At 57.8% G+C, this 115,343-nt stretch carries 96 protein-coding genes (1 of these 96 running past the window's edge); 53 read left to right on the forward strand and 43 right to left on the reverse strand.

Annotated elements, in window-relative coordinates; translation table 11 throughout:
- Positions 1-239: 239 nt before the first annotated feature.
- Both MPRO_RS08030 and MPRO_RS08035 read right to left on the reverse strand, forming a co-directional pair.
- On the reverse strand, positions 240-2,705 hold the full coding sequence (locus MPRO_RS08030; protein WP_067290084.1) for an EAL domain-containing protein: 2,466 nt from the start codon (positions 2,703-2,705) through the stop codon (positions 240-242).
- 55 nt (positions 2,706-2,760) lie between these two features.
- Positions 2,761-3,807, reverse strand: coding sequence for a polyamine ABC transporter substrate-binding protein (locus tag MPRO_RS08035; RefSeq protein WP_067290088.1), 1,047 nt, complete (start codon positions 3,805-3,807; stop codon positions 2,761-2,763).
- Positions 3,808-4,226: 419 nt separating this feature from the next.
- Here MPRO_RS08035 and MPRO_RS08040 point away from each other — a divergent pair, with 419 nt between their 5' ends.
- The 4 genes from MPRO_RS08040 to MPRO_RS08055 all read left to right on the forward strand — a co-directional run bounded on the left by MPRO_RS08040 (position 4,227) and on the right by MPRO_RS08055 (position 9,576).
- A complete protein-coding gene (locus MPRO_RS08040; protein WP_245635052.1) occupies positions 4,227-5,762 on the forward strand; it encodes a glucan biosynthesis protein G in 1,536 nt (511 codons plus the stop codon).
- Between the two features lie 3 nt (positions 5,763-5,765).
- Positions 5,766-6,020 (forward strand): hypothetical protein, encoded by a 255-nt coding sequence (locus MPRO_RS08045; protein WP_067290091.1) that lies wholly within the window; start codon positions 5,766-5,768, stop codon positions 6,018-6,020.
- Positions 6,017-8,140, forward strand: a complete 2,124-nt coding sequence (mdoH, locus tag MPRO_RS08050) for a glucans biosynthesis glucosyltransferase MdoH (RefSeq protein WP_067290093.1) — start codon at positions 6,017-6,019, stop codon at positions 8,138-8,140. The genes MPRO_RS08045 and mdoH overlap by 4 nt, the downstream gene beginning before the upstream one ends.
- 251 nt (positions 8,141-8,391) lie before the next feature.
- The gene (locus MPRO_RS08055) at positions 8,392-9,576 is read left to right on the forward strand and encodes a cytochrome-c peroxidase (protein WP_067290096.1); all 1,185 of its coding nucleotides are present in this window, start codon (positions 8,392-8,394) and stop codon (positions 9,574-9,576) included.
- Between the two features lie 132 nt (positions 9,577-9,708).
- Here the strand turns inward: MPRO_RS08055 and MPRO_RS08060 are convergent, their stop codons facing one another.
- From MPRO_RS08060 to MPRO_RS08090, 7 genes are all read right to left on the reverse strand, one after another.
- Positions 9,709-11,205 (reverse strand): TolC family protein, encoded by a 1,497-nt coding sequence (locus MPRO_RS08060; protein WP_067290099.1) that lies wholly within the window; start codon positions 11,203-11,205, stop codon positions 9,709-9,711.
- 48 nt (positions 11,206-11,253) lie between these two features.
- Positions 11,254-21,957: an Ig-like domain-containing protein gene (locus tag MPRO_RS08065; RefSeq protein WP_067290102.1), complete on the reverse strand. Its 10,704-nt coding sequence runs from the start codon at positions 21,955-21,957 to the stop codon at positions 11,254-11,256.
- A 126-nt stretch (positions 21,958-22,083) separates the two neighbouring features.
- Positions 22,084-22,650 (reverse strand): phage tail protein, encoded by a 567-nt coding sequence (locus MPRO_RS08070; protein WP_067290104.1) that lies wholly within the window; start codon positions 22,648-22,650, stop codon positions 22,084-22,086.
- A gap of 91 nt (positions 22,651-22,741) precedes the next feature.
- Complete coding sequence (locus MPRO_RS08075) at positions 22,742-23,323, reverse strand: GNAT family N-acetyltransferase (protein WP_216821267.1); 582 nt, start codon at positions 23,321-23,323, stop codon at positions 22,742-22,744.
- Between the two features lie 155 nt (positions 23,324-23,478).
- Positions 23,479-25,575 carry a site-2 protease family protein gene (locus tag MPRO_RS08080; protein ID WP_067290106.1) on the reverse strand — a complete coding sequence of 699 codons (2,097 nt, stop codon included), beginning with the start codon at positions 25,573-25,575 and terminating at the stop codon, positions 23,479-23,481.
- Positions 25,576-26,895, reverse strand: a complete 1,320-nt coding sequence (locus tag MPRO_RS08085) for an efflux RND transporter periplasmic adaptor subunit (RefSeq protein WP_067290108.1) — start codon at positions 26,893-26,895, stop codon at positions 25,576-25,578.
- Complete coding sequence (locus MPRO_RS08090) at positions 26,892-27,692, reverse strand: efflux RND transporter periplasmic adaptor subunit (protein ID WP_067290111.1); 801 nt, start codon at positions 27,690-27,692, stop codon at positions 26,892-26,894. Before MPRO_RS08090 ends, MPRO_RS08085 begins: the two co-directional genes overlap by 4 nt.
- A 316-nt stretch (positions 27,693-28,008) precedes the next feature.
- Here MPRO_RS08090 and MPRO_RS08095 point away from each other — a divergent pair, with 316 nt between their 5' ends.
- Both MPRO_RS08095 and MPRO_RS08100 read left to right on the forward strand, forming a co-directional pair.
- Positions 28,009-28,659, forward strand: coding sequence for an SGNH/GDSL hydrolase family protein (locus MPRO_RS08095; RefSeq protein WP_067290114.1), 651 nt, complete (start codon positions 28,009-28,011; stop codon positions 28,657-28,659).
- 5 nt (positions 28,660-28,664) lie between these two features.
- Positions 28,665-29,129, forward strand: a complete 465-nt coding sequence (locus MPRO_RS08100; protein WP_067290118.1) for a GNAT family N-acetyltransferase — start codon at positions 28,665-28,667, stop codon at positions 29,127-29,129.
- Between the two features lie 220 nt (positions 29,130-29,349).
- Here MPRO_RS08100 and MPRO_RS08105 read toward each other — a convergent pair whose 3' ends face one another.
- The 5 genes from MPRO_RS08105 to MPRO_RS08125 all read right to left on the reverse strand — a co-directional run bounded on the left by MPRO_RS08105 (position 29,350) and on the right by MPRO_RS08125 (position 36,720).
- Positions 29,350-32,400: an efflux RND transporter permease subunit gene (locus MPRO_RS08105; RefSeq protein WP_067290121.1), complete on the reverse strand. Its 3,051-nt coding sequence runs from the start codon at positions 32,398-32,400 to the stop codon at positions 29,350-29,352.
- Positions 32,400-33,515, reverse strand: a complete 1,116-nt coding sequence (locus tag MPRO_RS08110; RefSeq protein ID WP_067290125.1) for an efflux RND transporter periplasmic adaptor subunit — start codon at positions 33,513-33,515, stop codon at positions 32,400-32,402. The genes MPRO_RS08105 and MPRO_RS08110 overlap by 1 nt, the downstream gene beginning before the upstream one ends.
- Complete coding sequence (locus MPRO_RS08115) at positions 33,512-34,972, reverse strand: efflux transporter outer membrane subunit (RefSeq protein ID WP_158651775.1); 1,461 nt, start codon at positions 34,970-34,972, stop codon at positions 33,512-33,514. Before MPRO_RS08115 ends, MPRO_RS08110 begins: the two co-directional genes overlap by 4 nt.
- Before the next feature lie 198 nt (positions 34,973-35,170).
- Complete coding sequence (locus MPRO_RS08120) at positions 35,171-35,824, reverse strand: TetR/AcrR family transcriptional regulator (RefSeq protein WP_067290131.1); 654 nt, start codon at positions 35,822-35,824, stop codon at positions 35,171-35,173.
- 305 nt (positions 35,825-36,129) lie between these two features.
- Positions 36,130-36,720 (reverse strand): TetR/AcrR family transcriptional regulator, encoded by a 591-nt coding sequence (locus MPRO_RS08125; protein WP_216821268.1) that lies wholly within the window; start codon positions 36,718-36,720, stop codon positions 36,130-36,132.
- Positions 36,721-36,738: 18 nt separating this feature from the next.
- On the opposite strand from MPRO_RS08125, the gene MPRO_RS08130 reads away from it, so the two are divergent.
- The 3 genes from MPRO_RS08130 to MPRO_RS08140 all read left to right on the forward strand — a co-directional run bounded on the left by MPRO_RS08130 (position 36,739) and on the right by MPRO_RS08140 (position 38,480).
- A complete protein-coding gene (locus tag MPRO_RS08130; RefSeq protein WP_245635054.1) occupies positions 36,739-37,479 on the forward strand; it encodes an MBL fold metallo-hydrolase in 741 nt (246 codons plus the stop codon).
- Positions 37,480-37,624: 145 nt separating this feature from the next.
- Positions 37,625-37,990 carry a SpoIIAA family protein gene (locus MPRO_RS08135; RefSeq protein WP_067290143.1) on the forward strand — a complete coding sequence of 122 codons (366 nt, stop codon included), beginning with the start codon at positions 37,625-37,627 and terminating at the stop codon, positions 37,988-37,990.
- Positions 37,991-38,036: 46 nt separating this feature from the next.
- On the forward strand, positions 38,037-38,480 hold the full coding sequence (locus MPRO_RS08140; protein ID WP_067290145.1) for a VOC family protein: 444 nt from the start codon (positions 38,037-38,039) through the stop codon (positions 38,478-38,480).
- 286 nt (positions 38,481-38,766) lie between these two features.
- Here the strand turns inward: MPRO_RS08140 and MPRO_RS08145 are convergent, their stop codons facing one another.
- The 3 genes from MPRO_RS08145 to MPRO_RS08155 all read right to left on the reverse strand — a co-directional run bounded on the left by MPRO_RS08145 (position 38,767) and on the right by MPRO_RS08155 (position 41,226).
- Positions 38,767-39,687, reverse strand: coding sequence for a LysR substrate-binding domain-containing protein (locus MPRO_RS08145; protein ID WP_067290148.1), 921 nt, complete (start codon positions 39,685-39,687; stop codon positions 38,767-38,769).
- An 80-nt stretch (positions 39,688-39,767) separates the two neighbouring features.
- Positions 39,768-40,247, reverse strand: coding sequence for a thioesterase family protein (locus MPRO_RS08150; protein ID WP_067290152.1), 480 nt, complete (start codon positions 40,245-40,247; stop codon positions 39,768-39,770).
- Between the two features lie 64 nt (positions 40,248-40,311).
- On the reverse strand, positions 40,312-41,226 hold the full coding sequence (locus MPRO_RS08155) for a choline sulfate utilization transcriptional regulator (RefSeq protein ID WP_067290155.1): 915 nt from the start codon (positions 41,224-41,226) through the stop codon (positions 40,312-40,314).
- 141 nt (positions 41,227-41,367) lie between these two features.
- Between MPRO_RS08155 and betC the strand changes: the two genes are divergently transcribed.
- The 21 genes from betC (at position 41,368) to MPRO_RS08260 (ending at position 64,941) form a co-directional block, all read left to right on the forward strand.
- A complete protein-coding gene (betC, locus tag MPRO_RS08160; protein ID WP_067290158.1) occupies positions 41,368-42,888 on the forward strand; it encodes a choline-sulfatase in 1,521 nt (506 codons plus the stop codon).
- A 48-nt stretch (positions 42,889-42,936) separates the two neighbouring features.
- Positions 42,937-43,893: a choline ABC transporter substrate-binding protein gene (choX, locus tag MPRO_RS08165; protein WP_067290166.1), complete on the forward strand. Its 957-nt coding sequence runs from the start codon at positions 42,937-42,939 to the stop codon at positions 43,891-43,893.
- A 99-nt stretch (positions 43,894-43,992) separates the two neighbouring features.
- Positions 43,993-44,838 (forward strand): choline ABC transporter permease subunit, encoded by an 846-nt coding sequence (gene choW, locus MPRO_RS08170; protein ID WP_067290169.1) that lies wholly within the window; start codon positions 43,993-43,995, stop codon positions 44,836-44,838.
- A 3-nt stretch (positions 44,839-44,841) separates the two neighbouring features.
- Positions 44,842-46,041, forward strand: a complete 1,200-nt coding sequence (choV, locus tag MPRO_RS08175) for a choline ABC transporter ATP-binding protein (RefSeq protein ID WP_067290172.1) — start codon at positions 44,842-44,844, stop codon at positions 46,039-46,041.
- A gap of 338 nt (positions 46,042-46,379) precedes the next feature.
- The gene (locus MPRO_RS08180; RefSeq protein ID WP_067290174.1) at positions 46,380-47,522 is read left to right on the forward strand and encodes an aromatic ring-hydroxylating oxygenase subunit alpha; all 1,143 of its coding nucleotides are present in this window, start codon (positions 46,380-46,382) and stop codon (positions 47,520-47,522) included.
- 68 nt (positions 47,523-47,590) lie between these two features.
- Positions 47,591-48,355 (forward strand): SDR family NAD(P)-dependent oxidoreductase, encoded by a 765-nt coding sequence (locus tag MPRO_RS08185; protein WP_067290177.1) that lies wholly within the window; start codon positions 47,591-47,593, stop codon positions 48,353-48,355.
- A gap of 14 nt (positions 48,356-48,369) precedes the next feature.
- Positions 48,370-49,299, forward strand: coding sequence for a 3,5-dioxohexanoate:acetyl-CoA acetone transferase (gene kce / locus MPRO_RS08190; RefSeq protein ID WP_067290179.1), 930 nt, complete (start codon positions 48,370-48,372; stop codon positions 49,297-49,299).
- A 23-nt stretch (positions 49,300-49,322) separates the two neighbouring features.
- On the forward strand, positions 49,323-50,750 hold the full coding sequence (locus MPRO_RS08195; RefSeq protein WP_067290182.1) for a gamma-aminobutyraldehyde dehydrogenase: 1,428 nt from the start codon (positions 49,323-49,325) through the stop codon (positions 50,748-50,750).
- 50 nt (positions 50,751-50,800) lie between these two features.
- Positions 50,801-51,778 (forward strand): PDR/VanB family oxidoreductase, encoded by a 978-nt coding sequence (locus MPRO_RS08200; protein ID WP_067290184.1) that lies wholly within the window; start codon positions 50,801-50,803, stop codon positions 51,776-51,778.
- A gap of 11 nt (positions 51,779-51,789) precedes the next feature.
- The gene (locus tag MPRO_RS08205) at positions 51,790-52,554 is read left to right on the forward strand and encodes an SDR family NAD(P)-dependent oxidoreductase (RefSeq protein ID WP_067290187.1); all 765 of its coding nucleotides are present in this window, start codon (positions 51,790-51,792) and stop codon (positions 52,552-52,554) included.
- Positions 52,555-52,590: 36 nt separating this feature from the next.
- Complete coding sequence (locus tag MPRO_RS08210) at positions 52,591-53,592, forward strand: 3-hydroxyacyl-CoA dehydrogenase NAD-binding domain-containing protein (RefSeq protein WP_067290189.1); 1,002 nt, start codon at positions 52,591-52,593, stop codon at positions 53,590-53,592.
- Positions 53,593-53,704: 112 nt separating this feature from the next.
- Positions 53,705-55,738, forward strand: a complete 2,034-nt coding sequence (betT, locus tag MPRO_RS08215) for a choline BCCT transporter BetT (protein WP_067290192.1) — start codon at positions 53,705-53,707, stop codon at positions 55,736-55,738.
- A 269-nt stretch (positions 55,739-56,007) separates the two neighbouring features.
- Positions 56,008-56,871, forward strand: coding sequence for a LysR substrate-binding domain-containing protein (locus tag MPRO_RS08220; protein WP_067290195.1), 864 nt, complete (start codon positions 56,008-56,010; stop codon positions 56,869-56,871).
- 349 nt (positions 56,872-57,220) lie between these two features.
- A complete protein-coding gene (locus MPRO_RS08225; RefSeq protein WP_067290198.1) occupies positions 57,221-58,228 on the forward strand; it encodes a glycine betaine ABC transporter substrate-binding protein in 1,008 nt (335 codons plus the stop codon).
- A 71-nt stretch (positions 58,229-58,299) separates the two neighbouring features.
- Positions 58,300-58,671, forward strand: coding sequence for a tautomerase family protein (locus MPRO_RS08230; protein ID WP_158651776.1), 372 nt, complete (start codon positions 58,300-58,302; stop codon positions 58,669-58,671).
- Between the two features lie 49 nt (positions 58,672-58,720).
- Positions 58,721-59,476 (forward strand): class II aldolase/adducin family protein, encoded by a 756-nt coding sequence (locus MPRO_RS08235; RefSeq protein ID WP_067290205.1) that lies wholly within the window; start codon positions 58,721-58,723, stop codon positions 59,474-59,476.
- A 458-nt stretch (positions 59,477-59,934) separates the two neighbouring features.
- Positions 59,935-60,798, forward strand: coding sequence for an ABC transporter permease (locus MPRO_RS08240; RefSeq protein ID WP_067290208.1), 864 nt, complete (start codon positions 59,935-59,937; stop codon positions 60,796-60,798).
- A gap of 12 nt (positions 60,799-60,810) precedes the next feature.
- Entirely contained in the window at positions 60,811-61,884 is a 1,074-nt protein-coding gene (locus MPRO_RS08245; protein WP_067290211.1) for a quaternary amine ABC transporter ATP-binding protein, read from the forward strand.
- A 57-nt stretch (positions 61,885-61,941) separates the two neighbouring features.
- Complete coding sequence (locus MPRO_RS08250) at positions 61,942-63,027, forward strand: mandelate racemase/muconate lactonizing enzyme family protein (RefSeq protein ID WP_067290214.1); 1,086 nt, start codon at positions 61,942-61,944, stop codon at positions 63,025-63,027.
- A 17-nt stretch (positions 63,028-63,044) separates the two neighbouring features.
- Positions 63,045-63,977: a 2-hydroxyacid dehydrogenase gene (locus MPRO_RS08255; protein WP_216821269.1), complete on the forward strand. Its 933-nt coding sequence runs from the start codon at positions 63,045-63,047 to the stop codon at positions 63,975-63,977.
- Between the two features lie 46 nt (positions 63,978-64,023).
- Positions 64,024-64,941, forward strand: a complete 918-nt coding sequence (locus MPRO_RS08260; RefSeq protein WP_067290218.1) for an NAD(P)-dependent oxidoreductase — start codon at positions 64,024-64,026, stop codon at positions 64,939-64,941.
- Positions 64,942-65,095: 154 nt separating this feature from the next.
- Here the strand turns inward: MPRO_RS08260 and MPRO_RS08265 are convergent, their stop codons facing one another.
- Together MPRO_RS08265 and MPRO_RS08270 are read right to left on the reverse strand one after the other, a co-directional pair.
- Positions 65,096-66,010: a LysR family transcriptional regulator gene (locus MPRO_RS08265; protein WP_082708577.1), complete on the reverse strand. Its 915-nt coding sequence runs from the start codon at positions 66,008-66,010 to the stop codon at positions 65,096-65,098.
- 251 nt (positions 66,011-66,261) lie between these two features.
- Entirely contained in the window at positions 66,262-67,146 is an 885-nt protein-coding gene (locus MPRO_RS08270) for a HalD/BesD family halogenase (RefSeq protein ID WP_067290223.1), read from the reverse strand.
- A 422-nt stretch (positions 67,147-67,568) separates the two neighbouring features.
- Between MPRO_RS08270 and MPRO_RS08275 the strand changes: the two genes are divergently transcribed.
- The 4 genes from MPRO_RS08275 (at position 67,569) to MPRO_RS08290 (ending at position 71,729) form a co-directional block, all read left to right on the forward strand.
- Positions 67,569-68,453 (forward strand): DMT family transporter, encoded by an 885-nt coding sequence (locus MPRO_RS08275; protein ID WP_216821270.1) that lies wholly within the window; start codon positions 67,569-67,571, stop codon positions 68,451-68,453.
- 139 nt (positions 68,454-68,592) lie between these two features.
- On the forward strand, positions 68,593-69,885 hold the full coding sequence (locus tag MPRO_RS08280; RefSeq protein WP_082708579.1) for an MFS transporter: 1,293 nt from the start codon (positions 68,593-68,595) through the stop codon (positions 69,883-69,885).
- A gap of 48 nt (positions 69,886-69,933) precedes the next feature.
- Positions 69,934-70,878: a LysR family transcriptional regulator gene (locus tag MPRO_RS08285; RefSeq protein WP_067290228.1), complete on the forward strand. Its 945-nt coding sequence runs from the start codon at positions 69,934-69,936 to the stop codon at positions 70,876-70,878.
- 146 nt (positions 70,879-71,024) lie between these two features.
- A complete protein-coding gene (locus tag MPRO_RS08290; RefSeq protein WP_067290231.1) occupies positions 71,025-71,729 on the forward strand; it encodes an NAD(P)H-dependent oxidoreductase in 705 nt (234 codons plus the stop codon).
- Between the two features lie 233 nt (positions 71,730-71,962).
- Here MPRO_RS08290 and MPRO_RS08295 read toward each other — a convergent pair whose 3' ends face one another.
- Positions 71,963-73,216, reverse strand: coding sequence for a dicarboxylate/amino acid:cation symporter (locus MPRO_RS08295; protein ID WP_067290234.1), 1,254 nt, complete (start codon positions 73,214-73,216; stop codon positions 71,963-71,965).
- Positions 73,217-73,448: 232 nt separating this feature from the next.
- Between MPRO_RS08295 and MPRO_RS08300 the strand changes: the two genes are divergently transcribed.
- From MPRO_RS08300 to MPRO_RS08310, 3 genes are all read left to right on the forward strand, one after another.
- On the forward strand, positions 73,449-73,628 hold the full coding sequence (locus MPRO_RS08300; protein WP_067290237.1) for a hypothetical protein: 180 nt from the start codon (positions 73,449-73,451) through the stop codon (positions 73,626-73,628).
- A gap of 80 nt (positions 73,629-73,708) precedes the next feature.
- On the forward strand, positions 73,709-74,155 hold the full coding sequence (locus MPRO_RS08305) for a MarR family winged helix-turn-helix transcriptional regulator (RefSeq protein ID WP_067290240.1): 447 nt from the start codon (positions 73,709-73,711) through the stop codon (positions 74,153-74,155).
- A gap of 48 nt (positions 74,156-74,203) precedes the next feature.
- Entirely contained in the window at positions 74,204-74,935 is a 732-nt protein-coding gene (locus MPRO_RS08310; protein WP_067290243.1) for a siderophore-interacting protein, read from the forward strand.
- 88 nt (positions 74,936-75,023) lie between these two features.
- Here MPRO_RS08310 and MPRO_RS08315 read toward each other — a convergent pair whose 3' ends face one another.
- Positions 75,024-75,893 (reverse strand): LysR family transcriptional regulator, encoded by an 870-nt coding sequence (locus tag MPRO_RS08315; RefSeq protein WP_067290247.1) that lies wholly within the window; start codon positions 75,891-75,893, stop codon positions 75,024-75,026.
- A gap of 181 nt (positions 75,894-76,074) precedes the next feature.
- On the opposite strand from MPRO_RS08315, the gene MPRO_RS08320 reads away from it, so the two are divergent.
- Positions 76,075-77,184 carry an alcohol dehydrogenase family protein gene (locus tag MPRO_RS08320; protein ID WP_067290250.1) on the forward strand — a complete coding sequence of 370 codons (1,110 nt, stop codon included), beginning with the start codon at positions 76,075-76,077 and terminating at the stop codon, positions 77,182-77,184.
- 62 nt (positions 77,185-77,246) lie between these two features.
- On the opposite strand, the gene MPRO_RS08325 is transcribed toward MPRO_RS08320, so the two are convergent.
- The 5 genes from MPRO_RS08325 to MPRO_RS08345 all read right to left on the reverse strand — a co-directional run bounded on the left by MPRO_RS08325 (position 77,247) and on the right by MPRO_RS08345 (position 83,862).
- On the reverse strand, positions 77,247-79,853 hold the full coding sequence (locus tag MPRO_RS08325) for an AMP-binding protein (RefSeq protein ID WP_067290253.1): 2,607 nt from the start codon (positions 79,851-79,853) through the stop codon (positions 77,247-77,249).
- Positions 79,854-79,992: 139 nt separating this feature from the next.
- On the reverse strand, positions 79,993-80,949 hold the full coding sequence (locus tag MPRO_RS08330; RefSeq protein ID WP_281177157.1) for an ABC transporter permease: 957 nt from the start codon (positions 80,947-80,949) through the stop codon (positions 79,993-79,995).
- On the reverse strand, positions 80,946-81,683 hold the full coding sequence (locus MPRO_RS08335; RefSeq protein ID WP_067290256.1) for an ABC transporter ATP-binding protein: 738 nt from the start codon (positions 81,681-81,683) through the stop codon (positions 80,946-80,948). Before MPRO_RS08335 ends, MPRO_RS08330 begins: the two co-directional genes overlap by 4 nt.
- Positions 81,683-82,675 (reverse strand): YVTN family beta-propeller repeat protein, encoded by a 993-nt coding sequence (locus MPRO_RS08340; protein WP_102136289.1) that lies wholly within the window; start codon positions 82,673-82,675, stop codon positions 81,683-81,685. The genes MPRO_RS08335 and MPRO_RS08340 overlap by 1 nt, the downstream gene beginning before the upstream one ends.
- Complete coding sequence (locus tag MPRO_RS08345) at positions 82,672-83,862, reverse strand: ABC transporter substrate-binding protein (RefSeq protein WP_067290260.1); 1,191 nt, start codon at positions 83,860-83,862, stop codon at positions 82,672-82,674. Before MPRO_RS08345 ends, MPRO_RS08340 begins: the two co-directional genes overlap by 4 nt.
- 345 nt (positions 83,863-84,207) lie before the next feature.
- Here MPRO_RS08345 and MPRO_RS08350 point away from each other — a divergent pair, with 345 nt between their 5' ends.
- Positions 84,208-85,035, forward strand: coding sequence for an ion transporter (locus MPRO_RS08350; protein ID WP_067290263.1), 828 nt, complete (start codon positions 84,208-84,210; stop codon positions 85,033-85,035).
- A 257-nt stretch (positions 85,036-85,292) separates the two neighbouring features.
- Here MPRO_RS08350 and MPRO_RS08355 read toward each other — a convergent pair whose 3' ends face one another.
- From MPRO_RS08355 to MPRO_RS08390, 8 genes are all read right to left on the reverse strand, one after another.
- The gene (locus tag MPRO_RS08355; protein ID WP_067290267.1) at positions 85,293-85,643 is read right to left on the reverse strand and encodes a RidA family protein; all 351 of its coding nucleotides are present in this window, start codon (positions 85,641-85,643) and stop codon (positions 85,293-85,295) included.
- Between the two features lie 31 nt (positions 85,644-85,674).
- Positions 85,675-87,063 carry an FAD/NAD(P)-dependent oxidoreductase gene (locus MPRO_RS08360; RefSeq protein WP_067290270.1) on the reverse strand — a complete coding sequence of 463 codons (1,389 nt, stop codon included), beginning with the start codon at positions 87,061-87,063 and terminating at the stop codon, positions 85,675-85,677.
- Positions 87,060-87,395, reverse strand: a complete 336-nt coding sequence (locus MPRO_RS08365; RefSeq protein WP_067290274.1) for a (2Fe-2S)-binding protein — start codon at positions 87,393-87,395, stop codon at positions 87,060-87,062. Before MPRO_RS08365 ends, MPRO_RS08360 begins: the two co-directional genes overlap by 4 nt.
- Positions 87,373-87,561 carry a hypothetical protein gene (locus MPRO_RS08370; protein WP_067290278.1) on the reverse strand — a complete coding sequence of 63 codons (189 nt, stop codon included), beginning with the start codon at positions 87,559-87,561 and terminating at the stop codon, positions 87,373-87,375. Before MPRO_RS08370 ends, MPRO_RS08365 begins: the two co-directional genes overlap by 23 nt.
- Positions 87,539-88,660, reverse strand: coding sequence for an NAD(P)/FAD-dependent oxidoreductase (locus tag MPRO_RS08375; RefSeq protein WP_067290281.1), 1,122 nt, complete (start codon positions 88,658-88,660; stop codon positions 87,539-87,541). Before MPRO_RS08375 ends, MPRO_RS08370 begins: the two co-directional genes overlap by 23 nt.
- Before the next feature lie 73 nt (positions 88,661-88,733).
- Positions 88,734-89,732, reverse strand: coding sequence for a TRAP transporter substrate-binding protein DctP (gene dctP, locus MPRO_RS08380; RefSeq protein ID WP_067290285.1), 999 nt, complete (start codon positions 89,730-89,732; stop codon positions 88,734-88,736).
- A 43-nt stretch (positions 89,733-89,775) separates the two neighbouring features.
- Entirely contained in the window at positions 89,776-91,074 is a 1,299-nt protein-coding gene (locus MPRO_RS08385; protein WP_067290288.1) for a TRAP transporter large permease, read from the reverse strand.
- A complete protein-coding gene (locus tag MPRO_RS08390) occupies positions 91,067-91,630 on the reverse strand; it encodes a TRAP transporter small permease (RefSeq protein WP_067290291.1) in 564 nt (187 codons plus the stop codon). The genes MPRO_RS08385 and MPRO_RS08390 overlap by 8 nt, the downstream gene beginning before the upstream one ends.
- Positions 91,631-91,760: 130 nt before the next feature.
- Between MPRO_RS08390 and MPRO_RS08395 the strand changes: the two genes are divergently transcribed.
- The 6 genes from MPRO_RS08395 (at position 91,761) to MPRO_RS08420 (ending at position 97,023) form a co-directional block, all read left to right on the forward strand.
- Positions 91,761-92,690 carry a LysR substrate-binding domain-containing protein gene (locus MPRO_RS08395; protein ID WP_067290294.1) on the forward strand — a complete coding sequence of 310 codons (930 nt, stop codon included), beginning with the start codon at positions 91,761-91,763 and terminating at the stop codon, positions 92,688-92,690.
- A 281-nt stretch (positions 92,691-92,971) separates the two neighbouring features.
- Entirely contained in the window at positions 92,972-93,415 is a 444-nt protein-coding gene (pedF, locus tag MPRO_RS08400; protein WP_067290298.1) for a cytochrome c-550 PedF, read from the forward strand.
- Positions 93,402-94,316 carry a substrate-binding periplasmic protein gene (locus tag MPRO_RS08405; RefSeq protein WP_067290302.1) on the forward strand — a complete coding sequence of 305 codons (915 nt, stop codon included), beginning with the start codon at positions 93,402-93,404 and terminating at the stop codon, positions 94,314-94,316. Before pedF ends, MPRO_RS08405 begins: the two co-directional genes overlap by 14 nt.
- A gap of 56 nt (positions 94,317-94,372) precedes the next feature.
- Positions 94,373-94,576: a hypothetical protein gene (locus MPRO_RS08410; protein WP_067290305.1), complete on the forward strand. Its 204-nt coding sequence runs from the start codon at positions 94,373-94,375 to the stop codon at positions 94,574-94,576.
- Positions 94,577-94,715: 139 nt separating this feature from the next.
- Positions 94,716-95,120, forward strand: a complete 405-nt coding sequence (locus MPRO_RS08415) for a hypothetical protein (protein ID WP_067290309.1) — start codon at positions 94,716-94,718, stop codon at positions 95,118-95,120.
- A 118-nt stretch (positions 95,121-95,238) separates the two neighbouring features.
- Entirely contained in the window at positions 95,239-97,023 is a 1,785-nt protein-coding gene (locus tag MPRO_RS08420) for a PQQ-dependent methanol/ethanol family dehydrogenase (protein WP_067290312.1), read from the forward strand.
- Between the two features lie 167 nt (positions 97,024-97,190).
- Here the strand turns inward: MPRO_RS08420 and MPRO_RS08425 are convergent, their stop codons facing one another.
- The gene (locus MPRO_RS08425) at positions 97,191-97,748 is read right to left on the reverse strand and encodes a mechanosensitive ion channel domain-containing protein (protein WP_067290315.1); all 558 of its coding nucleotides are present in this window, start codon (positions 97,746-97,748) and stop codon (positions 97,191-97,193) included.
- Positions 97,749-98,037: 289 nt separating this feature from the next.
- Between MPRO_RS08425 and MPRO_RS08430 the strand changes: the two genes are divergently transcribed.
- The 4 genes from MPRO_RS08430 to MPRO_RS08445 all read left to right on the forward strand — a co-directional run bounded on the left by MPRO_RS08430 (position 98,038) and on the right by MPRO_RS08445 (position 105,038).
- Positions 98,038-98,772: an AraC family transcriptional regulator gene (locus MPRO_RS08430; RefSeq protein WP_067290318.1), complete on the forward strand. Its 735-nt coding sequence runs from the start codon at positions 98,038-98,040 to the stop codon at positions 98,770-98,772.
- A 203-nt stretch (positions 98,773-98,975) separates the two neighbouring features.
- Positions 98,976-99,905: an aromatic amino acid exporter YddG gene (gene yddG / locus MPRO_RS08435; protein WP_245635056.1), complete on the forward strand. Its 930-nt coding sequence runs from the start codon at positions 98,976-98,978 to the stop codon at positions 99,903-99,905.
- A gap of 140 nt (positions 99,906-100,045) precedes the next feature.
- Complete coding sequence (gene exaC, locus MPRO_RS08440) at positions 100,046-101,566, forward strand: acetaldehyde dehydrogenase ExaC (RefSeq protein WP_067290321.1); 1,521 nt, start codon at positions 100,046-100,048, stop codon at positions 101,564-101,566.
- Between the two features lie 862 nt (positions 101,567-102,428).
- Positions 102,429-105,038 (forward strand): alkaline phosphatase family protein, encoded by a 2,610-nt coding sequence (locus MPRO_RS08445; protein WP_067290325.1) that lies wholly within the window; start codon positions 102,429-102,431, stop codon positions 105,036-105,038.
- Between the two features lie 563 nt (positions 105,039-105,601).
- Here MPRO_RS08445 and MPRO_RS08450 read toward each other — a convergent pair.
- From MPRO_RS08450 to MPRO_RS08465, 4 genes are all read right to left on the reverse strand, one after another.
- Positions 105,602-105,871, reverse strand: coding sequence for a hypothetical protein (locus MPRO_RS08450; protein ID WP_067290328.1), 270 nt, complete (start codon positions 105,869-105,871; stop codon positions 105,602-105,604).
- A gap of 91 nt (positions 105,872-105,962) precedes the next feature.
- Entirely contained in the window at positions 105,963-106,439 is a 477-nt protein-coding gene (locus MPRO_RS08455; RefSeq protein WP_067290331.1) for a hypothetical protein, read from the reverse strand.
- Positions 106,440-106,568: 129 nt separating this feature from the next.
- Complete coding sequence (locus MPRO_RS08460; protein ID WP_245635057.1) at positions 106,569-107,294, reverse strand: response regulator; 726 nt, start codon at positions 107,292-107,294, stop codon at positions 106,569-106,571.
- Between the two features lie 5 nt (positions 107,295-107,299).
- Entirely contained in the window at positions 107,300-108,790 is a 1,491-nt protein-coding gene (locus tag MPRO_RS08465; RefSeq protein WP_500778569.1) for an ATP-binding protein, read from the reverse strand.
- Between the two features lie 358 nt (positions 108,791-109,148).
- On the opposite strand from MPRO_RS08465, the gene MPRO_RS08470 reads away from it, so the two are divergent.
- The 4 genes from MPRO_RS08470 to MPRO_RS08485 all read left to right on the forward strand — a co-directional run bounded on the left by MPRO_RS08470 (position 109,149) and on the right by MPRO_RS08485 (position 113,375).
- Positions 109,149-110,177 (forward strand): YHYH protein, encoded by a 1,029-nt coding sequence (locus tag MPRO_RS08470; RefSeq protein ID WP_067290341.1) that lies wholly within the window; start codon positions 109,149-109,151, stop codon positions 110,175-110,177.
- Between the two features lie 124 nt (positions 110,178-110,301).
- Positions 110,302-111,177, forward strand: a complete 876-nt coding sequence (locus MPRO_RS08475; protein WP_067290345.1) for a GNAT family N-acetyltransferase — start codon at positions 110,302-110,304, stop codon at positions 111,175-111,177.
- A gap of 312 nt (positions 111,178-111,489) precedes the next feature.
- Positions 111,490-112,284, forward strand: coding sequence for a 3-hydroxybutyrate dehydrogenase (locus tag MPRO_RS08480; RefSeq protein WP_067290348.1), 795 nt, complete (start codon positions 111,490-111,492; stop codon positions 112,282-112,284).
- The gene (locus MPRO_RS08485) at positions 112,284-113,375 is read left to right on the forward strand and encodes a patatin-like phospholipase family protein (protein WP_067290351.1); all 1,092 of its coding nucleotides are present in this window, start codon (positions 112,284-112,286) and stop codon (positions 113,373-113,375) included. Before MPRO_RS08480 ends, MPRO_RS08485 begins: the two co-directional genes overlap by 1 nt.
- A gap of 74 nt (positions 113,376-113,449) precedes the next feature.
- Here MPRO_RS08485 and MPRO_RS08490 read toward each other — a convergent pair whose 3' ends face one another.
- From MPRO_RS08490 to MPRO_RS08505, 4 genes are all read right to left on the reverse strand, one after another.
- Positions 113,450-114,304, reverse strand: a complete 855-nt coding sequence (locus MPRO_RS08490) for an SDR family oxidoreductase (RefSeq protein ID WP_067290354.1) — start codon at positions 114,302-114,304, stop codon at positions 113,450-113,452.
- 48 nt (positions 114,305-114,352) lie between these two features.
- Positions 114,353-114,634 (reverse strand): hypothetical protein, encoded by a 282-nt coding sequence (locus tag MPRO_RS08495; protein WP_067290357.1) that lies wholly within the window; start codon positions 114,632-114,634, stop codon positions 114,353-114,355.
- Between the two features lie 69 nt (positions 114,635-114,703).
- Complete coding sequence (locus MPRO_RS08500; protein ID WP_082708583.1) at positions 114,704-115,210, reverse strand: cytochrome b; 507 nt, start codon at positions 115,208-115,210, stop codon at positions 114,704-114,706.
- Positions 115,189-115,343 carry the end of a nuclear transport factor 2 family protein gene (locus MPRO_RS08505; RefSeq protein WP_216821272.1) on the reverse strand. Its footprint extends 301 nt past the window's final position, so only the last 155 of its 456 coding nucleotides appear in the window; the start codon falls outside the window, past its right edge — the gene reads right to left on this strand; it ends in the stop codon at positions 115,189-115,191. Before MPRO_RS08505 ends, MPRO_RS08500 begins: the two co-directional genes overlap by 22 nt.

The raw sequence follows: 115,343 nt of genomic DNA on the forward strand, positions 1-115,343 counted from the left end.
GTGCTGTTTTGCGTTAAATAGAACCACTATTCGCCTTAAACACCGCAAAAAACCGCTCAAATCAGTCGGCTCTCGCTACGGCCAGCATTCTCGGACAGCCTCCTAGCCGGGGCTTGAAGGCTTGCAAGGGGTGATTTGAATTTAAATCAGCCGCAACCAAATACCGCCGTGTTCCTTAAGGGAGCGCGGCGGTTTTTTGTCTGCGTATTGAAAATAACGCCAGTGGTGCGGTATGGGTTTCAGCTTGCAGAAGGATGCTCGGCATCAACCGGTTCCTGATTCGCCAGCAGGTGTTCGATATCGGCCGGCGGGCAGGGGCGCCCGAACAGATAACCCTGTAACAGGTCACAGCCCTCAGCGCTGAGAAATGCCAGATGATCCTCATCTTCTACGCCCTCTGCCACGACTTTCATGTTGAGCGAGTGAGCCATGGTGATGATGGCGGAGAGTATCAGGCCGTTGTTTTTTTCCTGCAGGTTAATAATAAAGCTGCGGTCGATCTTGAGAATGTCGATCGGCAGATTCTGCAGGTAACTAAGGGATGAATAGCCGGTGCCAAAATCATCCAGCGCAATCTGAATGCCGAGTTCGTGCAGAGCATAGAGGTTTTCCAGTACCAGATCCTGTCCCTGTATCAGTGCAGTCTCGGTCAGCTCAATATATATATCTCTGGAACTGAGCTCATACTTTCGCAGCAGTTGTGTTAGCTGCTGCGCAAAGCCCTTTTGTTGTAGCTGGATGCTGGATATGTTGATGGCGATGCGCAAACTTGGCAGTCCGGCCTCTTTCCAGGCTTGTTGCTGGCGTGCAGCCTGTTCCATAACCCAGGCGCCTATCGGCAGGATAAGCCCGTTTTCCTCGGCCAGCGGGATAAACCAGGCGGGGGATATGGGGCCGAGTTCCGGGTCGTTCCAGCGTATCAGAGCTTCCACCGAAGACAGCCGACGGCTGCGGCTGTCAATGATGGGTTGATAGTAGAGTTCAAATTGCTGCTGCTCTACTGCCTGGTGCATTTTCTGAATGATCTGAGCGCGCTTTCTGGCATGTTCCGCTGTAGTGCTGGAGAAAAATTCATAGCCACCGCGGCGACTGGCCTTGGCCTGATACATGGCAAGATCCGCATGTTTGATAAGGTCATCACCTGAGTTGCCGTCCTCCGGATACACGGCGATGCCGATGCTGCAGCCGGCATAGCAGGGTGTGCCGTTCAGATCGATGGGGTGAGTCAGTGCGGCAAGGATCCGTTCCACCACCGGTATCACATTGTCGGGGGAATGCAGATAGCGCAACAGCAGTGTGAACTCGTCGCCGCCAAAGCGGGCCATCTCGTGGTTGGCGTCGTCTTCGGTGGGGCGGCCCATGCTGTCGTAACCGCGCAGGTTGGCCTGAATTATTTCGCTGACCCGTACCAGTAGCTGATCCCCCGCAGGGTGACCGAGGGTATCGTTGATGTTTTTGAAATTGTCGAGATCCAGAAAGAGTACGGCGATGTGATGCTTGTGCTGGCGAGCGGCTTCGAGTTCCCGGCGCAGAGTCCGATTAAACATCAAACGGTTCGGCAGGCCTGTGAGGCTATCGCGAAATGCCAGGGTGCGGATTTTTTCATTGGAGCTCTGTAGCGCCCGACTCATGCCATTGAATGAACGGCTGAGTTCGCCAATTTCATCCTCGCTCTGAACCGGCACCTGAATTAGCTGCTGCTTATCGCCCAGGCTTGCCAGGGCCTGGTTCAGCCGTCCGATAGGGTCGAGCATCTGTTTGCGTACCAGTACCAGCAGCAGGGGGATAGAGAATACGATAGCGCTAACGCACACAGCCAGAACAAGCAGGCCAATAAAGCGGGACTCCCTTACAAGTTCGCGTTCTGGCAGCAGAAAATGGCCCCAGAGGTTAGTGTGCAGTTGCCGTGCATGGTGCAGGTAGGGTTGGCCATCCAGCATGGGCTGCAGCATCGGCGGTTGCGGCATTATGATGCTTTCGAGTTTATAGTCGTGCAGCAGCACATCCATGGAATGGCCCTGGGTACTGCCGAGTATGTCCCCCTGGGAAGTGCTTAGCACTAGAAGGGCATTGGGCCAGGATGAGGCATTGAGCAATTCGAGCACTGGGGCAAGGTCAATCGTGATACTCAGGTAGCCACGCAAGGCGGCTTCTGACTGAAAGGAGTCGATCGCCGGATTAATCAGCCGTATCCGTCTGGTAACGAACAATGCAAGTTGCTGGTTATCCGGATTAATCTCGACCCGCGCCAAGTCGTCATTTGTTCTCCGTTGAAACGCAAGAAAGCTGGGGCTGTGGCTGTCATCTTCCGTCAGGTTGGGATCGTTGCGTGTCGACAGGCGAAGGTCTTCAAAACCATCAGGTGCCAGTACCCGGATCTCATAGTAATCCGGGTAGGCGCGCTGAATGCTGCTGAATTTTTGCTGCAGCGGACGCTGCATCAGAGCGTAGCGTTCTTCCAAATCGTCCGTAAGCAGGTAACTTTTAAGCAGGGAATCATCGGCAAAGAGTGCGATATTGGCATCAGCGGTGGTCATAATTTGTTGTAACTGAGAGTCGATGCGCGTCAGCAAGGCATCAATGGACTGTATGCCCCGAGTCTCGGCGCTGTCCTTGAGTTGCAGGTACGCCAGCAGGCCGAGCAGCAGCATGGGGCCCGCGATCAGCGGGATAATCACCAACGGGATTTTTCTGCTCAGTTTCATGCGGGATGCGTGTCCTTAGGTTCCCGGTGATCAGACTGACTTTAGGTTAATCGGACTACTGTAGTATTTTGGCCATAGCCGCATTGCGCTGTCGCTGGATGCGGGGGGGGAGCTCGCTGTAGAACTCGGATGCCTGCAAGGTTGCGCTATCGGGGTAAATCACCGAGTTTTGCAGAAATTCCTCGGGTAGCAACGCCTCTGCGCCCTGGTTCGGAGTGGCGTAGTACACGAACTGAGCCTGGCGGGCGGCGTTGGCCGGTTGATTAATAAAGTCCAGAAAAGCGTAGGCCAGTTCGGGGTCGCGTGCGTATGCGCCCACGGCGAAGTAGTCGACCCAGATGTTGCCGCCTTCGCTTGGCAGTACATATTTAAGATTTTCGTTCAGTTCCTGCACCATCAGTGCGTCACCGCTATACATCATGGAGGCGACAATGTCGCCGTTGAGAAGTGGGGAGTTTTCGTCCAGCGTTACGTACTGATAGCTGCGTACATGGGGCTTTTGTTCCAGCAGCAGTTTTTCGGCCGCTGTGATCTGGGCGCTGTCGGTGCTGTTGGTCGAGTAGCCCAGGGATTTAAGCGCCATGCCCACAAGATCCTTTGAGCTATCCATCATGGAAATTCTGGATTGCAACTCAGGCTCGGGGCGATAGAGCTGTAGCCAGCTGGTGATAGGTTTTTTCACCAGGTCGCTGCGATAGATGATGCCGGTGGTGCCCCAGAAGTACGGAATGCCGTAGGCGGCAGCGTCGTCGAAGGCGTTGGCCCAGCGGGGGTCGATCTGACTGATGCTGGGGATGCGGGCCTGGTCCAGTGGTGCGAGCCAGCCGCGTTTGGCGTAGAGCCGCAGGTCTATGCCGGAGACCAGAATAAGATCGTAACCCTGACCGTTATTCTCCAGCAGCATTTCTGTGCGGTGGTCGTCCGAGCTGTAGAAGACTGAACTGACCTTGGCATCGTGCAGTTTCTCAAATTCGACCACCAGCTCAGGATCCACGTAGTCGGACCAGTTGAGTATCACCAGTTGGCGCGGCTCGGCCAGGCTGTAAGGGGCAAGCAGAAGACTGGTGCACAGGGCACACAAGAGTGCAAAGCATCGACGCATGAGAGAGTTCTCCTGGTAAGTGCAAAGACCATGGCTGTGCCAGAGGCCACAGCATCTGACAACCGAACCTCACCATGACGTTTTTCCCCTTTCTGATCAAGAGCTTTCCGCACAGGATGAGCGTACTGTGCGGGCTCTGCAGGGCCATCTGCGTTATCATGGTCGGACTGTGGCGACGGGGTTGCTAGAATTCAAGCTGATTAAGGTGCCATAACCTTTAAAACAGAGTACCCCGAGCAGGAGAAACAGGTGCATTGCTGGCTGTACCGGTTAGGCGTTGAATATATTCTAGGCTCAGCCGCTATTCAGGTTAAGAATGCTAGCGTGCACCGCGTTTTTGGTGTAATAAGTCGGCCTGAATTTGTCGCAACATACCTACTAAGCCCGCTAGCGGGATAATCTTTGATTGGAGTAAGAGAGTGCAGAAGATTTTGTCTGCCCTGGCGCTGCTGGGTGCCTTTTTTCCAGTGACTGTACTGGCGGCCTTCGGTTTTGATGACGTGGCTGAAAAGGCCCGTGCGCTCGCCGCCGTGCCCTATCAGGCGCCTGCGGCCATACCCAAGTTCATGCAAACGCTGAGCTACGACGACTATCAGAATATTCGTTTCAATCCGGACAAAAGTCTGTGGAGCGAAAGCAGTTCACGCTTTCAGGTAATGATGGTGCCGCCAGGCCTGTTTTACCGTCATGCGGTGAAAATGAATGTCATCGATGCGCAGGGTAGTCACACGGTGCCGTTTCGCAAAACCGACTTCAACTTCGCCGATCCTGAAGTCGCCAAACGCGTGCCGGCCAATCTTGGCTATGCCGGTTTCAAGCTGACTTATCCGCTCAAGGGAGATAAGGAACGCAATCAGTTTATGGTGTTCGCCGGTGCCAGCTATTTTCGTGGCGTAGGACGTGACAATACCTTTGGCATTTCGGCCCGTGGTCTGGCGATCGACACGGGTCTGTCCCGTGGCGAGGAGTTTCCGTCTTTCGTTGAGTTCTGGCTGGAACGGCCATCCCCCGATGCCCATGCCATGACTTTCTATGGCTTGCTGGATGGCGAGAGCGCTGCCGGCGCCTATGAGTTTACCGTGTACCCTGGCAAGACGACGCGGCTTAAGGTCAAGTCACGCCTGTTTCCCCGTGCCGATATTGAGTTGCTCGGTGTAGCCCCGCTCACCAGCATGTTCTATTACGGCGAGAACAGCGGTCGTCCACGCGGTGAATGGCGCTCCCAGGTACATGACTCCGATGGTCTGCAGGTACTGAACGGCACCAGTGGCGAGTGGATGTGGCGTCCGCTGCTGAATCCGCGTGAGCTGGAAATGGATTACCTGATGACCGAAAACGTTCGCGGCTTTGGTCTGCTGCAGCGTGATAACCAATTCTCCGATTACCAGGATCTGCAGGCGCGTTACGAATTGCGCCCCAGCAGCTGGGTGCTGACCGAAGGAGACTGGGGTCCGGGTCAGGTGGTGCTGGTGCAGCTGCCGACCACCAACGAGACCAACGACAACATCGTTGCCTTCTGGCGTCCGAAGGACAAGGTGCAGGCAGGCAAGCCGCTGGACTATAGCTATGAGGTGCAGTTTGGTGGCGCAGAGCTTGGCGGCAACCCCATGGGCAAGGTCAGCAGTAGCTTCGTTGGGGATGGCAATGTTGTCGGTGGCGGCAATGTGCCCGGCGCCTACCGCATGCTGGTGGATTTCGACGGCGGCCTGCTCGACAAGCAGCGCCCGCGGGCACCGATTTTAAGCCACGTAACGGCACTGGATGGCGGTGAGGTACTGGAGCACTTTGTGGAGTACAACGAAGCGCTCAAGAGCTGGAGACTGTCGATTCTGGCGCGTCCTGCGGCCAAGAAATCACTGTCTTTGCGGGCTTACCTCAGTATCGGTGATGAAACCCTGACCGAGACCTGGGCTTACCGTCTGCCGGCCAGCAACGATATTCGGGCCGCGGAGTAATTCATGGCCCACACCCTGGGGGAACACGCCCTGTCCCGCGTGCTGGAGTATATGGCCGGCACCGGGGCTGAGCTCACCGATGCCCACACGCTGATTGCCTTCAAGCTGATTGAGGAAGGCTTGCAGTCCGGGCAGCCGGATCTGATGGCCTGGGTCATGGATGAGTTGCCACTGCGCTTTGATTTGCCGCAACGGCCGTTGCCACCGGTAGCCCCGGCGATTGTACGCGGCAGTATCGGTTACGGAGACAAGGCATGAGGGTTCAAACCGCTCTCGCCGACGTTCAGACTACCGCTGCCGCCACGCCTTGGCGTGGGCGGGTGATGTTGCGCCGTGGGGTGCTGACCCTGCTGGTGGTAGCCCAGGCGCTGGTCGGTGCCTATTACATGGCATCCGTACTGCCGTACCACGGTGGCAATCTGCTGGAGCAGGCCCTGATTGGCCTCTTCACGCTGTTGTTCACCTGGATCACGGTCGGCTTCTGGATTGGTCTCTATGGTTTCTGGCTGCGTCGGCTTGGTGGCGACCCCAAGTCGCTGTTGCGCCGCCATCCTGAAGCCGTACTGGTGGACACGCCGCTGGCGCGCACCGCCATCGTCATGCCTATTTACAATGAGCCGGTCAACCGTACTCTGGGGGGGCTGCGTACCATCTACCGCTCGCTGGAAAGTAGCGGTCAAATCGAACATTTTGATTTCTTTATTCTGTCCGACAGCCGGGAGCCCGATGTCTGGCTGTCCGAGCAGGCGGCCTGGCAGCAGCTGTGCGACGAGCTGGGGGCCCACGGGCGTCTGTTCTATCGCCGTCGCACCCTGAACATGAACTACAAGAGCGGCAACGTGGCGGACTTCCTGCGCCGCTGGGGCCGTTCTTACGCGTACATGGCGGTGATGGACGCCGACAGTCTGATGGGTGGCGACACCCTGCTGAAAATGGTACGCCTGATGCAGCGCGAGCCGAATATCGGCATCTTGCAGAGCTGCCCGACGATCATTAACGCCCAGTCGCTGTTTGCCCGCGTGCAGCAGTTTGCCAATCAGGTGTACGGACCGCTCTTCAGTACCGGTCTTGCGGCCATGCAGCTGGGCGAGGCGGCCTTCTGGGGCCACAACGCCATTATTCGTGTGGCGCCCTTTATGCGGCATTGCGGCTTGCCGCACCTGCGCGGGCCGGGTCTGTTCAGTGGGCCTATCGCGAGCCATGACTTCGTTGAAGCGGCCTTTATGGGCCGGGCAGGCTATGAAGTCTGGCTTGAGCCGGAGCTCAGCCATACCTACGAAGAGTCGCCGCCGAGCCTGGTGGATGAACTGACCCGTGACAAGCGCTGGTCCAAGGGCAATCTGCAGCACCTGTGGCTGATGCTGTTCGAGCCGCGCCTGCGCATGGCGCACCGCATGGCGTTTCTGAACGGTATTCTGTCGTACCTGGCCTCGCCGCTATGGTTCGCCTTCCTGGTGCTGACGACCATTGAAACCACCCGCCTGGTACTCTGGCCGACGAACTATTTTCCGCTGCAGTACAGCCCGTTTCCGCTCTGGCCCGAATGGCATCCCGAGTGGGCCATTGGCCTTGCGAGCAGCGTAGTATTTCTGCTGTTCTTTCCCAAGCTGCTGGCCGTTGTAGATGTATTGCTCAGTGGCAGGCGCAAGGCTCACGGCGGATTTTTCAGTCTGTTGCTGAGTATTGTCACGGAAATACTGGTATCGGCCTTGCTTGCACCCATCCGCATGCTGGCCCATACCCGCTATGTGCTGGAAGCCGTGTTTAACGTGACACTCAACTGGGCCGGGCAGAACCGCAGCGATGAAACCCGCTGGATTGATGCGCTGCTGAATCAGGCGCCGGGCTCCATTCTGGCGGCGATCTGGGCGGGCTTTGCCTGGTGGCTGGATCCGATGTTCTTCTTCTGGTCAGTGCCGGTGGCACTGCCGCTGATTCTGGCGGCGCCCACCTCGGTGCTGCTGAGCAAGGTCGGTATTGGTCAGGCGCTGCGTCGCAAGCGCATTTTGATGGTGGCGGAAGAGCAGCAGGGATCCGCATTACTGGATGACCTCAACAGCCATCAGATACTGCCGGAGTTTGGCGAATCTGCCGTGGTGCGGGCGGTGCTGGATCCTGTGATGAATCGGGTGCATCAGGCCACGGCCCGTTCCCACGGGGGCGGTGCCAAGCATCATCGACTCAAGCAGCTACGCAGCCGCTGTCTGGAGCTGGGGCCGGAAAGCCTCAATCGGGCGGAAAAGAACCTGCTGCTTACCGACCGCGAAAGCCTCGCCTGGCTGCACCGCGAATGCTGGCGGACACCGGCCGAGAGTTACTGGGGCCAGGCCATCGATAACCGTATTCGCCAGATCTGGCCGCTACGCGGCAACGACTAAACCGCCAGAGCACGCAGGGCACTCCCTCGGGAGACTTTTCACGAGACAATACACTGCAACCTGATACAAAAGCCCCCGACCGGTGTGAGCGCAGCGGTCGGGGGCTTTTTTGTGTTCAGACGGTGTCGCTGCGTGACTGCCACTGAGGGTGGCTTGACATTAATACTAATAGTAATGATTATCACCTGCGGTTTTTAATGAGCTGAACAGTTGAGGGTATTGCTGTTAGCCGGTACGTCAGAGGTGTAATCGTGAAATTCTTCTCCGCATTCCTGTGCTGCCTGCTACCGCTGGCTTTTGCCGCGAATGTCGCAGCCGATACAGGCGTGAGCAGCCGTACAGAGCCTGCCGATTTGGCACAACGGCACCAGGCGCTTGAAAGCCTTGGACAGGCGCTGTTTTTCGATACCAGCCTGTCATACAACCGCAGCCAGTCCTGTGCCAGTTGTCATGATCCTGCTCGGGGCTTTGCCGATCCTGGGGTCAACACCCAGGCCGGCGCCGTATCGCTGGGGGATGATGGTCATTCCCTGGGAGATCGCAATGCACCCAGTGTCACCTATGCGGCCTTCACGCCTGAATTTCATCGCGACTCTGAAGGGCGCCTTGTCGGTGGCCAATTCTGGGACGGACGGGCATCGAGCCTGGAAGATCAGGCCAAGGGGCCGCCGTTGAACCCTATCGAGATGGGGTTGCCTGATGTGGCCACTCTGCGTGCCCGGCTGCAGGAAAATCCGTTTTACGTCTCCCGCATCACTGAACTCTTTGGTGAGGCGGGTCTGGCAAGTGATGAAGCTGCGTTTGATGCCATGGCCAGCAGTATCGCCGCCTATGAGCGCAGTGATGCCGTATCGCCGTTTGACTCCCGTTACGACCGCTACCTGCGCGGCGAATACCGCATGACTGAGCAGGAAGACCTGGGCCGCACTCTGTTCTTTTCCCAGCAGTTCACCAACTGTAATCAGTGCCATCAGCTGCGCCAGTCGGCCATTGCCGCGGATGAAACCTTCTCTAATTATCAGTACCACAACATAGGTGTGCCGGTGAATACGGCGGTGCGGGCGGCCAGCGGTATGGCATCTGATGCACTGGACGGGGGGCTGCTGAACAATCCCCAGGTGAACGATGAGCATGAGCGCGGCAAGTTCCGCACGCCAGGGCTGCGCAACGTTGCGGTGACGGGGCCCTACATGCACAACGGTGTCTTTAGCGAGCTGGAAACCGTGGTGCGGTTTTACAACAGTTACAACAGCAAGAGCGCTGCCAACAAGATCAATCCGGAAACCGGGCAGCCCTGGGGCACACCCGAGGTGGCGCAGAACCTGTCGCTCAAGGAACTGGAGAGCGGCCCTGCGCTGGACAACAAGCGTATCGCCGCCCTGGTGGCCTTTCTGAAGACCCTGACGGATCAGCGTTACGAGCCCCTGCTGAAATAAACATGCAACGCAGGTTGCGTCTGCATGATTTAGATTTCCAGAGCGGCTGCGATTCCATGGGGGCAAGAAGACAATCGAGATGAATGCCGGGCCTTGCGCCCGGCATCCTTTGTTGTGGAGCTTGTATCCTGATCAGGAGCCGGGTTGCAGGTCGCCCTCTTGCCAGCGGGCTTCGCTGTTGGCCAGGGCATGGGATATGGCGTCCAGACCGGTTGAGGGCAGCTCGGCGGGCAGGGGATCCATGCCAGCACTGGCAAACAGCTGGCCGTAGCTGTTGCGCAGCGCGGCATAGGCAAGGTCGCGGCGCAGTTCTGCCTGCAGGGCATTGAGCTCACCCTGGATCAGGTCAAGCTCGCCGATGCCCTGTGCCTTGTAGCGATTGCGCAGTTGTTCAATGATCTGAGTGTCGAGCTGCGCCAGCTCCTGGCTGGTATGAAACTGCCTCAGGGCTTCGTGGAAATTGGCATTGGCGACATGAACCTGGGCCAGGATTGCCATGGACATAGCCTGACGCCGTGCCTGGGCAACCGCTTCGCTGGCCTTGGCGACATCGATTGCCGCTGGTCCCGAGAGTACGTTAAACAGATTCCAGGTGACCTTTACGCCGTAGTCGGCCCAGCTCTGGTTGGCCAGAAAAGAGTTGCTGTCGTAGTGTCTGCCGGCGGAAAATTCAAGCCCGGGCAGCAGTCGCAGCATGGCTTTGCGTGTTTCCGCGGCACTGATGCGCGCCTGGTAATCCTGCTCGCGCAGCTCGGGCCTGTTGGCCAGGGCTTCCTCTTCGAGTTGGCTCAGTTCCACATTCAGCTGTGGTTCCTCATAGCCGCCCGCAGCGGCCAGCTGGAAGGGGGTGCCCATGGGCAGGTTGATCAGCGCGGCCAGTTCGGTTTTCGCAAGGGAGAGCGCACGGCGCTGCTCTTCGAGCTGACGAGTAGCTTCAATCAGGGCCCGCTGATAGCTAAGGGCCTGAATTGGATCGCCAATACGCTGTTCACTCAGACGCTGGCTGTTGTTGCGGGCGGTATCAACGCGGGCCATCAGACTGTCAATCTTCGTCAGCAGGCCTTCGGCCGCCATGGCGCGCCAATAGGCCGAGCGTACATCCTGAATGATGGTGTGCACTACCTTGCGGCGCCGTTCCTGCACGATCAGGCGCTGGTCGGCTTGCTGCTTGGCGCTGACGTAGCTAACGCCGAAGTCCAGTACGTTCCATACCATGGTCAGGTCTGCCACACCGCGCTCGCGATCCTGGGAGGTAGACGGCTCCAGTGACTGGGTGCCGGTCTGGATGCTCTCACTGCTGGAGGCGCTGATGTTGCTGCGACCGGCGTAGCCGGCTTGCAGGGCCAGGCGCGGTAGCATATCGAAACTGGAGAGATCGAGCTGGCGGTTGGCCAGAGCCTCTTCCATGACCTTGAGACGACCTTCAAGGTTGTATTTGAGGGCTCGTGCCATGGCGTCATGCAGCGTCAGTTCGCCGGCAAGCGGTTCCTGATCCTTGAACATGTTGAGCAGGTCGGTCTTGGCGCGCTGCTCGCTGATACTGCGCTCAATCGGCTGGCTGCTAACCGCGCAACCGCTGATGGCCAGCACCAGCAGGCTGGTGGTGAATACTTTATGGCTTGTTTTCATCCTTGGGCCGCCCCCTTGTCGCGGCTGAATTTCTGGTCGCATTTCTGATCAGGCATGTGGTTCGCCAGGATTAATTTCGCTCAAGGCTCTGGCGAGTTGTTCTATCTGACGTTGCTCAGTGTTCTGCATTTGCTGTAACCGCTGGCCCAGTGTGGGAGCGCCGAAACCGGGTGTGCCAAAGGCTTCGCGTAATCCCGTTTGGATAGATCCGGGCTCGAGTTCCGAGTCCGGGTCGAAAATATTCGATAGGGTACTGTGGCCAAAGACACCGGCATCGCCCCCGCCAAATCCAAGAAAGCCCCGGCCGCTACCATCGCCTGAATGGCCGGCAAAAACCTGGGCTAGATAACTGGGTGCCGGTGCTCCATTGTTGATAAAGAGGGCGCTTAGGGTCGGGATGCCACTGCCGAGTGTCGGTGCCACAAAGAGCTGCTGCGGCTGTAGCGGCGACTCAAACGGTGAAGGCGAAATTGAAGCTGCGACAGCTGTGGGCAAACTAGATACGCTGCTCGCCGGCCTGGCTCCCAAGGTGCTGGTGCGAAACTCTGGATCGCCCGTCTGGGCTACAACGCCATAGCCTGGGCTAGTGATTCCGGTGGCCAGAGCGTTGCCGGCGTTATCTGCGATGCCGCTGCCTGTGGCGTTCAGCGCCAGACTCAAGGAGCCATTACCATTGATGCCGGTTAGCAATACTCGATAAGTACTTGGATTGATTTGTTGCACGCTATCCAGAGTACCGACCAGATTGCCGGTCGTTAGCAGGCTGAAATCACCGATGTCGACACCGGACACCGCTTCATCAAACACAAGCTCAAAGTACATTTCACCGGCGACCAGAGCGCCGTCGGCCGGAACGCTGATCGAGGTTGCGGACGGTGCCGCGGCATCGATCAGGACTGCGGCATTCGATTCAATGCTGTTCAGTGCGCTGGTGGCATTGTTGCCGGCGCCATCGCGCAGGGTCGCGCCGTTAAGATCGATGTTTGTACCCAGTTCGATACCGTCGGTATCGAGCTGGCCGCCAAGGACGGTCAGGCTGAAAAGCAGCGCTGTACTGCCGGAGCCGGAAACATAGTCGGCATAGACAGTACCGCCAACATCGAGGGTAACGGCCAGACGCGGCGTACCACCGGTCGTATCGACCAGAACTGCTTCATTCAGGTTGACGGTGAAATCGAGACTCTGTCCTGCGACATAAGTGCCGTTGGCGGGCACAGAAACCGAATTCACGGTCGGCGTGAGGCTATCGATGGCGTAGTTGTTGGAGTCGGTAGTGCCGCTGCCGGCATTGCCCGCAGTATCTGCCACGCCAGTGTTATTCAGCACGATGAGGTTGGTGGTGTCCTCAACACTGGCATCGGGTGTGAGGGTTGCGGTCCAGGTAATGCCGCCATCGGTGCTGCCCAAACTGGAGAGGGCGCCATTGGCAACGTTGAAGTCTCCAGCGTTGAGTCCGGTTACGGCTTCACTGAAGGTGATGGTGACAGCTGAGGTTTCACCAGCTGCCAGCGCTGTATCGGTGACGACAATGCTCGCCGTGGGGCGCAGGCTATCGATGGCGTAGTTGTTGGAATCGGTGGTGCCGCTGCCGGTATTGCCAGCGCTATCCATCACGCCAGTGTTATTCAGCATGATGAGGTTGGTGGTGTCCTCAACACTGGCATCGGGCGTCAGAGTCGCCGTCCAGGTAAAACCACCATCGGTGCTGCCCAAACTGGAGAGGGTGCCATTGGCGACAGTAAAGTCCGCAGTGGTGAGTCCGGTTACGGCTTCACTGAAGGTGATGGTAACAGCTGAGGTTTCACCAGCGCTCAGCGCTGTATCGGTGACGACAATGCTCGCCGTGGGGCGCAGGCTATCAACGGTGTAGTTGTTGGAGTCGGTAGTGCCGCTGCCGGCATTGCCAGCAGCATCCATCACGCCAGTGTTATCCAGACTGATCAGGTTGGCGCTGTCTTCGGTATCGGCCGACGGCGTCAGAGTCGCGGTCCAGGTAATGCCACCATCGGTGCTGCCCAAACTGGAGAGGGCGCCATTGGCGACAGTAAAGTCTGCAGTGGTGAGTCCGGTTACGGCTTCGTTGAAGGTGATGGTGACAGCTGAGGTTTCACCAGCGCTCAGCGCTGTATCGGCGACGACAATGCTCGCCGTGGGGCGCAGGCTATCGATGGCGTAGTTGTTGGAGTCGGTAGTGCCGCTGCCGGCATTGCCGGCGGCATCCATCACCCCAGTGTTATTCAGAACTATCAGGTTGGTGGTGTCTTCCACATCGCTGCCGGGCGTCAGAGTCGCGGTCCAGGTAATACCGCCATCGGTGCTGCCCAAACTGGAGAGGGCGCCATTGGCAACGCTAAAGTCCGCAGTGGTGAGTCCGGTTACGGCTTCACTGAAGGTGATGGTGACAGCGGAGGTTTCACCAGCGGCCAGTGCCGTATCGGTGACGACAATGGTGGCGGTTGGGCGCAGGCTATCGATGGCGTAGTTGTTGGAGTCGGTAGTGCCGCTGCCGGCATTGCCCGCAGTATCTGCCACTCCGGTGTTATCCAAACTGATCAGGTTGGTGGTGTCCTCAACACTGGCATCGGGTGTGAGGGTCGCCGTCCAGGTAATACCGCCATCCGCAGTACTTAGAGCGGAGAGGGCGCCATTGGCGACAGTAAAGTCAGCAGTGGTGAGTCCGGTTACGGCTTCACTGAAGGTGATGGTAACAGCGGAGGTTTCACCGGCCGCCAGTGCCGTATCGGTGACGATAATGCTCACCGTGGGACGCAGGCTATCGATGGCGTAGTTGTTGGAATCGGTGGTGCCGCTGCCGGCATTGCCAGCAGTATCTGCCACGCCAGTGTTATCCAGACTGATCAGGTTGGTGGTGTCTTCGGTATCGGCCGACGGCGTCAGAGTTGCGGTCCAGGTTATGCCGCCATCAGTGCTGCCCAAACTGGAGAGGGCGCCATTGGCAACGTTGAAGTCTCCAGCGTTGAGTCCGGTTACGGCTTCACTGAAGGTGATGGTGACAGCGGAGGATTCACCGGCCGCCAGTGCCGTATCGGTGACGATAATGCTCGCCGTGGGACGCAGGCTATCGATGGCGTAGTTGTTGGAGTCGGTGGTGCCGCTGCCGGTATTGCCAGCAGTATCTGCCACGCCAGTGTTATCCAGACTGATCAGGTTGGTGGTGGCTTCGGTATCGGCCGACGGCGTCAGAGTTGCGATCCAGGTAATACCGCCATCCGCAGTACTTAGAGCGGAGATGGCGCCATTGGCGACGCTAAAGTCCGCAGTGGTGAGTCCGGTTACGGCTTCACTGAAGGTGATGGTGACAGCTGAGGATTCACCGGCCGCCAGTGCCGTATCGGTGACGATAATGCTCGCCGTGGGACGCAGGCTATCGATGGCGTAGTTGTTGGAATCGGTGGTGCCGCTGCCGGCATTGCCAGCAGTATCTGCCACGCCAGTGTTATCCAGACTGATCAGGTTGGTGGTGTCTTCGGTATCTGCCGACGGCGTCAGAGTTGCGGTCCAGGTTATGCCGCCATCAGTGCTGCCCAAACTGGAGAGGGCGCCATTGGCGACGCTAAAGTCTGCAGCGCTCAGGCCTGTAACAGCCTCGCTGAAGGTGATGGTGACAGCGGAGGTGTCACCAGCGCTCAGCGCTGTATCGGTGACGACAATGGTGGCGGTTGGGCGCAGGCTATCGATGGCGTAGTTGTTGGAATCGGTGGTGCCGCTGCCGGCATTGCCCGCAGTATCTGCCACTCCGGTGTTATCCAGACTGATCAGGTTGGTCGTGTCCTCAACACTGGCATCGGGTGTGAGGGTCGCCGTCCAGGTAATACCGCCATCCGCAGTACTTAGAGCGGAGATGGCGCCATTGGCGACGCTAAAGTCCGCAGTGGTGAGTCCGGTTACGGCTTCACTGAAGGTGATGGTGACAGCTGAGGATTCACCGGCCGCCAGCGCTGTATCGGCAACGACAATGCTCGCCGTGGGACGCAGGCTATCGATGGCGTAGTTGTTGGAATCGGTAGTGCCGCTGCCGGCATTGCCCGCAGTATCTGCCACGCCAGTGTTATTCAGCACGATGAGGTTGGTGGTGTCCTCAACCCTGGCATCGGGTGTGAGGGTTGCGGTCCAGGTAATACCGCCATCCGCAGTACTTAGAGCGGAGAGGGCGCCATTGGCGACAGTAAAGTCAGCAGTGGTGAGTCCGGTTACGGCTTCACTGAAGGTGATGGTAACAGCGGAGGTTTCACCGGCCGCCAGTGCCGTATCGGTGACGATAATGCTCACCGTGGGACGCAGGCTATCGATGGCGTAGTTGTTGGAGTCGGTGGTGCCGCTGCCGGTATTACCAGCAGTATCTGCCACGCCAGTGTTATTCAGCACTATCAGGTTGGTCGTGTCCTCAACACTGGCATCGGGTGTGAGGGTCGCCGTCCAGGTAAAACCACCATCGGTGCTGCCCAAACTGGAGAGGGTGCCATTGGCGACGCTAAAGTCAGCAGTGGTGAGTCCGGTTACGGCTTCACTGAAGGTGATGGTAACAGCGGAGGTTTCACCAGCGCTCAGCGCTGTATCGGTGACGACAATGCTCGCCGTGGGGCGCAGGCTATCAACGGTGTAGTTGTTGGAGTCGGTAGTGCCGCTGCCGGCATTGCCAGCAGCATCCATCACGCCAGTGTTATCCAGACTGATCAGGTTGGCGCTGTCTTCGGTATCTGCCGACGGCGTCAGAGTCGCGGTCCAGGTAATGCCACCATCGGTGCTGCCCAAACTGGAGAGGGCGCCATTGGCGACAGTAAAGTCTGCAGTGGTGAGTCCGGTTACGGCTTCGTTGAAGGTGATGGTGACAGCTGAGGTTTCACCAGCGCTCAGCGCTGTATCGGCGACGACAATGCTCGCCGTGGGGCGCAGGCTATCGATGGCGTAGTTATTGGAGTCGGTAGTGCCGCTGCCGGTATTGCCGGCGGCATCCATCACCCCAGTGTTATTCAGCACTATCAGGTTGGTGGTGTCTTCCACATCGCTGCCGGGCGTCAGAGTCGCGGTCCAGGTAATACCGCCATCGGTGCTGCCCAAACTGGAGAGGGCGCCATTGGCAACGCTGAAGTCTGCAGCGGTCAAGCCTGTAACAGCCTCACTGAAGGTGATGGTGACAGCTGAGGTGTCACCAGCGCTCAGCGCTGTATCGGTGACGACAATGGTGGCGGTTGGGCGCACACCGTCTACCACCAGCGCTTTGTTGGCGCCGAGCGAATTGACATCGCCAGGCGCGGCCAGGGTTAATATCGCGTTATGGCCTGAGCCATTTTGTATGGTGGCGCCATTGAGCGTCAGCGCACTGGTCGATAGATAGTCCAGGTCCGCAGATTCATCGCCTGCTTGAACGGTATATTGAAAGGTCAGGATGCTGGTACCCGAACCGGATACATAATTGATCGTTTGATCTGTGGTTCCCGTTTCCAGATGCAGTTGGGGTGCTCCGCCGGCAGTATTGACGGTGACCACCTGATCAAAAACGACTGTAATCGACACCAGGTCGCCAATTTTCAAGGAGCCGTCAGGCGAGGAGGATGAGACCGAGTTCACGACCGGGTTGGCCGGTGCCGTTAAGGTGAAGTCGTTGCCTGTACCCCCGATGTAACTGGCACTGAGTTCGGTTGCATTGCCGCCCGCTGTGAGGGTGCCGCCTTCAGCTACACCCGTGAAGGTTCCGGTAAGGGCATCCGCAGCATCATTGGTGATGATGGTGTAAGAATCGCCGCTGCCAGGGGTATAGCTATGGGTAGTCGCTATGGTGGCGGACGATACATCCACAGTCCCTGTCACATCGACGACGTCGTAGCCTGCACCTGCCGTGGCGCCAGTGATATCGACCGACAGGGTGCCACCGGAGCTGATCGCTAAATCATTGCCCAGCGTCAAGGTTCCAGCACCGTCGACACCGGGTGCCAGAGTGCCGCCACTTTGTATGCTAACAGCACCGCCAAGGGTGCCGCTTCCTGCCAGGGTAGCGCCACTGGCAACGGTGGTTGTACTGTTTGTGCTGCCCGTTATCGATAAGGTACCCGCAGAAACCGTTGTGGTACCTGAATAGGTATTGGTACCCGCCAGGGTGACTGTTCCTGCGTCTAGCTTGGTGAGGTTGGATGCACCCGATATGGTATTGCTGAAGGTCTGGTTACCGCCACTGGTGACTCCGACGGAGGTATTGCCGGTCAGGGTGACGGCACCTGCAATGGTGGTATTGCCCGTTGAATAGAGGGCACCCAACCCGGCAAACCCCACCCCGGAAACGGAGAGCGCATCGGAAACTGTCACACCGCTGTTAACAGCCAGAATAGCGCCGCTTGCGATCGTCGTTCCGCCTGCAGTGGTTCCCAGCGCGTTATCGCTATTGGCCAGCAAGGCGCCGGTGCTGATGGTGGTTGCGCCGGTATAGATATTATTGCCGTTCAGGCTCAGCGTAGCGGTGCCGGATTTTGTCAGGTTGCCTGCGCCGCTGATAATCCCGGCCAGAGTTGAATCATCATTGGTGGTGATGGTGGCATCGCCTGCAAGGTTGATGTTGTTGCTATAGGTGTTGCTACCTGAAAGCAGCAGGTTGCTGGCGTTGAGTGTAAGGTCGCCGCTAGCCAAATGACTAGCGGCACTGATGCTGACGGAACCTGCAGTGGCAGATAAAGACCAGTTCGAAACACTGTTCGACGTATTACTTAGTGTGAGTGTTCCGGCGCCGCTTTTGGACAATGTCGTCGCGCTACCGCTGATTGTGCCCGACAAGGTCACATCTGCGGCGTGGCTCAGGGTGCTATCGGCCAGCAGGCTGATACTGTTATCGATGGTGGTTGCCGCGGTTAGCGCCAGGGTACCGCCGTTCAGTGACAGGGTGCCGCTCGGAAGGTAGCTATCACCGGCAACGGACAGGGTGCCAGCCGATACTTTGATCCCGCCGGACATGCTGCCTGAGTTTGTTGCGTTCGATAGCGTCAGGGTGCCGGCATCTGTCTTGTTCAGTTCGAAGCTGCCATTGAGCGCGCCGCTAAGAACCAAGCTGCTGCCCGATGCCGCACTGACGTTGGCATCTGTGGCAAGGCTTAGATCACCTAATACCGTGCTGCTGCCCGTTACAAGATGGAGCGCGCCGTAATCTACACCATCAACGTTCTTGCCTGTGCCAGAAAGGGTAATGGCTTCAGGAAGTGTCAGGCCGCCGGCGATGCGCAAATTTGTGCCGCCTGCAACGGTTGTGGCACCGGCTGTGCTGCCCAGGGCGTTATTGTGGTTCGCGATCAGCGTACCGGCTTGCAGGTTGGTCTCCCCGGTGAAACTGTTGTTCCCACTCAATTGCAAAATGGAGTTGGCGGATTTGGTCAAGCTTCCGCTGCCGGAAATGATGCCGCTGAAATCTGCAATATTGCGCCCGCCGCCGCCCCCGACACTGATGGTGCCACCGCTGGCACCCAGGGTGATGACATTGTCGATTGTGCTGGTGACAGGCGATCCGGAGGACCCGCCGGTTACCAGCATGTATAGCTCGCCGCCATCCAGCACCAGGGTGCCGGAGGAAAGGTGGCTATCGCTGGTGATAAACAGCGTGCCTGCCGTTACGGCCATATCACCGGCCATGCCCGAGTTGCTACTGCTTGTCAGTTCCAATTCGCCGGCGCCGGCCTTGGACAGCCCGCCGCTGCCGGCCAGGGTGCTGGAAATTGTCACCGACCCGGTGGAGTTTGTGACATTCAGCGTGGTGCCGCCACCGAGAGTAATGGTGCTGCCCGACAGGCGGAGGCCATCGGCGGCATCGGCATTGAGTGTCAGGCTTTCGTTAATCGCCAGATTGCCAGCCAGGGTCATGGTGCTGCTAAAACTGTTGCTGAATACAAGAGTTTGAGAACCGGTCACATCGGCTGCGGCTATGGCCACGGCTTCACTGAAACTGACACCATTGGCCAGATTGACAGTTGCAGTGTCCGAAGTGTTGGTAACGTAGATGGTATCTGTGGTGACAGTCACATCCGCCGTTGCGGACGAAGTGCCATCATTCAGCGTAAAGCGCAGGGTGGCATCACCCGCGGGTGTGTCATTGCGATAGGTAACATGTTGCGCCACGTCGTTCATCAGTGCTGTGGTAGCAGCCGTTCCACTGCTGGTGAAATTGATGCTCAGAACGCCGCCGGTATTGGTGAAAGTTGCGAATGTCAGGCCACCGGACTGAAGGTTGCTGCCGCTAACGGTGAAAATGGCACCGGCAGTATCAAAGCCCAGAATGTCGCTGGATACTGCAATCCCCGCGCGTTGAACACCCAGGCTGGCGCCTGCCCAATCGCCATTGCCGCCATTGAGCGCATCCAGTTCTGCATCGGACAGCGCTGCGTTGCCGCCGACATCCAGTATCAGCGTATTGCCTACACCGGCCCAGGCAATACTGTCGCCATTCAGATTACCCAATGCTGGCGCAGCATTGGCGTTGGTCACGGTAATGCCATTACTGGTCAAATCAGCCACGTTGAGCGCCGCATCGGCCCCCGCAGCCCAGTCATCGGCTGCCGCCAGGTTATAGGTGGTGGCGTCACTGGCGCTTGTGCCATCCTTGTTCAGCAGGGCAAGCAACTCCGATTTATCCGTCGCACTTAGTGTCAGGGTAAAACTGCTGCCGGAGGTAATCTCCACACTGGCGGTATCGGTCAGGGTGTAGGTACTGCCTCCTTCACCGGTGAAGGTGAGCTTGCTGGTATCAATATCGTTGCTGGCACCCGAATAGGACAGCAAACCGGTGCCGGTAACCGTTAGCACACCGGTGCTTGCGTCAAAGGTGGCACTGCTGATTGTCGGCAGAGCGACGTTACTGACGGTGATGCCGTTGCTGGTGACGTCGGCAACAGCCACAGCCGCATCGGCGCCTGCCGCCCAATCTTCGGCGGCCGCCAGATTATAGGTGGTAGCACTGGTGGAACTGGTGCCGCTCTTGTTGATGATCTGATTGAGTGCGGCTTTGTCGGTGGCGCTCAGTGCGAGTGTGAATGCGGTGCCGGAGCTGACCTCGACATTGGCCGTATCGGTCAGGGTGTAGGTGCTGCCGCCTTCACCAGTCAGTGTGAACTTGTTGGCGACTATATCGTTGGCTGCGCCGCTTAGGGACAGGAGGTCGCTGCCGGTTACGATCAGGGTGCCGCCGCTGGCGTCATAGGTGGCGCTGGTAATGGTTGGCGCGACGACGTTGCTGACGGTCAGAGTATTGGTGGCATCTGCGGTGTCGCCTGCCGTAGCGTTTGCATTCCAGTCATCCGCAGCGGCGAGATTGAATGTGGTGCCGCCGGTGGAGCTGGTGCCATTCTTGTTGGTGATCAGGTTCAGTGCGGCCTTGTCGGTAGCACTGAGGGTGACGGAGAAAGTGGTGCTGCTGCTGGCCGTCACGTTGCTGCTGTCAGTCAGGGTGTAGTTGCTGCCGCCTTCACCGGTGAGCGTAAGTGTGCTCACATCGATGTTGTCGCCTGTGGTCATGTTGGTGCCGGTGGCGGTGAGCACACCGGTGGCGGCATTGTAGGTGGCGCTGGTAAGGGTGGGGGTCGGTGGGGCGGGTGGATTGGTGTCGCCGGCAAAGCTGTCGATGTTGGTCTGAAAGAAATCTGCGCTGGTTATACGAACTTCATCCACACCGATAGCACCGAAACTAAGTGTGCCTGTAGCTCCGGTAGTGATGGTCTGAGCACTGCCGACCAGAGCTCCGTCGAGATAGCCGCCAACAGTTACGACACCTCCCCCGGAGTTGTTGATATACAAGCTGCTAAAGGTAAAATCGGCGGCGTCGGTACGTGCAATCGTCACGCGTTCAATGGATCCAAAATCAAAGTTACCGGATAGTAACCTCACTGAGGCTGAATCACCCTGGCCAAAAGCCGTATCCGAAGTTATGTCTCCGCTATCTCCCTGGGTGGTAAAAGTATAAATAAAGTCGACTCCCCCCAGGTTGCTGGTGAAACTGGTGACTCCGGTGCCAACATTGGTATCCAGGCTGTCGCTAAAAGCGGTGAGTAAACGGGAATAATTGCTTAGATCTAGTGAGACTGCTTCGATGCTGCCCTGAGTTGCTTCAAGCTCCCAGTCGCCGCCCTTGTCCGCCGCTCCGGTCAGATCATTGGAGGCGGCAATATCTGCCCCCGTGGCGCTGGCCAGGGCGTCGATAAACTCTACGCCGGCACCGTTACCGCCTACAGTACAGCCGTAGAGCAGGATATCGCCATCCTCGCTCATCGACTGGCCAATCGTGGCAAGCAGATCACCGCGCGCGGCGATATCATTGCTGTCAAACCAGTCGTTGCCCAGCTGCACCTGGCCGTTGTCGCCGTGGCTGAGAATATGGATGGCATCAATAGCACTGCGTCCGGCCAGTGTATCGGCGATCACCTGCAAGCCATCACTGGAGCCATCAAACATCACCACTTCAACGTCGGTTGGCAGCCCCGCAAGAAGTTGCTGGTAGTCCTGCACCTGGGTGTCGACGAAGACGATTTCCTGGCGGTTGTCGGCGCTGCCGGCGATAGCTGCGCCTTCTGTGTCTGTAATGGACGCCGTCTCCTGCGCAGAGGCAGGCTCCAAGGTGCTGTCCTGGGTTTCTACAATGGTGGCTGCGATAGCGCCGTCGAACAGCATGCGTGGTTCCAGTGCCATGGCCAGCGGTGCAATCGCCGCTGCGGGACGGGTCTGGTCGCCAGACCCTGTTTTTTTGCCTGAGTTAGCGAACCACTTCATAAGCTGTCTCCATGCAATCCGTACAATCGCTGCGAACTGTCGAGAGCCGCTTGCGATAATGCCTTTGGGTGTTGAATTTCTTCTGTGCCGCCAGCCCTGTACTGACAGGGCTGGCGGTACTGGTCCTCAGCTACGCGAAGGGTAAATTCCTTCAAGCGCGATGATGAAGTTGCTTCCCAGAAAGGGGTTGCGGGTCTGTACTGGCTGGTTACCGCCTTCCGGCTGCACAGTTATCGGGCTGTTGAAAGGTTTCAGCGTTGTGTCGGCTGCATCTGTGGCGTAAATGCTGCCGGGACGGCCGCTATTGCTGGCAGCGCCCAATACGGTATTTGTCGCCGGTGCGGATGTGGTGTCGGTACCATTGCTGCTGGCAGGAATGGCGATGCTTGCTTCGGCGGTGTGTGTATGGGAGGCCATATTTGCCGGTGTCAGAGTCACGGATTCAGTGCCACCTTGTTCGCCGGCGGCTATATTGCTTAGTCCCGGGCCATGGCCAAAACCGACAGGGCTGCGCCCGCGTAGATCTGGCAGGGCGAAGGTATTACGGCCGTCGCCGCCGAACTGGATGCCAAGCAGGGAAAATAGCGCGGTGTTCTGCGCTATCGGCAATAGCTGTCCCTGGCAGAAGGCCCAACCACGGGGGGCATAGTTAAAACCGACCTGGCGAATCTCGCCGAGAAAGGGTTCGCTCATCATTACTCTCCTTGTCGTGCTTATTGTGCACGGGCGTTTTGAGGCGCACGTACTCTTTTGCCATTATGGCAAGTGTGTGGTGATCCAAATATTAATCAGGCCGCGCCGCCGCAGGTTCCATCGATGAGTGCCGAAGCAGTTTTTGATCCAGCCTGAGTTCGGGTAGCCTGATATCGATGAGGCGGTCTGTGGTGGCTGGCTGGGGAGATCGGTGCATTTCCAGGTAGACGTCCTTGTCGGCGATAATGCCAAAGCCCAGGCGTTGGTAAAGACGCAGCGCCGGGTTGTGTGATTCGACATGAAGTTTAACGGCAAGTCCGCAGGCATCAGTGCGTGCCAGCAGTTCATTGAGCAACCTGCTACCCAGACCTGCACCTCGCTGTTCGGGCAGCAGGGCTATATCGATCAGCTGTACGGTGACCTGGCCCCAGGCGAGATAAAGTCGGCCAATGGGCTGGCCGTGACGTTCGATCAGCCAGAAATCCCCGTTGGGGAAGTGGTCCTGGTAGTAGCGGGACTGCAGCCAAAACTGTTGTAGCACAAAGGCATCGATCGCCGATGCTGGCCAGCCAAAGGCGGACAGTTCTGTGGCGCGGGTGGAGGAATAAAGATGCTGAAGAAAGGAGTGATCTGTGGCTTGTTGTGTACGGATACAGTAATCAGAGGTGGGCACAGATAAGCATCCTTGCGCAAACGTGTAAGTTGCAGCGTCCGGCTGCAGCAGATAGCGTAGCTTAGTCATGCACGGTGTCAAGCGAGGGATTGCTCGAAGTAACGCCAGACTATGCTGGAGCTTGGATGACCCGTTTTGGCGTTTGGGTATTTTTTTCAGAATCCGCTCTCCCGTATGGCCAGCGCTGCCAGGCGTCGCCAGAGGGTGCCCAGTATGGATTCCTGGCGGCCCTGCAATACTACCAGCCCGCGCAGTGGCTGCGTCGGTAGTGCTCCTGCCTCTTCCAATGCAAGGCTTACGCGATACTGTGCCTGCAAAGGCTGGGCGCGTTGCTGGGCGTCGCGGCGCACAGCAATGGGGCCTGCGTGATCCGAGGCCAGTGATTCTATTTCCAGATAGGCTGTACCAGTGGCGCTGATGTGCGTCAGGTGCACTCGTAGTGCCGTGCGTAGCGGGTCATCGGCGATGAACTGCCCCTTGGCCCCGGTTTCAACGCGCCAGAGAGATTCTTCCGGCAGGTAGCCGCGAAGACGTACCCGTTGTTCGATCACCTGTGCCAGTGGTTGTTCTGGCATCAGCCAGCGTCCTGCCGACGGATTGCGCAGCAGGTCCCGCACGATACCCGCGTGGGGTGCCCGTAACAGCAGTCGTTCGCGCTGTGCGGCCAGGCCGCGGTATTCGGCGAGTGACTCGGCCAGTTGCTGCTCCAACACGGTGGCGTCAGCGGCGGTTTCACTTCGGCCGGACTGGCGCCGCAGTTGCAGCTGCGCAATGCGTATCTGGTTGTGCACTATGGTCTGGCGGGCATCAAGGTCCGGCGACTCGAGTTCCAGTAGCAAGTCGCCTGCATGCACCTGCTGACCATCGCTGACCCACAGTTGCTTCAGGCGTGCGGCCATGGGCGCGTGCAGGGCGCTGGCACGTGTGGCATCCAGTACGGCGGGCACTTCGACGGCACTGCGCCAGGGCACCAGCAGCAGCGCTAAGCCTGTAAACAGCAGGGAGGCGATGAATAACCGTCGGCCGGGCCGGGCCTGGCGGCGACGTTGCCACCATTCGCCCATTTCCCGCCAAATCGGAAGGCCGATAAACCAGGTCAGTTCTACCAGCATCAGGAAAGTGCCCAGCAGCTTGAAAAAAAGGTGATAGACAATGAGAGCAATGGCAAAAAACAGTGCCGCCCGCCAGAGCCAGGCGCAGTACCCCCAGGTCAGCAGCCGGCGGTAGAGCTTGGGTGACCAGGGTTCTGGCATGGGTTCGCCATAGCCGAACAGAGCCTCGCGCAGGCGCCAGCGACAGAGCGCAAAGGCGCGCTGTTGCAGGTTCTCGACCCGCCAAAGATCGCTGAGCAGGTAATAGCCATCAAAGCGCAGGAAGGGGTTAAGGTTGACCACCAGAGTGGTTAACCAGGTAGCACTGGCGAGCATGAAAGCCGCGGTGCGTGCGGGTCCGTCCGGCAGTAACGACCAGGCGAGCAGTGCGATAGCGGCCAGCAGCAATTCGGCAAGCATGCCGCCGGCGCCGATCAGCAGGCGCGAGCGGCGGTCATTTACCCGCCAGGCATCACTGACATCGGTATAGAACAGTGGAAACAGCACCATAAAGGCCAGTCCCATGCTTTGCACCCGGCAGCCGGCGCGCTTGGCCATGTAAGCGTGGCCGAACTCGTGGCACAGCTTGGCGAATACCAGCGCCAGGCCAAAGGCCAGGGCACCACCGAGACTGAACAGGTGCGGGAAGGTGGCCAGAAAACGTTCCCAGTCCCGTGCTACCAGAAAGAGTCCCAGGCCGAATACCAGCGGCAAGCCGAAGCGCAGCAGCCCTGGGCCCTGGCGCTCAAGCCAGGGCCAGGTGCGATTGAGAAAGGCATCTGGGCGCCACAGCGGTATGCGAAAGAACAGATATTGATGCAATAACCGCAGCCACAGGTTCTGTCGCCGGGAGGCGGCCTTTGTGATGTAGCTGGCACGCTGTTCCGGATCCCGGGCGGCGATCAGGTCGTGATCCCGCAGAAAGCGCAATAGCTGTTGCAAGTCGCTTTCGCCCAGGGCTATGCCGGGCTGCGCATTGGCGGCGTTGAGAACGTGTTGTGCATCTCCCAGCGCCCAGTGGTGCAGCAGTCTTAGCGCCGTGCCGCCGAGCTTGAAGTAGCGCCCGCGCATGGGGTCGGCCAGGGTCCATTGCGGCGAGCCGTCGAGCGCGCAGGCCGCGGGGGATAGCTGGAGGTCAGGGCGCAGTGCCGGTAGCGTCATTTACAGTCCCAGCCCCTGACGCAGCGCGGCCAGCGGGCGACGCAGCAGATAGAGCACCAGGGGCACGCGCTGGCCGAAGAGCTTGGCCGTACCGCGCAGTCCTATTCTGGGTGCTGTGGCGGTAAAACCTGCATCCAGCCGGTAGGCGAGTTGGCCGGCGGCGCTGGTCTGGGCCTCGTAGGCCAAGCGCTGCAGGCTGGCCGCATGACGATGTAGCGGGTCGCTGTCCAGAAACAGGGCAACTTCAGCCCCCGATGCCAGATCGATGGCATCGGCTACCGCCAATTCGATACGCAGTTCTGCCTGTTTCGGGTCGGCGATGTCCATCAGTCGCTCACCAGTCTTTACGGGTCTTCCGGTCCAGCGTTCTGCATCGGCGAACACCGCGATGCCGTCGCGTTCGGCACGCACCTCGCTGCGCGCAAGCAGTTCGCGGGCATAATCGCGTTCGGCGCGCTTTTGCTCAACTCTGGCGGCGAGCAGGTCCAGCCGCGCCTTGGCGTCGCTATCGGAGAAGGCCCGTTGTGCATTGCTTTTCAGCTCAGCCTCGGCCACTCCGAGGCTGCGTTCGGCAACGTCCGCCTGGGCGCGAAGCGAGGTGGCATCAAAGCGCAGCAATAACTCGCCGGGTTTCACTGACTGATTGGGTTTAACCATAAATTCGGCGATCACGCCATCCAGCGGTGCTGTGACGACGTGTCCGTTGAGGGGGACCACTTCGGCCGGCGCCAACACCGACTGGCGCACGGGCACTGCCAGCAACAGGGCGGCGGTCACTGCGAGGACCAGAATCTTGCGCCTGGGCCAGCGCAGACGCCAGGGCTTGCGCGGTTGCAGCGCGAGCCAGGCGTGGCTGTAGCAGTCACCTAATTGAGTCAGCACGGCTTGTTCGGCCTGGCTCCAGGGCTGCTCGCGAGCGATCCATAGCCCCCCAAAGAGCGCTTGCTGTCGATCTATCAGGGGAAGCCAGAATACCGCGCTGGCCGACAAGCTATGGCAGTCGGCACGGGTCTGTTCGCTCAGGGCTGCAGTATCAACCGGCTGTGCCTGGTTCGCCACATCTTGCTCCTGCAGTTCAAGGGCTGCACGTTCGACAAAGGCGACGAAGGGCGCATGGGGCTCGACCTGGCTGATGCCGGTTACCGCCTGGGTGCGCCCGGCTATCAGCAGGGCGGCATGGCGATAGCCAAACAGTGCCTGGGCGTCGTTGACCAGGCTATAGGCCAGGCTGTCTATATTCACGGCGGCTCGGGTCTGGCTTTGCAGTGTCAGTAGCTGGGCGAAGACGCGCTCGGTGGGATCCGGTATTCGGGCGCTCATGGTGCTTCCAGAAAGCGCGCGCTACCACTCATGCCGGCCAGCAGACCTGCAGTATCCTGCGACAGGGTACCGATCAGCAGCAGGGTCTGGCTGCTCTCATCTATGCGTGCGCCCAGGCGTTTTACCTCAACCGCCAGGGGCTGCCCCGTTTCATCCGGCACAAATTCAAACCGCTGTCCCGGGTGCAGCCAGCCCAGCCAGTTGGAGGGCACCAGCAGTTGTACTTCCAGGGTGCGGTTGTCAACGATGTCCAGTAGAGGCGTACCGCCGGCGACACTTTCGTGCGGTTGTACCTCGCGTTGTACCACCTGACCATCAAAGGGAGCGTTGACGGTACAGCGACGCACCTGCACCTGGTAGACCTTGGCTTCGGCCTGGGCCTGGGCCTGGCGGGCTTCAGCCAGTGTGACTTCGAAACGGCCGACGGAGTTGAACGACGCCAACTGTTTTTTGTGGTTGAGTTCTTCGCGGGCTGCCCGCACGGCGGCCTGGGCGGCATTCAGCTGGGCCTGATAGGCACTGCAGTCGAACCTGACCAGCACAGCGTCTTTTTTGAATGCCTGGCCATCGGTGTAGGGCATCTCGATGATGCGACCAGCCAGTTCACTCGACATTACGGCCTGGTCACGGGCGCGCAAAATGCCGCGTGCCTTGCGTTGGTCGCTGTGTTGCTGGCCGCCTGGGCTTTCGAGTAGAGGGTTGCCGAGCAGAGGATCGTCGGATTGTGCTGTGGCTGTTCCATTGCCTGCATAAAGAAGCCACAGGATCGCACAGATCTGGCTGATTTTTCGCTGCATATTGCGTTCCCTGCAAGATAAACGATGGCAGCAGTGTAAAGGAGTCAGGCCCAGGGGTAAATCGCAGGCTGCGGATAGTGCCGGGCCTGGATCTTCGGGCTACAGCAGGGCAGGGTGGCCCGGCATATTGACGTTGTTGTCGTTCAACAGGGCCCTGTGCAGGCGCTCTCACCCTCTTGTTGTCGCGAATTTCGGGTGACATTGTGCAGGTTGTTGATGTCCCGTCGCCTTGTCAGCTTTGGTACTGAAGTTGCGATTCGACTCGGGGCATTGTATGTCTCTTGACTACACTGTGCTGATTTCGCGGAGGCTTTGGATGCATCAAATTCTGGTTTACGCCGACTCCCTGAGCTGGGGCATTATCCCCGATACACGGCAACGCTTTCGCTTTGATCAGCGCTGGCCGGGCGTCATGGAGCTGGCGCTGGCAAGCACAGGAATGTCAGTGCGGGTGATCGAAAACTGTCTTAACGGGCGTCGTACCGTATGGGAAGATCCATTCAAACCCGGGCGCAAGGGACTTGAAGGTCTCGGCGCCTGTATCGAAATGAATTCGCCTCTGGCGCTGGTGATACTGCTACTGGGTACCAATGATTTTCAGTCCATGCATGGGTATAACGCCTGGCACTCGGCCCAGGGCCTGGGTGCCCTTATCAGTGCCATTCGTGGCGCCCCCATTGAACCCGGCATGCCGGTGCCACCTATTCTGGTGGTTGCACCGCCAACCCTGCAGCAGGCCAGGGGCGCTATAGCGCCAAAATTTGAAGGTTGCGAAACCCGGGCGCTTGGGCTGACCGCGGCGATTGAGGCGCTCGCACGGGAGCGTGCTTGTCATTTTTTTGATGCGGGATCCGTGACACCGACCAGCCGAGTGGATGGCGTGCATCTGGATGAAGATCAGCATCGACGCCTCGGTGAGGCGCTGGCCCGTACTGTGAACACCCTGTTAGCTCGGGAGCAGAACTAGACGGCATGATTATTCGCAATTATCGAGAGAGGGATTGCCGCGCTATCGCCGATCTGTTTCACGCGGCGGTGCATGCAATCGAGGACCGCGACTACAGCGCGGCCGAACGGGAGGCCTGGGCGCCCACACCGCCGGACTATGCCGCCTGGCAGCTGCGCCTTGAGCAGCGACAGCCCTGGGTGGCCGATTACGTTGGCAGAGTTGTCGGCTTTATCGAGCTGGAGCCAGACGGGCATATCGACTGTCTTTATGTGCATCCTGAGTATCAACGTCAGGGTATTGCCGGCCGGTTGTTGCGACAGCTGATACAACAGGCCGGGAACTTTGGCATTACTCAGCTGCATGTCGAGGCGAGCAAGCCCGCCCGAGCATTTTTCGAAGCCCACGGCTTTGAGCTGCAGGCGCAGCATAGCGTTAGCCGTCGCGGTCAGACGCTGATCAATTACCGCATGGTTAGAGGGCGCTTTTAATAAGCTCCTAGGAGGCTGTCCGAGAATGCTGGCCGTAGCGAGAGCCGACTGATTTGAGCGGGCTTTTGCGGTGTTTTAAGGCGAATAGTGGTTCTATTTAACGCAAAACAGCACAAAAAACAGCCAAACTCAGGTGGCTCGCAGTAGGTTGTGTATTGTCGGACAGCCTCCTAGACTCTAAATGATTGAAGGCGCTGGCATGCTTGCATGCTGCAGGGCTCTAGTCGGTTCGAGCGACCACCAGCTTGGAGAGTTTCGGTTTGAGCCACATTTCGAAGTCGTCAATCAGTTCGTAGACCACGGGTACCAGCACCAGCGAGAGGAGTGTCGAGCTGATCAGGCCGCCGATAACAGCAATGGCCATAGGCGCGCGAAACTCGGAGCCTTCCCCCAGGGCGAGCGCCGTTGGCAGCATGCCGGCAGCCATGGCAACCGTGGTCATCACGATCGGACGAGAGCGCTCGCGGCAGGCGCGGATCAGCGCATCTTTTTGCGAGACGCCGGTGCGTTCGAGCTCGATGGTGAACTCCACCAGCAGGATGGAGTTCTTCGCCGCCAGCCCCATCAGCATCAGCAGGCCGATCAAGGCAGGAAGGTCGAGCTCACTGCCCGCCACGAGTAGGCCGAAGAAGGCGCCGGCCAGCGACAGCGGCAGTGCGGCCAGGATGGTGATGGGTTTAAAGAAACTCTTGAACAGCAGTACCAGCACGGCAAAGATCAGACCGATGCCGGCCAGCATGGCCGCGCCGAAACTGCCGAACAGCTCGGCCATGTTCTCGCTCTGGCCATAGGCTGGCTGGCTGACCCCTGCAGGCAGGGTCTGCATGATCGGTAGCTGCCTGATCGCCTGGTCGGCGTCGCCGAGAGACACACCGTTGAGCTGACCCTCGATAGTCGCACGACGTTTGCGGTCGAAACGATCGATCCTGGCGGCACCGGGTTGAAAGCGGATATCAGCGACCGCAGAGAGCGGCACCGAGACGCCGCTTGAGGTCGGTACGCGCAGGTTGCGCAGGGTCTGCAGATCGGCTCGGGCATCGCCAGGCAAGCGCACGCGAATCGGCAAACGCTGCTCTCCGGTGTTGAATTTCGCAGTATTGGCATCGACGTCGCCAAGGGTTGCCACGCGGGTGATCGACCCCAGCGTTTCTGCGGTCACGCCAAGTCGTGCCGCTTGCGCCGGTTTGGGCGAAATGATCAGTTCTGAACCTGGGCGGGGAGTGACCTGGTGGACGTTGCTGAGCTGAGCTAGGCCACGCATCTGTAGTTCCAGGGTCAGGGCGGTTTCAGACAGCAGGTCTGCATCTTCGCTCGCGAGGAGTACCTGCACCGTGCTGCTGCCACCGCCACCGGAGGCAGCAAACCCCAGGCGCACGTCGGCAATGCTCAGGAGCAGGGGCTTGAGCTCCACCTGGAATACTTGTGTAGTGACAGCACGGTCTTCTTTCAGCAGTACGGTGACGCGACCCGAACGAAGGTCGCCGTCGCTGCTGCCGGAGCCGACAGTGGTGAACACGGTCTCGACATCGGGTAAGGCTTTCAGCTTGCTGGTGAGGGTTTCACTGCTGCGGCGCATGTCGGCCAGGGTCGCGCCAGGCGCGCCTTCGAGCGTTAACTCGACGATGCCGTTGTCCTGTGGCGGCGAAAAGCCGGCGGGCAGCATGCTGGCCAGCAGCACCGAACCGGCCAGCAAGGCGCCGCCGAAGCCCAGCGACAACCAGCGATGTGCCAGAGCGAAATCCAGCGCTCGACGATAGAAACCGGTGAACGGCTTTGGCGGGTGAATATGGGTCGCCGGCTTGAGGAAATAAGCGGCCAGCAATGGCGTCAGTAACCGTGCCACGAGCAATGAAAACAGCACCGAAAGTGCCACTGTGAAGCCGAACTCCTTGAAAAACTGACCGGCGAACCCGCCCATCAATGACACTGGGAGGAACACCACGACAATGGTCAGTGTGGTGGCGACCACGGCCAGGCCTATTTCGTCGGCACCGAACAATGCCGCCTTATAAGGGCTTTCCCCGGCCTCGATTCGCTTTTGTATATTCTCGATCTCGACGATGGCATCGTCCACCAGAATTCCGATTACCAGGGTGAGTGCCAGCAGCGTGATCATGTTGAGGCTGAAACCCATGTAGCTCATCGCGGCGAAGGTCGGAATCAGCGAGATGGGCATGGCCAGTGCGGCGATGACAGTCGCGCGCCAGTTACGCAGGAAGATGAACACCACCAGTGCTGCGAGTAACATGCCCTCGACCAGCGCATCCAGGGTGGCGGAGAAGCTGTTTTGTGTGCTGCTTGCGGTCGAGACGATACGCTCGAACTTGACCTGCGGATAGGCTTTGGCCAGTTCCTCTGTGGCCTGTTCAACGGCCCTGGCTACTGCCACGTCCGAGGATGATTTGGTTTTTTTGACCTGAAAGCCCACCACCGAACGGCCGTCGAGCGCCGCGAAGCCGCGTCTTTCGGCTGCCCCACTGGCAACGGTGGCGACGTCGGACAAGCGCACTTCGCGGCCATTCCCAGTGGAAATTACCATGTTGCTCAGCGCTGTGGTGGTTTCGGCGGCGGCGAGTACCCGTACCGTCTGTTCGCGGTTGCCGATCTCGGAGCGTCCGCCCGGTACATCGGTGCTGGCGCTGCGCAGGGCGTTGTTCACCTGGGGTGCGGTCAGACCGAGGGCCTCGAGCCGGTCAGGATTGAGCGTGACGTTGATTTCGCGCTCGACTCCGCCGACTCGAGTCACCTGAGCCACGCCCTGTTCGGTGATCAGGCGGCGGGCGACTGTGTCATCGACGAACCAGCTGAGCTCAACGTCCGATAGGCTGTCGGTGGCCACGGCATAGGTCACGATAGGCGCGGAGTCGACATCAAAGCGCTGCACTATGGGTTCTTCGATACCACGAGGCAGGTTTCCGCGGATACGGTCGATGGCCGAGCGCACCTCGTCGGTCGCTTTCTGCGGATCCTCGCCAATCTCGAATTCCACCGTCGTGCTCGACAGCCCTTGAGATACGCTCGACTGCACGTGATCGACGCCCGCAACATTTGACACTGCTGCCTCGACTTCGCGGGTGATCTGGGTCTCGACTTCGCTCGCCGCCGCGCCTGATAGGGTCACCGTGACCTGCACAATCGGAAAAGACACATCGGGGTAGAGTTTGATCGGCAGCGAATGGTACCCCGCCATACCGGCGATCATCAGCGCGATAAAGAGTACCGCCACCGGAATTGGATTTCGGATCGCCCAGGCGGACATCTGTACGTTCATTATTGGCTCCTCGCCTGATCATTGCCGGCCACGGGTTTGGACTCAACGGGGGATACCAGGTCGCCATCGAGCAGGAAGGCTCCGCCACCGAGGGCGACGCGGGTGCCGACCGGCGGCCCCTGTTCTATGGCAACGAAGCCGTCGGCCCGGGTGGCGGTGTGGATCGGTACGCGGTGGGCGCGATTGTGCTCATCGATCACGATCAGCAACGGGCCGCTGGCTTCGAACTGAACGGCCTTTTCCGGAACCGCGGGCACCGGCGTGGCGTCACGGCTGAATAGGACGCGGGCATAACCGCCGGCACGCAGCTCCGGGTCATGCGGCAGGCGCACGCGAACCCGGCCGAGTTTGGTGAGTGGGTCGATGCGGGGTGAAAGCAGGCGTGCCGTTCCCGTCAGTTCGGTACCCGAGGGCAGGGTGATCACTGCGCTTTGGTCGACGACGATACTTGCAAGGCTATCTTCTGGCACTTCTGCGTCCAGTTCGATTAGGCCATCGCGGGCAATGCGGAACATCGGTTGGCTAGGGCTAGCGACATCCCCCGGGCGCACCATGCGCTCAAGCACGGTTCCCGCGACAGGCGCGCTGACCAACATCCGACGCTCCTGGGTGCCCAGCTCATTGAGTTGCGCCTGTGCAACCTGCACTGCCGCCATGGCGCTTTGTGCCTGGGCGCGCCGGCTCTGAATCTGTTCATCTGAAATAATACCGGTGCCATCTAGCCCCTTAACGCGTGCGGCTTCGCCTCGCGCCTGGGTGGATTGAGCCTTGGCCTGGGCAACGCTGGCTTTTGCTTGGGCAATCTTCGCCTGCAGCAATTCGGAGTCGAGCCTGGCGAGTGTCTGCCCCTCTTGAACCGTGGCACCTTCCTCGACCATTACCTCGGCGACCCTGAAGCCTGATAGCTCGGAGCCGACGGCTGCCTCTTCACGTGGCACCAGTAAACCTGAGGCGGTCAGGCTGCTGGCCATTGGATGCAGCACCACTTGAGTCACGCTGACGGCGCGAGAGTCCTCGGGTTCAATCTGGGGCTTGCTGGCGTCGGGGGCCTTTGAACAACCTGCGCTCAGTACCAGCGCGGCGGTGAGCGGCAATGCCCAGCTTCTAGGATTCATAGCGTGTTACCTTTTGAAAATGGGTGCGTCTGGGCGCTATTCCAGCCACCGCCAAGTGCCTGAAATACCTGAACTGAACGCTGCAGGGCGTCGACTTTCGCCCCCGTTAGCGCGGATCGAGCAGTGCGCCATGACCGTTCGGCATCGAGCAGTTCCTGAAGATCGGCGAAGCCCAGTTCGTAGCGCCTCTGAGCCGCAGAGTAAGCTGTGTGTGCGTGAGCTTCACCGCCCGCCAGGGTGCTGACCCGGCGCTGATCGGCCAGCAGTCGTACCAGCGATTGGTCCGCCTCCGAGAAGGCGGCTTGCACGGAGCGTTCATAGGCAAGCAACGCCTGTTCGGCACGAGCGCCTTCGATGGCCAGCTGAGCCTTGAGTCGGGGTCGGTCGAGAATGGGCATGGTTAGACCGGCACCTAGTGACCAGAAGAGTGAGCTGGTGTCGAGCGCGCTGCTTTGGAAGGAGAGACCGGCGCCCGGGTTGAGTGTCAAACGAGGGAAAAACGCCAGTTCTGCGAGGCGAACCTGGCTGGCCGCCCGTTCGATTTGTGCGGTGGCCTTGCGTACGTCGGGACGACGCGTCAGCAGATCGCCTGGCAGCGTGGCCGGTATCGTCGGCACTTCGCCAAGGGTCGGGGTGATCTCAAGTGTCGCCAGTGGATTTGCACCATCGCCAACCACTGTCAGCAGTGCACGCCGCGCGGCCAGCAGGGCCGCTTTGAAGTTCTCGGCCTGTGCCTCGGCTTGGGCGACGTCAGTGGCGGCGCGATCAACTTGGCCAGCCGGGGTCAGGCCGCGTCGAGCCTGTTCTGTCACCACGGTCAACAACTGCTGCTGAATGCGCAGGGTTTCCCGCGCCTCATCATGCTGTACATGCAGACCACGCGCCTGAAACAGCGAGCGGGCGACTTCGGCGGCAATGGCCGCGCGCGCTGCCTCAACCTCGAAACGGGCGGTCTCGGTATCGGCATCGGCGCCGCGTTGGGTGGCACCACGCCGGCCGACCAGATCGAGCTCCCAGCTAACCGGCAGACTGAGGTTGGCGGTCTTGGCGGTAGTGCTTCTGTTCACGCCTGAATCGAGATCCGGGCTGTCTTCGAGGTTCAGTGTCTCGCGATACTCGGCATTGCCCTGAATATCTCCTTGCAGGCCGAATTTTGCCAGGCTTACCGAGCGCAGTGCCCGAGATTCTTGCAAGCGTGCCAGGGCTTCACGCACGCTAAACCCTTGGGTCAGTGCACGTGAGGTCAATGTCGTGAGCTGTGTATCCTTATACAGCGTCCACCATTGATCAAGTCTTGCGACGGGCGCCGTAGCGAGGGCGCTGTCATACACTGATGGCAGAGCCACGTCTGCGCTGCGGGGAGGAACACCCGTGGCACAGGCGCTCAGCAGCAGGGATATGCCGAGTATCGGTAGCCAAGTGGCTAGCAAAGGTACAGCATGAGATAGGTTAGGCAAAGGTATTGAATCCTCTGATAGCGAGCCCGATGTGCACTTTGTGTTAGTGCCGAAGGCTCGTAATGAGTCAGTTCACCATGCCGATAGCGCGAGTAATGGCTTTACTCGTTTGCATCGCTGTTGCATGACGGCGTGCGCTTAATACCTAGGGTCATTTTTAGACCGACGGTCACTGGTGGGTAAAAAAATATTCAACCGTCAAGCACTTGCGCGTCCCGGTAAATCGATGGGCTGGTCGTGGTAAATCAGGCCGGCCAAGATGAACCGGGTCAGGTCGTCCAGGTGTTCGGCTTGATCGATATCACCCAGGTAGCCACTCCACACCAACTGAATCGCCCCCCAGAACGCTGATTGCGCCCCGAACAACAGTTTGGCCAGGGGTTTCGGTGGGAATATGCCTTGCTCGACGCCTTCGGCTATCAAGAGATGAGTGGGTTGCGCGATCTGCTGCTCGATGGCCAGCATTTCGCCCAAGGTGGCAGGTGACAACCGGGAGCGAAAACCGGAACGGCTGCAGTACAGAAATACTCGGTGCAGTTCCTTGCTCGACAAGTGCACTTCCCAGGCTGCGCACATGTTCTGCCGGAAGCGTTCTATAACGGGTAATTGCGGGTCAATGATCGAAAAACGAGCCAGTATTTGACGCTGAAACAGCATGGCCAGCTGCGCGTAGATCTCATCCTTGCTGGCAAAATGCTTGTATATCGTGCCTTTGCCGACCTCAGCTTGCTGGGCAATTTCCGCCACAGTGACGTCTTCCCAAGAGTCCGACTGAAAGAGCACCAAGGCTGCATCCAGGATTTCCTGGCCGCGTAGGGCGAATTGGCGTGATTTTCTACTTGGAGTTGTCATGGGAAGCTATCCAGGTAATTTTAGTGACCAATGGTCATTATTGTGACCGGTGGTCATAAAGTCAACACCAAGGTACTGGGGGGTTGCATTGAAGAGTCTGCCGTAAGTGTAAAAAGAGTGGTTTCAGCATGTGCGAATCAGCTTGTTCTACATGACCGCGTTTCGCGCCAAGGTAGGCGCTGATCAATTACCGCATGCATAGGCGGGATATGGACTAGGCCGCGGCGCGCTGACAGTGTCTAACTCTGATTGGCTGTCTCGAGCATAAACTCCGCCAACCATTTGCGGTGATCGTTTCCTGTGGTTTAGATCGGCGTGACCGCGTAATGACTCAGGAATATAGCTGCGGTGCGCTCGGCCAGGTCGTGGCGTTGCTCGGCGTCCAGCAGGGGTGTTATCTGCATTAACTGTGGCCAGAAGCAGCTGCCTTTTATCAGGCTATGGATCTGTGCGCTGGCGACCTCGATATCCAGATCCTTCAGGCGCTTGTCCGCGAGTGCAGCACGAATCCAGTGTTTTACGGCGGTTTCGTGGGCGGAGAATTTCTGCACTTCGCGTTGCAACAGGTCCGGTTGGTAGAAAAAGTGCCCAAAAGCCACACGATTCAGCTCGATGGACTCGGTTGCGCCGATCATCGCGATCTCTGCTTCGATAACGGCACACAGCTGTTCCGATAGGGGCCTGTGTGTGTCGTAGGAAAGACCTATCGGAAGCGTCGCCTGGCGCCACATCTCGCTAATCAAGTGCATGATGAGCGCTTCCTTGTTCTCAAAATGGTTATAGACAGTACGCTTGGATACCTGCGCCATGTGGGCGAGCATGTCCATGCTGGTGCCCTGGACTCCGTGTTCCAGAAATGCACGTTTGGCGGCATCGATAATCGCCTCGCGTTTCATAGTGAACGTGCCTCTGCGGTGCAGTGGGCGGGCCCAAAGCGTTTTCATCCGGTGCCCGTCGACGTCGATACCTTGCCTGCCATCAAGGCCGTCATTATCAGTCACGATCACTACGACCACCTCGATAAGGCGACAATTCTGGCGCTGGACACTAAGGTGGAACGTTTTGTTATGCCCCTTAAGGTCGGTAATCATTTGCGCAACTGGGGTATTGACGGTGAAAAAATCATTGAGCTGGACTGGTGGCAGCAGGCCGAAATCGGCAGCCTGACGCTGGTGGCCACGCCGGCACAACACTTCTCCGGGCGCGGGCTGCTTGATCGTGACAAGACCCTTTGGGCGAGCTGGGTGATTGCCGGGCAGCAGTCCCGCCTGTTCTTCAGCGGAGACTCCGGCTATTTTTCGGGTTTCAGGGAGATCGGCGAGCGTTACGGACCTTTTGATCTCACCATGATCGAGACCGGTGCCTACAATGCGCTCTGGAGTGAGATCCATATGACACCTGAGCAAAGCGTGCAGGCCCACCGGGATCTGGGTGGCAAGGTGATGCTTCCGGTTCACAACAGTACCTTTGATCTGGCTCTGCACGATTGGCACGAGCCGTTCGAGCTGGCTCTGGTTGCGGCACAACGCCACGGGGTGCCGCTGGTGACGCCGATTATGGGCGCTGAGGTAAAGGTGCAGAATCCGGGGCATATCCATGCCTGGTGGCGAGAAGAGATGGCGCCTGATGAGTCGCTGCTGCTACAGCAGCCCTGATGGGCGGCTGTCATTTGCCTGGCCGCAGGGTACGGGCGTTATTCGGAGCCTGTTTGGGTGCTCTATGCCGCCGGTTGCAAAGAGCCTGACCCTCTATACTGCAGTCAGGCAGCGTCGCTGCCGACACTTCAGGAGGGACGCAATCATGTTCAGGATTGATGTAACCGCACCGGATCGTATTGATATCGAGCTTGCCGGTAAGCTGAACAGTGAAGAGATGCGGGTGGCGCTGGATGACTTGGTCAGCAAAACCAAAGATATCAAGCATGGCCGCATGCTGTACCGCATCAGTGATTTTGATTTTCCGACGCTCGGTGCCATAGGCGTTGAGCTGTCGCGCCTGCCGTCTCTGTTTGGGCTGATTCACCGGTTCGACCGTGCGGCGGTACTGTCGGACAAAAAGTGGATTCAGCGCATGAGCGAGTTTGAAGGCCATCTGTTTCCCGGGCTTGAGATCAAGGCCTTTGATTACGATGAAGTGGCCGCGGCGGAAGCCTGGCTGGCCCGTTAAGATGGGGTATTCTTGTTGCTGAATACCAATGCTATGGAGCATCTGGATGAAACCACGCATTAGCCTGATAACCCTGGGTGTTGATGACCTGGAAGAAGCCGTGGCCTTTTACCGTGATGGTTTGGGGCTGGCCACCGAAGGTATTGTCGGCGCCGAGTTTGAGGCCGGCGCCGTGGCCTTTTTCGATCTGCAAACCGGGCTAAAGCTGGGGCTTTTTCCGCGCAAAAACCTGGCACAGGATGCCGGTCTGACAGCGGGTGACAGGGCGACTGCACTCTCGCGTGGCGCGCCGGAATTCAGCCTCGCGCACAATGTAGGTTCAAAGGCGGAGGTCGATCAGGTGATGGCACAGGCTGCAACGGCCGGCGCCCGTATATTGAAACCGGCAGAGGATACCTTCTGGGGGGGCTACGCCGGTTATTTTCAGGACCCTGATGCTCATCTGTGGGAGATCGCCTGGAATCCGCACTGGCCTGATCCCGATGAGTGATGTTTGATGTATATAGAGGCTAGTGTACTGCTTCACTCTTAGAGGCGCTTTTAGCGAGTCGCCAGGAGGTGGGCCGCACGGCGCATTTTCGAAGGCATAGTGGGCCTATGTTGAGGAAATGCAACACCGCGGACGGCCTTCTGGCGGCTCGCCCGAAGGGAGCGCGCCAATTCGCGCCCAACTGCGTTGCCGCTCTTGGCAAGAGCCCCACTATTACCGGCGAACGGCGCCTTGCCGGACACAAATTGGCGGGCTCTATAAGCACCCATTAGGGCGAAGCAGTACACTAGCCCGCAGGGGTTAAAGCCTTGCACTGAGCGATCGTCCAGTCACAGAAGATTCTAGCTTCCTCGCTTAGCGGGCGGTTGCCGGGGTGCACCAGGTAAAATCCGCGCCTTGAGTGCACCGAGGCTTGAATGGGTCGTACCAGAGCACTACTGGCCAGCAGGTCATCCACCAGGTGGCGCCACCCCAGGGCAATGCCCTGGCCGCCGAGGGCGGCCTGAATCACCGCCGGGTAGTTGCTGATGTACAGATCCTGCCGCTCCGGTGGCAGGGAGACGCTCTTGTGGGCTAGCCAGGTGCTCCAGTCCATCCAGTCCCAATGCTCGGATTCAAAGTGAATCAGGGTGGCACTTAGCAGGTCTTTCGCTGTTTCCACTTCCCCCATGGACGCCAGGTAGGCGGGGCTGCAGACAAGAAATATTTCCTCTTCCAGCAAAAAGCGTGCGTTGCAATCAGGCCAGTGACCATCACCGAACTGAATGGCGGCATCGGCGCCTTCACTCATGTGATGGGTATCATCGTCCGAGGCGTCAACGTGGACGATGATGTGCGGGTGTGCCTTGCGAAACAGAGGGAGCTTGGGGATCAGCCACAGCGATGCGATGGAGAGGTCGGCGGAGACGGTGACCGTAGAGCTGGAACGCTTTTTTTTCAGATCTCTGGCGGAGCCTGCAAGCAGTTCCAGAGCGGCGGTGACCGAACGCTGAAACGTGCGCCCATCCGCTGTGAGACTAACGGCCTTGTGTGCGCGGTTGAACAGCTCTATTCCCAGGTTATCTTCCAGCAGGCGGATTTGCCGGCTGACGGCGGCCTGGGTGACACAGAGCTCATCGGCGGCAATGGTGAAACTCTGATAGCGGGCCGCGGCTTCAAAGGCGACCAGATAGCTCAGGGGCGGAAGGTCCTTGCTGATTCGTCCCATCTTTAAAACTCCTGCTGGCCGATAATAATCAATCCGTGCCGGGCGCACTGTGCGCCCAGACGTGTGGGGTTTGGAGCACTTCAGGGCTGTCGCTTGAGGGCAATGCCACGCCCGGCCTGGGCGGGCCATGGCAGCTCAGCCTGTTGGGCATGCAGTTGTTCGATGCGTGCAAGGGTTGCTGGCAAAAAGGGGCTGGTGCGCTTGGCGGCCATATCCATGTGCAGCAGCAGGGTTTCCAGCAGGGCCAGTTCAATACCGCTATCGCCGTGCTGCATGCTAAGTACCAGGCGCAGTTTCTTCGAATCGTGCTCAAGCAAATGGGCAAAAATCTGCAAGGGTTCGCCTTGCTTCACTTCCTGCAGGTAATGCACGGCGCTTTGGAGTGTGTAAAGCGACACTTGATGCTGCGCGCGATAGTCCGCATCCAGCCCGATCTGGTCGATAAAGTTGTCCAGTGCCTGGGCGAACACTACTACATAGCAGGCGTCGTTCATATGGCCGTTGTAGTCGATCCAGTCGGGGCTGACGGGACCTTCAAATATCTTCATTTTCGCTGTCATTGCGTGCCTCTGTTATGCCGTTTCTTGTTGAGTTGGTAATGGATGTTTTCTTGGCTTGTGAATCTCAGGCCGGGCTGTTCAGACTCTCGCGATAGAGCCAGTCGGCGAAGCCTTGCGCAACGGGTTCGACGGGGCGGCGCTGTGGCAACACCACATGGTAGCCATTGCTGGAGTTGAACCGCTGTTGCAGTACCGGTACCAGCAGGCCGTTTTCGAGCAGGGAGTCCACCAGTTTCGACCAGCCGATGGCGACGCCCTGGCCGGCGATCGCTGCCTGCAGCAGCAGGGTGTAGTTATTGAATGCCAGATCCGGTTCCGGCGGTGCATCGCTGATCCCCAGTGCCTTGAACAGCCGTGGCCAGGTAAAGCAGTCGACGTGGTACTCGGTATCCAGTTTGAGCAGCGGTAGCTGGGCCAACTGTTCGGCCCGGGTGATCGGGCCTTTTGCCTTGAGCAGGGCAGGGCTGCAGACCAGGGTTACTTCTTCGTGAAACAGCTGCCGACTGACGCAGTCGGGGAAGTAGCCATTGCCAAACAGAATGGCGAGGTCAAATTCCTGCTGTGCCGGGGTGTTGCGTTGTTGCGATGTTACGACGCGGACCTCGGTGTGGGGATAGAGTTCGCGAAAGCGCGCCAGGCGAGGCAGTATCCAGAAAGCGGCAAAAGCATAGTCTGTAGCGACATTTATTATCGAATGTTGACTGGATTGTTGCACTGCAGCAACACCATCTGCCAGCCGATGCAGGCCTTCCTGCACGGCCGTAAGAAAGGATTCACCGGCCACTGACAGGGTGACGCCACGGTGGGCTCGGTGAAACAGTGTTGTTCCCAGGTCATCTTCAAGGCGGCGTATTTGCTGGCTGACGGCCGACTGAGTGCTGCCCAGTTCCTGTGCCGCCTGGGTGAAATTGCCCAGCCTTGCAGCCGCCTCGAAGGCTTGCAGGGTGATGAGGCTGGGGAGCTCGCTGAGCTTAGTCATAAATTTATCTAATCCAATTCATTAGCTGGTGGCCTGTTCACAGCCTCAGTTATAGCGAGCAATATTGCGTCAAGTTCGCAGAATAAATCAATTAGAAAAATTTATGCATGGCAACATGCGCTACGGCAGGAAGGAGCAGTAATGGACACGAACAGGCCCAACATCCTCTTCATCATGGCCGACCAGTTGGCGGCACCCGCGTTACCCATTTATGGCCACCCCGTTGTTAAAACCCCCAACCTGAGTGCGTTGGCCGATGCTGGTGTGGTGTTTGATTCCGCCTACTGCAACAGTCCTCTGTGCGCACCGTCGCGCTATGTACTGATGACCGGGCGCTTGCCGTCCAAAATTGGCGCCTATGACAATGCAGCGGACCTGGCGGATGACATCCCCACCTTTGCCCATTACCTGCGCAACCTCGACTACCAGACGGTGCTGTCAGGCAAGATGCATTTCTGCGGTGCCGACCAGTTACACGGCTTTGAAGAGCGCCTGACCAGCGATATCTATCCATCCAACTTCAACTGGATCACCCGCTGGGATCACCCGGATGTGCGTCCAGAGTGGTATCACAATATGGACTCGGTAACCGAAGCCGGCCCCTGTGTACGCAGTCTGCAGCTGGACTACGACGAAGAAGTGGTCACCAATGCCCGCCGTTTTCTGTACGACAAGGTGCGCGGCAACGATGCGCGTCCCTTCTGCCTCACCGTGTCCATGACCCACCCCCATGATCCCTATACCACCACGGCAGAATACTGGGACCGCTACGACCACGACGACATCGATATGCCGGCAGTAACGGTCGCACCGGGCGAGCAGGATCCGCACTCTGAGCGGCTGCGCTTTGTCTGTGGTCTGGACAAGGCCGACATGACCGATGAGCAGGTACGCAATGCACGCCATGCCTATTACGGATCCATCAGCTATGTCGACGATCAGGTCGGCGCCCTGGTCAAAACCCTGAAAGAAACCGGTCTGGACAAGAACACCATCATCGTGTTCTCCGGAGATCATGGCGACATGCTGGGCGAGCGCGGTCTCTGGTACAAGATGAGCTGGTTCGAATGGTCGGCCCGCGTACCCCTGATCGTGCACTACCCCGAGCGCTTCGAGCCCAGCCGTGTCAGCGCCAGTGTCTCCACCCTGGATCTGCTACCCACCTTTGTTGAGCTCGCCGATGGCCCCCAGCGTGGCTATGCCACCAAAATCGAAGGGCGCAGCCTGATACCACACCTGTTGGGGGACGGCGGTCACGATGAAGTGATCGGTGAATATCTGGCGGAAGGTGCGCTGGCACCGCTGCTGATGATTCGTCGCGGAGACTACAAGTACATCTGCTCCCCGGCGGACCCGGACCTGCTGTTTAACCTTGCTGGAGATCCACAGGAACTGTGCAACCTTGCCGACAATCCGGCCCATGCTGATGTGCTGCAAAAATTCCGTTATGAGGTGGCGAGCGGATGGGATCTGGATCAGCTCAATCAGGATGTGCTCTGGAGCCAGCGTCGCCGGGACATGGTCGGGCGGGCGCTGGACAAGGGCAAATACACCGGCTGGGATTTCCAGCCCTTTGTGGATGCCAGTCAGCAATATGTGCGTCACACCATTGGCCTGTATGACCTGGAGCGTCGCTCACGCTACCCGCAGGTGAAGAAGTAAGGGCGCATCGCCCGTCGTTCAACCCATAACAAAAACAGGATGATCACTATGCAATCAACATTTCAATACGCGATCACCGGCGTCGCTTTGGCGCTGGGTATGGCCGTAACGTCGCAGGTTCTGGCCGCTGATATCGAGGCCTGTCAGCTGGTGCGTTTCACGGACCCAGGCTGGACGGATGTCAGCGCCGCCAATGCGGTGGCGGCCAACCTGTTGCAGGGCCTGGGGTATGAAACCTCGGTGTCATTACTGGGTGCGCCTATTGGCTTTGAAAGCCTCAAGAGCGGCAGTATCGATGTTTTCCTCGGTAACTGGCTGCCGGCGCAGCAGCGCTTTATCGACAAGTACGGCGAGGATGTCGACAGTGTGGGCGCCAACCTGGCGGGAGCCAAATTTACCCTGGCGGTGCCTCAATACGTGTATGACAGCGGAGTTAAAAGCTTTTCCGACCTGGCCCGCTATGCCGACAAGTTCGACAAGCGTATCTATGGCGTTGACCCGGGTGCTGCGGCCAATGGCTCTATCCAGAAAATGATAGACAAGGGCGACTTTGGTCTGGCGGGCTGGCGGCTGGTCGAGTCAGGTGAACAGGCGATGCTGAGTCAGGTGCAGCGGGCCCTGCGCAAGCAGGACTTCATCGTCTTTCTGGGCTGGGAGCCGCATCCGATGAATCTGCGTTTCGATATGGCCTATTTGTCCGGCGGCGATGACTATTTCGGCCCTGACTACGGCGGCGCCACCATCAACACAGTGACGCGCAAGGATTACGCTGTGCAGTGCCCCAATGTTGGCACCCTGCTGAGCAATCTTGAGTTCTCGCTGGATATGCAGAGTGAAATCATGGGCGGCATTATCGACGACAACAAAACACCCGAGGCGGCGGCCAGGGAGTGGATCAAGGCCCATCCCGAAGCGTTGGCGCCCTGGCTCGACAATGTCACAGCACGGGACGGCCAGCCTGGCCTGAGCGCAGTTCAGGCACACCTTGGCATTAGCGCTAGCTGAGGATTGCGAGTGGCGTTTGGGTGACGTTCCCTGCACCCAGGCGTCAGAAGAAAAATTCACACGCAGAGCCCCCGTTATGCAATTCAAGGTGAAGTCGTTATGCAATGGTTAACTGAACATAAACTGCCCCTGGGGGCCTGGATGGAGCATTTCGTTGAATGGCTCATCGCTAATGCGGCGGGCTTTTTCGATGCGATCTCAATGTCGCTTGAGTGGTTGATTCGCGCGATGGTGGAGGGTTTTCAGTGGTTTCCTCCCGCTGCACTTATTGTCATCACCGCTGCGCTGGCCTGGGGGCTGCATCGCAGCCTGGGGCTGGTGGTTTTTGTCGTCTGTGCCTTGCTGCTGATTCTTAACCAGGGCTATTGGCAGGAGATGCTGGAGACCTTTGTGCTGGTGCTCAGTGCCGCCTTTATCTGTGTGCTGCTGGGTGTGCCGCTGGGTATCCTGGCCGCCCACAAACCCTGGGTTTATGTACTGATGCGGCCGGTACTCGATCTTATGCAGACCATCCCGACTTTCGTTTACCTGATTCCCACCCTGATTCTGTTTGGCCTTGGGGTTGTGCCGGGGCTGATTTCTACGGTGGTGTTTGCCATTGCCGCGCCCATCAGGTTGACCTATCTGGGCATTAGCCGGGTGCCTTCGGAGCTGATTGAAGCCGGCAAGGCGTTCGGCGCCACGCCGCTCAAGCTGCTGTTCAAGGTCGAACTGCCGGCGGCGCTGCCCAACATTACCGCAGGGGTTACCCAGTGCATCATGCTGTCGTTATCGATGGTTGTAGTGGCGGCGCTGGTTGGTGCCGATGGCCTTGGCAAGCCCGTGATCAGGGCGCTGAATACCGTCGATATTGCCCAGGGCTTTGAAGCCGGGGTGGCGATTGTACTGGTCGCGATCATTCTGGATCGAATCTGCAAGCAACCCGGTGACAAGCAGGAGGTATAGGGCATGGCGGCTATCAGTATTCGAAACCTGGATGTGGTGTTTGGAAAACGAGTATCCGACTCGCTGGCGCTGCTGGATCGGGGCATGAACCGGCAGCAGATAATCGAGCAAACCGGTGTCGTTGTGGGGGTGCACAATGCCAGCCTTGAGATTGGCAGTGGTGAAATCTGTGTACTGATGGGGTTGTCCGGTTCCGGCAAGTCCAGCTTGCTGCGGGCCATCAATGGCCTTAACAAGGTGTCCCGCGGAGAGCTGCTGATCGATGACAAGGGTCAGACCGTCGATGTCGCATCCTGCCCGCCGGCTACGCTGCGCCATTTGCGGACCTGCCGTGTGTCCATGGTGTTTCAGCGCTTTGCACTTATGCCCTGGCTCACGGTTGAAGACAATGTCGCCTTCGGCCTGGAAATGCAGAACGAGAGCAAATCGGTGCGCAGGGCCAGAGCCCGGGAAAAGCTTGAACTGGTGGGCCTGCTCGACTGGAAGGACAGCTACCCCCATGAGCTGTCCGGCGGCATGCAGCAGCGGGTTGGGCTGGCCCGTGCCTTTGCCATGGACAGCGATATTCTGCTGATGGATGAGCCGTTCTCGGCGCTGGACCCGCTGATCCGTAATCAGCTGCAGGATGAGCTGCTTGAGCTGCAACGGCGTCTGAACAAGACGATTGTCTTCGTCAGTCATGATCTGGATGAGGCGCTCAAGATCGGCACCCATATCGCCATCATGGACTCGGCGCGCATTATTCAGCATGGTCGGCCGGAGGATATAGTGCTGAATCCCTGCAACGATTATGTAAAAAATTTCGTGGCCCATACCAATCCGCTCAACGTACTGCGCGGCCGCTCCCTGATGACGGGCATGGATGCGCTTGAGCGTCTGGATCAGAGAGTGTTGCTTAACAAGCAGGAAAATACCTGGCTGCAGTTGAATGAGGTCGGACAGTTGCTGGGCGCTGGGCGTCATGAGCGGCCACTGCGCCTGCATGAGTGGACCGATGGCGACGGGATCAACGCTCTGGCGGAGGATACTCTGGTGGTGGCAAGCCCCGATATTTCAATGCGCGAGGCCATCGAGATTCGATATAAAACCGGGCACCCGATAGTACTCAGAGAGCACGAAAACCTGGTGGGTATCCTGAGTGACCGCGATTTTTATCACGCCTTGCTGGGCAAGCACTTTTCCTCGACGTCGATACCGGCCTGAGTTCCCTGGCAGGGGATTGTGTGAAAACGGCCCTTGCCTTAAAAAAACTGATGCATTTGGCCAGATATTCATCGTTTGAGCGCTCGGGTTAGCAGCGGTACAGTGAATTCAGATTTAAAACTGCTGGTTATTAATTTAAGGGTCTTTCAAGCTTACAAAATATTTTCGTTAAAATTGATTTTCTTTATCTGTAAATATTAAAAGCAGTAATGGTCTTGCAGTGGATTAAAGATGCAATGTTTTATTGATATAAATAGTAATTAAAAAATCTGAGGCACACCTCGGGCAATAACAAACGTCAGATTGGACGAATTATATCTACCGACAGGAGAATGATAATGGGTGTGTATATTTCCGATGCAGAGGTTCAGGCTGCCAAAGGCAGATATAATGAAACCGATCCGAGTGCTTCATATACATTGAATGCGCGCTGCTATACCGAACAGACATTTCTTGATGTAGAACGTGAAACGGTTTTCAAGCGTAGCTGGCAGTGGGTATGCCATGTTGAAAAAGTACGTAAGCTGGGTGCGTACTACGTGGCCGATGTGCAGGGTCAGAGTATTGCAATAGTACGGGATCGCAGCGGCGAACTGCGTGCGTTTTACAATGTCTGCAAGCATCGGGCGCACCATTTGCTGGAAGGTGAAGGCAAGGTGCGGGTCATGACTTGCCCGTACCACGCCTGGAGCTATAACCTGGACGGAAATCTGCGTAACGCCCCTCACACCGATGGCCTGGTGAATTTCGACATGGGAGATATCTGCCTTGATCAGGTTAAGGTAGAAGAGTTCTGCGGCTTTATTTATATCAATCTGGATACCTCAGCTCAGCCCATGTCTGAGCTGACGGGAAATCTGGCGCAGGAAATCATGCAATATGCGCCTGATGTAAATGAACTGACGTTTTCCCGTCGCCTGAGTTTCGATATCAAGGCGAACTGGAAGAATGTGGTAGACAATTTTCTGGAGTGCTACCACTGCCCCCACGCACACAAGGACTTCTGCACCCTGCTGCAGTTCGAGACCTACAAGGTCACCACCCATGGAATCTATTCGAGCCATATGGCCAAGGGTGCCAAGGGCGAAAACTCGGCCTACAGCGTAGCAGGCGGCGACTGTGATGATCATGCCGTATGGTGGCTGTGGCCCAATACCTGCCTGATGCGCTACCCCGGTCGGAATAATTTCCTGGTGCTTAACGTTATCCCTGTTGGGCCGGATCGCACCATCGAAACCTACGACTTTTACTTTGAAAATCCCGAGCCCAACGAGCAGGAACAGCAGGCGATCGATTACATTCGTGATGTACTGCAGCAGGAAGATATTGATCTGGTTGAAAGCGTACAGCGTGGCATGAGTACGCCGGCGTTTGAAAGCGGCCGTATCGTCAATGATCCGGCAGGCTCTGGCTTGAGCGAGCATGCATTGCACCATTTCCACGGCCTTTTGCTGAATGCCTACAAAACAGCCGTTAAATAACTGATTGCCTGGAGGGAATATCCTCCGGGTAAATACCTTCAAATATCCAATAAATAATGAGGTGACTTATGAGTCAGGGACAACTGCGCGGAAAAATCGCTCTTGTAACCGGTGGGCGCGGCGGTATAGGTCGTGGAATTTGCGAGCGTTTCGCCAAGGAAGGTGCGACTGTTATTGCCGCAGATATCGCCCAGGGCGAAGGTGCGTTACCGGAGTCTGTTCATTATGAGCGGCTGGACGTTACCGATGAAGATAATGTTCATGCACTGATGCAGGCGCTAGGCGAAAAGTACGGAAAACTGGATATTCTGGTTAATGCCGCCGCGATAGAAATTGAAAAAACCATAGAAGAAACCTCGCTGCAAGACTGGAATAATATTTTCGCTATTAACGTGACGGGCATGTTCCTGGTGTGTAAATACGCAGTGCCCTTTATGCGTTTGGCAGGCGGAGGTTCCATTATCAATTTTGGCTCCTACGATGGCTTTATCGCTGACCCGAGCCTGGCTGCCTATTGTGCGACCAAAGGGGCCGTACATGCCCTGACCAAGGCCATGGCCTGTGATTACGGTCCGGAAAATATTCGCGTCAACGCGGTGTGCCCGGGTTTTATCGATACCCCGATGTTGCAGAGCTTTTTCGGCAGTTCCGGTGATATCGATACCCTCAAGGAAGAAGTGCGGCGTATTCATCCGATGCGCCGTTACGGTACGCCGGCGGATATCGCCAGCCTGGTCAATTGGCTGGCCGGTGATGAATCCGTCTATGCCAGCGGTCAGCTGTGGATTCTTGATGGCGGCCTGACCGCACAAGTTCAGCAAATGCGTCTGTAACGGGGACTACCGTCATGCCTAATAGTGTCATTATTACCTGTGCGGTTACCGGCGGCATTCATACGCCGACCATGTCCAAGCACTTGCCCATTACGCCTGCACAGATTGCCGCAGAATCCATAGCAGCGGCCGAGGCCGGGGCCTCCATTATTCATCTGCATGCCCGTGATCCGGAAACCGGCCGGCCAACGCCGGACCCAAAAGTATTCATGCAGTTTCTGCCGGTGATCAAGCACAACTGTGATGCGATCATCAACGTCTCGACCGGTGGCGGTCTGGGAATGACCCTGGAACAGCGCCTAGAAGCGGCATTGGTGACAAAGCCGGAAATGGCATCGCTGAACTCGGGCTCCATTAACTTTGGTATTTTTCCGCTGCTGCAAAAACACAATGAGTGGCAGCACAGCTGGGAGCCCGAATTCCTGAACATGACCCGGGATTTTGTCTTCAAGAATACCTTCAAGGATATCGAATACACCCTGCGGGAGCTCGGCGAAACCCACGGCACGCGGTTCGAGTTCGAATGCTACGACCTGGGACATCTCTATAACTTGGCGTACTTCGTCGAAAAGGGGCTGATCAGGCCGCCGTTCTTTATCCAGATGATCTACGGCATTTTGGGTGGCATGGGGGCAGACCCGGACAACATGACCCACATGTACAGCGTCGCCAAGAAGCTGTTTGGTGACAGCTTCGAATGGTCTGTGCTGGCGGCCGGGCGCAATCAGATGCCGTTCGCGACCCAATCGGCAATTATGGGCGGTAACGTGCGCGTCGGTCTGGAAGACAACCTTTACATAGGTGCCGGCCAGCTGGCGACCTCCAATGCCGAACAGGTTCTTAAAATTCGTCGCATCGTCGAAGAGCTGGGCCTGCGGGTGGCCACGCCGGATGAAGCGCGCGAACGTCTGGGCCTCAAGGGCAAAGACCAGGTTGGATTTTGACAGGCGTTAACGGGAGCCGGAACATGCAAATAAAAAATCTGATCAACGGCGAGCTGGTCGCAGGTGAAGGGGACATCGTTCGGGTGCTGAACCCGGCAACGGGCGAGCTGATTATCGAGATCGCCGAGGCGACCCCTGCACAGGTGGATGCGGCGGTCGCCGCTGCCAAGGCGGCTTTTCCGGCCTGGTCCAGAACGACGCCCGCCGAGCGTTCGGCGCGGCTGCTGGCCCTGGCCGATGCGCTTGAGGCTCGCAAGGACGAGTTTGCAGAGCTGGAGTCGCTGAACAACGGCAAGCCGCTTGGTTCGGTCAAATCCGATGAAATACCCCTGGTTATTGATGTGTTCCGCTTTATGGCCGGTGCTGCCCGCTGTGTTACGGGCTCCAATGCCGGTGAATACGTCGAGGGCTTTACCTCCATGATCCGGCGGGACCCGGTAGGTGTGGTGGGCTCCATTGCACCCTGGAACTACCCGCTGATGATGGCGGCCTGGAAGATTGCACCGGCACTGGCGGCAGGCTGCCCGCTGGTGCTCAAACCTTCCCAGATGACGCCGCTGACAACCCTGCGTCTGGCCGAGCTTGCCGCCGATATTTTCCCCAAAGGCGTGGTCAATGTGGTAGCCGGCCGTGGCGCGACCACCGGTGATGCCCTGATCAACAATCCGGATCTTGAACTGGTGTCACTCACCGGTGGCCCGGCAACAGCCAGCCGGATTCTGGAGGCCTCTGCGCGTAACATCATGCATACCCATATGGAACTGGGCGGCAAGGCGCCGGTGCTGGTGTTTGGTGATGCCGATGTGCCGGCGGCGATAGAAACGCTGCGCGTAGCTGCGTTCTTTAATGCGGGTCAGGATTGTACTCAGCCCTGTCGCTTCTATGTCGAGGACAGCATCTACGAAAACTTCGTGGCGGATCTGGCCCAGAGCGTGTCGTCAATCAAGCTGGGACAGCCTGGCGACCCCAGCGTGGAAATGGGTCCGGTGATTTCAGCCAGGCACCTGGAGCATGTCTCGGGATTCGTCGAGCGCGCTCGGGATCTGGCCCACACGGAGGTGGTAGCCGGCGGCTACAGGCTGCCGGGCAACGGCTTCTACTATGCGCCGACGGTGATCGCCAATGCTCGTCCGCAGGATGAAATTGTGCAGAAGGAGGTGTTCGGCCCGGTGATTTCCATTACCCGTTTCAGCGGTATGGAAGAGGGCATCGCGCTGGCCAATGACAACGAATTCGGCCTGGCTTCGTCGGTCTGGACGCAGAACCTGGGCAAGGCCATGAGCGTGACGGCACAGCTGCGGTGCGGCATTACCTGGGTCAATACCCACGGGGTGGCTACCTCTGAAATGCCCCACGGCGGCATGAAGGCATCGGGGTATGGCAGTGATATGTCGGTGTATGCGCTGGAGGGCTACACCTCGGTGCGTCATGTGCAGATCGCCCACCTGTAACGCCAGTATGGCCAGGCGACGCCCTGGCCTGAATCGACGGAGGTCATAGTATGTCGAATCCCACAAATACCCTGGACAGGCAGGAACTGCTTGTACGCGCCATCAAGGATGAAACGGCCCAGATTCGCAGCTTCGAGCTGGTGCTGGAAAGTGGCGAGCCGCTGCCGCCTTTTGAGGCGGGGGCGCACCTGGCGTTGCATCTGGGCAATGGCCTCACCCGGCAGTACTCGCTGTTCGATGCCCCGGGCACGGGTTGCAGCTACCGCGTGGCGGTACTGAAGGATCGCGGCAGCCGGGGCGGCTCACGGTTCGTACATGATGCGCTCAAGGTGGGAGACCGCATCAGTGTGACGGGCCCGAGCAACAACTTCCCGCTGGCAGACGATGCCACATCATCGGTGTTGATTGGCGGCGGCATCGGCGTGACACCCATCCTGTCCATGGCGCTGGAACTGCATCGCCAGGGGGCGGAGTTCGAGATGCACTACTGTGCCCGCAGTGCCACCGATGCGGCCTTCGTTGACTGGCTGCGCAGCGAGGCACCGTTCCGGGATCGGGTGCAGCTGCATTTTGATGGCGGTGATCCGGCCAAGGGGCTGAATGTCCACGCCTTGCTGGCAGATGTGATCGAAGGCCGGCACCTGTATTGCTGTGGCCCGGGCGGGCTGATGGATGCGGTGGAGGCCGCCTCTAGTCACTGGCCGGCCAAGGCGGTGCACTTTGAGCGTTTCAAGGCCTCTGTGGTGGCAACGGCAGAAAACCAGCCCTTTAGCGTTTATCTGTCCCGCTCTGATCTGGAGCTTGAGGTGCCGGCGGACAAGTCTGTACTCAAGGTACTCAGGGAAAACGGATTTGATATCAACACCCTGTGTGAAGAGGGCGTGTGTGGGTCCTGCCTCACGGATGTGCTGGAGGGGGAACCCGAACATCGGGATCAGATCCTGACCGCGGATGAAAAAAGCCTGAATGACGTGATGGCGGTGTGTTGCTCGCGGGCCATATCCAGCCGTCTTGTACTCGATCTTTAAGGGAGAAAAACATGTCAGCCTTGAATGGAAAAGTAGCAATAGTCACCGGTGGCGGCCGCGGTATTGGCCGTGCCGTGGTGGATCGGTATCTCGCCAATGGTGCCCAGGTACTGAGCTGTGGTCGCGGAAAACGACCGGCGGACCTGCCCGAGGCGGTGGTGTGGGTGCAGGCGGATCTGTCGCGCCTGGAAGATGTAAAGCGGGTGCGCAGCAGTGTGCTGGAGTCATTCGGCCGCGTGGACATTCTCGTCAATAACGCCGGTGTTCAGGTCGAGAAGACCGTCACCGAGACGACGGACGACGAATGGGACCTGGTGATGGGTGTCAATGCCAAGGCCGTCTTTCTGTGCTGTCGCGAGCTGATCAAGGATCTGGGTCATGCAGGGGCCGGTGTGATTATCAATCTGGGCTCCATCAGTGCCAATGTGGCCGACCCCAGTATGGCGATTTACAACGCCTCCAAGGCTTTCGTGCACGGCCTGACTCGCTCGATCGCGGTGGATCATGGCAAGGACGGCGTGCGCTGCAATGCCATTTGTCCGGGCTGGATCATGACGGAAATGGCCGAGGCTGGCTTTGATCTGGCGGCTAATCCGCAGGCTGCCAAACGCGATGCGCTGGCGCGCCATGCCGTCGGACGTTTTGGCAAGCCTGAGGATGTCGCGGGACTAGCGCTCTGGCTTGCATCCGATGACTCGGCCTATGCCAGTGGACAGATGTTCGTGATCGATGGCGGCCTGACGGCGGCATCCCCCCTGCAACCCGGCCTGTTTTAGCAGAACGGCGCTTAACAACTGCATAAGAGGTACGCAATGAACAATCAGGTTGGTTTCCCCAAGGATTTTAAGGTGGCTGCCATTTTGGGTGCTGGCACCATCGGTGCCAGCTGGACGGCACTCTTTCTGGCGGCAGGGCTGGAAGTGGATGTCTATGATCCGTCTGACAATGCCGAAGCCTTTGTACGCGATTATGTGAAACATGCCTGGCCGAGCTTAGAGCGCCTGGGTCTGACGGCCAACGGCGCCATGGACCGGGTGCAGTTTTTCCGCACACCGGAGGAGGCCGTTGTCAGGGCCCAGTTTGTACAGGAAAGCGTGCCTGAGCGTATTGAGATCAAGCACGAACTCTATGCCCGCATTGAACCGCACCTGCGTCCGGAGGCCATCGTTGCATCCAGTGCTTCGGGTTTGCTGGTAAAGGAAATGCAGGATGGCTGGACAAACCCGGGACGCTTTATTCTGGGCCACCCGTTTAACCCGCCACACCTGATTCCGCTGGTGGAGTTACTCGGTAACGACAAGACCGACAGTGACGTATTGGCGCAGGCGGAGCAGTTTTATGCGGCCTGCGGCAAGGTGACCATTCGCGTCAACAAGGAAGTACCGGGCCATGTGGCCAACCGTCTGCAGGCGGCACTCTGGCGTGAAGCGATTCATCTGGTAGTGGAAGGTGTGGCCAGCGTTGAAGACGTCGATAAGGCTGTTTATGCAGGGCCGGGCTTGCGCTGGTCTGTTATGGGGCCGCACATGCTGTTCAACCTGGGCAGTGGTGGTCACGGTCTGGGCGTGTTTTGTGAGCGCTTTGGCGCTTCATTCCATCGCTGGTGGGATGATCTCGGGGATCCGCGTCTCACGCCCGAGGTTATCGAGACATTGCTGGCGGGCGTGCAGATGGAAGAGAAGGGTCGAGGCTTCGATGAGCTGGCGGCCGAACGGGATCGCAAGATCGTGGAAGCCAGCCGGGCAATGCTGGATGTATCCCAGGATCAGTCGGGCTCGGATGCAACCAGGGCACGGCTTGTTACCGCTCGATAAACGCACTCCTGGCTCAATAGCAGGTATTGGCTGGCGCTTCGTCGACAGTCTTTTTTTATAGATACCTGGCTTTATAGGCGTGATTTTTAATCTTTACTATTAAGGATGGAGCATGACCAAGAATAATAAATCTCCGGGCGATGGAAATAGCTATGTTAATTCAACAATTTTCTACGGATCTTTGACCGGTATTATTATTTTTCTGGCTTTTACAATTTTATATACAGAGAAGGCCGCGCTTGTTTTCAGTGCGGGGCTTTCCTGGATTAATGAAACATTCGGCTGGTATTACATGCTGGCGGCTGTTGGCTACCTGGCGTTTTTACTTTATATCAGCCTGTCTCGCTTCGGGAAAATCCGCTTGGGCCCCGACGATTCCAGACCTGAATTCTCGCTGATCTCCTGGGCCTCAATGCTGTTTGCCGCCGGTATTGGCATTGATGTGCTGTTTTTCAGTGTGGCTGAACCCGTATCCCATTATCTGCTGCCGCCGGAACTGGGGCCAGAGAGCGCTGAGGCTCTGCGCCATGCAGTCCCCCAAACGTTCTTTCACTGGGGGCTGACCGGGTGGGCCATGTACGCACTGATGGGCGTGGCACTGGCCTATTTCAGTTACAGGTACCGATTGCCGCTGGCGATTCGCAGTACGCTGTATCCACTGATTGGTGAGCGTATCCACGGCCCTGTGGGCTACATGGTTGATATAGCAGCGGTGATTGGCACCGTCTTCGGCATCGCTACCAGTCTTGGTATCGGCGTCATGCAGCTGAACTACGGTTTCGGGGTGTTGTTTGGACTGCCGGAAGGCCTGACCAACCAGGTGCTGCTGATTATTGCGGTGGTGGTCATCGCAACATTTTCAGCGATGAGTGGTGTGGAGAAGGGCATTCGCCGGCTGTCTGAAGCCAATATGTTGCTCGCGACCGGGCTGCTGCTGTTTGTGCTGTTTCAGGGTAATACACTGGGTTTACTGGATGCGATGGTCCTGAATATCGGTGATTATCTGAGTGGATTCGTAGCCTTGAGCTTTAACACCTATGCGTTTGCCGGCGAAAGTGCGCAGCAGTGGAAGGGCTGGTGGACAGTGTTTTTCTGGGCCTGGTGGATCGCCTGGACCCCGTTTATTGGCATGTTTCTGGCGCGTATATCCAGGGGCCGTACCATTCGGGAATTCACCCTCGGTGCCTTGCTGATTCCACTGGGCTTCATGATGGCGTGGATGTCGATTTTCGGCAATACCGGTATCGACCTGGTTGCCAACCAGGGGTTGGCCGAATTGGGCGAGCAGGCGCTTAACAGCCCGCAGAGCACTATCTATACCCTGTTGGCACAGTATCCCTACGCAGGAATTACCACGGGTGTCGTGCTGATACTTGCGGTGCTGTTCTTTGTGACCTCGGCTGACTCGGGCGCCCTGGTGCTTGCCAACTTCACCTCGGATCTGCCGGATGTTGACCAGGATGCACCTGTTTACCTGCGTGCGCTCTGGGCGGCGGTGATTGGCGCCGTTACCATTGTATTACTGCTGGCGGGCGGCCTGAACGCCTTGCAAAGCGTGGTGGTGATAGCGGCATTGCCCTTTTCCCTGGTGCTGTTCGCGACCATTGCGGGCCTGTACAAGGCGCTGGTGCAGGAGGTCGATGGACAGATGTTAACCCCGGCGCCGGCGCCGGCATCCGGACTCGACTGGCGCGAGAGGTTGCACAGTGCTCTGCAAGGGGTGATTCACACGGATGCCAGTGCCTTGTTTCAGCAGACGCTAAGGCCCGCTGTGGAGCTGTTCGCAAAAGAACTCCGGCAGCAGGGCAAGACGGTTAGCCTGGAGGAGAGTCGGGCACCGGATGCGCAGGTGCCAACGCTGACCTTAAAGGTGGAGCTGGATGATGATCATCACTTTCTGTATGAGGTGCGGCCGCAGCTGCTGAGCCTGTCCCATGGCCATATATCGGCGACCAACTCCGCTCATCTGGGGTTGCATGTGTATCTTGGCGGTGGAGAGGTGGGGAATTGCCTGACCGGCTACCTGTTTAATGATGTGCTGCATGACCTGGTGTCGGAGTATGACCGCTTTCTTCAGGTGCAGGCACTGACCGGGGGCGAGATTTACTCCCCTTATACACCGTCCCCGGCAGGGGCGCTGGCCTGACGCAGTCTTAAACCGGCTATCTTTTTTCGTCCCCCGGAAATTGTAAAAAAGAGCCGTTTGGCCTGACACCCTGGTGCCAGGCCTTTTTTATGTTCAGGATGCAAGGCCAATACCCTTCAAGCCCCAGCATCAAGCGCACAGGCAGGTCGCTACGCATGCGATGACGGGCGCTCAGGGCGATGTGCCTGGTTGCGGTTTCATGCCACACTAACAGCTTCGGATTTCATGGTCATCGAGCGGGGTCTCGGGCCATCGGCGCAGGAGTGCGAATGAAGCGCTTTGATTTTAACCAGCTGGTCACCTTTGTCTCCATTGTCGAGGCCGGGAGTATCTCCAAGGCCGCGGTGTCTTTGCACCGGACCCAGGCGGCGATCAGCATCCAGCTAAAAAAGCTGGAGGAGTCGGTGGGCAAGGTCTTGTTGCTGCGCAATTACAACAGCATCAGCCTGACCCACGAAGGCGAAACTCTGCTGGCCTATGCGCGCAAGATTCTGGCCCTGGCTGACGAGGCTTACCATGCGGTGAATGATGAGGATATTGCCGGGGTGGTGCGTTTTGGCGTACCGGATGGTTATGCCCGCAGTTTTATACAGGATGTGCTCAAGCGTTTTATTCAGCGCTTTCCCAAAATACGGCTGCAGATCAAGAATGCTCCGAGCCCATTGCTGTTTCGCAGCCTGCATGCCGGCGATCTGGATCTGATTCTGGTGACCCGTTCACCGCAAGAGCCCGGCGGCATTATTGTGCGCAAGGAAAAGCTGGTGTGGGTGGGTGCCATGGATTACGTGCCGGACCTGTCTGCGCCTATCCCGCTGGCACTGTATGAACAGGGCTGCGACTATCGCCGCCGTGTGCTGGATGTGCTGAACCAGCATGGTCTGGAGTCTTATGTCGCCTTTGAATGCCAGGGTGTTACCGGGTTTGATATCGCCATCTCCAACGGTTTGGCAATCTCGGCCATGTCGGCGTCCCTGGTGAAAGCAGGGGAGTGGCGCATTCTCGACGAGTGTTCGCCGCTGCCGGACCTCGGAAATATCGAAATCGAACTGCACCGCAGCCCAGGAGACAGCAGCGAGGCGATCAGCTGTTTCGCCAAGGAGCTGGAAACGCATATTTCCAACCTGGGTTACTAATCTGTGACTGTCTCTCTGTAAGCCGCTGCGGGTTGTCCGCCCCCCGTCTCCCGTTTAAAACAATGTATCTCGCACTCCAAGCCTTCAGCGACACCAGCGCGAGGGCGTTGGGCTGACATCACCTGATTCAATTTTTTGGCCAATGGCCGCGATTGGCAGGGGCTTTGACGGCGCCTTGGAGGGCGTCGAGCGTCGTCGAAGGCTGCTCAGGCTCAGAATGGGGTATAAATATTATTTTAATTCTTTGGAATAATTATTAATTTTTAACGTAATTCACTCTGCACTACTATGGCGTAGACAGTCCGCCACAGAGGGGCTGCCGCCAAAACAATAAACTCAGAGGCAAACCATGAACACGACCAGCAAACTTGGTACTTTCATTGCCGCGGCAGCACTGGCAACAGGCTCCATCTCCGCCTACGCCAGCTGCGAGATGGATGCGCCGATTCAGATCGCCAACATGAGCTGGGCCTCGGCATCCGCCATTGCACATATCGAATCGATTATTCTGGTGGAAGGCTATGGCTGCAAGACTGAGCTGATTCCGGGCGATACAGTGCCCACCGCCACAACCATGCTGAACAAGGGGCGTCCGCATATTGCGCCTGAAGTCTGGAGCAGCAACATTGCTGAAATTCTGGCCGAAGGTGAGGCAAAGAACGCTATTTCCGTGGCGGGCGATGTTTTCAGTGAAGGTGGCATCGATGCCTGGTGGATTCCCAAGTACCTGAGTGATGAATATCCGGACATCAAGACCGTGGCGGACATGGCCAGGTACAGCCATCTGTTCGAAGACGCAGACAATCCCGACAAGGGGCGCTTCTACAACAGCTTGCCGGGCTGGTCCAATGAGACCATGAGTACCAACCTGATGCGCGGCTACGGCCTGGACGAACACTACAACCTGTATTCGGCGGGCTCATCGGCGGCACTCGATGCCTCCATCGCATCAAACTACAAGCGCAAGAAACCGGTATTTTTCTATTACTGGGCACCGTCCGCCATCATGGGGCAACACGAGATGGTGCGACTGGAAATGAACGACTTCGATGCGCAGCGTGATGCCTGCAACTATGAAGAAGCCTGCGAGAATCCCACGGCGGGCGGCTATCCGAAGGTTAAGGTCATCACCCTGGTGGCCGGTGAGGTGCAGACCAGCGCGCCCCTGATCTATGAGTTCCTGGGCAAGGTGCAGTTTGAAACGGCAACCGTGAACAAGTTGCTGGCCTGGGGAGCTGAAAACAAGGCCGAGTCTGAAGAAGTAGCCGAGTATTTCCTGAAAAACTATCAGGACGTCTGGACCACCTGGGTGCCTGCGGATGTGGCTGACAAGGTGATAGCCAGCCAGGCCAACTAAGGTTTTACCCCTGGGGCAGGCAAACACTGCCCCGCTTTTCCATTGTTGCTATCAATCGCAGGAGCATGTGCGTGCCCACTATTCGTATTCAGGCGATCGCCCCTATTGGGCGCAGTATCGACACACTGCTGACCGACTGTACAGCCGCCGCAGCCAAGGCGCTGGGAATCCCCCAGGACTGGTGCTGGGCGCTGTTTCAGCCGGTGCCGCCGGGTAGCTACGCCGAAGGCGGGCAGGTCTGGGGTGAAGCGGATGCGAGCCGAGCCACAGCGCTGATTTCGATTACTGCGCTTGAAGGCCGAACAGCGGCCTTAAAGGCGGCTGTTCTCGCCGCTACGGCCCATGCGGCGGCGGCTTGTCTTGATCTGCCGCTGGCTCAGGTGTTTGTGGAGTATCGGGATATTCCACAAGGACAGGCATTTAGCGGTGGCGAAGTCGTCTGAAGCCGGTTGCAAGCTAATAACATCAATATTCAAACTATGGAGAAAGGAAATGGCTGAGTTTACCGGGGCAACGTCGTCTGGCGCCCGTTTTACCGATGAAGAATGGCAGGTGCGGGTTGATCTGGCGGCCATGCACCGCCTGGCCCATGACTACGGTTATGACGATATCGTCTGGAACCATATCACTGCGCGCGTACCCGGCGGTGGTCACAATTTCCTGATGAATCACTTCGGCCTGCACAACACCGAAATCACGGCATCCAACCTGATCAAGATCGATCAGGACGGCAATGTGCTGGATGGCCCTCCCGACGTCAACACGGCGGGCTTTGTGATTCACAAAGGCATCCACAACAGCATCCCCAATGCCAAGTTCGTGTTTCACTCCCATGCGCCGGCGGCGATGGCGGCGACCGCAATCGAGGAAGTGGTGCACCTGGTGCAGGATTCCTCGATGCTGTACGGCAAGATCAGCTACCACGACTGGGAAGGGCTGTCGGTCGATACAGACGAAAGCCAGCGCCTGGCCGATAACCTGGGCAACAACAAGTGCATGATCATGCGCAATCACGGTTTCCTGACCGTGGGTGAAACCGCCGGTGAATGCTTTATCAACATGTACTACCTGGTGCGTGCCTGCCAGGTCATGCTGCAGGCCTGCGCCACTGGGCTGCCACTGGTGAAAACCTCTCCGGCGCTGTGGGAAAAGGCGAGCAAGCAGTACGAGAGCTTCCCGGCGGGCAAGTACGAATGGGCGGCCATGCTGCGCCTGCTTGACCGCAAGGATCCTTCCTACCGCTACTAAACACACCAGCACAGGGGCGCCTGCCTCTGTGCTTATCCGTCTATTTGCTGCACATAGCTATAACTGTTGTTGCTCTGTCCCATCCCAAGGCCGTCCAGGTCGATTGCTGTCTGTGTTTTTAAGTGAACACTGAAACCTTCTATTCCCATTCCAGTTCCCTGTGACTCCCTTCCAGACTCCGCAGCCGTCTGGCCTTTGACTCTCGCTTTTCGCTTGAACCTTTCACTTTCACTGCACCTTTCACCTTCTTAGCCCCAGCCCCGGCCTCTCATTGCTCGTTCTGTATTGGTCTAGGGCATAAATATTTTTTAACAATCACGGAAAAACTATTAATTTTTAATGTCATTCTATCTGGAATAAGATGATTTCAGTGACATGGATACTTGGCGGATAACAGCTAAAAAACAATAACGCGCAGTGACTTACGCTGTGCCTGATCCGAATGAGGATTTTCGATTATGTTTCCAGAACTGGTTGATCCCAGAGTTTTCAGAGGTGTCATCGATGATGTTGTCGATGTATTCGTTGTTGAGTGGGCGACGTTTCTTGAACAGCTTTTTAATCCCTTCCTGCAGCTACTGAACCTGTTTGAATCGCTGCTGATGAACAGCCCCTGGTGGCTGATTGTGGCGCTGGTCGGGGCTATTGCCTATATGGGCGCACGCAAATGGTCTTTGGTGGCACTGCTGTGCGGCGCCATGCTGGTGATGGGTTTTCTCGGCCTGTGGGAAGACGGCATGCGCACACTGGCATTGATGCTGGTCTGTACGCTGATATCGATTCTGGTGGGTATACCGCTGGGTATTTTCATGTCCTGGTCTGACCGTTTCCGCTCCATGATGCTGCCGGTGCTGGACATCATGCAGACCATGCCGAGTTTCGTCTACCTGATACCCGCCATCATGCTGTTTGGGCCAGGCAAGATTCCGGCCGTGCTGGCCACGGTGATTTACGCGGTGCCGCCGCTGATTCGCCTGACGGATCTGGGCATTCGCATGGTGGATACGGAAATCATGGAGGCGGCCGAATCCTTTGGCGCCAACCGGATGCAAAAGCTGGTGTGGGTACAGATGCCGCTGGCGTTGCCCAACATTATGGCCGGTATCAACCAGGCCACCATGATGGCGCTGGCGATGGTGGTGGTGGCATCGATGATCGGGGCTCAGGGGCTGGGTTACCAGGTGTTGCAGGGTATCACCCGGCTGGAAGTAGGGCGTGGTCTGCTGGCGGGTATCGCCATTGTGATTCTGGCAGTGGTGTTTGACCGCATCACTCAGGCCTATGGCAAGCGTGCGCAGGCGCATCTGCATACCAACAGCTGATCGGACTTCATTATGACCACGAACTACAAGATTGAAATCAAGAACATCTACAAGGTGTTTGGCAAGGATCCGCAGGCGATCATGGCCCAGATCCGCGCCGGCGTCAGCAAGAGCGATGTACTGGCCGATACGGGCCATGTTGTCGGCCTCAACAATGTGTCCCTGTCCATAGAGTCGGGCCATATCCACGTCATCATGGGGTTGTCGGGGTCGGGCAAGTCCACCCTGATTCGCCACTTCAACCGCCTGATCGATCCGACCAGTGGCCAGGTGGTGGTCGACGGCGAAAACGTGCTGGATTACTCCAAGCAGCAGCTTGAGCACTTTCGTCGCAACAAGATCAGCATGGTGTTTCAGCGCTTTGGCTTGCTGCCCCATGAGACCGTACTGGAAAACGCCGCCTTTGGTCTCAAGGTGCAGGGCGTGACCCGGGCAGAGCGGGAGGTAAAAGCGCGTCACTGGCTGGAGCAGGTGGGCCTTGCCGGTGTCGAGGAGCACTATCCATCGCAGCTGTCAGGCGGCATGCAGCAGCGCGTGGGTCTGGCCCGGGCGCTGGTGAATGATCCGGATATCCTGCTCATGGACGAAGCCTTCAGCGCGCTTGATCCCATGATCAAGGGTGAGATGCAGGATCAGTTGCTGGAACTGCAACGCAAGCTGCAAAAGACCATCGTGTTTATCTCCCACGACCTGGATGAAGCGCTGAAAATCGGCGATCGCATCGCCATTCTCAAAGACGGCGAACTGGTACAGGAAGGAACGCCCTCGGACATCCTGATGCGACCGGCCACGGCCTATGTCGAAGAGTTTATCAGCGGCGTGAACCGCGCCAAGGCCATTCGCGTCAGTCATCTGCTGCGCGCTGTTGCCAGTGCCAGGGTGAGTGGTGATGCATCCTATAGCCCGCAAAACGTGGATCTGTCGAAGGCCGCACGGTTGGGTCAGTCTATCGAGGATGTGATGCCCCAGCTCATGAGCGGCGCTCAGACTGTGCCTGTGGTGAATGAAGCCAACAGTCTGGTGGGCTATCTCGACAAGTCCGATGTGATAGCAGCGCTCTACCGCACGGCGGCGAGCAAGGTCTGACGGCAGTCTGAAATCTGGCTGCGTTATTGATGTGATTTCCTGACGGCGGGCAATGCTGTGAAGATAGTTGATATAAAAACACTAAAAGTTGAAGTTCCCCTCGAGAAGCTGATGATCACCGCGATCCATCGCACGGACAGCGTGGGCTGCGTGCTGGTGTCCATCGAAACTGAGTGCGGCTACGTGGGTGAGAACTACATTTTTGCGCTCAACAAGTCACGCCTGGATGTATTCGAGGGCATGATCATGAGCCTGGCCCAGCATGTGGTAGGCGAAAACGCGCTCTATGTTGAACGCATCTGGGAGAAGATGTGGGCCGATATTAACCCCGTGGGCCAGAAGGGCATTGCGGTGTCGGCGATCTCGGCCATCGATACGGCGCTGTGGGATCTGATTGGCAAGAAGGCCGGGCTGCCGCTGTATCAGTTGTTTGGCGGCTGTCGCGACAGTGTTAAGGCGTATGCCAGCAGTGGCCTCTGGCTGTCATCCAGTATCGACGAGCTGGTGGACGAGGCCCGCGGTTTTGTGGATCAGGGTTTTCGCTCGGTGAAGTTGCGCCTGGGCAAGCAAAACGTGGCCGAGGATGTGGCCCGCGTGGCGGCCTTGCGCGAAGCACTGGGGGAGGATATCGAGATCCTGACCGATGCCAATCAGTCGCTGACACCACGCCAGGCCATGCGTCTGGCGCGCCAGATCGAAAAGTACAATATCGGCTGGTTTGAAGAGCCTGTCTCGTCCCATGATCTGGCGGGCCATGCGCGTATTCTTGAGGCCATCAACATTCCGGTGGCCAGCGGCGAAACGGACTATACCCGCTTTGGCATGAAGGCCATCCTTGATGCCAGGGCCGTGGATATACTGATGCCCGACCTGCAGCGCATCGGCGGTCTGAGCGAATTTCGCAAGTCCGTGGCGCTGGCATCGGCCTATCATGTGCCGGTGTCCACCCATATCTTTACCGAACAAAGTCTGAGCATTGCCGGTTCCGCCGCCAACTGCATATCGGTTGAGCATGTGTCCTGGTTTTCGCCCCTGTACCTTGAAAAGATGCAGATCTGCGAGGGCGAAATCGCCATGCCGCAGGCGCCGGGGCTGGGCTTCACCTTCGATTACAACTTTATCGAACAGCACCGTATCCGCTAAGCCAGGGGGAGATAACAGTGGCGCTACTTATCAGTTATCACGACCGTGATACCGCACCCTGGGTCGAGGCGTTTCGGGCCGAGCTGCCGCAGATGGATATTCGTGTTTACCCGGATGTGGGCAATCCGGCCGAGATCGAATACGCGGCCCTCTGGCAACATCCCCAGGGCGATCTGCAAAACTACCCGAACCTCAAGGCCATACTGTCCTTTGGTGCAGGCGTTGAACATATCGTCAGCGACCCTCTGCTGCCAAAGGCGGTCCCCGTGGTGCGGCTGGTGGATGGCGCTGTGGTGCAGGATATGGCACTGCATGCCTTGCACTGGGTACTGCACTTTCATCGTGGCTACCATCAATATGCCCGCCAGCAGCGCCAAGGCCAGTGGCAGCCCAGACCCGCCATATCGCCTGCGCGGCGGCGTATCGGCATCATGGGCATGGGGCAGATTGGTCAGGCATTGGCGAAGCTGCTGCACGGGCTGGGTTTTGTGGTGACCGGCTGGGGAATCGATCCCACCGACGTCGCCCAGGGCATAGGCTACCGCTGTGGCAGTCATGAGCTCGAGGCCTTCCTGGCTGAAACAGATATATTGATCAATGCGCTGCCGCTGACACCGGCTACCGCCGGCCTGATTGGCGAGGCCGAACTTGCAAGGCTGCCAAATGGCGCCTTCGTAATCAGCGAAAGTCGCGGTGGCATCATTGATGAAACCGCGTTGCTAACAGCGCTGCAGCGGGATCATCTGGATGCGGCGGCGCTGGATGTGTTCGCGGTGGAACCATTGCCCCAGCACAGCGCTCTGTGGACATCCCCCGACGTTTTCGTGACACCCCATATTGGCGGCATTAATTATCCTGAAACCGCCGCCGTGGTGATGGCCGAGAACATTCGCCGCGTACAGCGGGGCGAGGCGCCAACGCCGCTTTACGATGCGCTCAAGGGCTATTAAAAAGACGGCACTTTCAACCACCTGTGTTTTATACGAGACAGTCATAATGAAAATCGGGTTTATTGGTCTGGGTAACATGGGCGCCGGCATGGCGGCCAACATTCTGCGTTACTGCGAGCACAGTGGCGATAGCCTGACGGTGCTGGACCTTAATCAGGCCGTGGTCGAAAAATTCGTTGGCCTGGGAGCTCGCAGGGGCGCCTCGGTGCAGGATATTGCACAGAACTGCGAGTTGATTTTTACCTCGCTGCCGAGCTCCAAACAGGTGGCACAGGTGGCTTTCGGCGCTGAAGGTATTCTGGAAAACGCTCTCCCTGGGGCTGTCTGGATAGAAACCAGCACCAGTGAGCTGGCGGAATGGGAAAAGGTTCGCGCTGCGGCACCGGCGTCGCTGACCCTGATCGACGGCCCCGTGACGGGCGGTGCTGAAGGCGCCGCCGCAGGCACCCTGACGATGCTGCTGGGCGCCGAGGAAACTCAACTCGAGGCATTGCGCCCGGTGCTTGAGTCTTTCACCAAAAGGGCGGTTCGCATGGGCCCTGCGGGCGCAGGCTATGCCACCAAACTCATTCAGTTGCACCTGAACTACCTGGTGGCCCAGGGTATTGGCGAGGCACTGATGCTGGGCACCAAGGCCAACCTGGATCTGGATACCCTGCACGGCGTGCTGCAGAACAGCTGTGCCCAGAGCTATGTGGTGGACCGTTACATCCCCATGGTGCTTGATGGCAGCTATGATCCGTCCTTTGCCCTGGGCCTGGCGACCAAGGACATGCGCCTTATTACCGGTTTGGGTGAATATCTGGATGTGGACCTGACCCTGGCTCGCAAGGTCTATGAGACCTATCAGGTTGCCACGGCCGAGTTCGGTGAAGACGCGCCGCACCTGTCGGTGGTCAAACTGATAGAAAACAGTGGCAAGACCCTGCTGCGCAGCACTGCTTCGCAGGATAAGCCCGCCTGAAGAGGGATCCCGATTAGGGATAGTTGATCGTTCTTGCGGGGGTAAGCCTGCGGGGGCAAGCCAGTGAGAGCTGGCAACCGTACAACACGCTTGGCCGAACAATCAGGCCGGTTGCCTGGCAACCGCGCCCGGTGTTCGGTCTTTTTTATGTCTTTTAATTGGATTGGGCGGGCGTCACGGGTCGTTGGTAGGTAGTGCTGGCAGGTTGACTGTTTTGCGCCAGATTATTTACGACGTTCTTGAGCAGTGAAATCGTTTTTCCCAGCAACTCGGCATCGCCTGGCACCCTGGGATACACCAGGTAGGCGGGGCGATGAAAGGAGGGCGCATGCTCGATCGGATGCAGGGTGCCCTGCTCAATCAATGCGGCGACCGAGCGCTGCGGGAAATAGGCGGTACCGCCGAACTTTAGGATATAGTCCAGCCCCAGCATGCCCAGGCCGACCGAGAGTTTGGGGGCGCGGGTTTCGGGGTACGCCAGATTGTGGGCAACCCTGAACTCATCGCCCCAATCGATATAGATGTAGTCGGGCATCCAGTGACGGACCACTTCGCGCTGCTGGGTCGATACCAGGATCAGCGTATCCTCAAGCAACAGTTCACTCACCAGGTCGGCCTGCTGGCGGGGGATATAGGTAATCGCAAGGTCGATCAGGCCGCTGCTGAGCTGTTCCAGCAAACTGCCGGAATAGTCCGCCACCACCCGGGTACCGATCTGGGGGAGTTGTTCTTGCATCTGTTCGATCCAGACCGGTGTAATCTGATCCCAGAGATTCATTTGAATACCCAGCGAGATCATGGCGTTCAGCTCTTCAGGCAAGCCCACTTCCTGGCGGGCCTGCTCCCAGGCATGTACTGCGGTTTGGGCAAAACGCATGAACTGGCGGCCGGCGAGGGTCAGTTCGGAACCCTCGCGCTTGCGCAGGAACAGGGCCTGCCCGAGCTGGCTTTCCAGTACCTTGATGCGCGCGCTGACCGTGGACTGCGTGATATGCAGTTGTTCCGCCGCCAGCTGGAAGCTGCCGCGCGTGGCGACCTCAATAAAGGCGCGCATATGGCTAATATTCATTCAGGGCAGCCGCTGATAATCGACGTGTATAGGGGCAATTTTAAAAAATAGCCGCAGCCTCTGAGGACACGGCATTTTTCAGAACGGCGGGGCGCAATCAAAAACCTCCACAGAGCCTATCGGAAGCAGTAATTCGATTACAACCCGGCATGTCGCAAACAGCGTGCTGAGGGTCTTTTTAATGGCGATTAAAGGCTGATAAAAAGCCACTTAGCAAGTGGCTGTCAGGCAACAGGCAGGAAGAGGGAATATCAGTCGGTCAGAGTATCGGGGCGCAGCGCTTCGCGCTCGTAATGAATCGGCATGGCGCGGCCGTAGAACTGTTTGGCACGTTCCGGCCGGTTAACGGTTTCAGGGTCATAGACATAGGTTGGCAGGGCAATATAACGCGGTCGGCTGCCTTCAACCGGGGTGACGCGGTGCATCGAGAAACGGCCCTTGAAAATCTGCAGGTCACCGGGTTTAAGATCCAGTGTATGGACGGGGCCGCAGTCGCCCTTGAGTACATCGGCGACCTGGTCGAAGTTTTCATTTTCAGGTGTACGCAGGTCCGGGCAGTACTCAAACACGCCACCCTTGTCAGCCTGTTGTACCAGGATACTGACGGTGAACTCGTTGCCATCGAAATGCCAGGGAAAATAGTTGCCGTCGTCCATGACACTGTAGGGGCTGCAACCCAGTGGGTCAGACCAGCGGTAAATAGGCCGGGTGACGCCAAGGCACTCGGACACAAACTGCAGCAGTTCTTCACGGTCGTAGAGGCGACGCAGGTCTGAGTCCTCTTCGAGAATATCGGAGTTAACAAAGCCACTGCTGCGACGCTGGAAAGCGCGCTTGGGATGACCTTCAGGCAGTGACGGGTCATCCTGGCGCATGTAGGGGTTGTGGCTGTCCTGGGACCAGTAAATGTCCGGGCGCTTGCGTTCGATTTCGGCCTGCATGCGGGCAATGGACTGCGGACGAACAAAGTTCGCAATACAGCAGCACCCCACGGCATCCAGTTCTGCCCGGCATTGGGCGATCAGTGCCCGGGTAACTTCGCTATCCGGATCATGGATCGGATAGCGATCCAGATCTATCAGTTCGTTCAGGGTACTCACGGCGACTTCGGGGGTAATGTTCAGCGCTTGTGTCACGGCGGCTCTCCGTTCGTGTTTGACCAGGTGACAGATCTTATTCGGTAGCTGTGTTGCAGCCTAACGGCAATAGTCCATCAAAATGATCAGGCACGCATAGCGAGTTTTTTTTGTAGCTGATATCGAAAAATTCGATGTGATTTTGGTGCAATAAAATCATAAGCTTGGGAGCTTATTGCGGGATTTTGCAGGCTAATAAACAGCGCTGATTACAGGAATTTTTGTGACTCGATTCCGCGTCAGAATCCGAGGGCCTGAATGCTAATTCTTTTCCGTTGTTAAAGTCGAAAAACTGACACACTAACCGGCTCAATGGCTGTGACAAGTTTCCCTGTCAGCTTTGAGTTTAACGCTCGACCGCAATACTTCCCTGGGCGATACGAGCTTCAGGGTACAGGCGGGATTACATAAGGATAGGGGCCGTGAGTGTACTAATGCAGGTTACGAGTGAAAACAGCCGCAGGGGCATACTGCTGTGTTTGCTGGCGATGCTGGTGTTTGCCGGCCAGGATGCCATTGTCAAAATGCTGATACAGGAGATGGCGGTAACCCAGCTGTTGCTGGTGCGCTACTGGGCATTTGCGGTCTTCGCCCTGATTTATGCGCACTATAACGGCGGGCTCATGAAGGCGGTGCGTTCCGCCCATCCACGGCTGCAGCTGCTGCGCTCTCTGCTGGCCATTGGCGAGGTCGCACTCTTCAATTTGTCGCTGCGCTACCTGGGGCTTGCCGAGGCCCATGCGTTGCTGGCGGTATTTCCCTTGCTCGCCATTGCCCTGGCGGGCCCCATTCTGGGCGAGCATGTCGGTTGGCAGCGTCGCCTGGCGGTAGGTCTGGGCTTTGCAGGTACGCTGATTATCCTGCGACCGGGTGACGCTGTCTTCAGGCCCGAGGCCCTGATCGCACTGTCTGCGGCCCTGGCTTTTGCTGTTTACAATCTGCTGACCCGGCGAGTCAGCCGCGGCGATGGCTTTACCACCAGTATGCTCTATATGGCGCTGGTGGGTTGTGTGGTCGCCACTGCCTTTGGTCTTCCGGCCTGGCGCGCGCCTACCCTGCAGGAGTGGCCGCTGCTGGGCGTTATCGCTGCCACCGGCATTACCGCCCATCTGCTGTTGATCAAGGCGCTGGAATATACCCCGGCTTCCTTGCTGCAGCCGTTCAACTACAGTCTTCTGGTATTTGCCACCCTGTTCGGGGTGGTGGTTTTTGGCGAATTTCCCGACTTCGGCACCTTGCTGGGGGCATCGGTGGTCATTCTCAGCGGTCTTTATGCCATGAGCATAGCCCGATCTCGCACGCCCTAACCTGCGTGTTCCACCTCTTAAGCATCACCGTTTTTGGCAGCTATCCCAGCCCTGGATGTGACTGGCCGATGTTATTCAGTACCATACTGCAGCGCGCGCCTGGCGATGCGCTGTTATCGGTCTGTTTGCAGGGATTCAAATGACGTCCAATTCGCTTTTCAAGCATCGTACTTTCATGCGTTTCTGGATCGGCCAGATGGCGTCGTCGCTGGCGTTCCAGATGCTGATGGTGGGGCTCGGCTGGCAGATCTACAACCTAACCGACAGCGCCCTGAGTCTCGGGCTGGTGGGCCTGGCGCGTTATCTGCCACAGCTGGTGTTGACGCTTTACGCCGGCCACGTGGCCGATAACAACGACCGCCACAAGATCATGATGTTGTGCCGGCTGGTACTGACAGCCAGCATCGCGGTGCTGGCCGTGACCAGTGTGTTGGGCATTATCAGCCCGGCGATTATCTATGGCTGCTGCGTGGTGATGGGCACGGCGAGGGCATTCGAGATGCCGGCGACCCAGGCCATGGTGCCCAATATCGTCAGCGCTGATCTGCTGGCGCCAGCATTGACCTGGACGGCCTCGGGGCGTGAGGCCACCACCATTGTCGGGCCTGCGCTCGGCGGTGTGATTTATATCTTTGGTGCCGGCGCGCTCTACGGTACCAGCACGCTGCTGTGCCTGCTCTCGGCGGTTATTCTGGCGAATCTGCGCTATCGGCATGAAGCGCGCAAGAAGCAGCCGGTGACCCTCGACTCCATGCTGGGCGGGCTGCGCTTTACCTGGAAAAATCCGGTGATCTTCGGGTCTATATCGCTGGATATGCTGGCCGTGCTGGTGGGGAGCGCCACAGCGCTGATGCCCATTGTCGCCCGTGACATCCTGGAAACCGGGCCCTGGGGTCTGGGGCTGTTGCGCAGTGCGCCGGCCGTGGGTGCTGTGCTGATGTCGGTTTACCTGGCCTGGCGCCCGGTGAAGCGCACCGTGGGCGTGAAGATGTTTATCGCCGTGGCGGTATTCGGCTGTATGACCATCGTATTTGGTCTGTCCGAGATGTTGTGGCTGTCGATCCTGTCGCTGCTGATTATGGGCGCCGCCGATATGGTGAGCGTGGTGATCCGCTCGACGTTGGTGCAACTCGAAACACCGGATGAAATGCGTGGCCGTGTCAGCGCGGTCAATTCCATTTTTATCAGTACCTCCAACCAGCTGGGCGAATTCGAGTCCGGCGTCATGGCCGCCTGGCTGGGGGTAGTGCCGGCGATCATTGTCGGCGGTGTGGGTACTCTGGGTGTGGTGGCGCTCTGGGTGTACTGGTTCCCCAGCCTTGTGAAGCGGGACTATCTTGATATGCGCCCGGTGCCCTCGGGTACGAACGGAGCCAAAGGCAACGGCGGAGAATCCGGCAGCAAGGCCGCGGAACGCTCAGCCGGAGTCTGACGGATGTGAAGCTTGTTTCAGACTAAGGCGTGACACTGGAGTGAACATTTGTCTTTTGATTTGAAGAACCTGGAGCTGTTTGTTCGCGTAGCCTCACTCGGAGCCATTGGCCGGGCAGGGGCCGAGTTCAACCTGTCCGCGACCAACACGACGCAGCGACTCAAAGCACTGGAAGAGGAGCTGGGGGTCAAGCTGCTCAACCGCACGACGCGGGCGGTGTCCCTGACGCCGGATGGCGAGCTCCTGCTGGAGCATGCCAAACGCATTCTCGATGAGGTTGAGGCCGCCCGTAACCTACTGTCGCAAACCACCCAACGGATCTCGGGGTCACTGCGGGTAACGGCTTCGGCGTCATTTGGGCGCTCCCATATAGTGCCATTCGTGCCGGAATTCCTGCGCCTGTACCCCGGTGTGACACTGGATCTGCACCTGACCGATACGGTGGTGGATATCGTTGAGATGGGGGTCGATCTGGCCTTTCGTATTGGTGACCTGGCGCCGTCCAGCCTGCTGGCGCGCAAGATCGATGACAACCCGCTGGCACTGGTGGCATCGCCGGATTATCTCGCCCGGGCAGGGCACCCCAAAGTTCCGCAGGACCTGGCCGATCATGCCTGTCTGCCCCTGGGGGATACCCGTGCCTGGAAGCTGATTGCACCGGATGGGACGCTGCACGACGTCAAAGTGTCGGGGCCTGTGTCGGTCAACCTGGGGGAGGCGCTGGGTGAATGGGTGCTGGCGGGGATGGGTATTGGCCTGGCGTCCTTGTGGTATGCAGGGCCCGATATTGCAGCGGGCCGTCTGGTGCCGGTGTTGCCGGGGTACCGTGTCTGGCCCGAGGCGAAAATCTGGGCGGTGCGCCCGCCCGGTCGCATTATGGCAGCGCGGGTCAAGGCGTTTCTGGATTTCATGCAGGCGCGCATTGTCGAAACCAATGCCGGGCGCTACGCCAGCCTGATCGATGAGAACGGTGCGGTACGTATCGATGGTTAATGGCGTGAGCCGCCTGATTATCAATGAAGGGAAAACTGTTTTAGGGCAATTATTCCGTCTGGCGGGATAATGTTTTCGGGTTTTGCTCGATAGTGCTGTGCCGATGAGGTCGATACTCTGTGCCCATCAACTACGGAGCACACACCATGACCCAGCAAGCCGTCACATCCGATATCCAGGACCTGATCGTCCAGGCGTTTAATTTCCGTCATGCCACCAAGGTGTTTGACGCCGACCGCAAGATCAATGACAGCGAGTTCGAAACCATTCTCCAGTCTGCGCGCCTGTCGCCGAGCTCTTTTGGCATGGAGCCCTGGCACCTGCTGGTTGTGCAGGATCCCGCCAAACGCGAGCTGTTCCGCGATTTTACCTGGGGCGCCAACGGTGCCTTCAATGGTTCGGCTGGCCAGCTGGGTACCGCCAGTCATTTCGCCATCCTGCTCGCCCATACCGGCGCCACCATGACGCACCACTCGGATTACCTGCAAAAGCACATGAAAGACGTGAAGCAGCTGCCGGATGATGTCATCGGGTTTATTAACGGTGCCTACCAGAAGTTCCAGGAGCAGGATTTCCATATCGAAGGCGATCGCCAGATCACCGACTGGTCGGCCCGCCAGGCCTATATCCCGCTTGCGAACATGATGACCACTGCCGCGCTCATGGGCATCGATTCCTGCCCGATTGAAGGTTTTGAAATGGACAAGACAAGCGTCGTGCTTGCAGAGCATTTTGATATCGATCCGGCCATCTATCAGCCCGCGGTAATGGTGGCCTTTGGCTACCGTGCCGATGCACCGGCGCATCCCAAGACCCGTCGCGCGTTGGATCAGATGGTCACCTGGGCCTGATCTCTTTCATCGAGGAAGCGAAGACGGCGTGGGTTTGGCTGCACTGTAGTCCCATGGTGCTTCGGAGCATTTTCAGGCCTTTGTTGGTGCTTTCAGCAAGGACGAACTGCGGATATCGGTTCAGCTGTTTAAAAAAGCCTGAGTCGAATCCGGGCCAAAAAAACGGGCGCTCCTTTTAGGGGGCGCCCGTTTTTTATCGCACTGAGCCGCGGTTCCCGTAATCACGAATCACCTCAGGCAGCGGGGCCTTCCTTTGCTACAGCGGCTGGAGATGACTGCCGGGCGCGGCCATCAAGCCGTTCGAGCAAGGCGGCATTGGCACAGTTGCCCATCACGTTCAGGGCGGTACGCAGGCCATCGGTAAAACGGTCGACCCCGGCCACCACCGCAACGCCTTCCAGTGGCAGGCCTGCAGCGCCCAGCACTGTGGTCATCGCCACAAGGCCGGCGCCCGGCACGCCGGCGGTGGAAAAGCTCACCAGCAAGCCGGTGGTGAAGACCGTAATCACCAGTGAGGTGGTGATATCGACATTGAACAGTTGGGCGACAAAGAGGGCATTGAAGCCCTGCAGCACGGCCGCGCCATCACGCTTGAGCGCGGTGCCAAAGGGCAGGGCAAAGCTGGCCAGGGATTCGTTCATGCCGTAGCTGCGCGCGTTGCCGATCGCCAGTGGCAAGGTTGCCCCGGAGCTCGCGGTCCCAAAGGCAAAGCCCAGGCTCTGGCCGAAGTGACGCACGAAATCACCTGGTCGTGCGCCCGTGAGCCCCAGCAGCACCAGGTACAGCAGCGCCATCAAGGCCAGCGCCAGCGTCAGGCCCATCACGTACATCCCCAGGCGCTGCAGCAGGTCGAGCCCTTGGGTCGCAATGACCGAGGTGATAAGCGCGAAGACGCCGACAGGCGCCAGCTTCAACACAAATTCCAGTACCTTCAAGCTCACCCGGTAGCCGCTTTCGATCAGGCCGCGCAGAGGCTCGCTTTCCTGCGGCAGTGCACGCATGGCGATGCCGATCAGCGCCGCCGCGAAAATAACCTGCAACAGGCTGCCACCGCCCAGGGCTGCGAAGGGGTTATTCGGCACCAGCCCGACCAGCCACTGGCTCAGGCTGTCCGCATTGCGACCCTGGGGCGCCTGACTGACGAGACTCTCGGTGCCCGTGCCCGGTGTCAGCCACTGGGCAACCAGCATACCCAGTGCCAGCGCTACGGCACTTGTCAGTACATAGCTGATCAGCAGGCGACTGGCGTAACGGCCCACATCGGCACCGGCCTCACGGTTGGTCAGGCTCAGAATCAGGGCACCAAATACCATGGGGACAACAACAAATTGCAGCAGGCGCAGGAAGACCTTGCCTACCGGCGTCAGCAGGTTGGCATCCAGCCAGGCCACGCTGCCTGGGGGCAGGGCGTTGGCGCCGGCGTTTAGCGCAAGGCCAGTAATGATACCCAGCACAAGGGCGAGCAGGATTTGGCGCGTGACGGACATGGACTCTCCGTGAATCGGGTTTTGCGAGGTGGTTTTCGAGGCGGGCTATTGTGGTATCAGATAAAAGGTATATCAATAGTAAAATTAATAACTTTATGGAATAAGAAGCTCGACTCAGGGGTGAGGGGCGAGGTAAAGGCAGGTGAAAGGTAAAAGGTGAAAGGTAAAAGGTAAAAGGTAAAAGGAGGGGCGCTCTGTGTAAGAATCGCTGCCGGAAGCTTATGGGTCCCGGGTGCAGTTCAAGGCTCCGCAATTTGAGCTTGATGGCTGGGTGTCGAGTTATAGCGCCATCGCTGTGGGCGAGTTCGAGGTGCTGAGTGATACGGTGGAGCGCTTCACCGGCCGTGCGCCCATGAGTCTAAAGGCGTATCTGGCCATGAGAGACTATTCGCGCCAAGGCGCTGTTCACTAAGGGGAGGGTTGATAATATAGTTGATATTATCAACCTGCAGCTTTATAGTTGACTCTATCAACCAAGAGGCGGTGATCATCATGCTTGAAAGCCCTGTCGGAGAAGCGCTGCACCGGCTACTCCACGCCTATAAGCGGGCAATGCGCCAATCTTTCCAGGCCCATGGGATTGACCTGGCCATCTCGCACATTCGCACCCTGAAGGTGATTCACTATCATCTGCGCAGCAAACAGCCCTGTACTGCGCAACTGATCGTCACCCGGCTGGAGCGCGACAAGGCACAGATTGCCCGCTTGCTGCAGGATTTACTGGCCGCAGAGCTGATTGAAAAGCACCCCAACCCTGAAGATCGCCGCAGTCAAATTTTACGTCTGACCCAGGCGGGCAGCGCGGTGCTGGAGCGCATCGCGCACGCCGAGCAGGATGCGGGGCTGCAGATGGCCCAGGGATTGAGCCATGAAGAAATGCAAAGCTTTATTCGGCTGGCCAACGCCATGACGGGCAATCTTGCCGCCCCGCCAGGTTAATCAACACTGCGTGGACTGTTTTAATTCATACATTTAACCGGAGATCCCATGAACCGACCTGCACCGCGCGAACTGACGCTGTTGAGTAGAACCCAGCTAAGTCCCCATATGCTGCGCCTCACCTTAGGTGGCAGCGCCATGGATGATTTTCCGGCCGATCAGGCCAGCGCTTACGTTAAATTGATGTTTCCGAGCGATGCCGGTGCCCGCCCCCTTATGCGTACCTATACAGTACGGGCGCAGCGCGCGGGCGAGATTGATATTGATTTTGTGGTCCATCAGGATACTGGCCCCGCGTCTCGCTGGGCACAGGAGGCCCAGCTGGGTGATCGCATTATGGTGGGTGGCCCAGGTCCCAAAAAAATGGTCGATACGAGCGCCGACTGGTTGCTGATGGTCGGGGATATGACTGCATTACCGGCCATTAGTGTGAATCTGGAGCAGCTTCCTCCAAATGCCAGGGGCTATGCCGTTATCGAGGTTGCCACTGCGGCGGATATTCAGGTGCTAAGTGCCCCGGCGAACATCGAAATCCACTGGGTGCTCAACCCGCATCCCGGCACTGATGACAATGGCCTGCTGGATAAAGTGCAGAGCCTGCCCTGGCTGGATGGGCGTCCCTATGTCTGGTGTGCCTGTGAATTTTCCAGCATGCGGGTGCTGCGAGAGCACTTTCGCGCCCAATCCGATCTGGACAGAAGCAACCTGTATATTTCCAGCTACTGGAAGCTGGGCGTCGGCGAAGAGGCGCACAAGGCGCTGAAACAGGCGTCTGCCTGAGTGCCGCTGATCGGGCGACTAAAGCCCAGGAAAGCCGAAGTCTTGGGTCTTGATCTTGGTTATGGTTCCAGTACTGACGGCATCAGGGTCATGACTGACGGTTATATTGAGAGGCCGTAAGGCGCATGCAGGCAGTCAGGCGCTCCAGCGTCACTTTGTCGATCAGCGGCGACCAGATCAGGTTGATCCGCAACAGATGATCACCGGGTAGCAGACCCGGCGGCAGCGGGCGTGAACGTATAACTCGTAACGTGGATTCCGGCAGCAGCGATACCGCCAGGCCGGCCTGCACGGCGGCGGCAATATTCTCCATCACCGGGCTGGTAAACACCGGCTGATAGGCAATTTTGGCGCGCTTGAGGTCGGCCAGGCACAGGTCCCGCACGATGCAGTTGTCCTCAAACAGGGCTATCGGCAGTGGCTCCTGCGGCTCGTATTGAAAGCCGGCGGGAGCCGACCAGACCAGCCGTTCAGACCAGAGCATGGCCTCATTCTCATAGCCGGGTTCTCCGGAAACGATCGCCACATCCAGTTCGCCGCGCTCCACCTGATCACGCAATGTGCGGCTGCGATCACAGGTGATGCGGGCATCAAGCTTTGGCAGTTCCTGCTTTAGCAGTGGCATGAAACTGTGCAGAAAATCCTGGGCATAGTCCGTGGGGATACCAAAGTTGATTCGGCCACTGAGCTGATCCTGGCTGAGCGCGGCCAGGGTCAGGCTGTTCAGGCGCAGGAACTGTTGGCAGTAATCCAGCAGGGTGTTGCCTGCGTCGGTGAGCTGGATACCCTGGTTGTTGCGTTCGAGCAGGCGCGTGCCGACCTGTTCCTCCAGCCGTTTGATCTGCATGCTGACCGCCGCTTGGGAGCGAAATACCGCGGCGGCGGCCTTCTTCAGTTCGCCCGCCTTTACGACTTCAGCAAAGGTGCGCAGTAACTCTAGGTCGAGTAATGGATCCACGGGGCCTCCCTGTAATCTGCAGTGCCCAGACCCGCGGGCGAGGCTAAGCAGGTTATTCAGATAATATGATTTATTGGTTTAAATTTATTCGTTTGACTGAAGTATGCCGGTTTCCTAAGGTGGTCAACAAGTGATTACTTCAGTTTGAATACTTAACCCATCCGAATTCAGGGCAGGTGACATGAATATTCCCACACTTCCATCCCGTATGGCGGCTGTGCAACTGACAGGTCACGGTGGCCTGGACAAGCTGCACTACCGACAGGATCTTCCGCTGCCCAGCCCCAAAGCGGGCGAGGTGCTGATCAGAGTCGGTGCGACGGCGGTTAACAATACCGATATCAATACCCGTATCGGCTGGTACTCCAAGGGCGTGACCGGTGACACCGGTATGGGCGCAACCCAGGGATTTGACACTGTTAATGATGGCGATGCTGGCTGGTCTGGCGTGGCGCTTCAGTTTCCCCGTATCCAGGGTGCCGACTGCTGTGGTGAAATCGTGGCGGTGGGCGCGCATGTGGCACGCGGGCGCATCGGCGAGCGTGTGCTGGTGCGGCCGATGCAGGCGTCATCTGACACGGGAGATGACTACGACTGCGTCACCTTTGGATCGGAACTGGACGGCGGCTTCGCGCAGTATGCCGTTGTGCGGGCCAGCGAGGCCTTCGCCATTGATAGCACCCTGAGCGATGCGCAGCTGGCATCCTTTCCCTGTGCCTACTCCACGGCCGAGGGCATGCTGGAGCGTGCGGACTTGAAACAAGGCGAGCGAGTGCTGATTACAGGCGCATCCGGCGGTGTGGGTTCCGCCGCGGTACAGTTGGCCAAGCGCCGCGGCGCCCATGTTGTTGCCCTGTGCGGGGCTGACAAGCGCAGTGCCGTGCTGGCGTTGGGCGCCGATGAAGTGGTTGCCCGGGGTGAAAATCTGGTTGAGGCGCTGGGCGCGGACAGCGTTGATCTGGTGGTGGACCTGGTGGCAGGCCCGCAGTGGCCGCAACTCTGTGACATTCTGCGCCGGGGCGGGCGCTATGCAGTGGCCGGGGCCATTGCAGGCCCTTTGGTAGAGCTGGATGTACGCACCCTTTACCTGAAGGATTTGAGCTTCTTTGGCTGCACCTGGCAGCCGCGATCTGTGTTCGAAAACCTGATTGGCTATATAGAGCGGGGTGAGATTCACCCGCTGGTGGCCGGCACCTACCCGCTGGATCAGATCGTAAAAGCGCAGGAAGAATTTGTCGCCAAGGCCTTTATCGGCAAGCTGGTGATGATTCCGCCGCAGGATATTTTTTAACAGCAGCGGCGCTTCACACAACCAAAGGAGCGAGGGTGCTTTAATGCCCTCGCTCTTTTTTGCTATGAGTTCGCGGCACCGGCGAGACGCCCGGCGTCTGTGTCTTTGCGTATCCATGGCCGCGACAGCAGGCGGCGCTGCACGGTGGCGGCGACCAGCCCGAGGCCGATACCACCGGTGATGGCGATTATATCGGTAACCGGGCCACGTTCCTCGATGCCGGCCAGCGGCAGCAGAACTTCAGGCACCAGCCGATGCAACAGATAAATCGGAAACGCCGCCTGGGCGAGTCGCATAACAGGCCGTATGGTGCGGCGCGGCAAACGGACACGCGGCACGAAGCACAGCAGCCCCACGAGTACGAGCAGGCTCATATACTTGATCCAGCCGCCGTGCCAGTTACCGCCCACATAGGCCGCCAGTGGCATGATCAGGCAGGCAAGCCCCAAAGTGATAAGCCGCTCGCGCTGCGTCTGAGCGGTGCTGATGCACCACCCAAGCGCGAACATAAAGAGCACCCAGGGCACCGTAAAGAGCGCACGGCCCTGCATGGGCCAGATTTCGGGGATGCTGAAGCGCAGGATGGCAGCAAGCCCGAAGAGGCAAAGGCCGAAACCGAAGCGCTGTGCGTCTTTCGAGTTTTGTTCCCCTGCCAGCCTGCGTCGCAGCGCAGGGATCAAAAAGGGTATGGCGATCAGCAGCGAGATTTGAACGTACGCCTCAACAAACCAGTAGAGATAGGGCAGCATCTGATGCGTCTCGGGCGTGGTGAGCGCAAAATTCCCGAGTAGCAGCGCCGAGACCCAGGGTACCTCGCCCCATGCCAGCGAATAGCCCGTCAGTACCGCGTAATAGGGCACAAGCACACCCAGCATTGGGGTGAAATAGGCCCGCATGTCACCACTGACAAGGGCATCCCAGCGATAGGCAGCAACGCTCATGCCCATCAGAATGATCATCGCCGCCGAGCCGCCATAGAGCGGCCAGAGCGTCTGGTGCGATACAACCACCATCAGTATCGCCAGCACCCGCGCCACCAGTTCGGTGGGCACGCTGTGGCCCTGGGGTGGCCGGGCCTGTTCGAGGTCGGCGATGGTTATGCGTTCCCAGCCCTGGGGTACGCCGCCGATGCGCTCCTCGAGGGCGAGCGTCAGCTCCACATGGCACAGCGAATCGCCGCCCAGGCTCGCAAAGGTATCCCTGGGGTGCACGGGGCGCGGGGCGAAGGTCGCGCGGTAGGCGGCCAGTACGCTTTTGCTCCGGGGCCGGTTGTCAGGCTGTGCCTTCAGCGCCGGATAATTGATTTTGCCGTTGCTGCGCCTTGGCAGGTCGCTCGTCAGGCGGATATCGAAATGTTGCGAGCCGACGCCGGTGAGTTGTACTGCGCGTGCCTGTATCTGTGCGGCATCGAGGGTGGCGCCGGTAACGGCGATGCCGATACGTCGGTCATCGCCCCAGACCGCGACCTCGCGCCCGGCATCGGCGAGGGCACGCTCGAGAGCGTCGTGGCCAATGCGCAGGCCTGCAATCTTGGACATGCGCGAAAGCCGCCCCGTTATGCGGTAAATACCGTGACTATCGCGCCGGGCCAGGTCGCCGGTGGCCAGTTCATCGAGTTCGGCGCCCCGTGCCAGGTCCGCATGACTCTCGGCATAGCCCATCATTACATTGGGGCCGCGGTAAATCAGTTCGCCTTCGCCCTCGGGGGCCTTAATGGTGCCACCGCGCTCATCGCGCAGCGCAAGTTCTCCGCCGGGGATGGCGATGCCGACCGCATCAGGTGCCTGTTGTGCAAGCGCAGGCGGCAGCCAGGCGATCCGGGCGCAGGCCTCGGTCTGGCCGTACATGACCTGGAACCGGCCCCCGCGGGCATCCATCCGTGCCGCCCATTCGCCTACACTGCGGGGCGCCATCGCGCCGCCCGCCACGCTAAGAAAGCGCAGGCTGGCAGGCAGCGCCTTGTCCAGGCCGGCACTTTCGAGCAGGCTGAAATGATGCGGTACGCCGGCAAGGTTAGTGGCGCCGCTGGCCGCGAGGGCGGTGCCGAAACCGGCTGTCAGCACTGAATCCGGATGCAGCCAGAGACTGGCCCCGCGCAGCAGGTGGGAATGCAGTACCGAGATACCGTAGGAGTAATGCAGCGGCAGGATCAGTGCGGCGCGATCAGCCGCGTTGAGCTCGAGATAGTCAGCGATGGATTCGGCATTGGCCTGCAGCGCCTGGGCGGAGAGCCGCACGCCGCGTCCCTGGCCTGTGCTGCCGGAGGTTTGCAGCAGCAGCGCCAGATCCGAATGCAACGGCGTCGCCGGCCCCGGGTGTGTCAGCAGTTGCCAACGGCCATCGATGTGGCGAAAGCTGGCTGCCGGGCGAAAGCGCTGTTCGAGCGCCAGCGCTGTGTCAAGATCGCCTGCGGGTATCGGCATCACCGCATGGTCTGCGGCCAGGGCGCCGATATAGGCGATGATCGCTGTGGGGTCAGAGGCCGCCTCTATGGCGATCAGCCTGCGGCCGCCATCCTGATCCTGCTTTTGAACAAGGCTCTCACCAAGGGCCTGACCGAAGGCTGCGACCTGTTCGGCGAACTCTGCATAGCTCAGTGTCGCGCCATGCTTGTCCAGCAGGCAGGGGCGGGCGCCGTAGGCCCGGAGGCGATCGAGATCGAAAAACATTACCGTAACTACTCGTGTCGTACGCGTGCAATAGGGTCTGGGGACTCAGCCGGCTATTGTAACGACAGATGAGAGTAGTTCCTATTCCCTTTTGTAAATACGAGTAAGTCGTATTAGTAGTTCGCTAGCGAAGGGCGCCTCATCTTGTGACCTTGCCGCCAGCTGCTGCGCGCTCGGGGTTGAAGCCAAGAATCGCCAGTAGGGCAAACATCAAAGTGGTGCCTGCGGTGATGGTCAGGGCGGCCAGGTTGAGTTGGCCGTAGAGCGAGTGACGCACCAGTTCCACGGCGTGGGTAAAGGGGTTGGCCAGGCACAGCCAGTAAAGCCACTCGCTGGCTTCACGCATCTTCCACAGGGGGTAGAGGGCGGAGGAGATAAAAAACATCGGGAATATGACGAAGTTCATTACGCCGGCAAAATTTTCCAGCTGGCGTATATGGGTCGACAGAAACAGGCCGATGGCTCCCAGCAGCAGGGCGGTGAGGAAGAGCGCTGGCAATGCGGTTATATAGCCCATCAATGGCGGATCGAAATCAACCACCAGCCAGGCGAGGGCGAGAAACGCATAGACCTGGGTCAGTGAGATAAGCCCAATGGCCATCAGCTTGCACAGCAGCAGCCAGCTGCGGGGCAGCGGGCTCATCAGCAGCACCCGCATGCTGCCCATTTCGCGGTCGTATACCATCGAGAGCGAACTCTGCATGCCATTGAACAGCAGGATCATGCAGCAGAGCCCAGGCGCTATATAGGTCTCGTAGGTGATGTAGGTTTCATAGGGCGGAATTATGGCCACGCCAAGGGCGGCGCGAAAGCCTGAGGCAAACACCACCAGCCACAGTAGTGGACGCACCAGAGAGCTGAGAAAACGGCTGCGCTGCTGTACAAAGCGCAGATACTCCCGCATCAATATGCCGCCAAAGCAGTGCCCATAGGCGGACAATCCAGCGCAGAAACCAGCGGTGATTATCGTGCCGCTGTCGGTGTGGATCAGGCTGCTGTCATTGGGCTTATCTTGGCTGGAATCTGTGGCTGAGTGAGGGCGGGCGGATCCGGAAACCGGGACAGTACCAGGTGTCGTGCCTATGGTGCTGTTCATGGCTGCATCTCCTGCTGTGGACCGGTCAGCTTGGCGAAGGCCTGCGTCAGGTTTATCGTACGGGTGCTGCGGCAGAGGCCGGCGGCGCTGTTGTCGGCGCGCAGTTTCCCCTGGTGCAGCAGCAACACCCTGTCATCGGCGTCGATTTCCTCGATCAGATGGGTGGCCCAGAGTACGGTGAGGCCGTCTTCCTGGCACAGACGACGCACATAGTCATTGAGTGCAGCGCGGGTCTGGGTATCCAGACCAACGGTGGCTTCGTCCAGCAGCAACACTGAGGGGCGGTGCAGCAGTGCGCGGGCGATTTCAACGCGGCGACGATGACCGCCATTGAGATTGCGTACCCGTTCATGCAGCCGATCGCCCAGTTCCAGCCGATCGAGTTCTGCGCGCATGCGTGTCTGCACATGCTGTCGGGGCAGCCCCTGCAGCGCACCGTGATAGGCGAGGTTTTGTGCCACGCTCAGATCCAGATCCAGAGTGCCTTGCTGAAACACTACCCCCAGGCGGCGCATCACGGCGCCGGCATGCTGGCGAATCGGCAGGCCGAACAGACGTATATCACCTTGCTGCGGCGCCAGTAGCCGGGTGAGCAAACCGAACAGAGTGCTCTTGCCGGCGCCATTGGGCCCCAGCAATGCATTGAAACTGCCGGGCTGCAGTTCAAAACTGAGGTCGCTCAAGGCGGCGCGCGCACCGTAGTTGAAACCCAGATTTTCGACGACGATGGCCATCAGGGTTTAACCGCCAGGCCCCAGGGGTAGCGGCCTACCTTGATCGATTTGATCACCTTCAGCTTGTCGACATCAATCACCGAAACGTCACCGCTGACGCCATTGGCGCTCAGCAGGCGCGATTCATCACCGTTGAATTCCAGGTGCCAGACGCGACGGCCCACCAGCAGGTAATCCAGCACTTCATAGGTTTTGGCATCCACTACGGCTATATGATTGGCAGGGCCGAGCGCCACGAAACCATAGCGGCCATCCTTGCTGAGCTTGATGCCCACCGGCTGAATCTTGTCGCGGTGCACGCCGCGGATTTCGAAATTCAGTTTGCGAATGATCTGGCGCGTGCTCACATCGACCACTGATACTGTGCCGCCGATCTCAGAGCTGGCCCAGAGCAGGGAGCCATCCCGGTTGAATTCCACGTGGCGCGGGCGCTGATCCACCAGGGTATTGTCAATCAGCTGGTTGGTGGCGGTATCGATCCAGTGCAGCATGTTGGTGGTTTCACTGGTATTGATTACCCACTTGCCATCGGGGCTCACCGCCATGCCCTCGGGCTCCACGCCGACATCTATCTGCGCCACCACCTGGTGGCTGTTCACATCCACGACCGTCACCAGGGCGTCATCCTCGTTGGCGACATAGAGCAATTGGTCATTGGGGTGCAGCACGAACTGTTCCGGGTCTTCCCCAGAGGGCAGACTGGCGATGATCTTGTGTGTCGCAAGATCCATTACCTGCACTGTGTCTGAGTCGCTGGCGCAAATGTAAAGCTTGCTGCCATCACCGGAGAGGGTAATGCCCCGGGGCCGCTGGCCGACAGCAAAAGTATCTATGACCTCAAGGCTGTCCAGGTCGATCAGTGACAGGGTGTCATCCTTCTCGTTGGAGACATAAACGACTTCCGCCTGGGCGCTGCACTGATATCCCAGGGCTAGGAGGCCCAGGGTCAGGCAGGAGGCAAGGCGATGCCGGGCGGCGTGTTTGAGGCTCATTGGTCGGCTCCATCTGTGGTGTAGGCCCAGGCGCAGCGACTTTCGGGCGCATCGTAGCCAAGGCTGTCGAGGTCTGTGACGGGGTGCAAAATGCCTTCCTGCGGCGACTGGGATACCAGTGCCCTTGGGTGTACCAGGGCAATGGGCTGGCGCAATTGGCCGCTCCAGGGGCGGTAGCTCAGTTTGCGGCCCTTGAAGGCGGCCAGGGAGAATTCGTCGGAGAGCACGAAGTTGCGCAGCGCCGGCGCCTCAATCTGTTGCAGCCGAGTGACGCCCTCGGCGATAGAGCGCACCGCCGCCCAGGCAGCGTAATCGCGGCTTTGCATCCAGCGTGCGCTCTGGTCTTCGAAACGGCTTTGCAGCTGGGCGGCGCCCCATTGCTCAATCACCCGATGCCAGGCGACGGGCGTCAGCCCCTGGGTGCCGGCCACCGGGCGGGGCAGCCAGCTGTTGTAGAGCACGTATTCGCCAAAGTCGCCGCGCTCATCCGCCAGCACCACCACATCGTAATTGCCGCCCTGGGTGTACAGCGGCATTTCCTTCTGGGCCGTGCGGCGCAGATCGGTATCAAAGCTCCAGGCCTTTTCGTCGATGATCTTGCCGCCAAAGCGCTTGGCGGCACGGTGCAGCGCCCGGGCATAGGCCTGATCTTCGGGCTCGCTGCCGCTGATCAGCAGCCAGTTGCGCCACTGGCGTGATGCCAGCCACTGGGCCAGGGCGTCGGTAAGCATGGCGCGGCTCGGCAGGGTATGCAGCACATTGCCAAGGCACTGGTCGGTACGCAGTTCGTCATCACTGCTGCCGGCGTTGAAGATAAGCGCGCGGCTGCCCAGGGTCTGGCTAAGGCGGGTAAGTTCCGCGGCGGGCAAATCCGCCACGATCAGATTGATACCGCTGGATTGCCAGGCGAGGGCCTGGCGCAGCAGTGTATCGGGGTCGTCACTGCTTAGCTGATCCAGCTGGTAATGATGCTTGAGGAAACGCCCGCTGCTATTGCTGTCAGCAATACCAAGCTCGGCACCGCGCAGGCCGGAGTCTCTGGGTTCTGGGAGTACGTTGGACAGTGCCGGTGGCGTTGCGGGCCTGTAGCTCAGGTAGCCGACGCGCACTTCAAGCCCGGTCGCTGGGGCTTTATCAGCGGCTCGCGCAGGAGCCTGCAATGAGCAAAGCAGCAGGCTCGCGCTCATAAACAGGCTCAGGCGCTGATGAAAATGAAGGCAAGGCATGATGAAACCGTCTTTCCCGTGATTATTGTTGTGGCGATGAAAACCCAGCATAGGGTGCAGGCAAAGGGCGCGAAATATGCAGAAAGTACCGATCGACTGGTACTGAAGTAGCATTTTTGAGGCTGTGGTAGAGGGGGACCAGGATCGCTGGTGCACGCTGGCAGCCTCTGTGCGGCCAGACAGTCTTGTATTGGTCGAGCTTTGCGAGCAGGCGCTTTGCTTGGCGTGTCAGATGGGCGATAATCCGCGGCGTTTCCCGCGTGCCGCCCCTGCGGATCACGCCTTCTGTTTGCGGACGAGTTGCCCATGAGTGAAGCCATTCCCAACCTGCAGGCGCGCTTTGAGCGCCTGCGTGCCAACAAGCTGTTTGAAGCCCTGGTCATCGGCATCATCATTGTGTCGGCCTTGCTGGTCGGCGCCAAAACCTATTCGGAGACCAGCCGCTTCGAGCAGGCACTGCGTGTGCTGGATCTGGGTGTGACCGCCTTCTTTCTGCTGGAGTTAACGATTCGCATGGCGGGCGAACGCCGCTTGCGAGACTTCTTCACAAAAGGCTGGAATGTATTTGATTTTATAATAGTTGTGGCCAGCCTTGTGCCCTTGGATGACTCGGAGCTTGTGTTGCTGGCGCGGCTGCTGCGCATCTTCCGGGTGCTGCGGCTGGTGTCGATGATTCCCGAACTGCGCATGCTGGTGACGGCGCTGTTCAAGTCCATTCCGCGTATGGGTTACGTGGCACTTTTGATGTTCATCATTTTCTATATCTACGGCGCCATCGGCAGCTTCCTGTTCCACGAAGTGAACGAGAAGCTGTGGGGCAATATTGCTCTGGCCATGTTGACGCTGTTCCAGGTGGCCACCTTCGAGAGCTGGGCCACGGCGGTGCTCTATCCCACCATGGAGCATTTCCCCTACAGCTGGATCTACTTCATCACCTTTATATTCCTCAACTCCTTCGTGTTCCTGAACATGATGATCGGCATAGTGCTGGACGTGATGCAAAAGGAAAGCGTGCAGATGGAGCTCGAAAGCGGTGAGGGCGAGGCGGCTGAGTTGCATGGCCTGCGTAGCGATGTACAGGCCATGCGCGAACAGCTGTCACGCATGGAAGCGCTGCTGCAAAAACGCGACTGACGGCCGCATCCTGAGTCTCATCTGATATAGACAAAGCCATTGGCCTGGCAGGGATTTGGCATGGCATCAGAATACGGCGGAGTGTCGGTGGAGCCTGGGGAGGCGGGATGAGCCTGCTGGCGCTGCATCAGGGCCGCTGATTCCTAGCCGTTGAAGTGCGGTGTCGCCGCCGCAGTGCGGGTGTGCGCTCTGGCGGCGACTGTCTATCGACTCAGGGTAAACGTCTGGGCCCACGGGGGGCCCAGACCGGGGTGTTTTCAGTCAATCGCGGCTATCACCGAGATTTCCACCAGCAATTCGGGGCTTGCCATGCGGGCTTCGACACAGGCGCGGGCCGGCGCATGACCCGCGGGTACCCAGGCATCCCAGACGGCATTCATGCCGGCAAAGTCCTTAATATCGCGGATATAGACTGTGGCCGACAGTATCCCCTCGCGCTGGCTGCCCACCGACTCGAGCAGTGCATCGACCTTGGCCAGCATGGTTTCGGTCTGGCCGGTGATATCGGCGCTGCGGTCTGCCGCGACCTGGCCGCAGAGGTAGGCGACGCCATTGTGCACCACGGCACGGCTCATGCGGCTGGCGGTTTCATAACGGTCAATGCTCATCTGTATCTCCTGATTGTTCGAAGGAATTCAATTAATTGGCACTGTCGGCCAGCTCGCCCAGGCTCAGCGGCTTGATGGGCGAGCGGATCTGGTAATAGCCTACCTCGCTGTTGGGCACCTGGCGCTCATCGGCCATAAGCTGCGACACCGTCAGTCCGCACATGCGTCCCTGGCAGGGCCCCATGCCGGCGCGGCAGAAGGCCTTGGCCTGGTTGGGACCGGGGCAGCCGTCCCGGGCGAGACGGCGCAGTTCCCCTGCGGTCACTTCTTCACAGCGACACACCAGGGTGTCATCTACGGGCAGCAGGAACTCCCTCGCGGGGCTATAGAGTGCGTCCAGAAAGGGACGAATGGCCCGTTGCCGGTCGAGCGTGCGACGTGGAACCTGTGATTGTCGGTCGCGCTGCTGCTCACTGATCACATTAAGTTGTTGCGCGATCTGCAGGGCGGCCAGTTTACCGAAGGCCTCGGCGGCCAGGGCACCCGCGATACCGGCGCCATCGCCTGCGACAAAGAGGCCTGGCAGGCTGGATTCGCCCCAGGAATCGATATGGGGGCGCCAGCACTGCTGCAGCTTGTCCCAATCGTGCGTCAGGTTGAGTGACCGGCTGAGCTGTACATTGGGCACAACCCCCTGATGTACCAGCAGGGTGGCGGCGCTGATGGTCTGTTCCTTTTTGCCCTGGCGAAAGCACACTTGGCCCAGTGTCCCGTCGGGGCTGGCCAGTGCCCGCAGTTCACTGACGCCGGTGATACGGCGAATGCCGGCACGGCGCAGCTCTGTAAGCAGACCGGCGCCCTTGGCGAGCAGCGGCAGATTACGCAGGGCTCCCGGCAGGTATTTGAGCGCCGTAAGGTAGTGCTTGCGCGGGGTTGTATCCAGGATGGCCTCAATGGCCACACCGGCGCGGTGTAGCTGGGCGGCGATCAGCAACAGCAAAGGGCCGCTGCCAGCCAGTATCAGCGGCTGGGCCGGCACCAGGGCGCTGCTTTTAAGCAGGATCTGGGCGGCGCCGCAGGTCATGACGCCGGGCAGTGTCCAGCCAGGAAAGGGAACCGGCCTTTCCTGGGCACCGGTGGCGATCAGCAAACGACGCGGATGAATACGCTGGCTCTGGCCGTTGCCGGACAGACTGAGGCTCAGGTCTTGATCCAGGGCCCAGACGCTGGTGCCTGGGCGGTAATCCAGCGATGAATTTTTAAGCGCCAGGGCCAGGCTGCGGCCATGGTAGTAATCCTTGCCGAGGATCTTTTCATCGGCGGGTGCCGGCTGGATGATGGAGCGGTAAATCTGCCCGCCAGGACCCTTTTGCTCATCCAGTAGAACGGTTTTCAGTCCCAGTTGTGCGGCGGTTGCGGCCGCCGCCATGCCGGCGGGGCCTGCACCTATTATCGCCAGATCAACATCATGGTTGCTCATGCCGGAACTCCTTCTGCGAGGCTGTCATTCAGCACAGGTGCACCCTGCTGGCGGCGGATGTTCATTCCGTCTGCCACCTGCACCATGCAGCCCTGTACATTAGGCACGCCATCAATCTCCAGCAGGCATTCGAAACAGATGCCCATCAGGCAGTAGGGTGCACGCGGGTCGCCGCTGACCGCACTGGTGCGTGCCGCTGGCTGGCCGGCGGCGAGTAGTGCAGCGGCGGCGCTGTCACCGGGGCGAACCTGTACAGGCTGGCCTTCGACCGTCACCTGTATCCAGTCGTTGCTGGCGTAGGCCAGCCGTTCAAATTTCGAAGCGCCGGGCATGGAAGGCCTCCAGTGGTAGTGTATTGGTGTCCGTGGCAATCCAGTTAGCCACGAAGCCTTCGTGCAGTGCGCCCAGGCGTAGGCGGCAAGGGGTAAGACCGCTGTGGCTGGTCAGCAGGTTACTGTCAGCAGTCCTGATGCATTCAGCTTTCAAAGCGCCGGGCATGGAAGGCCTCCAGTGGTAGTGTATTGGTGTCCGTGGCAATCCAGTTAGCAATGGGGCCTTCGTGCAGTGCACCCAGGGTTACACCGCTGTGACAGGTCACCAGGTAGGCGCCGGGATACTGGCTGGATGCCTGATAAATGGGGTAGCCATCGGGGGTCATGATGCGCAGTGCGCCCCAGGCGCGAACCATGCGCAGATCACGCAGTAGCGGGAACATGCGGGTGGCACGGGCGGCGATTTGGGCCATCACCTCGGTGGTCGTCCCGCTGTCAAAGCCCACATCTTCCTTGGAGTCGCCGATCTGCACCGTGCTTTCGCCTGTCTGGCGAACATGGCCAGTGGGGTAGTGCAGGAAGGGCTGCACGCGCTCGGTGATCAGAACCTGGCCGCGATTGGGCACCAGCGGGGCGGACAGGCCAACCTGGGGGGCAAGGTCCCGATTGCCAAGGCCGGCACTGAGCACCACCTTGTCGCAGTGCCAGTCGCCTTCGGGTGTGGCCAGGCGAAAGCCGGTGGTCAGCGGCGTAATCCGGCTCACCCGGCCGCTGTTGCGGATCTGCCCGCCCTGGCGCAGAAACAGTTCGGTCAGCGCACGCAACAACCGCAACGGGTTCAGATGGCCGTCTTCGGGACACCAGGTGGCGCCTGTGACCTCGGGTCCTGCCTGGGGGATAAATTCGCGCACTTGTTTAAGGTCCAGGCGCTGAAACGGATACTCGCCGCCGGCCTGGTGCTGCATCTTCAAGAGCATGGCTTCGCGCGCGCTAAGTTCCTGTTCGCTCAACGACAGGTAAAGCCCACCGCGCTGCTGCAGTTCGATATCAATGCCGGTACCGTCCTGCAGGCGCTGGGCCAACTGGGGCCATAGACGGGCCGAAAGACGGGTGACAGTGGCATAGTCGGGCAGGGTGTCACCCTTGCCCTGAACCCAGACGAGTCCGAAGTTGCCACGCGATGCGCGCAGTGCAATATCGCCTTCATCCAGAATGGTGACTTTGAGTCCGTTGCGCTGCAGGCCCAGGCCAACGGCGAGGCCAACGAGGCCGCCGCCGACAAGGCACAGGTCCGCCGTACGGGCCGCGTGTGAGGTTGCCTGCATAGGGGTTACCTTTTTGCAAAGTGTGGATACTGTGTACAGAGCCCGATGCCGCTTGGGCACCGGGCTTTCAGGGTTACTGCAGTGCTTTGGTCAGCACGCCGTTCGCCCAGTCGGCACCGATATCGTCGAGGATTTCCGGCCAGACAGTGGCGCGGATAATGGCGGCGGTGGCGTCTAGCTGGGCATCGCTTACCGGCACCAGGGTCGCGCCAGCTTCAGCCAGCAGGTTCTCGTTGCGGGCCTGATCCTTGCGGGCGTTTTTCCAACGTGCGGTTTCAAAACGCTCGGCGGCGGCGTTCAGCGCGTCTTGCTCTGTGTCTTCGAGTTCGCCGTAGATGTCGTCATTGATCAGCAAATACCACATTTCGAAATGGGTATTGATGGGCAAATAGAACTTGGTGACATCGCGAAACGAGGCGTAGTAACCCTCGGCGCCTGAGCCCATAACGCCATCCACCACGCCGGTCTGAACGGCGGTGAAGGCTTCGGAGAAGGGCAGCGGCGAGCCAATAAAGCCGATGTTGTCAGCCGTCATCTGAAAGCTCTTGATGGGTGGCACACGCAGCTTGGCACCCTTGGCAATCTCGGGGTTGGCGACGTCGGCGATGTCCCGGTTCAGGGCCACACCACCGAAGTACACCGGCCAGGCGCCCAGTACGCGGATGCCCTGCTCGGCGTAGAGTTCGGCTGCGGTCTGGCGTATGGGAGAACCCTTGGCGAACACCCGTTCAGCGTCGTCCCAGTTCTTTACCATATAGGGCATGTAGATCACCTGGAAACGCTTGTCGGCGCTGGAGGCCGGCGGCTGTACCGCCATATCGATGGCGCCCAGGCCCACGCGCTCCTGTACCAGGGTGTAGTCGCCCAATGCACTGGACGGATAGATGCGTACTTTCAGGGCACCCTCGGTGGCCTTCTGGACATCGGCGGCGAAGGCGTTGGCGTCCACATCGATGGCCGTGTCCTGCGGGCGTACATGGGACAGTTTCAGCGTGGCCGCTTCAAGGCTGGTGCCAAGGGAGGCCGTGAGTGTGATGGCGAGTGCCAGCGGCTTGAGCAGGGATGTTTTCATTTTTCTCTCCTGGGTTTGTGGGTCTTGCTGCAAAGGGTTTGCTTTAGTAACCGAACAATCGCGGCAGGTATTCCGACAGGTCGGGCCAGACGGACACGAGTATGACCACCGGGATATAGCCGAACAGAATCAGCATCATTGCGGGCTTCACCACCTCGGTGAATTTGACGTTGCCAATACGTGCTCCCAGGTACAGGATGCTGGCGTAGGGTGGCGTCACGCCGCCCATGGCGGTGTTCACGCCCATGATGGCGGCGAACTGTATTGGGGTGACGCCCAGTGCCGTCATCAGGGGCAGCAGCAGCGGGGCGGTCAGAATGATGGCGGTAATGTCGTTCACTACCATGCCTATACAAAACAGGAACAGGTTGACCAGGATCAGCAGCAGGATCTTGTTGTCGGTGATCTGGAAAATGGCATCGACCAGGGACTGGGGAATATTTTCCATCACGTAGAGCTGACTCAGCATAAGGCTGAACAGGATCATGATCAGGATGGCGCCCACCGCCGTGGCGGATTCCTTGCCGGATTCCAGCAGCGTCTTGAAGGTCAGGCCGCGGTAGATCATAAAGCCCACGGGCAGGGCATAGATGACAGAGACGGCCGCCGCTTCGGTGGGCGTCATGATGCCGCCGTAGATTCCGCCGAGGATAATCACTGGCATCAGCAGCGCCGGGATGGCGTTAACGGTCTTCTTGCCGGCTTCGCGTATCATCCGGTCTATCGGCAGGGGCTCATCCAGTATCAGCGGGAACTTGCGCGATACCACCATGTTGACCGCTGAAAAGTTGAACATGATGAGCAGGCCGGGGCCCAGTGTCGCCAGAAAGCAGGCGAGGATCGACGTCTCGGTAACCCAGCCATAGACAATCATGGTCACGCTGGGCGGAATCAGCAGCCCAAGAATGGACGAGTTGGCGATCAGGGCGGTGGCATAGGCGCGCGGATACCCCTTGCGCTCCATTTCCGGGATCAGCAGCGGGCCTATGGCGGCAATACCGGTAAGGCCGCTGCCTGAGATCGCACCGATAATGGCGCAGCTGACGGCGGCGACAACACCCAGACCGCCGCGCACTCGGCCGATAAAGACGTTGACGAACTGCAACAGACTGGCGGCGATACCGCTCACGCTCATGATGGTACCGGCGAATACAAACAGCGGAATGGCCAGCAGAATCGGGTTGGTCAGCTGGCTGAAGCCCCAGAGCATCATGCCGCGCATAGTGGCTTCACCAACCAGCGTCATGACCATTAGGCCGGCGCCAAAGCAATAGGGTAGTGGCACACCGATGGTCAGCAGAATGACCAGCACGGCAAAGGCCAGCAAGGCTATTTCAACCATTGTTATTGTCCTTTCTGAGGTCGGTAAGAACGTCGAATTCACGTACTTCATCTGTTTGCGGGAAGTCTGGATCCAGGCTGTGATCCGGCGTTGCACGCATGCCCAGCAGGAAACCCAGGTTTCGCAGCAGGTGCCAGCTGGTGAACAGCGTCATCATCACCAGGCCAAGAAAGAGCGCCGATTCATAGATAATGGTGGGGATATACAGGGTCGGGGACTCTTTCATCACGCGCAGCGCATAGCTGAAATATTTCCAGGCCCACCAGGTCATCCAGAGCGAAATCACGATGCTGATCAGATCGGAAAAAGCTTGCAGCAGGGCTCGGCTGCGATCCGTTTTAAGGAAGATCTCCAGTACGTTGGCACGAATCTGGGTGTCTTCCCGCGAGGCGTTAACGCTGCCCAGGATGTAGAGCCAGATGGTGGGGATCAGCGCTATTTCCTCCAGCCCCATAAGGGGCATTTCGAAAACATAGCGGGTGATGACCTGCACAAACTGGAACAGCGCGACCAGGCTGATCAGTGCTGTCAGTGTGTAGCGAAAAAAGCGTTCCATAGGCGTTCTCTAGTTGTGATTGTGGCCAAGGTTCGGGTGAATTCTGGGGATTTGGGTAAATAACATCAAATCGTTTGTTTATATGATTTAATAACATCATGTTATTTACTTCTACAGAGAGGCCCAGCCTGTGGCACGCTTAACCTACCGCCAGATCGAAGCCTTCAGGGCCGTTATGATTAGTGGCACCACCAGTGGTGCGGCCAATATCCTGTGTGTTTCCCAGCCCGCGGTGAGTCGCCTGTTAAGTGATTTCGAAGCCACGGTGGGGGTGGAGATGTTCGAGCGCCACAAGAAGCGGCTGATCGCCACGCCTGAGGCGAAATTCTTCTATGCCGAAGTGGAGCGGGCTTTTGTGTCCCTTGAACACCTCTCCCGTGCGGCCGAGGAGTTGCGCGGCTTCAGTATGGGCTCGCTGCGGGTCGCCTCCATGCCGGCCATGTCGGTGGAGTTCCTGCCGACCCTGCTGCGCCGCTTTAATGACCTGCACCCGGGGGTGTCGCTGTCGTTGCAGGTGCGCAGCACTCAGCAGGTGGCCGATCTGGTGGCCAGTCAGCAGTTTGATGTCGGGGTTATTTCAGGCATTCATCTGAGTGATCCGGGCATCGACATGACAACCCTGGCCGACAGCCGGCTGGTATGTGTGCTGCCGCCGGGACATCGGCTGGCACAGCATGAGCTGATCAAACCTGGGGATCTGGAAGGTGAAGTCTTTGTGTCCCTGGGGACCGAGCAGGACCTGAGGTACAAGATTGATAACGTCTTCGAACAGGCGGGCGTGAGTCGCCAGCTGCTGATAGACACCCAGCTGCACTATGCGGCCTGCGGTTTCGTACTGGCGGGCAATGGCGTATCCGTTGTCGACCCCGTCACAGCGCAGCACTATGCCAAGCTTGGGCTTGTGGTAAAGCGCTTTGAGCCCCGTATTGGCTATCGTTATTCGCTGATTTTCCCCCGTAACCGGGCACAATCGGCCCTGACCCGCGGTTTTGTGCGCTTGTTGCAGGATGCATTGAACGCCCTGCAGCACAGCTCGAACGGTCTTTTCGAAGTGCTCTGACGGGCAGGTTCTCTTCCCCGGCCAGCAAGCGCTAACCTTGCTGGCTTTTCGAACGTCTAGCTTCTAGCTTCTAGCTTCTAGCCCCTCGCCCCGTGAGGCATCACCCCCTAAAAACCTACTACCAACGAACTAAGTCTTGGCGGCCAAAGTAGAATTCTGGCGCGCTATGGACGGGTTCTATCATGACTACAAGAATGCGCACCGGGTCTTGTTTTGGGTGATCGCTATTCAAAAGTTCATTGGTAAACAGTTCAGTCATAAAAATCAGAAGGGTAGTAGCCATGATAATTAACAAGAAACTGCTCGGCGTCGCCGGTACCGGAATGCTCACGCTGATGCTCTCCAGCACGTTGCTGGCCCACGGGGATGTCACCCCCCAGTCGGTAGATACCGCAGGCCTTGCGCCCCTGGGAGAGGAATGGCTGGATGCCAACCCCTATGGAAACGACCATGCCGACCACGAAAAAGCGGTCGAGATTGGTGCCTCCGCCTATAACCAGAACTGTGCCCGCTGCCACGGCCTGGAAGGCATTTCAGGTGGCATAGCGCCGGATCTGCGCATGCTGGAGCCTGGTATCGACGGCGATGAGTGGTATCAGTACCGTGTCGTCAATGGTGCGGTACGTGACGGCCGGGTCTACATGCCCAAGATGGCGGATTACTTGAGCCAGGAAGCGCTCTGGGCGATTCGTGCCTGGTTGGAGACCAAGTATGTTGCGGAATAGGCTCAGCGCCTTTCTGCTCGGCTGCGTCTGTCTGCTGGCGCTGCCGGCGCAGGCGCGCGAATACGATGACGTTATCGCCAGCGGCTATATACGAATCGGTTTGTACCAGAACTTTCCACCCTATTCGTATCTCGACAAGGGTACCCCGGCGGGGGTCGATGTTGAGATTGGCAAGCGTATTGCCCAGCGGCTGGGGGTGCGTTTTGAGCCCCACTGGATAGTCCCGGACGAAAACCTTGAAGACGATCTGCGCAATAATGTCTGGAAAGGGCACTATTTGGACAAGAATGACGATCAGCCACTGGCCCTCAAACGCCTGGCCGATGTGATGATGCGTGTGCCCTATGATCGTGAATATTCCTATATGCGTGACTCTACCGGCGTCGTCGTCAATGAGCAGGTGGTGATGTTCGGCCCCTATCAGAGCGAGCGCTGGCAGCTGGCCTACGACAGCGAAAAGATCGCGCGCGTCAGTACCATGGCGGTATTCCAGTACCACAGTATCGGGGTGGAGCTGGACAGCCTGCCGTCCTTCTATTTGACCTCAGGCTTTCAGGGTCGCATGCGTGAACATACACGCCACTTCGCGTCTTTGCCGCTGGCGTTTGCCGCCATGCAGCGCAGTGAGGTGGATGCCGTGATGGGCATGCGCGCCGAAATCGATCAGCAGCTGGGTCTTGCCGGTTCCGAGCGCTATCGCCTGGGGGAAAACGGCTTTCCGGGCATGGGCAAGCAGAGCTGGGATCTGGGTATGGCGATCAAGCACAGTAACCGTCAGCTCGGCTACGCGGTGGAAGAGGTCGTGGATGGCCTGATCCGCAGCGATGAAATGGCCGGGATCTACTCCGCTTTCGGTTTGCAGTACGAGTTGCCGGCCTTCTACCGGGATACCGCGAACTGACCGCTGGCGCTGCCCATACCGCAGCCTCCTAGTTAAGGCCCGCACAGGAGTAGAGCATGATATCAGCCGCGGCCCGGGTTTGGCGCGATGCCTGGCTTGGCATGCTGCTGGGGTTGCTGGTCACCCTGTCGGTGATGGCGCTGGCGGCAGAGCCCGAGGGCAAAAATCCTGCTATTCCAGCGTCGCGGCAGGACCCGCTCGACTCCCCAAAGGCAGACCATGACCCAGGTCAGGGCGCTGCCGATGGGCCCGTGATTTGATGCCATCCGCCTGACCCGCTACCAATTTGGCCGCAGCCTGGCGTACCCGTGCTCGGTTACAAAAACGCGGCGTTCTTCTTCCCCTTGTGTCGCGTCACAACATCCTTCTTTGCAAGGGGGCACTGCCACGGAGGCGCCTATGTCAGCCAATCAGATCGTACCCGACAAGATGGCACAGGCTAGCGTCAGCAGCCCGCGCGCTGTGCCGAGCCTTGCCGCCGGCACGCGGCTCTATTTTGATAGCCAGCATCAGCGCTGGGTGATCAAGGCGCCGCATCAGGTGGTGTTTCTCGATCCAGTGTCGCTGGATGTGCTGCGTGCCTGTGAGGGTGAGCGCAACCTGGTGGCTATTGCTCTGAGCATGGATGCGCTCAATCACCGCCCGGGTCGTGCCTGGCTGGATGTGGTGACCGATATTGTGCGCCATTTCGAGGCCCGCGGTGTGCTGCGCTGCAGGCTGGAAGATAGCGCTCTGAGTCAGGTGCAGAGGCCGCTGCAAGGCCTGGCCGAACGCCTGCTTGAGCGCAGGAGTAGTACCAAGTGAGTAGAAATCCGCTACTGCGGTGCAATTGTCCGTTAGGGCCTCAAATTCAAGAATTCATGCCAGGTTCGGGAGTTTGTCCCGTAGCTCTAATAAGAACGAAATCCGTGAGGAGACTGTGATGAAGAGATTTAGCTGCATCCAAGGCTTTGCCGTTACCACTTTGGTCGCTGCAATGTCGATGACTGGAATGACCCATGCCGGGGTTACCGATCAGGATATTCTGAATGACCAGGCGACCACCGAAGATGTTGTGAGTTACGGGATGGGGCTGCGTGGTCAGCGTTACAGTCCCCTCACCAAGGTTAACGCCGATACCATCAAGGAACTGCGTCCGGTTTGGGCATTCTCCTTTGGTGGCGAAAAACAGCGTGGGCAGGAATCCCAGCCCATGGTGAAAGATGGCGTTATGTACGTGACGGCGTCCTACTCCCGTGTTTTTGCGATCGATGTGGCTACGGGTGACGAGCTCTGGCAGTACGATGCGCGCCTGCCGGACGGCATCATGCCGTGCTGCGATGTGATCAACCGTGGTGTCGCCCTCTACGGCGACCTGGTGATCTTCGGTACCCTCGATGCCAAGCTGGTTGCCCTGGACAAGGACAGCGGCAAGGTTGTGTGGAAGAAAACCGTGGAAGACTACAAGGCCGGTTACTCCCTGACTGCCGCGCCCATGATTGTTAATGGCAAGGTTATTACCGGTGTGTCCGGTGGCGAGTTCGGTGTGGTGGGCAAGGTTGAAGCCTATGACGCCATAACCGGCGACCTCGTCTGGACACGTCCGACGGTCGAAGGCCACATGGGTTATGTGTGGGAGAACGGCAAGAAAGTTGAAGCCGGTATTTCCGGTGGCGAAGCCGGAAGGACCTGGCCTGGCGACATGTGGAAAAACGGCGGCGCGGCTACCTGGCTCGGCGGCACCTATGATGCTGATACCAACCTGATGTTCTTCGGCACCGGTAACCCGGCACCCTGGAATTCCCACATGCGTCCCGGCGACAACCTCTTCTCCTCGTCCCGTCTGGCGATTAACCCGGAAAACGGCAAAATCGTCTGGCATTTCCAGACCACTCCCCATGACGGTTGGGATTTCGACGGCGTTAACGAGCTGATCGCGTTTGACTATCAGGACGGCGGCAAGACCGTGAAAGCAGCAGCGACTGCCGACCGTAACGGTTTCTTCTACGTGCTGAACCGTGAAAATGGCGATTTTATCCGCGGCTTTCCGTTCGTCGACAAGATGACCTGGGCGACGGGTCTGGATGAGAAGGGTCGTCCGATCCTGAATCCTGCAGGTCGCCCGGGTAACCCGAGCGAAACTGAAGGCGAGAAGGGCGAGGCGGTCGTTTCTGTTCCGGCGTTCCTGGGCGGCAAGAACTGGATGCCCATGGCCTATAGCCAGGATACCGAGCTCTTCTATGTGCCTTCCAACGAGTGGGGCATGGATATCTGGAACGAAACGACCGCCTACAAGAAGGGCGCGGCCTATCTGGGTGCCGGCTTTACCATCAATGCGCTGAACGACGACTACATAGGCGTGCTGCGGGCGATGGATCCGAAAACCGGCAAGGAAGTGTGGCGTTACAAGAACTACGCACCGCTGTGGGGCGGCGTTCTGACCACCAAGGGTGGGCTGGTGTTCATGGGTAATCCTGAAGGTTACCTGCTGGCATTCGATGCCAAGACCGGCGAAGAAAAATACAAGTTCAACACCGGTTCCGGCATCGTCGGTTCGCCGATCACCTGGGAACAGGATGGCGAGCAGTATGTTTCAGTCGTATCCGGCTGGGGCGGCGCCGTACCTCTGTGGGGCGGTGAAGTGGCCAAGCGTGTGAAGCATCTGAACCAGGGCGGCACGGTCTGGACCTTTAAGCTGCCGAAGTCTGCAGAAGTGGCGGCGCGTTAAGCGCTGCTATTAATCCGTCAGATTAGAAGCAGGGTCAATATGGCCCTGCAGCAAGATGATCAATCAAAAGGGGGCCGCATTTATTGCGGCCCCCTTTTTTGGTGATTTCGGTTTACGGGTAACGGGCGAAGTGGCAAGGCGAGCAGGTCAAAACAAAACGCGCAGTTTCAGGGCAGGCGGAAGGGTTCAATACGGGTTTTCGGGTTGCTACCGCTATCGCCGTTCGACGAAGTATCACTGCCGTTGCCGACGATAATGACCGGTTTTTGCAGCAGCAGGTTGTTGGGGTAGGCGATGGTTTCGCCGTTCTCACCCCGCAGCAGGACCTGGAAGAAGGTGATTTCAACGATCTCGCCGATGATGGTCTCCTCGTCATCCAGGATGCGGATGCGGTGGCCGATTCGGGCGGGAAAGGCGAAGAAGATAATGATGCTGGAGGTGACATTACTCAGGATGGACCACTGCGCAAACAGGGCCACGCCGACGATGGCAAAGATCGACGAGGCGAACAGCATCAGATTGCTGTAGTCGATACTCCAGATCAGCGAGATCATCACCAGGGCGGTAAAGATGCACAGGCCGTTGAAATACTTGTTGATATAAATCACGCGCTGGGCCGGAACCCTTTTGGCCTGGCCGAGTGAGCGGATGAGTTTGCGCACAAGCCCGAAGACGACAAAGTAACCTGTGATCACGCCCAGGGTGGCAAGTAGTTGTGTATACACGCGGTCCTCGCGATGCTGAATGTCGGCCTCTGTGGAGGTGCGACGGGATGAATATGACCCGCAGCCTCGGCGTTAATAGCTCCGGTGCAGTGCCGCCATTGAGTGGCGACAGTTGCGATGTCATGAATTTTTTAAGGGAGCCTTTGTAGCATTTACCGGCACTGAACACGAGGATCTCCCTGCGCTACGACCGATTTCACACAACCAGATATGAGCCCGAGTCCGCGCCTGGGCTATTGGGCAATCTCTGGGCTGGCGCTGTGCGGTAGCAGGCTCCTATAATCGCGCCATGACTTCAGCTCCCTTTATTCTTGATTTGCGCAGTTACGACCGTGAAACCCGGCGCCACCAGCACGACTATCATCAGCTGGTGCTGCCGCTGGCCGGCGAGCTGGAGATGCAGATCGGTGTGCGAGAGGGACGGGTGCACAGCCGCCAGGCCGCGATTATAGGTGCAGGGGAAGACCACGCCTTTGCCGGCGCAGCGGGTAATCGTTTTATTGTGGCCGACATTCCGGTGGCGCTGGCACCACTGCTGCAGCGCCTGCCGGCCTTCATCGATCTTGACGACTCTCTGGGGCGCTATATCGGTTTTCTGCAGACCGAGCTGGAGCAGGGCGGCAGTCTGGTAGTGCGCCGCCAGATGCTGTTGTTACTGCTGGAGTTGCTGAGCGCACGTCATGATGGCGCACCTGCGCTGGATCGGCGGGTGCGTGCGGCCCAGTCCTGGATCGATGCACACCTGGATATGCCCGTTACGCTGATAGAGCTCGCCGCCGTGGCCCATATCAGCCCGCGCCAGCTCACCGCATTGTTTCGTGAGAGTCTGGCCATGACACCGCAGCAGTATCTGCTGGAGCGGCGCATGCAGACCGCCTGGGCGTTGCTGGAGTCCGGCGAACTGAGCATTCAGCGCATTGCCGAGCGAGTGGGGTACAGCAGCCTGGCGGCTTTCAGTGACCGCTTCAGGCGTCACTTTGGCAAATCGCCGCGCTATTTTCGTAGCACCGCTCTTCAAGGTTAAGAACGCCGCGCCTTCTTCCGTCGGTGCATAGACAAGCTCGCGCCATCCAGGAGCCAAGGCCGCGTACCCATATCCAGTCTGCCGTTTCGGCAAACAGTTTCGCCGTTGTGGCAAAGTCGGGGTGGCGCAGACCGGCTATGCTGGCGGCTTATCATATTCAGCCGCAGGCCTGCTCCACTGCTTGCAAGGATTCAGCACAGACCATGACGCAGATGACAACAACACAGCGCCGGGCGACCTTCATCGGCGCCATTTCGGTATTTCTGTGGGGCCTGCTGGCACTCTTTACCCAGCTAAGCGGCAACCAGATACCGCCGTTTCAGATGCTGGCCATGACCTTTGGTATCGCCTGGCTGCTGATGATGCTCAAGGGCTCTGTGCTGGGACCATCGCCGCTGCGAGTGCTGCGCCAGCCCCTGGGTGCCTGGCTGCTGGGAGTAGGCGGTTTGTTCGGTTTTCATTTCTGTTACTTCCAGGCCATGGCGTTGGCGCCTGCGGTGGAGGTGGGGTTGCTGGCCTACCTGTGGCCGCTGCTGATTGTGCTTTTCTCTGCCTTGCTACCGGGCCAGAAACTGCATCCGCTGCATGTTGTCGGCGCTCTGGCGGCCTTGTTGGGGTGCTGGCTGTTGCTGGGCAAGAGCGATACTGGCTTTGAGGCGAAGTACTGGCAGGGCTATTTTCTGGCGCTGGCCTGTGCGCTTATCTGGTCGGGCTATTCGGTGGCCAGCCGGCTGGTGGCGCGGGTACCCACCGATGCAGTGGGCTGGTTCTGTGGCGCTACGGCACTGCTAGGTCTGATCTGTCATCTGTTGTGGGAGGCGCCGCTATGGCCGCAGAACCTCACCCAATGGAGTGCGGTGCTGGGGCTGGGGCTTGGCCCCGTGGGGATTGCTTTCTTTACCTGGGATTATGGTGTCAAGCATGGCGATCTGCGTCTATTGGGCGTGCTGGCCTATGGCGCGCCCCTGATTTCCACTCTGTTATTGGTACTTAGCGGTTTTGCCTCGGCGAGCCTGTCGCTGTTGCTGGCCAGCCTGCTGATCGTCGGTGGTGCGCTGGTGGCCGGGGTCATGCCGGGTTGGCTGCAGCCAAACAGGGGTAAGGGACAGGCGGAAATAGGGGGTCAAAAGTAGTAGGGAGCCCCGGTGTTTTCGATGCCAAGGGAGCATACCGGGGTTGCCGGCCTCATCGCTACTATGCAGTTGTAGTCGAACAGCATAAGGCGCCGGGATAAAACGGTCGTCGCAGCGATAACAACAAGAGGCATGACAAAATGATCTACGCACAGCCAGGAAGCGAAGGCTCCGTTGTTACATTCAAACCCCGTTACGGTAACTTTATCGGTGGCGAGTGGGTCGCGCCGGTCAAGGGTGAGTACTTTAATAATGTGTCGCCGGTTACCGGCAAGCCGTTCTGCGAGATCCCCCGTTCCACCGCCGAAGACGTTGAATTGGCGCTGGACGCCGCCCACGCCGCCAAGGATGCCTGGGGCAAAAAATCCGTTACTGAACGCTCCAACCTGCTGTTGAAAGTCGCAGACCGCCTGGAAGCGAACCTGGAAACGCTGGCCGTGGCCGAAACCTGGGACAATGGCAAGGCCGTACGTGAAACCCTCAACGCCGACGTGCCGCTGATGGTGGATCACTTCCGTTATTTCGCCGGTTGTATCCGCGCTCAGGAAGGTTCCATCGGCGAGATCGACGAAAAAACCGTGGCTTATCACTTCCATGAGCCGCTCGGTGTGGTCGGTCAGATTATCCCCTGGAACTTCCCGCTGCTGATGGCCGCCTGGAAACTGGCACCTGCACTGGCTGCAGGCAATTGCGTCATACTCAAACCTGCCGAGCAGACTCCGGTGTCCATCCTGGTGTTTGCCGAACTGATTTCCGACCTGCTGCCCCCAGGTGTGCTGAACATCGTCAACGGCTTTGGTGCCGAGGCCGGTCAGGCGCTGGCTACCAGCACCCGTATCGCCAAGATCGCCTTTACCGGTTCCACCCCGGTAGGCGCGCACATTCTCAAATGCGCCGCCGACAACATCATTCCGTCCACGGTTGAGCTGGGTGGCAAGTCGCCGAACATCTACTTCGAAGATGTGATGGCGCAGGAAGACAGCTTTATCAGCAAGGCTGTTGAAGGCACGGTACTTGCGTTCTTTAACCAGGGTGAAGTCTGCACCTGTCCGTCACGCCTGCTGGTACAGGAAAGCATCTACGACGACTTTATGGGTCTGGTAATCGAGCGTATCAAGCAGATCAAGCGCGGCAACCCGCTGGATACCGACACCATGGTCGGCGCCCAGGCCTCGCAGCAGCAGTACGACAAGATCATGAGCTACTTCGATATCGGCCGTGAAGAAGGTGCCGAAGTGCTGATCGGTGGCGGTGCAGAACAACTCGACGGCGAGTTCAACACCGGCTACTACATCCAGCCGACTATCCTCAAGGGCACCAATAACATGCGTGTGTTCCAGGAAGAAATCTTTGGTCCGGTGATCTCTGTGACCACCTTCAAGGATGAGGCTGAAGCCCTGGCCATTGCCAATGATACCGAGTTCGGTCTGGGTGCAGGTCTCTGGACCCGGGACATGAATCGCTCCTACCGCATGGGCCGTGGTATCCAGGCCGGTCGCGTCTGGACCAACTGCTACCACCAGTACCCGGCACATGCTGCCTTCGGTGGTTACAAAAAATCCGGTGTTGGCCGTGAAAACCACAAGATGATGCTGGATCACTACCAGCAGACCAAGAACATGCTGGTGAGCTACGACGTTAATCCACTGGGCTTCTTCTAAGCCGACAAGTACCGCATACCGCAGCACGCAAGGACCTCCTGCCACGCGTGCTGCATTGCAGATCGGCTGGTTCTTCCCATAGACCAGTCAGCCCCCTGAATGAGTGCTCTCACTCTCAGGTTTTCGCGCGGCTTGCCGCGCTTTTTTTCGTCTGCATTTCCTTTGGCGACCTCCGATGCAGCTGCTAGGCGTCAGTTACCGTTTTCGATAAGAAAAATTGTCATGCGAAGTGCCTGTTTGATTTATATCTGATCTATATTTGTATCTGTAGGGGGATACGTGGATGTACCCCCGTGCATGTACAGTAATTTTTGGGTTTGCTGCGCGGTGCTGTATACCTGTGCTGGACGCCCCGAAGTCTTAGGTTATTTAATACCGTATGGCAAGCGGCGGCGGTCAGGATATACGTCGACGTACGTGTCAGCGGCACTAATACAATCGTCAGCTGAGCAATGGAAGCCAGGCTGGGTGAATACTCTCCCCAATCTCGATTCTCCTCCCCAGGCTGTGCTTGTGCATATTCGCATGTGGCATTAGGTTGTCGGACGGGCGCAAAAATGCTTTTTAAGCTTTGTGTCCGGTCCAATTGTCAGGTGCCAGGCAATGGGTTTTTTTAAGGACGCAATCCTGGATGATAGATGGACCTTGACTAAAACGAGTTACTTTTTAAAGAGGTAGGAATTAGGCCCTCTGTGTACTTTGTCGGCAGCGGGCTATGAGCAAGAAACGCTGGAGCACTTTATGCCTATGGAGTTAGCTGAGCGTATCTCTGTGTTTTTTTGTTAACACTGGATACCGAACGGTCGTCTCGGATTTTCGGTTTATTACTCGCACGGCCAAATGACATATTAACGGAAATATGATGAAAAATATTGAGCACGTGGTTGTACTAATGCTGGAAAATCGATCATTCGACAGTATGTTGGGCTGGCTTTACGAAAAAGGAGAACCTGCCAGAAATGTTCCTGACCTGAAGCCGGGTGAGCGTGCCTATGAAGGCTTGCAGGGTCTTGACTTAAATAGCTATCAAAATGTTGATTCGACCGGAACTATCAAGGTTAGCCCCATACGGGGAGTGCAAGGACTTAATGTGCCGAATGTTTCACCAGGCGAAGACTTTTTCCAGGTTAATACTCAGCTTTTTGGAACAGAAAGCCCGGATGCAACAGCAATACCGTCCATGAACGGCTATGTTCGCGACTACGCTAACTTGTTAAGAAAACAAAAGTATCCGGAAGATAAGGTAAAGCTCTATGCTCAGCAAGTAATGCAAAGCCATACACCGGACCAATTACCTGTGCTCAATGGTCTCGCTGAACATTATGCTGTCTGTGATATGTGGTTTTCATCCGTTCCCTCCCAAACCAACCCTAATCGTGCTTTTGCATTTTGCGGAACCTCAATGGGATTGGCTGACAATGGTTTTTTGGAAGAAGACAAACGTGCTCCTCTCATAGAAAAAATAGTTGGTTATAAATTAGGTGATGATCGATTTAAAACTACTACTGTTTTTAATGCACTGGCAGATGATGGGAAGACAACCTGGAAAATTTTTCGTGAAAGCGGGATGTTGCAAAGTAATATTGATAAAATGTCGAAAATTCTTCTGCCGATTATCAATGTTTTCATGCAAACAAACCCGCTCCTTGTTCCTGCTGGAATAACTGCGGATATTCTACTGGGATATCTTATTGAATTAAGTTCATCAAAACTTGAATCTGATTACGTTCACCGCCTTTTTCCAGAAATCCTTAAGATAAAGGATGCGGATTCTAATTTTGGAAAACTGGATGATTTTCATATTGCAGCTCGTTCAGGCCAGTTGCCGAATTTTACCTTTATAGAGCCAGAATGGACCATCGGTGAAAAAGGTACAGGCGAAGGTGAATTAATGAAAAAAGCGCTGTTTCACCAGGGTGATGACTATCATCCACCCGGTAACGCAGATGCTGCCGAGAACCTGGTTAAACAAGTATATTTAAGTATTATCGCAAATAAGGCTGCTTGGGAAAAAACTCTGTTAATAATCACTTTTGACGAACCCGTTGGCTCTTATGATCATGTACCGCCACCTGCTGCCATACCCCCTTGGGGTGAGGGTAAAACCCCTGACTTTAAACGGCAGCACGATTTTAAATTTGATCGCTACGGAGGGCGAGTACCAGCAATACTAGTTTCACCTTGGGTGGAAAAAGGAACTGTGTTCCGGTCTTCGACCAATGTTCCTTTTGACCATACATCCCTTATAGCTACGATTCTAAAATGGAGGGGGCTGGGAAGTCGAATAGGTGACTTTGGGGAACGGACAAAGCAGGCTCCTACTTTTGATGATATCGTTTCCCTGGTTTCTCCTCGAACAGATAAAAAAGACGTACGCTTTTTAAAACTCGCCCACAAAATAGGTGATCCGGTTCGTTATTACGATCGATTCTATTTGAAAGCCTCGAATGGAAAATATATTTCAATATTCCAAGAGCATGAAGTGGCGCCGTTCTCTATTTTTAGTGAAGATTCCGCGATGAGTGAATATTTTCCAACTTTGGGGTATGAACCATTTCCTTCAAATGCCAACGTAACAGCTACACAGTTTTATTTACAGAACGCCAGTAATCGACCGGACTCTGGTGCGGTGGAGAATAAATCGAAAACAAGATTGAATGCTGGCGATAATGGCTTAGGCTCTTATAACGTTTTAGGTGCCTGGAAGGATTCTCATGATTGTTATTATTTCAATGACTACATGGAGGGCGACAACTGCCGAAAGCAGACCTGGATACTCCAGACAGTCAAGGGTGCTAGTGCTTTAAGTTTCGGAGATCAGGTCTGTATTATAAATGAATACTACAATCAAGGGCTGGCCCCGGACTCGAGGTATAATGGATATGTCACGACTAACAAGAATGAAAACTACTGGACAGTAGAACCTATTTTGGACGATCAGCCAGGATCTAATGTTTTCCGAAGAGGAGATGAATTTTACCTTAAAAACCTTAAGACGGGGAAATATGTCAAAAATAATTCAAAGTATAAAGGGGGGCAATGGTATCCAACCTTAGGTGATGCTTCGGCACGTATTAAGTTGAAAATACCTTCGAGTAAATACGGCCCAATGAATGAAAATGGTATGATGATGACTAATCAGCCAATCTTCGATGGCGCTATCACGGAAATTATTTCGACAGAGTCCGATTTAATTTATAAGGGAAAGCGTTGCGATGTTCTTTTAGCGTGGAACGACAAGAAAGATATATATTATTACTACGAAGGCTATTCGGCAGATTATCAAGCATGGATAATATCACTGGTAGGTAGTTCTGGCATGGTCAAGGACGGCGACCATGTGCGACTCATCAACAAGGGCTACGATAAACTGGGTAAAAAACAGGTTATAGTAGCAGATGGTTCTTTTTTGACGACAGCCACAGATGCATATAATCAGGATAGTATTTGGGTACTTGAAAAAGCTAACTAATCGTTTAAAAACATAATTGAACGCGTCAAAATTAACACTCAGCGGGCTGTGTATAAAAGCGCAGCCCGCTTAGCTTAATTTTCAATTCGATCCGTTCATGCTATTAACCTGGTGGACAAATAGGTTCCCTCCCTATTTGTCCGTCACGCCAGAACTCTTTAGCCTAAAAGAATGGGCGCAAGTGCATGGACTTGCTGGCCTTCTGGGGGCGAAGAGATGGCGTTCACATTGGCCTGCGGCCAATGATGAAGCATCCCTGCTTCATGTATTAACCCGCCGGTAATTTGGCAGCTTCTTTATCATTACCTGCTGGGCAATGTGAACCTTTATCAAGGAAGCTGCGCAAAGGAAATTCGTGTGCCTGAGACCGTTTTTTTAGGTTAAAGCGTATGTTGTTACCGAGAATCCGTGTCCATACGTATGCTGCATACTGTACTGCCTGATATAGAAAGTCGATCCGAGTGCTATTAACTCATTGGGCTCTTTGATCTATTGCTGTCATCATCTATCCCCGGTTACAGAAATTATTTCCTAACCGAGGTGTCCGGCACATTAGATCCCGATTAACGCTTACCGCCAGGCATTGACGTTGGCACGGCTACCAGTTTCCCCGCGGGCTCTTCTTGGCAGTTGGCTTCAAGGGGTTCGCCCCTGCGACCGGTAATGCCCACCACATCACCCACCTGCTTGCCTTTGCACGCCTCGAAGGCTTCGGGAGGTGGGCCGTTTTTAGGGCGCCTCTGGCCGGAATCTTCTGCGCCTAGGCTGATTGTCGGTATTAGCCCGAACAGGGCAGTGGCGAGGGTCAGTGAAATCATACGTTGTTTATTCATCACATTGCTCTTTGGCGATATTTCTATCTGTGCAGTTCTGGTGGAAAAATAATTTGGCGGCCTTTGAGGCCAGGCCGCCTTGTTGGCTGAATTAGGCAGATACGTTGATCAGGCCGCCTTCAGGCGCGCTTTGTTTGAGAATGTCAGTGATTGAGCTGAGCGTTGAGGCCTGGTCTTCTTCTGACAAGTCGCCGCTGTAATAGTCATTCAGCAGTGTGTTCAGGGTTTGCAGCATCTCATCGCTGATATCCAGGCTTTGTGAGGGCGGCGGAGCTGGGGGAGTGCCACGCTGTTGCGCGCCGCCCATGCCTGCCAGATCACCTATGGATTGGGCATCGAAGCCAGCCGAGGACATGACTTGAGCCATCTCGCGACCGGGCTGGATGCCTGCTTCGGCAAAAGCTTCGACGATGGACAGTGCGTCAGCTTCTGTCAGCTGGTCGGGATCAAATTCAGCCAGTGTTTCCTCAATCAGCTGGCGCTGCTCAGCCGACAGTGAGGCAGTATTATTGCTGGATTGAGACTGGAAGGCGGCCATGGGGGCGGCACCTGATACTCCGCTGATCATCGTTCTATCTCCGAAGACTGATGTTCGGCCAGAATAACGCTAATGCCTGCTCACAATATGGAGACAATGTGGAATCGATTGTGCCGGCAGGCGTTGGTTGGAGCGACCAGGGGTTCAGGGCGGCAGGCGTTAGTGATCGCTATTGTCAGTTTCAAAAATATAGCCGACGCCATAGATCGAGCGAATCAACTCCCGGTCGGGCACATGCAGCTGAATCTTCTTGCGCAGATTCTTTATATGACTGTCCACGGTGCGTTCGGACACCAGGCGGTAATCGTCATAGATGACATTCAGCAGGTCATCGCGACTAAAAACGATATTCGGGCGTGTGATGAAATGCTGCAGTAACCGGAATTCAACCGGTGTCAGATCCAGCGGCTGGCACAATACCGCGATGCTCATCTTCGCCGGGTTAAGGTCGAACAATTTGGTGGCGGTTACTGTCTGGCCGGTGGCGCGGGATGAATTCGAATCAATGCGCCGCAGTATCACTTTCACCCGTGCGACCATCTCCTTCAGGCTATAGGGTTTGCAGACATAATCGTCCGCACCGATCTCCAGCCCCTGCAGTCGGTCCGCCTCTACAACCCTGGCCGTGGCCATAATAATAGCTACATCGCTATGGTCACGGATCTCACGGCAGAGGCTGAATCCATCTTTACCCGGTAGCATCAGATCCAGTATCAGCAGGTCGGCGTGATGGCTGTCGAGCCAGGGCATCACCTGATCGCCGTCGTGCAGGCAATGGGTCTGAAAGCCCGCTTCTTGCAGATACTCCAGCAGCAGCTGCGCCAGTTTAGGTTCATCTTCGACAATAAGAATCGTTTTAGCCACGGCGGACATAGGCGTGTCCATACTCCTCAACGCTTTATCCTATTCGACTGGGGCAATTGAACCTGGATGCTTAATCCACCCTGGGGCCGGTTCTCGGCCAGAATCTGGCCTGCGTGCGCCTCAACGATGTACTTGCAGATGGTAAGCCCCAGGCCCGAGCCGCCCACCGCGCGGCTGCGTGATTGATCCACCCGGTAAAGACGCTCAAAAATTTTCGATAGCTCAGATTCTGGAACACCTGGCGTGCTATCGCACACCTGAAGGTTCAGCATGCTCCCTGTGGTCGAAAGTTTCAGCTGCACCTCGCCGCCTGCGTCTGTGTACCTGAGGCTATTCTCGAGCAAGTTACTGATCAGCTGAACCAATCGGCGTTCATCACCAATCACCCACAGGTTTTGGGAAGGATTCGCCATCAGCGTCAGTTTCAATCCATGCTCCTGCATACGGTGGTCGAAGGACCCTCGCACAAGCTGCACGACATTATATAGATCCACCTCGGTTAGCATCAGCTCCATAGTGCCATGATCCGCCAGCGACAGTTGATGCAGGTCTTCAACCAGTCTGCTCAAGGCACGAATATCGTTGTACAGGGACGCGATACGCTGCCGTGTGGGCTTGCGGATACCATCCTGCAGCGCTTCGATCTCGCCACTGAGCACGGCGAGCGGGGTACGCAGCTCATGGGAGATATCGGCAACCCACTGGCGACGCAGCTGTTCGTTTCGCTGCAACACTGTGGCCATCTGATTGAAACTCAGTGCCAGTCCTGCCAGTTCATCCTGCCCTTTTACCGCAACGCGGGCTTCGTAGTCGCCCGCCGACAGCTGCTGCGCACCCTGTACCACCAGGTGAATGGGGCGCAGGAACCAGCGCGCTAATATTGTGGCAACCAGCACCGAAATAAGCAGTACCGAGAGTGCAACCCAGACAAAACTGTCACGCTGCTGATTGATAAAGCTGCGGGCAAGTTGATCGCTCAGCACATCGATCGGCTGCAGGCTAAGCCAGCCCACGGCAGCACCTTCTGCACCAATCGGTATCCAGTGTGTGTTTCCAGGCGAGATTCTTGGGCCGGCGAGCGGTTTGCGATCGACATCCAGCAGACTGATACGATGGGCTAATGGCACAGACGCAGCGGGCCTATCCGCACGCGCAGGCGCGGGGTGCCCGTCTTCAGGCCGCTTGAATTCTGCCGGGCCCTGTTCGGGAGGGCCTGGCGGCCTAAGCTGTGATCCGGGCGCAAGCCCAGGCGGCGGCGGTGCAATTAGGCCGGTTGATTCCAGAATATGCGGCCATCGGCCCTGATTGGCACGGATGAAATCCCAGCTTCCCTGCCTGTTGTACTCTTGGCCCAGCGAGTCGGCCAGCTCGGTGATCTGCTCAACTTCACTTTGTTGGATGTAGGCTACAAAACCACGTTGAAAAGACCAGTTCACCACAAGCAACATCAACACCAGAGCCACAGAAAGGGTAGCCAATAGAGTCAGCAGCAGTTTAACAAATATTCTGGATCGCACCTGTCTGCCTTTTCTGGGTGTGTTCTGGATATCGCAAGGGCAGTCATGCCACCTTGACTGGAAATCGATCGCTATTTTATCGCATAAATGTGGAGTAATTATGGTCTTTCTCCGTTTATGTGTAATTAGTTATCATCCCCAGAGATGAACGGTATTATTTAACCAGGAAATTTGAATATTATTCTTTTATCCGGATTATGGTTTTGGCATCATGTGGCCAATAGTAGCGGTATTAGGGATGTATTTTGGTATTTATAAAATCATGGGCATTAGCTGAATAATGCAAACAGCCTCGCTTACTTTTCCCCATGGGCTGCACTGTAGCCTGAATGATTAAAACTTAAGATTGGACCCTGCTATGAAAACGATAGCTGAATTGACGGTTATTCCCGCATTAGCGCTTGTGCTGACCTCCTGCTCTGGCTACCAGGCTAATGCATTGACAGAGGCACACCAGGACGCCCGCGTGGCTCAGGTTGCCGGTTTGTTCGATAAGAGCTCAACCCGGGTCGAGCCGACGCTGGTGCCGTGCACGCTTTCGGGTGGCACTAAAACTGAATGTTTCAGTATTACAGTGACTTCGTTGCAGACGGAGCATAAAACGGGCCCCTGGTGCCCGCGAAACATTAGCGATGGTCCCGATCAATCAGGTATCTGGCTGAACGAGGGCAAAGTCTATGATGCTGATGGAGCCTTTGTAGAAAACCTTGCCGCTTTCTATCAAGACAAGCAGTGGCAGCTATTCAACCCTGAAACAGGGGCGGTTAAAGTTACCGACAGCAAGGATGCCTGTGTTGCGGCAGCACGGCCAGACGTTGATCCAAAATATCGCAACTACTGCGTTGAATGCCTACCATCTTATGTTGAAGACCTGAAAGAAATTACCTATTTAATCCCGGCCCATCCGGTTTATTTGGGTAACCTTCAGCAGGTTGATTTTCATTCGGGTATAGGCCTGGCGTTTAATGGTGTCAAGTTTGATGCCCCTGCGCCCGTTGAAGCCATTCTGGGTTCCCATACCCTGGCCCCCTTTGACGATTGCGGCGGTCATGTAAATCCCCATGTGGGTTATCACTACCATGCCGTCACCGGGTGTACCAAAGAGGTGGCTTCAATCGGTGAACATGCGGCAAGCATTGGTTATGCGATGGATGGCTTTAGGATACACAGTCGTCTTAATGCCAACGGCAGCGAATCTAACGACCTGGACCCCTGCGGCGGTCACCTGTTCGGGGATATGGGCTATCACTACCACGCGAATGATCCGGGTGAAAACCAAATTCTTGGCTGCTTCCAGGCTGAGCAGGGTTGCGCGCTAGAGGGCGACAGTCAGTCATGCGAAATGACAGGACAGCGCCCGCCACCGCCAGGGATGCCGGCTAAATGAAGAGCTCCTGACAAGGCTGCGCCTGATTAGGCCCTCGCTATACTGATGGAAGCACAGCCAGCAATTAGATGTTTGTGGCTCAGGTCAGGTTGAAGCCTTAGCGGGATGAACCAGGGAGGTCAGGATGCAGCATCAAACTTACAGCATTCGCAGCATGACGCGGGGCGAGGTAGAGCTCGCCATTGAGTGGGCGGCGCAGGAGGGTTGGAATCCCGGCTTGCAGGATGCTGACTGTTACCACAGGGCCGACCCGAATGGATTTATGGTCGGTCTGCTGGATGGCACGCCCATCGCCTGCATCTCCGTTATTCGCTATGGCGATAGCTTTGGTTTTCTGGGCTTTTATATAGTGCGTCCCGAATATCGTGGCCAGGAGTATGGTATCCAGCTCTGGAAGGCAGGCATGGAGTATCTGCACGGGAGAAATATAGGCCTGGACGGTGTGGTGGATCAGCAGGACAACTACCGTCGCTCAGGCTTTCGTTTTGCCTATCGCAATATCCGCTACCAGGGCCTGGGGGGTAACAGCCAAGGTAGTGAGGCCGGTAATGCTGCAGATAAAGCAGCCACTGTGGTCGCGTTGGCGAAGCTGCCGCAGGCGACCCTAGAGGCCTACGATCAGCCGTTCTTCCCGGCGGACCGTACCCTGTTTATCAACCGCTGGGTGCGGCAGACCGGCTGTCATGCGCTCGGTGTACTGCAAGGTGGTGCCCTCGCAGGTTACGGCGTTATCCGCCCCTGTCGCAGCGGCTACAAGATAGGCCCCCTGTTTGCCGATACGCCTGAGTTGGCTGACACCTTGTTTGTGGCGCTCAGCTCCCACATTGGAGCGGGGGAGACGATGTTTCTTGATACGCCTGAGTCCAATACTGCAGCTGTCGCCCTGGCCGAGCGGCATGGGATGACGGTGGCGTTTGAGACTGCGCGCATGTATACGGGGGATGCGCCGGATCTGCCGTTGGAGCGGATCTTTGGGGTGACGTCGTTTGAGGTGGGGTAGCTGGGGGCAGTCATCATAGTGATGGCTGCTGGGGGCTGACAGAAAGGTGGGTCGGGCGCGGTGTCCCTTGCCAATCCAAGTTACTCAAAAGGCCCCTACAGGTTCTGGTGATCACTGATCTTAACAATCCCGACGCGATCTAAGCTATGGTGCCGGAACACCTGACCGCGCATACCAACGCGCCTGTCGCCGAGCTGCCGGTTCTCAGTGTTGTCGAGGGGGGATGTTCAAGGCCGGCCTGACGTTGCCCTATGACAGGCTATGGTCGTATCGTTCACGACTACCTCACCTGACTTATTAAAGGGACTTACTATGAGCACTCCAAAAACTAGTACAAGAACCGCCGTTATCACCGGATCGTCCAGCGGCATCGGCCACGGCATCGCCGAAGGGCTTGCCGCCGCTGGCTACAACATCGTGCTGAACGGTATCGAGCCTGCCGAACAGATCGAACCCGCGCGCAAGGCGCTGGAAGATGCGCATGGCATCAAAGCAATCTACTCGCCCGCCAACATGATGAAAGCCGAGGGTGTACGCAGCCTGATCGCCACGGCCGAGACCGCTTTTGGACAGGTGGATGTGCTGGTCAACAACGCCGGTATTCAGTTCGTCTCGCCCATCGAGGATTTCCCCAACGATAAATGGGAGGCGATCCTGTCGCTGAACCTGTCGGCGTCCTTTTATGCCACCAAAGCGGTGGTAGCAGGCATGAAAGAGCGAAAATGGGGGCGGGTTATCAACATTGCCTCGGCGCACGGGCTGGTGGCCTCGCCGTTCAAATCGGCTTACGTGGCGGCCAAGCATGGCATTGTTGGGCTGACCAAGACCGTTGCACTGGAGGTAGCGGAACATGGCGTGACGGTGAACGCAATCTGCCCCGGTTATGTCTGGACCCCGCTGGTCGAAAAGCAGATCCCCGACACTGCCAGGGCGCGCGGCATGACCGAAGAGCAGGTGATCCGTGACGTACTGCTTTCAGCGCAACCGACTAAAAAATTCGCCACTGTTGAGGAACTGGCCGCCCTTGTGGTGTTTCTGTGCAGCGATGGGGCTGCGTCTATCACCGGCACCGCCTTGCCTGTCGACGGCGGATGGACAGCCCATTGATGGATAAGACTCTGAAAGTTGCCAGCAAAAGCGCGAAGCCGCGCAAACCCGCCAACAATCGCAAACGCATCAACCTCGCCTTGCAGGGCGGAGGTGCTCACGGTGCCTTTACCTGGGGTGTGCTGGATCGTATTCTGGAAGACGGGCGACTTGAGATCGATGCCATTTCCGGTACTTCGGCCGGCGCGATGAATGCAGTGGTACTGGCCGATGGCTTTACTGCCGGCGGTGCCGATGGCGCGCGCGAAAAGCTGGAATATTTCTGGCGCACCATGTCTGATGCTGCAAAGAACAGCCCGATCAAACGCGCGCCGATTGACGTGATGATGGGGAGCTGGAGCCTTGATCGGTCCTGGGGCTATCACGCAATGGATGCGCTGACGCGGCTATTCTCGCCCTATCAGCTCAACCCGCTGAATATGAACCCTTTGCGCGATGTGATGGAAGACTGTGTCGATTTCTTCTGCGTTCAAAACTGCCACAGCATCAAGCTTTATATCTCCGCAACCAATGTCGAGACCGGCAAGGTCAAGGTCTTCGACAGCCACCATCTGACGTCTGACATGGTGTTGGCATCGGCCTGTCTACCGAACGTCTTTCAAGCGGTGGTAATTGACGGCGTGCCTTACTGGGATGGCGGCTATATGGGCAACCCGGCGCTGTTCCCGTTCCATCGCGGCAGCGGTTGCGCCGATATCGTCGTCATCCAGATCAACCCGGTCGAACGCAAGGGTACCCCGCGCACGGCGCACGAGATCCAGAACCGCCTCAACGAGATTTCTTTTAACTCCAGCCTTCTCAACGAACTCAGGTCGATTGATTTCGTTGCCCGGCTGATCGACGAGGGCAAGCTGGACGAGACTCAATATCGCCGCGAACGCATTCATATTATCGAAAACCAAAACGCCCTGATCCCGCTGGGGGCATCGTCCAAGATGAACACGGAATGGGAGTTTCTGATCCATCTGCGTGATTTGGGGCGCGATACAGCGACACAGTGGCTGGAGAGGCATTTCGATGATGTAGGAGAGCGTTCGACGGTCGATTTGCGCACCATGTTCATGGGCATCAGTTCACAACATCAAGGGTAAGGCGATTCCGGGCACCGATTTAGGTGGTACAGTCACCACCGCAGATGAGGTGTTCTATGACAAGACCACGTCGATCATTTTAAACCGAGTTGAATCGATCCAAAGTAGTCATCCCAACTCTGGTGCGGCCGGCCGGCTGCGACTTCGAAATCGTTCGGGTTGTCGAGGGCGCCGGCGTGGATGCCTTGGTAGATCCCGGCGATGATCGTACCTATGAACTCGCCCAGTTCGGCGATGCGGTCTGCCTTGAACTCGGCGTGGGATATCGGGCGATAGGTCAGTTCGGTGCCAAAGGCCCGGTTCAGGTGATCCGTCAGCGCTGCCTGGGTGAGCGGCGTGCCGTGCAGGTTATAGGTGTGACCGTCGTGCTCTTCTCCGGTCAGCATGCGGGCATAGGCGAAGGCCAGTTCGCAGCGGGTGGTGTAGCCGCAGCGACCTTCTCCGGCGCAATTGGCGACCTCTCCAGCCTTGCGGTAGTTATCGATATACTCCACATCCGGCTCGATATAGATCCCGTTGCGGCCGACGACCCAGTTGAGGCCACTGTCGCGGATATCGGCCTCGGTCTGGCGATTGCTCTGAATGATGGAGGAGAAGGCCGTCCCTTCCTCAGCGCCCTGGACGCTGGTATAGACGATCTTCTTCACCCCGGCAGCCCTGGCGGCGTTGATCACGTTGCGGTGCTGTTGGATCCGGTTTTCCGGTGCGGCCATGCCGGACACCAGCAGCAAGGTGTCGGCCCCGGCCAGAGAAGCGCGAAGCTGTTCGGCGTGGTCATAATCGCCGGGGCGGATTTCGATACCCAGCCCCTGTGCCTTGTCGGGGCTGCGGGCGAGGCCGACGATGGTCTCGCCCATGTTCATCGCGATGAGGGCCTTGGCGATTGCCGCGCCAAGTTGTCCCGAGACGGCGGTGACTGCGATAGTCATGGTATTCACTCCTGCGTTTTTTGAATGAGTTCGGGGCGCTGCAGACTCTCAACGTATGTTGAACAGTTCTTGGTGGAAATAGTCTGTATTCAAACCATGCGCCCTGAGATCGCGCTGCAGCGCTTGCCTGAAACCGGCGGGATCGCAAAACCAGACGGAGGCCGATTTCCAGAAGGGAACAAGGCCGCGCAGCCGGTCTCCGGTGAGAAACCCATCCCTGTCGTCGACCAGAACGTGCAGATTGATGCCAACCGCAGCGTAGAAAGACCATTCGCCAAGCACTTCCCAGAGGCCGCGCTGGCTCATGAAAAAGTCCTCGATGGCACCCATTTCCGGCACGCCTCCGGGGGGCGCCCGACGTACCGGTGCTGATCCGCAAGGCCGAATGCAAACCAGACCTTATTTTTCGGCCCGCAGCATCCGGTTGATCAAACCTGTTCGCAAGACAAATTGCTGGAATAGCGCAGCCGCAAAATGCAGAAGCACCAGCACAAGGAGCGGCAGTTTCAGAGTCGTGTGAATGAAATCAGCGGTCTCGTTCTCGCCAAACCATGTGGCCAGGCCTGTAATCGGCAAGATGAACATCAGCGCATAAAGCGACCAATGGGTCAGATGCGCCAGTCCCTTGAGCAGAGGCGCCTCCTTATCTGGCAACGCGGGAACACCTCGTTTCATCCTTAGTGCAAGACGCCAAACCACCAGTGCCAGGATCAGCGAGCCGCCAATTAGATGCCACCATACAAGAAGGCCGACCTCGGGCGCCTCGCCCTTTGATATAGCCTCCCACGCAGCGACGATGGGATCATGAAGGACGAATTGCGCGACGATCAGCACGGCGGCGATCCAGTGCAACGCGATCTGAGGGCGTGAATAGCCTTTGGGGTTCATATCAGCGGTGAAACGCATGGCTGACGAAAGCTGTCTTCGAACCAGTGCCACAGAGCAACCTGACCATCACGGACCTTGGCACCCAGGGCAAAGCTGAATTCTCCAATTTCTGCGCCAGATTTCGTGGTGATCCCGTTCATTTGTCCAAAGA

This window comes from Marinobacterium profundum (genome assembly GCF_001528745.1).
Taxonomy (GTDB): domain Bacteria; phylum Pseudomonadota; class Gammaproteobacteria; order Pseudomonadales; family Balneatricaceae; genus Marinobacterium_A; species Marinobacterium_A profundum.

Coding starts and splice junctions, on each gene's coding strand:
- MPRO_RS08430 (WP_067290318.1), top strand. CDS start 98,038: ATGACTTCAGCTCCCTTTATTCTTGATTTGCGCAGTTACGACCGTGAA.
- MPRO_RS08100 (WP_067290118.1), top strand. CDS start 28,665: ATGATTATTCGCAATTATCGAGAGAGGGATTGCCGCGCTATCGCCGAT.
- MPRO_RS08475 (WP_067290345.1), top strand. CDS start 110,302: ATGCAGCATCAAACTTACAGCATTCGCAGCATGACGCGGGGCGAGGTA.
- MPRO_RS08345 (WP_067290260.1), bottom strand. CDS start 83,862: ATGAGCGCGAGCCTGCTGCTTTGCTCATTGCAGGCTCCTGCGCGAGCC.
- MPRO_RS08145 (WP_067290148.1), bottom strand. CDS start 39,687: ATGGGACGAATCAGCAAGGACCTTCCGCCCCTGAGCTATCTGGTCGCC.
- MPRO_RS08140 (WP_067290145.1), top strand. CDS start 38,037: ATGAAACCACGCATTAGCCTGATAACCCTGGGTGTTGATGACCTGGAA.
- MPRO_RS08125 (WP_216821268.1), bottom strand. CDS start 36,720: ATGAAACGCGAGGCGATTATCGATGCCGCCAAACGTGCATTTCTGGAA.
- MPRO_RS08065 (WP_067290102.1), bottom strand. CDS start 21,957: ATGAAGTGGTTCGCTAACTCAGGCAAAAAAACAGGGTCTGGCGACCAG.
- MPRO_RS08325 (WP_067290253.1), bottom strand. CDS start 79,853: ATGTTTTTCGATCTCGATCGCCTCCGGGCCTACGGCGCCCGCCCCTGC.
- dctP (WP_067290285.1), bottom strand. CDS start 89,732: ATGAAAACATCCCTGCTCAAGCCGCTGGCACTCGCCATCACACTCACG.
- choV (WP_067290172.1), top strand. CDS start 44,842: ATGGCGGCTATCAGTATTCGAAACCTGGATGTGGTGTTTGGAAAACGA.
- MPRO_RS08480 (WP_067290348.1), top strand. CDS start 111,490: ATGAGCACTCCAAAAACTAGTACAAGAACCGCCGTTATCACCGGATCG.
- MPRO_RS08210 (WP_067290189.1), top strand. CDS start 52,591: ATGAACAATCAGGTTGGTTTCCCCAAGGATTTTAAGGTGGCTGCCATT.
- MPRO_RS08355 (WP_067290267.1), bottom strand. CDS start 85,643: ATGAGCATTGACCGTTATGAAACCGCCAGCCGCATGAGCCGTGCCGTG.
- MPRO_RS08180 (WP_067290174.1), top strand. CDS start 46,380: ATGGGTGTGTATATTTCCGATGCAGAGGTTCAGGCTGCCAAAGGCAGA.
- MPRO_RS08385 (WP_067290288.1), bottom strand. CDS start 91,074: ATGGTTGAAATAGCCTTGCTGGCCTTTGCCGTGCTGGTCATTCTGCTG.
- MPRO_RS08155 (WP_067290155.1), bottom strand. CDS start 41,226: ATGACTAAGCTCAGCGAGCTCCCCAGCCTCATCACCCTGCAAGCCTTC.
- MPRO_RS08370 (WP_067290278.1), bottom strand. CDS start 87,561: ATGCCCGGCGCTTTGAAAGCTGAATGCATCAGGACTGCTGACAGTAAC.
- MPRO_RS08445 (WP_067290325.1), top strand. CDS start 102,429: ATGAAAAATATTGAGCACGTGGTTGTACTAATGCTGGAAAATCGATCA.
- MPRO_RS08320 (WP_067290250.1), top strand. CDS start 76,075: ATGAATATTCCCACACTTCCATCCCGTATGGCGGCTGTGCAACTGACA.
- MPRO_RS08350 (WP_067290263.1), top strand. CDS start 84,208: ATGAGTGAAGCCATTCCCAACCTGCAGGCGCGCTTTGAGCGCCTGCGT.
- MPRO_RS08365 (WP_067290274.1), bottom strand. CDS start 87,395: ATGCCCGGCGCTTCGAAATTTGAACGGCTGGCCTACGCCAGCAACGAC.
- MPRO_RS08340 (WP_102136289.1), bottom strand. CDS start 82,675: ATGAGCCTCAAACACGCCGCCCGGCATCGCCTTGCCTCCTGCCTGACC.
- MPRO_RS08455 (WP_067290331.1), bottom strand. CDS start 106,439: ATGATCAGCGGAGTATCAGGTGCCGCCCCCATGGCCGCCTTCCAGTCT.
- MPRO_RS08470 (WP_067290341.1), top strand. CDS start 109,149: ATGAAAACGATAGCTGAATTGACGGTTATTCCCGCATTAGCGCTTGTG.
- MPRO_RS08360 (WP_067290270.1), bottom strand. CDS start 87,063: ATGAGCAACCATGATGTTGATCTGGCGATAATAGGTGCAGGCCCCGCC.
- MPRO_RS08030 (WP_067290084.1), bottom strand. CDS start 2,705: ATGAAACTGAGCAGAAAAATCCCGTTGGTGATTATCCCGCTGATCGCG.
- choW (WP_067290169.1), top strand. CDS start 43,993: ATGCAATGGTTAACTGAACATAAACTGCCCCTGGGGGCCTGGATGGAG.
- MPRO_RS08335 (WP_067290256.1), bottom strand. CDS start 81,683: ATGGCCATCGTCGTCGAAAATCTGGGTTTCAACTACGGTGCGCGCGCC.
- MPRO_RS08110 (WP_067290125.1), bottom strand. CDS start 33,515: ATGAATCCTAGAAGCTGGGCATTGCCGCTCACCGCCGCGCTGGTACTG.
- MPRO_RS08390 (WP_067290291.1), bottom strand. CDS start 91,630: ATGGAACGCTTTTTTCGCTACACACTGACAGCACTGATCAGCCTGGTC.
- MPRO_RS08090 (WP_067290111.1), bottom strand. CDS start 27,692: ATGCAGCGAAAAATCAGCCAGATCTGTGCGATCCTGTGGCTTCTTTAT.
- MPRO_RS08205 (WP_067290187.1), top strand. CDS start 51,790: ATGTCAGCCTTGAATGGAAAAGTAGCAATAGTCACCGGTGGCGGCCGC.
- pedF (WP_067290298.1), top strand. CDS start 92,972: ATGATAATTAACAAGAAACTGCTCGGCGTCGCCGGTACCGGAATGCTC.
- MPRO_RS08045 (WP_067290091.1), top strand. CDS start 5,766: ATGGCCCACACCCTGGGGGAACACGCCCTGTCCCGCGTGCTGGAGTAT.
- MPRO_RS08415 (WP_067290309.1), top strand. CDS start 94,716: ATGTCAGCCAATCAGATCGTACCCGACAAGATGGCACAGGCTAGCGTC.
- exaC (WP_067290321.1), top strand. CDS start 100,046: ATGATCTACGCACAGCCAGGAAGCGAAGGCTCCGTTGTTACATTCAAA.
- MPRO_RS08460 (WP_245635057.1), bottom strand. CDS start 107,294: ATGGACACGCCTATGTCCGCCGTGGCTAAAACGATTCTTATTGTCGAA.
- betC (WP_067290158.1), top strand. CDS start 41,368: ATGGACACGAACAGGCCCAACATCCTCTTCATCATGGCCGACCAGTTG.
- MPRO_RS08280 (WP_082708579.1), top strand. CDS start 68,593: ATGACGTCCAATTCGCTTTTCAAGCATCGTACTTTCATGCGTTTCTGG.
- MPRO_RS08260 (WP_067290218.1), top strand. CDS start 64,024: ATGAAAATCGGGTTTATTGGTCTGGGTAACATGGGCGCCGGCATGGCG.
- MPRO_RS08305 (WP_067290240.1), top strand. CDS start 73,709: ATGCTTGAAAGCCCTGTCGGAGAAGCGCTGCACCGGCTACTCCACGCC.
- MPRO_RS08195 (WP_067290182.1), top strand. CDS start 49,323: ATGCAAATAAAAAATCTGATCAACGGCGAGCTGGTCGCAGGTGAAGGG.
- mdoH (WP_067290093.1), top strand. CDS start 6,017: ATGAGGGTTCAAACCGCTCTCGCCGACGTTCAGACTACCGCTGCCGCC.
- MPRO_RS08105 (WP_067290121.1), bottom strand. CDS start 32,400: ATGAACGTACAGATGTCCGCCTGGGCGATCCGAAATCCAATTCCGGTG.
- choX (WP_067290166.1), top strand. CDS start 42,937: ATGCAATCAACATTTCAATACGCGATCACCGGCGTCGCTTTGGCGCTG.
- MPRO_RS08225 (WP_067290198.1), top strand. CDS start 57,221: ATGAACACGACCAGCAAACTTGGTACTTTCATTGCCGCGGCAGCACTG.
- MPRO_RS08150 (WP_067290152.1), bottom strand. CDS start 40,247: ATGACAGCGAAAATGAAGATATTTGAAGGTCCCGTCAGCCCCGACTGG.
- MPRO_RS08235 (WP_067290205.1), top strand. CDS start 58,721: ATGGCTGAGTTTACCGGGGCAACGTCGTCTGGCGCCCGTTTTACCGAT.
- MPRO_RS08450 (WP_067290328.1), bottom strand. CDS start 105,871: ATGAATAAACAACGTATGATTTCACTGACCCTCGCCACTGCCCTGTTC.
- MPRO_RS08245 (WP_067290211.1), top strand. CDS start 60,811: ATGACCACGAACTACAAGATTGAAATCAAGAACATCTACAAGGTGTTT.
- MPRO_RS08485 (WP_067290351.1), top strand. CDS start 112,284: ATGGATAAGACTCTGAAAGTTGCCAGCAAAAGCGCGAAGCCGCGCAAA.
- MPRO_RS08060 (WP_067290099.1), bottom strand. CDS start 11,205: ATGAAAACAAGCCATAAAGTATTCACCACCAGCCTGCTGGTGCTGGCC.
- MPRO_RS08240 (WP_067290208.1), top strand. CDS start 59,935: ATGTTTCCAGAACTGGTTGATCCCAGAGTTTTCAGAGGTGTCATCGAT.
- MPRO_RS08135 (WP_067290143.1), top strand. CDS start 37,625: ATGTTCAGGATTGATGTAACCGCACCGGATCGTATTGATATCGAGCTT.
- yddG (WP_245635056.1), top strand. CDS start 98,976: ATGACGCAGATGACAACAACACAGCGCCGGGCGACCTTCATCGGCGCC.
- MPRO_RS08490 (WP_067290354.1), bottom strand. CDS start 114,304: ATGACTATCGCAGTCACCGCCGTCTCGGGACAACTTGGCGCGGCAATC.
- MPRO_RS08265 (WP_082708577.1), bottom strand. CDS start 66,010: ATGAATATTAGCCATATGCGCGCCTTTATTGAGGTCGCCACGCGCGGC.
- betT (WP_067290192.1), top strand. CDS start 53,705: ATGACCAAGAATAATAAATCTCCGGGCGATGGAAATAGCTATGTTAAT.
- MPRO_RS08185 (WP_067290177.1), top strand. CDS start 47,591: ATGAGTCAGGGACAACTGCGCGGAAAAATCGCTCTTGTAACCGGTGGG.
- MPRO_RS08330 (WP_281177157.1), bottom strand. CDS start 80,949: ATGAACAGCACCATAGGCACGACACCTGGTACTGTCCCGGTTTCCGGA.
- MPRO_RS08375 (WP_067290281.1), bottom strand. CDS start 88,660: ATGCAGGCAACCTCACACGCGGCCCGTACGGCGGACCTGTGCCTTGTC.
- MPRO_RS08085 (WP_067290108.1), bottom strand. CDS start 26,895: ATGAGCGCCCGAATACCGGATCCCACCGAGCGCGTCTTCGCCCAGCTA.
- MPRO_RS08220 (WP_067290195.1), top strand. CDS start 56,008: ATGAAGCGCTTTGATTTTAACCAGCTGGTCACCTTTGTCTCCATTGTC.
- MPRO_RS08310 (WP_067290243.1), top strand. CDS start 74,204: ATGAACCGACCTGCACCGCGCGAACTGACGCTGTTGAGTAGAACCCAG.
- MPRO_RS08295 (WP_067290234.1), bottom strand. CDS start 73,216: ATGTCCGTCACGCGCCAAATCCTGCTCGCCCTTGTGCTGGGTATCATT.
- MPRO_RS08070 (WP_067290104.1), bottom strand. CDS start 22,650: ATGAGCGAACCCTTTCTCGGCGAGATTCGCCAGGTCGGTTTTAACTAT.
- MPRO_RS08080 (WP_067290106.1), bottom strand. CDS start 25,575: ATGACGCTACCGGCACTGCGCCCTGACCTCCAGCTATCCCCCGCGGCC.
- MPRO_RS08120 (WP_067290131.1), bottom strand. CDS start 35,824: ATGACAACTCCAAGTAGAAAATCACGCCAATTCGCCCTACGCGGCCAG.
- MPRO_RS08410 (WP_067290305.1), top strand. CDS start 94,373: ATGATATCAGCCGCGGCCCGGGTTTGGCGCGATGCCTGGCTTGGCATG.
- MPRO_RS08495 (WP_067290357.1), bottom strand. CDS start 114,634: ATGGGTGCCATCGAGGACTTTTTCATGAGCCAGCGCGGCCTCTGGGAA.
- MPRO_RS08200 (WP_067290184.1), top strand. CDS start 50,801: ATGTCGAATCCCACAAATACCCTGGACAGGCAGGAACTGCTTGTACGC.
- MPRO_RS08420 (WP_067290312.1), top strand. CDS start 95,239: ATGAAGAGATTTAGCTGCATCCAAGGCTTTGCCGTTACCACTTTGGTC.
- kce (WP_067290179.1), top strand. CDS start 48,370: ATGCCTAATAGTGTCATTATTACCTGTGCGGTTACCGGCGGCATTCAT.
- MPRO_RS08095 (WP_067290114.1), top strand. CDS start 28,009: ATGCATCAAATTCTGGTTTACGCCGACTCCCTGAGCTGGGGCATTATC.
- MPRO_RS08035 (WP_067290088.1), bottom strand. CDS start 3,807: ATGCGTCGATGCTTTGCACTCTTGTGTGCCCTGTGCACCAGTCTTCTG.
- MPRO_RS08405 (WP_067290302.1), top strand. CDS start 93,402: ATGTTGCGGAATAGGCTCAGCGCCTTTCTGCTCGGCTGCGTCTGTCTG.
- MPRO_RS08500 (WP_082708583.1), bottom strand. CDS start 115,210: ATGCGTTTCACCGCTGATATGAACCCCAAAGGCTATTCACGCCCTCAG.
- MPRO_RS08290 (WP_067290231.1), top strand. CDS start 71,025: ATGACCCAGCAAGCCGTCACATCCGATATCCAGGACCTGATCGTCCAG.